Origin of the sequence: Pyxidicoccus sp. MSG2, from assembly GCF_026626705.1 — a bacterium.
Classification (GTDB): domain Bacteria; phylum Myxococcota; class Myxococcia; order Myxococcales; family Myxococcaceae; genus Myxococcus.
Genome location: NZ_JAPNKC010000001.1, coordinates 8,065,424 through 8,180,766 on the forward strand (window position 1 = coordinate 8,065,424; position 115,343 = coordinate 8,180,766).

At 70.3% G+C, this 115,343-nt stretch carries 88 protein-coding genes (2 of these 88 running past the window's edge); 37 read left to right on the forward strand and 51 right to left on the reverse strand.

What is annotated here, in order from left to right; genetic code table 11:
* Both OV427_RS31675 and OV427_RS31680 read left to right on the forward strand, forming a co-directional pair.
* Window positions 1-835: the 3' portion of a chemotaxis protein CheB gene (locus tag OV427_RS31675; protein ID WP_267859937.1), read on the forward strand. It extends 218 nt beyond the left edge of the window; only the last 835 of its 1,053 coding nucleotides appear in the window; its start codon lies off the left edge, out of view; the stop codon is at window positions 833-835.
* A gap of 73 nt (window positions 836-908) precedes the next feature.
* A complete protein-coding gene (locus tag OV427_RS31680; RefSeq protein WP_267859938.1) occupies window positions 909-2,504 on the forward strand; it encodes a methyl-accepting chemotaxis protein in 1,596 nt (531 codons plus the stop codon).
* Between the two features lie 89 nt (window positions 2,505-2,593).
* On the opposite strand, the gene clpA is transcribed toward OV427_RS31680, so the two are convergent.
* From clpA to OV427_RS31705, 5 genes are all read right to left on the reverse strand, one after another.
* Window positions 2,594-4,912 carry an ATP-dependent Clp protease ATP-binding subunit ClpA gene (gene clpA / locus OV427_RS31685; protein WP_267859939.1) on the reverse strand — a complete coding sequence of 773 codons (2,319 nt, stop codon included), beginning with the start codon at window positions 4,910-4,912 and terminating at the stop codon, window positions 2,594-2,596.
* A gap of 3 nt (window positions 4,913-4,915) precedes the next feature.
* On the reverse strand, window positions 4,916-5,239 hold the full coding sequence (locus OV427_RS31690; RefSeq protein ID WP_163998010.1) for an ATP-dependent Clp protease adaptor ClpS: 324 nt from the start codon (window positions 5,237-5,239) through the stop codon (window positions 4,916-4,918).
* A 43-nt stretch (window positions 5,240-5,282) separates the two neighbouring features.
* Window positions 5,283-6,443 (reverse strand): GNAT family N-acetyltransferase, encoded by a 1,161-nt coding sequence (locus OV427_RS31695; protein ID WP_267859940.1) that lies wholly within the window; start codon window positions 6,441-6,443, stop codon window positions 5,283-5,285.
* Between the two features lie 97 nt (window positions 6,444-6,540).
* Entirely contained in the window at window positions 6,541-6,981 is a 441-nt protein-coding gene (locus OV427_RS31700) for a hypothetical protein (protein ID WP_267859941.1), read from the reverse strand.
* Window positions 6,982-7,000: 19 nt separating this feature from the next.
* Complete coding sequence (locus tag OV427_RS31705; protein ID WP_267859942.1) at window positions 7,001-7,564, reverse strand: DUF2378 family protein; 564 nt, start codon at window positions 7,562-7,564, stop codon at window positions 7,001-7,003.
* A 162-nt stretch (window positions 7,565-7,726) separates the two neighbouring features.
* Between OV427_RS31705 and OV427_RS31710 the strand changes: the two genes are divergently transcribed.
* From OV427_RS31710 to OV427_RS31720, 3 genes are read left to right on the forward strand one after another with little or no spacing between them, the layout of a single operon-like run.
* Window positions 7,727-8,293 carry a NifU family protein gene (locus OV427_RS31710; RefSeq protein ID WP_267859943.1) on the forward strand — a complete coding sequence of 189 codons (567 nt, stop codon included), beginning with the start codon at window positions 7,727-7,729 and terminating at the stop codon, window positions 8,291-8,293.
* Between the two features lie 38 nt (window positions 8,294-8,331).
* Window positions 8,332-9,207, forward strand: coding sequence for a class I SAM-dependent methyltransferase (locus tag OV427_RS31715; RefSeq protein ID WP_420718295.1), 876 nt, complete (start codon window positions 8,332-8,334; stop codon window positions 9,205-9,207).
* Window positions 9,208-9,264: 57 nt separating this feature from the next.
* Window positions 9,265-9,855 carry a 5' nucleotidase, NT5C type gene (locus tag OV427_RS31720; RefSeq protein WP_267859944.1) on the forward strand — a complete coding sequence of 197 codons (591 nt, stop codon included), beginning with the start codon at window positions 9,265-9,267 and terminating at the stop codon, window positions 9,853-9,855.
* A gap of 3 nt (window positions 9,856-9,858) precedes the next feature.
* Here the strand turns inward: OV427_RS31720 and OV427_RS31725 are convergent, their stop codons facing one another.
* Both OV427_RS31725 and OV427_RS31730 read right to left on the reverse strand, forming a co-directional pair.
* Window positions 9,859-11,559, reverse strand: a complete 1,701-nt coding sequence (locus tag OV427_RS31725; protein WP_420718296.1) for a pseudouridine synthase — start codon at window positions 11,557-11,559, stop codon at window positions 9,859-9,861.
* A 50-nt stretch (window positions 11,560-11,609) separates the two neighbouring features.
* The gene (locus tag OV427_RS31730; RefSeq protein ID WP_267859946.1) at window positions 11,610-13,184 is read right to left on the reverse strand and encodes a hypothetical protein; all 1,575 of its coding nucleotides are present in this window, start codon (window positions 13,182-13,184) and stop codon (window positions 11,610-11,612) included.
* A gap of 116 nt (window positions 13,185-13,300) precedes the next feature.
* On the opposite strand from OV427_RS31730, the gene OV427_RS31735 reads away from it, so the two are divergent.
* Window positions 13,301-13,930: a DNA-3-methyladenine glycosylase I gene (locus OV427_RS31735; RefSeq protein ID WP_324290012.1), complete on the forward strand. Its 630-nt coding sequence runs from the start codon at window positions 13,301-13,303 to the stop codon at window positions 13,928-13,930.
* Between the two features lie 3 nt (window positions 13,931-13,933).
* Here OV427_RS31735 and OV427_RS31740 read toward each other — a convergent pair whose 3' ends face one another.
* From OV427_RS31740 to OV427_RS31750, 3 genes are all read right to left on the reverse strand, one after another.
* On the reverse strand, window positions 13,934-16,120 hold the full coding sequence (locus tag OV427_RS31740; protein WP_267859947.1) for a methyl-accepting chemotaxis protein: 2,187 nt from the start codon (window positions 16,118-16,120) through the stop codon (window positions 13,934-13,936).
* A gap of 289 nt (window positions 16,121-16,409) precedes the next feature.
* Window positions 16,410-17,567, reverse strand: coding sequence for a THUMP domain-containing class I SAM-dependent RNA methyltransferase (locus tag OV427_RS31745; RefSeq protein WP_420718297.1), 1,158 nt, complete (start codon window positions 17,565-17,567; stop codon window positions 16,410-16,412).
* Between the two features lie 68 nt (window positions 17,568-17,635).
* Complete coding sequence (locus tag OV427_RS31750) at window positions 17,636-18,388, reverse strand: lysophospholipid acyltransferase family protein (protein ID WP_267859949.1); 753 nt, start codon at window positions 18,386-18,388, stop codon at window positions 17,636-17,638.
* Window positions 18,389-18,716: 328 nt separating this feature from the next.
* Between OV427_RS31750 and OV427_RS31755 the strand changes: the two genes are divergently transcribed.
* Window positions 18,717-19,604 (forward strand): oxidoreductase, encoded by an 888-nt coding sequence (locus tag OV427_RS31755; RefSeq protein ID WP_267859950.1) that lies wholly within the window; start codon window positions 18,717-18,719, stop codon window positions 19,602-19,604.
* A 117-nt stretch (window positions 19,605-19,721) separates the two neighbouring features.
* On the opposite strand, the gene OV427_RS31760 is transcribed toward OV427_RS31755, so the two are convergent.
* Window positions 19,722-20,384 carry a hypothetical protein gene (locus OV427_RS31760; RefSeq protein ID WP_267859951.1) on the reverse strand — a complete coding sequence of 221 codons (663 nt, stop codon included), beginning with the start codon at window positions 20,382-20,384 and terminating at the stop codon, window positions 19,722-19,724.
* 99 nt (window positions 20,385-20,483) lie between these two features.
* On the opposite strand from OV427_RS31760, the gene OV427_RS31765 reads away from it, so the two are divergent.
* The 4 genes from OV427_RS31765 (at window position 20,484) to OV427_RS31775 (ending at window position 29,512) form a co-directional block, all read left to right on the forward strand.
* The gene (locus OV427_RS31765) at window positions 20,484-23,507 is read left to right on the forward strand and encodes an NAD(P)-binding protein (protein WP_267859952.1); all 3,024 of its coding nucleotides are present in this window, start codon (window positions 20,484-20,486) and stop codon (window positions 23,505-23,507) included.
* Window positions 23,508-23,675: 168 nt separating this feature from the next.
* Window positions 23,676-27,236 (forward strand): kelch repeat-containing protein, encoded by a 3,561-nt coding sequence (locus OV427_RS50630; protein ID WP_324290013.1) that lies wholly within the window; start codon window positions 23,676-23,678, stop codon window positions 27,234-27,236.
* A gap of 41 nt (window positions 27,237-27,277) precedes the next feature.
* Window positions 27,278-28,942 (forward strand): OmpA family protein, encoded by a 1,665-nt coding sequence (locus OV427_RS50635; protein ID WP_324290014.1) that lies wholly within the window; start codon window positions 27,278-27,280, stop codon window positions 28,940-28,942.
* 153 nt (window positions 28,943-29,095) lie between these two features.
* Window positions 29,096-29,512, forward strand: coding sequence for a hypothetical protein (locus OV427_RS31775; protein WP_267859953.1), 417 nt, complete (start codon window positions 29,096-29,098; stop codon window positions 29,510-29,512).
* A 29-nt stretch (window positions 29,513-29,541) separates the two neighbouring features.
* Here OV427_RS31775 and OV427_RS31780 read toward each other — a convergent pair whose 3' ends face one another.
* The 7 genes from OV427_RS31780 to OV427_RS31810 all read right to left on the reverse strand — a co-directional run bounded on the left by OV427_RS31780 (window position 29,542) and on the right by OV427_RS31810 (window position 39,199).
* The gene (locus OV427_RS31780) at window positions 29,542-30,996 is read right to left on the reverse strand and encodes an FAD-binding oxidoreductase (RefSeq protein WP_267859954.1); all 1,455 of its coding nucleotides are present in this window, start codon (window positions 30,994-30,996) and stop codon (window positions 29,542-29,544) included.
* Between the two features lie 154 nt (window positions 30,997-31,150).
* Entirely contained in the window at window positions 31,151-32,584 is a 1,434-nt protein-coding gene (locus OV427_RS31785; RefSeq protein WP_267859955.1) for a hypothetical protein, read from the reverse strand.
* Window positions 32,585-32,638: 54 nt separating this feature from the next.
* Entirely contained in the window at window positions 32,639-35,305 is a 2,667-nt protein-coding gene (locus tag OV427_RS31790) for an ATP-binding protein (RefSeq protein WP_267859956.1), read from the reverse strand.
* Between the two features lie 50 nt (window positions 35,306-35,355).
* Window positions 35,356-36,336 (reverse strand): PhnD/SsuA/transferrin family substrate-binding protein, encoded by a 981-nt coding sequence (locus tag OV427_RS31795; RefSeq protein ID WP_267859957.1) that lies wholly within the window; start codon window positions 36,334-36,336, stop codon window positions 35,356-35,358.
* A 141-nt stretch (window positions 36,337-36,477) separates the two neighbouring features.
* Window positions 36,478-37,872: an MFS transporter gene (locus tag OV427_RS31800; RefSeq protein WP_267859958.1), complete on the reverse strand. Its 1,395-nt coding sequence runs from the start codon at window positions 37,870-37,872 to the stop codon at window positions 36,478-36,480.
* Entirely contained in the window at window positions 37,869-38,651 is a 783-nt protein-coding gene (locus OV427_RS31805; protein WP_267859959.1) for an SDR family oxidoreductase, read from the reverse strand. Before OV427_RS31805 ends, OV427_RS31800 begins: the two co-directional genes overlap by 4 nt.
* A gap of 101 nt (window positions 38,652-38,752) precedes the next feature.
* Entirely contained in the window at window positions 38,753-39,199 is a 447-nt protein-coding gene (locus tag OV427_RS31810) for a MarR family winged helix-turn-helix transcriptional regulator (RefSeq protein WP_267859960.1), read from the reverse strand.
* Between the two features lie 112 nt (window positions 39,200-39,311).
* Between OV427_RS31810 and OV427_RS31815 the strand changes: the two genes are divergently transcribed.
* The gene (locus tag OV427_RS31815; protein WP_267859961.1) at window positions 39,312-40,817 is read left to right on the forward strand and encodes an oxygenase MpaB family protein; all 1,506 of its coding nucleotides are present in this window, start codon (window positions 39,312-39,314) and stop codon (window positions 40,815-40,817) included.
* Window positions 40,818-40,827: 10 nt separating this feature from the next.
* Here the strand turns inward: OV427_RS31815 and OV427_RS31820 are convergent, their stop codons facing one another.
* Both OV427_RS31820 and OV427_RS31825 read right to left on the reverse strand, forming a co-directional pair.
* Window positions 40,828-42,540: an NAD(P)/FAD-dependent oxidoreductase gene (locus tag OV427_RS31820; RefSeq protein WP_267859962.1), complete on the reverse strand. Its 1,713-nt coding sequence runs from the start codon at window positions 42,538-42,540 to the stop codon at window positions 40,828-40,830.
* Window positions 42,537-44,648, reverse strand: a complete 2,112-nt coding sequence (locus tag OV427_RS31825) for an FAD-dependent oxidoreductase (protein WP_267859963.1) — start codon at window positions 44,646-44,648, stop codon at window positions 42,537-42,539. Before OV427_RS31825 ends, OV427_RS31820 begins: the two co-directional genes overlap by 4 nt.
* Window positions 44,649-44,772: 124 nt before the next feature.
* Here OV427_RS31825 and OV427_RS31830 point away from each other — a divergent pair, with 124 nt between their 5' ends.
* Window positions 44,773-50,235 (forward strand): trifunctional serine/threonine-protein kinase/ATP-binding protein/sensor histidine kinase, encoded by a 5,463-nt coding sequence (locus tag OV427_RS31830; RefSeq protein WP_267859964.1) that lies wholly within the window; start codon window positions 44,773-44,775, stop codon window positions 50,233-50,235.
* Window positions 50,236-50,345: 110 nt separating this feature from the next.
* On the opposite strand, the gene OV427_RS31835 is transcribed toward OV427_RS31830, so the two are convergent.
* The 3 genes from OV427_RS31835 to OV427_RS31845 form a co-directional block, all read right to left on the reverse strand.
* A complete protein-coding gene (locus OV427_RS31835) occupies window positions 50,346-51,986 on the reverse strand; it encodes an ATP-binding protein (RefSeq protein WP_267859965.1) in 1,641 nt (546 codons plus the stop codon).
* Between the two features lie 248 nt (window positions 51,987-52,234).
* Window positions 52,235-53,395: a TIGR02266 family protein gene (locus tag OV427_RS31840; RefSeq protein ID WP_267859966.1), complete on the reverse strand. Its 1,161-nt coding sequence runs from the start codon at window positions 53,393-53,395 to the stop codon at window positions 52,235-52,237.
* Window positions 53,396-53,411: 16 nt separating this feature from the next.
* Window positions 53,412-53,786, reverse strand: a complete 375-nt coding sequence (locus tag OV427_RS31845) for a response regulator (RefSeq protein WP_267859967.1) — start codon at window positions 53,784-53,786, stop codon at window positions 53,412-53,414.
* 82 nt (window positions 53,787-53,868) lie between these two features.
* Between OV427_RS31845 and OV427_RS31850 the strand changes: the two genes are divergently transcribed.
* Entirely contained in the window at window positions 53,869-55,263 is a 1,395-nt protein-coding gene (locus OV427_RS31850; RefSeq protein ID WP_267859968.1) for a M20/M25/M40 family metallo-hydrolase, read from the forward strand.
* A 42-nt stretch (window positions 55,264-55,305) separates the two neighbouring features.
* Here the strand turns inward: OV427_RS31850 and OV427_RS31855 are convergent, their stop codons facing one another.
* Window positions 55,306-57,204, reverse strand: a complete 1,899-nt coding sequence (locus OV427_RS31855) for an APC family permease (RefSeq protein WP_267859969.1) — start codon at window positions 57,202-57,204, stop codon at window positions 55,306-55,308.
* Between the two features lie 194 nt (window positions 57,205-57,398).
* Between OV427_RS31855 and OV427_RS31860 the strand changes: the two genes are divergently transcribed.
* Window positions 57,399-58,208 (forward strand): YhfC family intramembrane metalloprotease, encoded by an 810-nt coding sequence (locus OV427_RS31860; protein WP_267859970.1) that lies wholly within the window; start codon window positions 57,399-57,401, stop codon window positions 58,206-58,208.
* Here the strand turns inward: OV427_RS31860 and pip are convergent.
* A complete protein-coding gene (pip, locus tag OV427_RS31865) occupies window positions 58,195-59,142 on the reverse strand; it encodes a prolyl aminopeptidase (RefSeq protein WP_420718374.1) in 948 nt (315 codons plus the stop codon). The two genes, OV427_RS31860 and pip, sit on opposite strands and share 14 nt — an antisense overlap.
* A 274-nt stretch (window positions 59,143-59,416) precedes the next feature.
* On the opposite strand from pip, the gene OV427_RS31870 reads away from it, so the two are divergent.
* The gene (locus OV427_RS31870) at window positions 59,417-59,608 is read left to right on the forward strand and encodes a hypothetical protein (protein ID WP_267859972.1); all 192 of its coding nucleotides are present in this window, start codon (window positions 59,417-59,419) and stop codon (window positions 59,606-59,608) included.
* A 49-nt stretch (window positions 59,609-59,657) separates the two neighbouring features.
* On the opposite strand, the gene OV427_RS31875 is transcribed toward OV427_RS31870, so the two are convergent.
* Window positions 59,658-60,872 (reverse strand): small ribosomal subunit Rsm22 family protein, encoded by a 1,215-nt coding sequence (locus OV427_RS31875; RefSeq protein ID WP_267859973.1) that lies wholly within the window; start codon window positions 60,870-60,872, stop codon window positions 59,658-59,660.
* Between the two features lie 123 nt (window positions 60,873-60,995).
* On the opposite strand from OV427_RS31875, the gene OV427_RS31880 reads away from it, so the two are divergent.
* The 5 genes from OV427_RS31880 to OV427_RS31900 all read left to right on the forward strand — a co-directional run bounded on the left by OV427_RS31880 (window position 60,996) and on the right by OV427_RS31900 (window position 67,275).
* On the forward strand, window positions 60,996-62,024 hold the full coding sequence (locus OV427_RS31880) for an ABC transporter ATP-binding protein (protein WP_267859974.1): 1,029 nt from the start codon (window positions 60,996-60,998) through the stop codon (window positions 62,022-62,024).
* Window positions 62,021-62,824 carry an ABC transporter permease gene (locus tag OV427_RS31885; protein WP_267859975.1) on the forward strand — a complete coding sequence of 268 codons (804 nt, stop codon included), beginning with the start codon at window positions 62,021-62,023 and terminating at the stop codon, window positions 62,822-62,824. Before OV427_RS31880 ends, OV427_RS31885 begins: the two co-directional genes overlap by 4 nt.
* 4 nt (window positions 62,825-62,828) lie before the next feature.
* The gene (locus tag OV427_RS31890) at window positions 62,829-63,632 is read left to right on the forward strand and encodes an ABC transporter permease (protein ID WP_267859976.1); all 804 of its coding nucleotides are present in this window, start codon (window positions 62,829-62,831) and stop codon (window positions 63,630-63,632) included.
* A gap of 280 nt (window positions 63,633-63,912) precedes the next feature.
* Window positions 63,913-65,985, forward strand: coding sequence for a Kelch repeat-containing protein (locus OV427_RS31895; RefSeq protein WP_267859977.1), 2,073 nt, complete (start codon window positions 63,913-63,915; stop codon window positions 65,983-65,985).
* A 174-nt stretch (window positions 65,986-66,159) separates the two neighbouring features.
* Window positions 66,160-67,275, forward strand: a complete 1,116-nt coding sequence (locus OV427_RS31900; protein ID WP_267859978.1) for an esterase/lipase family protein — start codon at window positions 66,160-66,162, stop codon at window positions 67,273-67,275.
* A gap of 60 nt (window positions 67,276-67,335) precedes the next feature.
* Here OV427_RS31900 and OV427_RS31905 read toward each other — a convergent pair whose 3' ends face one another.
* Window positions 67,336-68,229 (reverse strand): helix-hairpin-helix domain-containing protein, encoded by an 894-nt coding sequence (locus OV427_RS31905; protein WP_267859979.1) that lies wholly within the window; start codon window positions 68,227-68,229, stop codon window positions 67,336-67,338.
* 201 nt (window positions 68,230-68,430) lie between these two features.
* On the opposite strand from OV427_RS31905, the gene OV427_RS31910 reads away from it, so the two are divergent.
* Entirely contained in the window at window positions 68,431-70,059 is a 1,629-nt protein-coding gene (locus OV427_RS31910) for a peptide chain release factor 3 (RefSeq protein WP_267859980.1), read from the forward strand.
* A 31-nt stretch (window positions 70,060-70,090) separates the two neighbouring features.
* Here the strand turns inward: OV427_RS31910 and OV427_RS31915 are convergent, their stop codons facing one another.
* Complete coding sequence (locus tag OV427_RS31915; protein ID WP_267859981.1) at window positions 70,091-70,633, reverse strand: hypothetical protein; 543 nt, start codon at window positions 70,631-70,633, stop codon at window positions 70,091-70,093.
* A 71-nt stretch (window positions 70,634-70,704) separates the two neighbouring features.
* On the opposite strand from OV427_RS31915, the gene OV427_RS31920 reads away from it, so the two are divergent.
* On the forward strand, window positions 70,705-72,198 hold the full coding sequence (locus tag OV427_RS31920) for a carboxypeptidase M32 (RefSeq protein ID WP_267859982.1): 1,494 nt from the start codon (window positions 70,705-70,707) through the stop codon (window positions 72,196-72,198).
* A 7-nt stretch (window positions 72,199-72,205) separates the two neighbouring features.
* Here OV427_RS31920 and OV427_RS31925 read toward each other — a convergent pair whose 3' ends face one another.
* The 3 genes from OV427_RS31925 to OV427_RS31935 all read right to left on the reverse strand — a co-directional run bounded on the left by OV427_RS31925 (window position 72,206) and on the right by OV427_RS31935 (window position 76,817).
* A complete protein-coding gene (locus OV427_RS31925; protein ID WP_267859983.1) occupies window positions 72,206-72,562 on the reverse strand; it encodes a hypothetical protein in 357 nt (118 codons plus the stop codon).
* A gap of 168 nt (window positions 72,563-72,730) precedes the next feature.
* Window positions 72,731-75,475 (reverse strand): M1 family metallopeptidase, encoded by a 2,745-nt coding sequence (locus OV427_RS31930; RefSeq protein ID WP_267859984.1) that lies wholly within the window; start codon window positions 75,473-75,475, stop codon window positions 72,731-72,733.
* 172 nt (window positions 75,476-75,647) lie between these two features.
* Window positions 75,648-76,817 (reverse strand): ribonuclease D, encoded by a 1,170-nt coding sequence (locus tag OV427_RS31935; RefSeq protein ID WP_267859985.1) that lies wholly within the window; start codon window positions 76,815-76,817, stop codon window positions 75,648-75,650.
* Window positions 76,818-76,882: 65 nt separating this feature from the next.
* Between OV427_RS31935 and ttcA the strand changes: the two genes are divergently transcribed.
* From ttcA to OV427_RS31960, 5 genes are all read left to right on the forward strand, one after another.
* Window positions 76,883-77,737: a tRNA 2-thiocytidine(32) synthetase TtcA gene (gene ttcA / locus OV427_RS31940; protein ID WP_267859986.1), complete on the forward strand. Its 855-nt coding sequence runs from the start codon at window positions 76,883-76,885 to the stop codon at window positions 77,735-77,737.
* On the forward strand, window positions 77,716-78,540 hold the full coding sequence (locus OV427_RS31945) for a tellurite resistance TerB family protein (RefSeq protein WP_267859987.1): 825 nt from the start codon (window positions 77,716-77,718) through the stop codon (window positions 78,538-78,540). The genes ttcA and OV427_RS31945 overlap by 22 nt, the downstream gene beginning before the upstream one ends.
* 12 nt (window positions 78,541-78,552) lie before the next feature.
* On the forward strand, window positions 78,553-79,377 hold the full coding sequence (locus OV427_RS31950) for a phosphate/phosphite/phosphonate ABC transporter substrate-binding protein (protein WP_267859988.1): 825 nt from the start codon (window positions 78,553-78,555) through the stop codon (window positions 79,375-79,377).
* A 42-nt stretch (window positions 79,378-79,419) separates the two neighbouring features.
* Window positions 79,420-81,171: an AAA family ATPase gene (locus OV427_RS31955; RefSeq protein WP_267859989.1), complete on the forward strand. Its 1,752-nt coding sequence runs from the start codon at window positions 79,420-79,422 to the stop codon at window positions 81,169-81,171.
* Window positions 81,172-81,242: 71 nt separating this feature from the next.
* Window positions 81,243-82,439, forward strand: a complete 1,197-nt coding sequence (locus OV427_RS31960; protein ID WP_267859990.1) for a 5-methylcytosine restriction system specificity protein McrC — start codon at window positions 81,243-81,245, stop codon at window positions 82,437-82,439.
* On the opposite strand, the gene OV427_RS31965 is transcribed toward OV427_RS31960, so the two are convergent.
* On the reverse strand, window positions 82,436-83,686 hold the full coding sequence (locus tag OV427_RS31965; RefSeq protein ID WP_267859991.1) for a DNA-methyltransferase: 1,251 nt from the start codon (window positions 83,684-83,686) through the stop codon (window positions 82,436-82,438). The two genes, OV427_RS31960 and OV427_RS31965, sit on opposite strands and share 4 nt — an antisense overlap.
* A 375-nt stretch (window positions 83,687-84,061) precedes the next feature.
* On the opposite strand from OV427_RS31965, the gene OV427_RS31970 reads away from it, so the two are divergent.
* Window positions 84,062-84,679 (forward strand): phosphate/phosphite/phosphonate ABC transporter substrate-binding protein, encoded by a 618-nt coding sequence (locus OV427_RS31970; RefSeq protein ID WP_267863515.1) that lies wholly within the window; start codon window positions 84,062-84,064, stop codon window positions 84,677-84,679.
* Window positions 84,680-84,730: 51 nt separating this feature from the next.
* Entirely contained in the window at window positions 84,731-85,189 is a 459-nt protein-coding gene (locus OV427_RS31975; RefSeq protein WP_267859992.1) for a hypothetical protein, read from the forward strand.
* 3 nt (window positions 85,190-85,192) lie between these two features.
* On the opposite strand, the gene OV427_RS31980 is transcribed toward OV427_RS31975, so the two are convergent.
* Window positions 85,193-86,461 (reverse strand): hypothetical protein, encoded by a 1,269-nt coding sequence (locus OV427_RS31980; RefSeq protein WP_267859993.1) that lies wholly within the window; start codon window positions 86,459-86,461, stop codon window positions 85,193-85,195.
* Window positions 86,462-86,532: 71 nt separating this feature from the next.
* On the opposite strand from OV427_RS31980, the gene OV427_RS31985 reads away from it, so the two are divergent.
* Entirely contained in the window at window positions 86,533-86,895 is a 363-nt protein-coding gene (locus tag OV427_RS31985; protein ID WP_267859994.1) for a GFA family protein, read from the forward strand.
* 198 nt (window positions 86,896-87,093) lie between these two features.
* Here the strand turns inward: OV427_RS31985 and OV427_RS31990 are convergent, their stop codons facing one another.
* The 5 genes from OV427_RS31990 to OV427_RS32010 form a co-directional block, all read right to left on the reverse strand.
* Window positions 87,094-88,599, reverse strand: coding sequence for a serine/threonine protein kinase (locus OV427_RS31990; RefSeq protein WP_267859995.1), 1,506 nt, complete (start codon window positions 88,597-88,599; stop codon window positions 87,094-87,096).
* Between the two features lie 104 nt (window positions 88,600-88,703).
* Window positions 88,704-91,709: a choice-of-anchor D domain-containing protein gene (locus tag OV427_RS31995; RefSeq protein WP_267859996.1), complete on the reverse strand. Its 3,006-nt coding sequence runs from the start codon at window positions 91,707-91,709 to the stop codon at window positions 88,704-88,706.
* A 240-nt stretch (window positions 91,710-91,949) separates the two neighbouring features.
* Window positions 91,950-92,810, reverse strand: a complete 861-nt coding sequence (locus tag OV427_RS32000) for an alpha/beta fold hydrolase (protein WP_267859997.1) — start codon at window positions 92,808-92,810, stop codon at window positions 91,950-91,952.
* Between the two features lie 88 nt (window positions 92,811-92,898).
* On the reverse strand, window positions 92,899-93,078 hold the full coding sequence (locus OV427_RS32005; RefSeq protein ID WP_267859998.1) for a hypothetical protein: 180 nt from the start codon (window positions 93,076-93,078) through the stop codon (window positions 92,899-92,901).
* Window positions 93,079-93,292: 214 nt separating this feature from the next.
* On the reverse strand, window positions 93,293-95,209 hold the full coding sequence (locus OV427_RS32010) for an AAA domain-containing protein (protein ID WP_267859999.1): 1,917 nt from the start codon (window positions 95,207-95,209) through the stop codon (window positions 93,293-93,295).
* Window positions 95,210-95,460: 251 nt separating this feature from the next.
* On the opposite strand from OV427_RS32010, the gene OV427_RS32015 reads away from it, so the two are divergent.
* The gene (locus tag OV427_RS32015) at window positions 95,461-95,934 is read left to right on the forward strand and encodes an ATP-binding protein (RefSeq protein WP_267860000.1); all 474 of its coding nucleotides are present in this window, start codon (window positions 95,461-95,463) and stop codon (window positions 95,932-95,934) included.
* Complete coding sequence (locus tag OV427_RS32020; protein WP_267860001.1) at window positions 95,921-96,679, forward strand: tRNA(His) guanylyltransferase Thg1 family protein; 759 nt, start codon at window positions 95,921-95,923, stop codon at window positions 96,677-96,679. The genes OV427_RS32015 and OV427_RS32020 overlap by 14 nt, the downstream gene beginning before the upstream one ends.
* On the opposite strand, the gene OV427_RS32025 is transcribed toward OV427_RS32020, so the two are convergent.
* From OV427_RS32025 to OV427_RS32065, 9 genes are all read right to left on the reverse strand, one after another.
* A complete protein-coding gene (locus tag OV427_RS32025; protein ID WP_267860002.1) occupies window positions 96,666-97,541 on the reverse strand; it encodes a hypothetical protein in 876 nt (291 codons plus the stop codon). The genes OV427_RS32020 and OV427_RS32025 overlap by 14 nt on opposite strands.
* 20 nt (window positions 97,542-97,561) lie before the next feature.
* On the reverse strand, window positions 97,562-98,104 hold the full coding sequence (locus tag OV427_RS32030) for a DUF350 domain-containing protein (RefSeq protein WP_267860003.1): 543 nt from the start codon (window positions 98,102-98,104) through the stop codon (window positions 97,562-97,564).
* A 49-nt stretch (window positions 98,105-98,153) separates the two neighbouring features.
* On the reverse strand, window positions 98,154-98,759 hold the full coding sequence (locus OV427_RS32035) for a CAP domain-containing protein (RefSeq protein ID WP_267860004.1): 606 nt from the start codon (window positions 98,757-98,759) through the stop codon (window positions 98,154-98,156).
* Window positions 98,760-98,896: 137 nt separating this feature from the next.
* A complete protein-coding gene (locus tag OV427_RS32040; RefSeq protein ID WP_267860005.1) occupies window positions 98,897-100,909 on the reverse strand; it encodes a S41 family peptidase in 2,013 nt (670 codons plus the stop codon).
* A 323-nt stretch (window positions 100,910-101,232) separates the two neighbouring features.
* Complete coding sequence (locus tag OV427_RS32045) at window positions 101,233-101,643, reverse strand: DUF779 domain-containing protein (protein WP_267860006.1); 411 nt, start codon at window positions 101,641-101,643, stop codon at window positions 101,233-101,235.
* Window positions 101,643-103,163: an aldehyde dehydrogenase gene (gene adh, locus OV427_RS32050; protein WP_267860007.1), complete on the reverse strand. Its 1,521-nt coding sequence runs from the start codon at window positions 103,161-103,163 to the stop codon at window positions 101,643-101,645. The genes OV427_RS32045 and adh overlap by 1 nt, the downstream gene beginning before the upstream one ends.
* Window positions 103,164-103,405: 242 nt before the next feature.
* Entirely contained in the window at window positions 103,406-105,412 is a 2,007-nt protein-coding gene (locus OV427_RS32055) for a sigma-54-dependent Fis family transcriptional regulator (RefSeq protein ID WP_267860008.1), read from the reverse strand.
* 99 nt (window positions 105,413-105,511) lie between these two features.
* Entirely contained in the window at window positions 105,512-106,684 is a 1,173-nt protein-coding gene (locus tag OV427_RS32060; RefSeq protein WP_267860009.1) for a hypothetical protein, read from the reverse strand.
* 18 nt (window positions 106,685-106,702) lie between these two features.
* Complete coding sequence (locus tag OV427_RS32065; RefSeq protein ID WP_267860010.1) at window positions 106,703-107,407, reverse strand: helix-turn-helix domain-containing protein; 705 nt, start codon at window positions 107,405-107,407, stop codon at window positions 106,703-106,705.
* A 176-nt stretch (window positions 107,408-107,583) separates the two neighbouring features.
* Between OV427_RS32065 and OV427_RS32070 the strand changes: the two genes are divergently transcribed.
* Complete coding sequence (locus OV427_RS32070) at window positions 107,584-108,873, forward strand: MFS transporter (RefSeq protein WP_267860011.1); 1,290 nt, start codon at window positions 107,584-107,586, stop codon at window positions 108,871-108,873.
* Here OV427_RS32070 and OV427_RS32075 read toward each other — a convergent pair.
* The 3 genes from OV427_RS32075 to OV427_RS32085 are packed head-to-tail and all read right to left on the reverse strand — an operon-like array spanning window position 108,851 to window position 111,200.
* Window positions 108,851-109,348: a nuclear transport factor 2 family protein gene (locus OV427_RS32075; protein ID WP_267860012.1), complete on the reverse strand. Its 498-nt coding sequence runs from the start codon at window positions 109,346-109,348 to the stop codon at window positions 108,851-108,853. The genes OV427_RS32070 and OV427_RS32075 overlap by 23 nt on opposite strands.
* A gap of 48 nt (window positions 109,349-109,396) precedes the next feature.
* The gene (locus tag OV427_RS32080) at window positions 109,397-110,278 is read right to left on the reverse strand and encodes a phosphatase PAP2 family protein (RefSeq protein ID WP_267860013.1); all 882 of its coding nucleotides are present in this window, start codon (window positions 110,276-110,278) and stop codon (window positions 109,397-109,399) included.
* On the reverse strand, window positions 110,271-111,200 hold the full coding sequence (locus tag OV427_RS32085) for a fatty acid desaturase family protein (RefSeq protein ID WP_267860014.1): 930 nt from the start codon (window positions 111,198-111,200) through the stop codon (window positions 110,271-110,273). Before OV427_RS32085 ends, OV427_RS32080 begins: the two co-directional genes overlap by 8 nt.
* A gap of 23 nt (window positions 111,201-111,223) precedes the next feature.
* Between OV427_RS32085 and OV427_RS32090 the strand changes: the two genes are divergently transcribed.
* From OV427_RS32090 to OV427_RS32100, 3 genes are read left to right on the forward strand one after another with little or no spacing between them, the layout of a single operon-like run.
* Window positions 111,224-112,240 carry a DUF3419 family protein gene (locus tag OV427_RS32090; RefSeq protein WP_267860015.1) on the forward strand — a complete coding sequence of 339 codons (1,017 nt, stop codon included), beginning with the start codon at window positions 111,224-111,226 and terminating at the stop codon, window positions 112,238-112,240.
* Window positions 112,237-113,157 carry a GNAT family N-acetyltransferase gene (locus tag OV427_RS32095; protein ID WP_267860016.1) on the forward strand — a complete coding sequence of 307 codons (921 nt, stop codon included), beginning with the start codon at window positions 112,237-112,239 and terminating at the stop codon, window positions 113,155-113,157. Before OV427_RS32090 ends, OV427_RS32095 begins: the two co-directional genes overlap by 4 nt.
* Complete coding sequence (locus tag OV427_RS32100) at window positions 113,127-113,843, forward strand: TenA family transcriptional regulator (protein WP_267860017.1); 717 nt, start codon at window positions 113,127-113,129, stop codon at window positions 113,841-113,843. The genes OV427_RS32095 and OV427_RS32100 overlap by 31 nt, the downstream gene beginning before the upstream one ends.
* On the opposite strand, the gene OV427_RS32105 is transcribed toward OV427_RS32100, so the two are convergent.
* A protein-coding gene (locus OV427_RS32105; RefSeq protein ID WP_267860018.1) for a hypothetical protein crosses the window boundary here: on the reverse strand, window positions 113,833-115,343 show its 3' portion. Its footprint extends 502 nt past the window's final position; the window shows 1,511 of its 2,013 coding nt (coding positions 503-2,013); its start codon lies off the right edge, out of view — the gene reads right to left on this strand; the stop codon is at window positions 113,833-113,835. The two genes, OV427_RS32100 and OV427_RS32105, sit on opposite strands and share 11 nt — an antisense overlap.

Below are 115,343 nucleotides of genomic sequence, written 5' to 3' on the forward strand. Positions count from 1 at the left end.
CATCATGTCCGCGGCGCCCGCGCGCATCCTCGTGGTGAGCGCGGTGGCCGAGGAGCGCGGCGTGGACCTGGGCTTCCAGGCGATGAGCGCTGGCGCGCTGGAGCTCATCGGCAAGCCCAACGTCTCCAATGGCGAGGAGCTGCGCAAGTGGGGCCGGGACCTGGCCCACTCGGTGTGCCTGATGGCGGAGGTGCCCGTCATCTCTCGCCGCCCGCGCACCGGCGTGACGCCGCCACCGCCCACGGGCGCGCGGGTGGACGTCTTCGGCATCGTCGCCTCCACCGGCGGCCCGCCCGCGCTGGCGGACCTGCTGGCCAAGCTGCCCAAGGACTTCCCCGTCCCCCTGCTGATTGCCCAGCACATCACCGTGGGCTTCACCCAGGGCATGGTGCGCTGGCTGTCCCAGGTGACGCCCCTGCCGGTGGCCATCGCCAAGGAAGGCGAGCGGCTGGAGCCGGGCCGCGTGTACTTCCCGCTGGACGGGCATGACCTGCTGGTGGACGCGGCCGGCCTGGCGCGGCTGCAGCGCAGCAAGGGCGGCCCATGCCCCAACGGCGACGTGCTGCTGGCGTCGCTGGCCTCCGTCTTCGGCCGGCGCAGCGGCGGTGTGGTGCTCACCGGCATGGGCGAGGACGGCGCGCGGGGCCTGCTGGCCATCCGCAACGCTGGCGGCGTCACCTTCTCCCAGGACGAGGCCACGTCCGTCGTCTTCGGCATGCCTCGCGCCGCGATTGAACTGAAGGCCACGGACCAGGGCGTGCCCCTGGCCTCCATGCCCGAGCTCATCCTCCAGAGTTGCTCGCTGCCCGGCTTCCGCGGGGGGCCCTCCCGATGAGCCCCTCTTCCTACTTCTCCCACCCGTCCCCTCGCGGGTGCCGTCCTGACGCCGTCTCCCCGGTGGTGATTCCGTGAAACCTTCGCAACCTTCGCTCACCACGCAGTTGAGCCAGCAGTTCCGCCAGTCCCTGGGGCTGGCGCCGAAGTTCATCCTCCTCACCGCGGTCATCACCGCGACGCTGGCCCTCAGCCTCACCGCCATCGCCACGCAGCGGCTGGAGAGCGGCCTGCTGGCCAACCACACGGAGGAGGGGCAGTTGGTGGCCCGGAGCATCGCGGTGGCCGCCGAGCAGGGCATCACCGCGGGCGACGGCACGCTCCAGCCCATGCTGGACGTCAGCCGTGACAGCGACGACCTGGACTACATCTTCGTCCAGGATGCCAACGGCAACGTCGTGGCGCACTCCTTCGCCAGCGCCTTCCCGGAGCCGCTCAAGGCCGCCGTCGTCGAGGCGGGAGACTCGGCCGTGGTGGAGCTGGAGGTCGGTGACATCCACCTGCGCGCGGTGAATGTCGCCGCCCCGGTGGCCGGCGGCAAGCTGGGCACGGTGCACGTGGGCATGTCGCTGGACCACATCGCTGGCCAGGTCTCCTCGCTGCGCTGGCGGATGGCGGGGTTCGCCCTGCTGCTGGTGACCCTGGGCGTGGCGGTGTCCGCGCTGTTCGGCCGCAGCATCGTCCGGCCGCTGCGCAACCTGACGGAGGTGGCGGGCCACATCGTCGAGTCCGGCGACCTCACCCGCCCCATCCAGGTGAAGAGCGGCGACGAGGTGGGCCGGCTGGCCAACTCCTTCGCGCAGATGGTGGGCCGGCTGCGCGAAGTCACCATCAACCTCCAGCAGGCCGCCACCGCGCTCACCCAGTCCACCGAGCACCTCAACACGTCCTCCACCGACCAGGCGCAGACCATCTCCCGGCAGGCCGCCGCCCTCCAGGAGACGCAGGTGACGGCGCAGGAAATCAAGCAGACGTCGATGCTCGCCGCGCAGAAGGCGGAGAGCGTGCTCTCCGTGGCCGAGCGCGCGGACACCCTGGCCAAGTCGGGCGAGGCCTCCATCGAGCTCACCATGGCGGGCCTCAACGACATCCGCGTCCAGGTGGGTGAGATTGCCCAGAAGATTCTCGAGCTGGGCGAGCGCACGCAGCAGATTGGCGGCATCACCCAGACGGTGAAGGACCTGGCGGACCAGTCCAACATGCTCGCGCTCAACGCGGCCATCGAGTCCGTCCGCTCGGGTGAGCACGGCAAGGGCTTTGGCGTGGTGGCCCGCGAAATCCGCGCGCTCGCGGACCAGTCCATCCAGGCCACCACCCGCGTGCGCGAGCTGCTGGACGACATCGCCAACTCCGTGACGTCCGCCGTGCGAATCACCGAGCGCGGCGCCGAGCGCATGGAGGCGGGCCTCGCCCAGGTGCGCACCAGCGGGCAGAACCTGCGCGAGCTGTCCTCCATCGTCCAGGACAACGCCGCCGCCGTCCGCCAGATTGCCGCCGCCGTGAGCCAGCAGAACGTGGGCATCAATCAAATCACCCTGGCCGTGAATGACCTCTCCAAGATGATGGACGAGACGGTGGCCCGCATCGGCTCCACCGGCGAGGCCGCCACCACGCTCCAAATCATCTCCGAGCAGCTCTCCAGCGCGGTGAAGAGCTACCGCGTCGGCTGAAGACGCCGGGCCGCGCGCGCCCGGAAGGACAAAGGCCCCGACTCCACCTGGGAGCCGGGGCCTTTTTCATGTCCAGCGTCTGCCGGGCGCTACGCCGGTGCCGCTTCGGCGGTGGCGGGCTTCGTCTGCAGCTTCAGGCTGTCACCCTCCACGTCGTAGCGGGCGACGCCGCCGTTCTTGAGGTCCCCGAAGAGGAGCGCCTCGGCGAGCGGCTTCTTCAGCGAGTTGTCCACGAGGCGGGCCATGGGGCGCGCGCCGAAGGCCGGGTCGTAGCCGTGCTCAGCCAGCCACGCGCGGGCGGCGGGCGTGAGCTCCAGCTTCACCTTCTTCTCGTCCAGCATCTTCTGGAGGAGGCGGACTTCCTTGTCCACGACCTTCAGGATGATTTCCGGCGGCAGGCCGGAGAAGAGAATCCACCCGTCGAGCCGGTTGCGGAACTCGGGGGTGAAGGTGCGCTCAATCGCCTTCTTCGCGCGGGTGCCGTCCGCGGGCTTCTGCAAATCCCCGAAGCCAATGGCCTTGGTGCTCATCTCCTGGGCGCCCGCGTTGGTGGTGAGGATGAGGACGATGTTGCGGAAGTCGGCCTTGCGGCCGTTGTTGTCCGTCAGCGTCGCGTGGTCCATCACCTGGAGCAGGATGTTGAAGAGGTCCGGGTGGGCCTTCTCGATTTCATCCAGCACCAGCACCGCGTACGGGTGCTTGCGCACGGCGTCCGTGAGCAGGCCGCCCTGGTCGAAGCCCACGTAGCCCGGAGGCGCGCCGATGAGCCGGCTCACCGTGTGCTTCTCCGAGTACTCGCTCATGTCGAAGCGCAGGAACTCCACGCCCAGCGTCTGAGCGAGCTGCTTGGCCAGCTCCGTCTTGCCCACGCCCGTGGGGCCGGAGAAGAGGAACGAGCCGATGGGCTTCTCCGGCGCACGCAGGCCGGAGCGCGCCAGTTTGATGGCGCTGACCAGGTCCTTGATGGCCGCGTCCTGCCCGAAGATGACCGCCTGGAGCTCCTTCTCCAGATTCTGGAGCTGGACGCCCTCGCTGGCGGACACGCTCTTGGCGGGAATCTTCGCCATCTTCGCCACGACGTTCTCGACGTCCGCGGCGGTGACGGTGTTGGTGCGCTTGCCCTCCGGCTTGAGCCGCTCGGCGGCGCCCGTCTCGTCGATGACGTCGATGGCCTTGTCCGGGAGGAACCGGTCGTTGATGTGCTTGGCGGACAGCTCCGCCGCGGCGCGGATGGCCTCCGGCACGTACTTCACGCCGTGGTGCTCCTCGTAGCGGCTCTTCAGCCCCTCCAGGATGAGGACGGTGTCCTCCACGCTGGGCTCGCCCACTTCAATCTTCTGGAAGCGCCGGGACAGCGCCCTGTCCCGCTCGAAGGCCGCCTTGTACTCCTGGAACGTCGTCGAGCCGATGCAGCGCAGCCGCCCGCTGGCCAGCGCGGGCTTGAGCAGGTTGGACGCGTCCATGGAGCCGCCGCTGGTGGCGCCGGCGCCGACGATGGTGTGAATCTCGTCGATGAAGAGGATGGCGTCCTTCTGCTCCTGCAGCGCCTTGAGCACGCCCTTGAGGCGCTCCTCGAACTGTCCGCGGAACTTGGTGCCCGCGAGCAGCGCGCCCATGTCCAGCGAGTAGACGACGGAGTTCTTCAGCGCCTCCGGCACCCGGCCCTCGTGGATGAACAGGGCCAGCCCTTCCGCGATGGCCGTCTTGCCCACGCCCGCCTCGCCCACGTAGAGCGGGTTGTTCTTCCGGCGGCGGCAGAGCACCTGGATGGTGCGCTCCAGCTCCTTCTCGCGGCCGATGAGCGGGTCGATGCGACCCTCCTTCGCCTCGATGTTGAGCTGGGTGGTGTAGGCCTCCAGCGGGCTCTTCCGGGGAGACTCACCCTCCTCGTCATCCCCCATGGGCGCGCCGCGGCTGGCCGCGCCCTCCGCGCCCTCGGAGGCCTCGCCCCCCGCGCCCTCTCCGTCCTTGGAGATGCCGTGGGAGATGTAGTTCAGGAGGTCCAGCCGGGTGACGCCCTCCTGCTGCAGGAGGTACAGCGCCTGGCTCTCCTCCTCGCGGAACATGGCCACCAGCACGTCGCCCCCGTCGATGAGCTTCTGCTCGGCGGACAAGGCATGCATGGCGGCGCGGTGGAGCACGCGCTCCACGCCAATGGTCTGCTGGGGCTCGGCCTCCACGCCCTCGGGCAGCCGTTCGACCGTCTCCTCCAGGAAGGAGACCAGCCGTTCCTGGAGGCGCTTCACGTTGGCCCCGCATGCACGGAGGACCTCGCGTGTCCGCGAGTCCTTCGTGAGTGCGAGGAGCAGGTGCTCCAGCGTCAGGTACTCGTGGCGCATCTTCCGCGCCTCTTCCAGGGCGGTGCGGAAGCTGGCCTGCAACTCTTTGGCAATCAGCGGTCCTGCCACGTTTCAACCTTCCTCGGGTTCCATGGAGAGCCGCAGGGGAAAACCATTCTCCTGAGCCGCGGCCTCCACCGTCTTGACCTTCGTTTCGGCGACCTCGAACGTATAGACGCCGGCAACCCCGACCCCGTTGTAATGAACGTGCAGCATGATCTGCACGGCATCCGTCTCCGACTTGTGGAAGATCTCCTTGAGCACGGCGACAACGAACTCCCGCGTCGTGTAGTTGTCGTTGTGCAGGAGCACCTTGTAGAGGGTGGGCCTCTTGAGCTTCTGCTTGGGTGCTGACTCCGTGACGACGGAGGTATCGTGCTCGTGCTTCTGCGCCATGGGTGTATCGGGCTCCCTTTAATGACGACGCGAGGGGGGATTTTCAGGCCCCCTCCTTGAAACCGGTTTCCGCCCGCCACTGGGGCAGGCCGCCTTCCACGGCTGCCCGCTCGTGGGCCAGGAAGCCGCGCACGGCGCGGTCCAGGCCGGGGTGGAGGAGCAGGTGCGCACTGTATGTGAGGTGCGGCTCGAATCCCCGGGTGAGCTTGTGCTCTCCGCCGTGTCCCGGCTCGAAGCGTGAAAGCCCCCGGGCGATGCCCTGCTCCACCGGGTGGTACAGGCAGACGTTGAAGTGCAGGAAGGGATGCTCCTCGAAACAGCCCCAATAACGGCCGTAGAGGACGTTGGGGCCAGCGAGGTTGAACGCTCCGGCCACCAACCGTCCTTCCCGCCGGGCCTCCACCCACTCACAGCGGTGCCGGAAGCAGGCGAGCATCCGCGCGAAGAAGTCCGGGGTGAGAAACCGCATGCCCCACGGGTACTTGTCCACCGTGGAGGCATACAGGCGGTAGACGGTCTCCGCGTCCACGTCCGCCAGCGCTTCGCCGGCCAGGGTGCGCACCTCGATGCCCTGGGCTGCCGGGGCGCGCAATTCGCGGCGCAGCTGGGTGCGCCGCTTGGAGTGGAAGCGCCCGAGGAAGTCGTCCAGCGTGCGGTAGCCCTCGTTGCGCCACTGGTACTGGACGCCCAGGCGCACCGCGAAGCCCTGGGCCTCCAACACGGGCAGCTCGTCCTCGGTGGGGAAGAGGACGTGGATGCCGGACAGGCGCTCGGCGCGGGCGTACTCCTGCGCGGCGGCGTACAGCTCGGCCTCGCGCGCGCGGCGGTCCTCGCCCGGGGCCACCAGCACGCGGCGGCCGGTGGCGGGGGTGAAGGGCACGGTGATGACGAGCTTCGGGAAGTAACGCAGCCCCGCGCGCTCGGCGGCGGTGGCCCAGGGCCCGTCGAAGACGAACTCTCCGTTGCTGTCGTCCTTGAGATACGCGGGCGCGGCGGCGACGAGGCGCGAGCCGCGCCACAGCGTGAGGTGGCGGGGATGCCAGCCCCGCTCCGGCACCGCGCTGCCGCTCTCCTCCAGGCACGCCAGGAAGGTCCACTCCAGGAAGGGCAGGCCGGCCTCGTCCACCAGGGCATCCCACGTGGCACGGGGGACCTCGGTGATGGAGGGCAGGATGCGCAGGGTGGTGGGCAGCGGGGTGGACATCGCGGCGGGTTCGTTCGGGCTCGGGCGCCGAGCCCCTTGGCTGGGTAGCGCGAGCCTATAACGGTGCGCCCCGGGTGCCGCCAGCAGCGCTCCGGAGCTACTTCCCGCGTGTCAACTCCGCGGCAAGGAAGCGGCCGACTTCCGCCACCCCCTCGGTGCCCCGGCGGCGGCCCTCTTCGGTCTCCATGACACGGCGCGCGGCGTCGCCCGCGGTGCCGACCTCCAGGTCCGCGAGGATGAGGAAGGCGCTCCAGGCGGGGTTGAGGGTGGCCACCTTGCCGGGGCGCAGGGGGCGGTCTCCCAACGTCGAGGCCACCTTCTCCAGGAGCCCGTCGTCGGTGAGCCGCTTCGTCTTGCCGCGCATGGCGTCCCAGGCGGCCTCGAGCAGCGAGGGCAGCATGCGCCCGGCGAGCGCGGTGGACAGCCGCTGCGAGGCCTCCTCCTCGTCGATGTTGTGGGCCTGCGCGTAGGTGGGCATCAGCTTCGCCACCACCACGGCACGGGTGGCGAGGTGGGCGAGGCGGGGAGGGTAGGGCACGGACACTCCTGGGTGCGGGCTACCAACGCACCAACAGACGGTAACCCTCGGGGCCGCGTTCCTCCACGGTGATTCGCGGCTGCACGGAGGTCAGCTCCAGCATCCGCTCCAGTCCGCCCGCCATCAGGTCCGGCCGGTTGTAGCGGTCCGTGAAGTAGATGCGGCGGCCGCGGTCCCCCACGGGCGTCAGCGTCACCACCACGTCCGTGCGCCCCATTAACGACAGGTAGCGCGGGATGCGCTCCAGGGCGCGCAGGGGGCCAATCATCGGCAGGGCCACCGCGGCGACGCGGCCCACGAAGGTCTCCGCGAAGCCCGAGACGAGCACGCGGCCGAGCTGCCGGTAGGCGGTCTCCTCGCCCAGCTCCGGATACACCTCCTGGCGCGCCAGGGTCGTCACACGCTGCCAGAGCTGGATGGGGTAGTCCATCTCCGGTTTCTTCAGGTCGTAGCCGAGCGCCGCCAGCTCCGACACCAGCCGCCCCTCCGCCTTGAGTCCCCGCACGAACAGCCCCTCGAACACACTCGCGGGCACGCGAGGCGTCGGAACGGGCGTTTCCTGGGGGCGGCGTTGGCTGCTCATCAGCATGAGCCTCCCAGTATACCCGATTCCACAAAGGTTTCTGGAAGTTCTTGGAATTCTCGTTGAAGAGTGGTGGGGAGGGGGAGGGGACGTTTGCTTCTTCGAGAGTCGGGTTGCTATGGGGCGGCGGGCGCCTTACAGGAAGGGCCTCAGGAGAATTGAATGTCGGTGAACATCCAGCTCGAGTGGACCCCGAACCCCAGCACGCTGAAGTACGTGGTCGACCGGAAGCTGCTGGCCGGCGGCGCACTGAACTTCACGAACCGGGACGACGCCCAGGCGAAGTCTCCGCTGGCGCACAAGCTGATGGACGTGCGCGGCGTGACGGCGGTGATGATTGGCAGCAACTTCGTGACGGTGACGAAGGGCGAAGAGGGCGAGTGGGACGAGATGAATGACGCGGTCATGTCCACGCTGGACTCGCACCTGACGGCCAACGAGCCGGTGGTGGACGAGGCGGCGGTGGCGGCGGCGCGTCAGGCCTCGTCGGGGGCGGAGGGTGGCTCCATCCAGGCGCGCATCCAGGACATCCTGGACAGCGAAATCCGCCCGGCGGTGGCGCAGGACGGCGGCGACATCACGCTGGACCGCTTCGAGGACGGCATCGTCTACCTGCACATGAAGGGCTCGTGCGCGGGCTGCCCGTCGTCCACGGCCACCCTGAAGATGGGCATCGAGGGGCGCCTGCGTGAGGCCATCCCCGAAGTGCTCGAGGTGGTGTCCGTCTGAGGCGCAACGTCAAGGCCTCCCAGGTCCGGCGGGAGCTGTTGCCGGACCAGTCCCCGGCGCTGTTGCGGGAGTTGCACCTGCTCACGCGCGAGGGGAACCTCAACGCGGACGCGCTGCGCAAGCTCAAGCAGGTCAACCACCTGATGGGCCTGTTGCGTCCCGCGGTTGAGGACGTGCAGGCGCGCCACCCCGACTCCGTCATGGTGGACGCGGGCAGCGGCAACGCCTACCTGGGCTTCGTCCTCTACGAGCTGTTCCTGAAGGACGCGGACAAGGGCACGCTGCTGTCCATCGAGGGCCGGCCGGAGCTGACCGAGCGCGCGAAGGGGCGCGCGGAGCGGCTGGGCTTCAAGCGGATGCAGTTCCAGACGGCGCACATCGACCAGGGGCAGTACCCGGAGCGCATCCACCTGCTCATGGCGCTGCACGCGTGCGACACGGCGACGGACGACGCGCTGGTGGCGGCCATCCGTCACGGGGCGGACCATGTGGCGGTGGTGCCGTGCTGTCAGGCGGAGGTGGCCGCGCAGCTCAAGGAGAAGCGGCCGGTGGTGGCGGGCAGCGGCGCCATGTCGCAGCTGTACGCGCACCCGTGGCACCGGCGCGAGTTCGGCTCGCACCTGACGAACGTCATCCGCGCGCTGACGCTGGAGGCCTTCGGCTACCAGGTGACGGTGACGGAGCTGACGGGCTGGGAGCACTCGCTGAAGAACGAGCTGATTCTCGGGCGCAAGGTGCACCGGGAGAACCGCCGCGCGCGCGTGCAGTTGGAGCGACTGCTGGCGGAGACGGGCGTGGCGCCGAAGCTGACGCGCGAGCTGGGCGTGAAGCCCGCCGTGCAGTCCGTCCCGGACGCGGAGACGGAGCCGGCCGCGCCGGAAGGCTCCGAGGCCCCGGAGCCCGCGGGCGCGTAGTCCCACGGTGGGCCGCTCACGAGCGGCCACCGTCCGGGCTGGAGTAGAAGGGCCCTCATGTCTGACACGGTGAAGCGGTCGGAGCTGGTGGCGCTCGTCGACATGGACGGGACGCTCTGCGACTACCAGGGGGCCATGCTCCGGGATTTGGAGCGGCTGCGCAGTCCGGGCGAGCCTCCGCTGACGGCCGAGCTCGAGGACTCGCCGTGGCTGCGGGCGCGGCAGGAGCTCATTCGCGGGCAGCCGGGGTGGTGGGCGCGGCTGGAGCGGCGGCAGCAGGGCTTCGACGTGCTGGAGGAATTGCGCGCGCTCGAGTTCGAGCTGCACGTGCTCACCAAGGGCCCTGCGAATTCGACGAACGCGTGGGCGGAGAAGCTCCAGTGGTGCCAGGCGCACGTGCCGGACGCGCGCGTCACCGTCACCATGGACAAGGGGCTCGTCTACGGGAAGGTGCTGGTGGATGACTGGCCGGAGTACATCCACCGTTGGCTCATGTGGCGGCCGCGTGGACTCGTCATCGTCCCCGCGCAGCCGTGGAACGTGGGCTTCGAGCACCCGAATGCGCTGCGCTACGACGGCACCAACCTGGCCGAGGTGCGCGCCCGGCTGCGGGCCGTGAGGGACGCGGCGCTTGGCGAAGCCCGGTGACGCCTAGAACGGCGCGGGCCGCTCGAAGGTGACGGGCTGGCCCGTGCCCGGGTGCAGGAAGGACAGCGCCTCCGCGTGCAGGAGCAGGCGCTCACCGGGGTGGCCGTAGAGGCGGTCTCCGACGATGGGTGCCCCGAGGCCGAGCGGATGCGCCGCGTGGACGCGGAGCTGGTGCGTGCGGCCGGTGTGCGGGAAGAAGGCCACGCGCGTGCGCTCGCCGTCGCGCTCCAGCACGTGCCACTCCGTCACCGCGGGCTTGCCGTGGACGGGGTCGTGAATCTGCCGGGGCCGGTCATCCAGGTCCACGCGGATGGGGAAGTCGATGGTGCCCCGCTCGCCCTTCACGAGGCCCTGGAGCCAGGCCACGTAGCGCTTGTGCACCGTCCGGTGGAGGAACTGCCGCTGCAGCGTCTCGTGGGTCCGCGAATCGAGCGCCGCGACGAGCAGCCCCGACGTGTCCAGGTCGAGCCGGTGCACGAGCAGCGGGCCCGTCGCGTGGGGATACCGCGCGCGCAGCCGGGTGAGCACCGAGTCCGTCAGCGAGGCCTCCCGGCCGGGCACGGAGAGCAGGCCGTGGGGCTTGTCCACCACGACGAGCCAGGTGTCCTCGAAGAGGATGGACAGCCCTTCGCTCGTGGCGGCGGCGGGAGCGAAGGCCCGGGGCGGCGCGACGGACAGTCCCTTCAGCATGTACGGCAGCAGCGGCCCGCACTTGTCCCGGCACGCGGCGTAGAACGCGCCGGAGACGCGGCCTCCCGAGAGCGGAGGCGCACCCCACCAGAACTCCGCGAGCGCCAGGGGTTGGAGGCCGAGCCTGAAGGCCTGCGCGAGGAGCTTCGGCGCGGCGCAGTCCGCGGCCCCCGACGGTGGCTCGCCCGACGTGAACAAGGTGCGCAGCGGCCGGCGCTCGCCGCGCGCATTCGGCACGTCGTAGGTGTCGTGGAGCCGCTTCATGAGCGCGCGGCTGACGATGCGGCGCAGCCGCTCCAGGGCCCGCAGCCGCCGCTCCAGCTTCGCGAGTCTCGGCGCGAGCGTCCGTCGTTCCTCTTCCTGCGCCGTGTCCAGCCGGCGCGCTTCCGCCTTGTCGCCCCGGCTCTCCTGGTCCAGCGCATGGAGGGCCGCGCGCCGCACGGCCTCATCGGGTGCCGCGGTGGACGGCTCCGGCGCCTGGAGCGCCGCGCTCTCGGCCGTGAGCTCCGCCCTGCGCGCGTGGCGCTGCTTCCGTCGCTCCTCATGCCGGGCCCGCATCGCCACGCGCTCCGACGCATGACGCGTCTGCTGGGCTTCGAGCGCGGCCCTCAGCTCCACCAACTCCGGCGACGCACGGTGTGTCTCCGTGCGGGCGTGGAGCGCCTTCACCACGGCCTCGCCGTCGGGCTCCAGCCGCGCGCGGACGTCGCGGTCGAACAGCGGCGGGACGAAGCCGGGCACATCCCACCGTCCCGCGAGCATCCCGGAGAAGGCCCGCAGGTAGCCGATGCGTCCGCCGGGCTCGCGCACCACGAGCACGCCGAACATCTTCCCGCCCTCGCGGCTGTCGAGCAGCGCGGCCGGAATCCCGGGGGCCACGAACCCCGCGCGAAGCTCCGCCTGCAGCTGCTCCGCGGCCCGCCGGGCGAGCGCTCGAGGGCCCTGCTCGTCGAAGGGGCTCGGGAAGCAGCCCGCGACGTCCGCCGTCGCGGGCTGCGGCTCGAACGGTGTCACCCACGTCTCCACGGCTCATCGGTAACACGAAACCGTGGAGACGCGGTGCTTCACTGGTACTGCCAGTTCGGCTGGTACTCCTTGTAGACGACGAACTCGTGGTCCGCGTACAGCGTGGTCGCGCTGATTTCGAACGTCAGCTCCAGGCCCACCGACTGCGGCTGGGCCCCCCAGGTGTTCTCGCTGCAGGGGTAGTTGTACGAGTACCAGTCGCTGCACCAGCTCTGGTACCAGGAATACGACTCGTAGAGCTGGTTGTAGGGCACGAAGCTCGACGGCCCGTTCTGCCCGTAGACGAACGCCGCCTTCACGGACTTGAGCGTCACGCCGGCGTTCGGGTTGACGACGTAGCTCGGCGCGGCGAGCGCGTAGTCGGCCGAGTCCTGGCAGTAACGGATCTGCCCGTAGTCGTCGTAGCAGCCGGAGTACCAGTTCGAGATGAGGACGGTGGGCTCCGTGTTGAGGTTGAAGACGCCCCACGGAATCGTCTGCACGGGCCGGTAGAAGTCCGGCGCGGCGGCGCCGGTGTTCAGCGCGAAGTCACCCATGTCGATCTGCTGCACGGTGGTGATGGTGCCGTTCAGCTTCAGCGCGCCCTCGAAGTTCATCGGCTCGCGGCGGGCCTGGCCCGTCTTGCCGCCCATGAAGAACTTCACGAAGCCAATCATCGCGCCGATGTACGGCGCCGCGCTGACCGCCCCCGAGGCGAGGAACGCCTGCGCCGGCGCCACCCACCACGGGTCCGCCGCCGTGTTGTCCGTCTCCTTCTTCACCCGCGCCGCGAGCGCGGCCTTCTGCGCGTTCAGGTCCTTGTAGTACTTGTGCCCCGCGTTGTACGCGCCCACCAGCGTGGAGAAGGCGTTGGTGTTCGAGGACGACGGCGCCGAGCTGTCGATGACCTGGTTGAGGTTGAGCGAGCCCTCGAGCGCGACCTGGCTGATGTCCATGCCGTGCAGCTCCAGGTGGAGCTTGGCTTCGGGATGGGCGTTGGGGTCATACCCGAACAGCGTGAAGTCCGCCCAGGCCCAGCCATGGTTGATGGCCATGCGGCCCATGAAGTCGTCCTGCTTGGCCTTGTCGTAGTCCGCGAGCGACGCCTTCACCGTGTCCGTGAAGGTCATCAAGCCCGCGGTGCTCGTCGTGCTGCGGAAGGACAGCTCCGCCCGGTACGCCGTGTACGCGAGGTTCTGCACGTTGTAATACATGAAGCGCAGCGTGCCCTTGTACTTGTTGTAGAGCGCGAAGAAGGGCATCGCCGGGGCGCTCGTGGGCGTGCCGAAGTCCCGGTACACCAGCATCCAGCCATCCGCCGGGTACATGTCCTTCTCGTCCGTCGCGAGCGCGTGGCCGCTCGTGAAGAAGGGCAGTTGCACGTTGTTGAGCTGGATGGGGGTGCTGCCGTTCGTCGAGTAGTACATCGTGTGGCCGGCACCGCTGACCGTCCAGTCCCACGTGGGGCTCAGGTTCGGGTCTCCCGGCGGCACGTAGCGGCCATTGAGGATGCGGTCCTTCTTCGGCTGGCTGATTTGCGTGGGCGACTGCGTCGGCGCGGCGGTGGCCGTTCCGAGCAAGAGGATGCCCATCAGCGCCATCGCGCGATGCGCGACGGTACGCGTCGTGCTCATCATGGGGTGTTGCTCCGTGTGGAGGGTTGAGCACACGGAAAACGTGCGGCCCCAGAATTTGTCGCACGGCTCAGGAAGCGAAATGCAGCCCGCGCACGACGTGCGAGGATGGCCGGATGATGGAAGGACTCGTCGAGGGGCCGGACGGAACACGGCGGTGCAGGTGGGCGGGGAGCGCTCCGGACTACATCGCCTACCACGACACGGAGTGGGGCCGGCCGGTGACGGACGACCGGCGCCTCTTCGAGAAGCTCTGCCTCGAGGGCTTCCAGTCGGGCCTGAGCTGGCTCACCATCCTCCGCAAGCGCGAGGCCTTCCGCGAGGCGTTCCTCGACTTCGACTTCACCCGGCTGGTCCGCTTCACCGAGCGCGACGTGGAGCGGCTCCTCGGCAACGCGGGCATCGTGCGCCACCGGGGGAAGATTGAGTCCGTGGTGAACAACGCCCGCCGCGCGTGCGAATTGGTGGAGCAGGAGGGCTCGCTCGCCGCCTTCGTCTGGCGCTTCGAGCCCTCCGAGGCCAGCCGGCCCCGGCACCTCACCTGGGAGGTGCTGCGGAGCATGCCCACCACCCCCGAGTCCACCGCGCTCTCCCGCGAGCTGCGCAAGCGGGGGTGGAGCTTCGTGGGCCCCACCACGTCCTACGCCTTCATGCAGGCGATGGGGATGGTGAATGACCACGTGGACGGCTGCGCGCTCCGGCACGAAGCGGAGCGCCTGCGCACGTCCCTGCGCCGGCCCGGGTAGGGCCTACTGCGCCGGCACCGCGCTGTCGTCCAGCGTGCCGGAGCGGAGGGCCTGGTCGGCGACGCCGGACATGCGCTCGGCCAGCGAGTGCACGGAGCGCGTGACGGTCTGCGTCTCATCCACCACCTTGAGCGTGCGCTGCATCTGCCCGGACAGCTCCTGGATGGCCTGGGCAATCTGGTGGGTGCCCGCGTCCTGCTGGGCCACGGCGGCGGTAATCTGGCGCACGCTGGTGCTGGTTTCGCTGATGATGGAGGCCAGCTTCTGGAGCTGCGTGCCGGAGGTGCGCACCGCGTCCAGGCTTCCGCGCACGCGCTGCTCGCCCTGCTCGCTGACCTTCGCCGCCTCGCGCATGCTGGCGCTCACGCCGTCGAGCACGTCGCGGATGCGCTGGGTGGCCTGGATGGACTGGTCCGCGAGGCTGCGCATCTCCCGCGCCACCACGCCGAAGCCCTTTCCGCTGTCGCCGCTGCGCACCGCCTCGATGGCGGCGTTGATGGCCAGCATGTTGGACTGGTCCGCGAGCGTCTTCACCGCGTCCACGATGCCGGCAATCTCCCGCGTTCGCGCGTCGAGCGCGAGGATGCGGCTGGCCATCTCCGACACCTCGTTGCGGATGGCGGAGAGGTCCGCCAGCGTGCGCTCCAGGGCCACGCCACCGTCCCGTCCCACCTGCTCGGCCGTCTCCGCGGAGGCAGCCAGGATGCGGGCCTTGTCGGCCGTCACGTGGGAGCTCTGGCGGATTTCCTCCACCGTCTGCTCCAACTGCTGGAGCGCCGTGGCCTGGCGGCTGATGCCCGAGGTCTGCTCCTCGCTCGTGGCGCGAAGCTGCTGCGCCACCGCGGCCAGCTCTCCGGCGCCACTGCCCATGCTGTCGGCCAGTTGGCGCACTTCCTTCCGGCGCGACTCCAGCTGGCGCGTGTGCAGCGCGAGGGCCTGCATCACCACCGACGAGCGGCGCGCCACGATGCCCACGAGCGACAGCGTGAGCGCGAGGAATCCCCAGTGGAGCTGGCTGTCCGTCGTCTCCGCCAGGCCGAGCATGGGGAGCGTGCTGTGGACGCAGAAGACGAAGAAGATGCCCAGGCCGACGAGGAAGATGCGGGCGTCGGCGTTGCCGCGCCAGGCCTCGACGGCCGCGACGCCGACGCAGACCAGGATGCCGGGGAGCGAATAGAGGACCATGAGCTGCAGGAGCGCCTGGGCCGCGCCCAGGTCCACGAGGACGAGGACGCCCTGGATTGCGGCCGGCACGGAGACCACCGCGGCGCCGATGCGGAACCAGCGCATCCGCCCCTCGCCAATCGTGTCGGAGACGAACCACGCGAGGCCCGGCAGGATGCAGTACGAGCCCAGCAGCATGAGCTTGCTGCCGGTGACGGTCATGTCCCAGAGCGCGAGGAACAGGCCGCTCGTGCCGAGCAGCATCAAGCCCGAGCCACCGGCGAAGACGGTCAGCGCCGCCAGCATCCGGTATTGGCGGCGCAGCAGGGCAGCGCCCGTGGCGAGCAGGGCGATGGCGAGGAGCATCGTCCCCATGACGAAGGGCGCCAGCCCCGTGCGCGTCGCCTCGGCGAGCAGCGCATGGCGCGGGCCCACGCGCGCGTCACGCGTCACGCCGATGGCGGGGCCGGTGCCCTGGATGCGCAGCAGGATGCGCTGGCCCGTCACCGAGGGCGGCAGCGGCACCAGTTGCCAGGCCATGCTGTCCATGTCCTCGCGGCCGGAGGGGTTGATCTTCCCGCTCGTGTAGATGCGCTGGCCACCGGCATACGCCTCGAAGGCGTTGGCGACGGTGCCGAGGTAGAGCGCCGGCTCCAGCCACTTCCCCTCGGGCACGGGGATGCTCAGCCACAGCAGCGTGTTCGTGCCACGGCCCGGCGGAACGTGCAGCGCGGCCATGGGCTGCCAGCCTTCTCCCGCGCCCGTCTCCTTCGCCCAGTTGGGGGTCCCGTCGGGCCCGAGCGGAGAGTCGCCCCAGCGGAAGCGCCACCCGTCCAGGACGGGCACGGGGGACTGCGCCGTCGCCGCGTGCGCCCCGGGCGCCAGCGTCAGGACGAGCAGCAGCGCGGTGCCGAGCGCCGCGAGGCGTGAACTCCTGAGCGGATGCCCTTTCGCGAGGGACCTCGCGGGAAGGAAGAGAGCGACAGCTGCCGTGGGCACCAGGGAGAAGACGCGGGAGAGACCCATGTAACGAGGGATGCTCCGGCGTCTGAGACATGAATGTAAACAGGGTCTGATACAACCCGCCTGCCTGCTGGCCTCGGAGCGCACGGCTTTTCGCTTCTTCCCGTGCTTCATGTATGGGATTGAGCCGCCCGGCTGGCTGCACACCGTGCACGAGCGCACCATCACGAGAGCAGACGAGCGCGGCCCCCAGTCGTGCTGGCAGGGCGGCACCAGCGGCTCGGGGCGGGTCGCTGGACCGCGGGCTCACCGATGCGCGGGCGGGTGGAGCCTCGTGGTGCCCACCGCGTCCTCACTGATGCGCGGGAGGCTGGGGCTTCGCGGGCCCCGTCAGCAGCAGTCGGCACCGCAGGCCGCCATTGCGCACGGGGAGGCTTCGCGCACCGGGCAGGTCCAGCGCCTTCACCAGTGCGGTGTCGTCCGGGAGGATGACCGCCGCCCGCCAGCCCGCGAAGCCGCGCCGCAGCGTGTGGCCCAACGCGCGGTAGAGGCCGGGCAGGTCCTCCGCTTCACCCACGCGCTTGCCATAGGGCGGATTGGCCACCACCAGCCCCGGCCCTGGCACGGGTGCCACCAGCGTGCGCACGTCCTGGCGCTCCAGCGCGAGCGTCACCCCCGCGCGCCGGGCGTTGCGCCGCGCCGTGCCCAGCGAGCCCGCGTTGATGTCAAAGCCGTGGAGCGTCGCGCGCGGAGCGGGCAGGGCCTCCGCCTCCACCCGCGCCTTGAGCGTGGCCCACGCCGCGGCGTCGCAGCCCGGGAAGGACTCGAAGGCGAAGGCGCGCAGCAGCCCCGGTGCGCGGCGCATGGACAGCCACGCACCCTCGACGAGGAACGTGCCCGAGCCGCACATCGGGTCCACCAGTGGCTCCGTGCCGTCGTACTTCGCGAGCCGCAGGATTCCCGCCGCGAGCGTCTCGCGCAGGGGTGCGCGACTCACCTCCTGCCGGTAGCCGCGCCGGTGCAGCGGCTCGCCGCTGGTGTCCGCGCTCACGGTGAAGGCGTCTCCCTCCACGCGCACCAGCAACGTGAGGCCCGCGCCACCGCCCTCCTCGTCGAGCGGCCCCGCGTGCTCCACCGAGGGCAGGCCCCATGCGTAGGCGGCCGCGGAGAACACCACGTCCGGCCCCGGCACCGGCGAGCGGTGCATGCTCACCGACAGCTTCGGCGGAGTGCGCCCGTCCCAGACGCGTGACAACTCCAGCGCGCCCAGGTGCTCGGCGAGGGTGTCGGAGTCTCCCGCGCGGAAGGAGCCCAGGCGCAGCAGCACGCGGCTGGCGGTGCGCAGGCGCAGGTTGGCCTCCTGGTGGAGGCCGGCCGGGCCCTCCAGCTCCACGCCGCCCTCCACCCGGCGCGGCGCCCAGCCCAGCGCGGACGCCTCCGCTTCCAGGGCGGGCTCCAGGCCGGGCAGCGTGGATACGTAGATTTGTTCTTCGCTTCGATGGCTCGTCACGGCGGGGCCCATTGTCCGCGTCCCGGCGCGGGCCGCAACGACTCATTCCGGGACGCGGGCGCCACGCCTCACGGCCCGGGAGCGGCGGGCTGCTGCGGCTCCCGGCTCACGGCCGCGGGCGGAGGGTCTTCTCCGTACACGCCGCGGTACTCGGGCGGCAGCAGCGCGGCCACCCGGCGCATCATCGCGTCCACCAGCGCCTGGCGCGCGTCCTCCGCTCCGGACACCTCCGGCTCCAGGTCCTCCACGCGGAACGGCCGGCCGAAGCGCACGAAGACGTCGGCCTTGTACAGCCGCTCGCCGCCCATGTCCGTGTCGTTGATGGGCATCAGCTTCTCCGTGCCCTGCAACGCCACCGGCACCACCGGCACGCCCGCGCGCTTGGCAATCAGCGACACGCCCTTCTTCGCTTCCAGCAGCGTGCCCATGCGGCTGCGCGCGCCCTCCGGGAAGATGAGCACCGACTGGCCGCCCTTGAGCGTGTCCACCGCGCGCCGCATCGCCTCGATGTCCGCCGAGTTGGGCTTGATGGCGATGGTCTCCATCACCTCCGACGCCAGCCGCGTCATCGTCGTGCTCTGCAGCTTCACGCCCGCCAGGAAGGAGACCTGCCGCGGACGGAAGGCCCGGTCCAGTGTGAAGCCGTCCGCGTTGGACAGGTGATTGCAGATGAAGAGGCAGGGCTCGTCCGGGATGTTCTCCCGTCCTTCCACCACCTCGTTCGCCAGCGTGTCCCAGACGCGGTTCATCAGCGCGCGCACCACGCGGCGGCGCGCCCGTTCCGGCAGCATGGACATCAGCTCAAAGAGAATGCGCAGCACGCTTCGGTCGCCTCCATCTCGGGACGGCCCGAGAGCATGGCTCGGCTGGAGCCTGGGCGGGCAGGCAAGATTTCCGGTGCCCCAGTCCCGCCACTACCCACCAGAAGATGTAGTCCCGCCCGGCGGCACCGGTCATCACCCACGCAGGCCCGCTGCTCGCCAGTCCGGCCGGCCGTCGGGCAGCCAACGCTCCCCACCGACCGCGGGACAGACCCGCTCCACTGTTTCACGGCCACGGCCCGCGCGGCGCGCAACGCGCCGCTCCGCGTCAGACGCGGAGCGTAAAGGCGTCGAAGCGAGGCCCCGGGTTGGGCTAAGGGAGGAGGGCATGAGCGCCGAAGCCACCGTGTCGCGCAGCAGGAAGCCCGTGGAGTACGAGGTCACCGTCGCCAGCGTGCGCATGGACACGCATGACACGGCCACGCTGTTCCTCGACTTCGGCGGCGCCCCGCTGGACTACAAGGCCGGTCAGTTCATCAACATCGACCCGCACCAGTTCCCCGCGCTCGGGCGGCTGTCCGCGTACCTCCAGGAGCAGAAGGGCCGCAAGGAGCCGCAGCGCTCGTACTCGCTCGCGTCCGCGCCGCACGAGCCGCTGGTGGCCATCACCGTGAAGGACGAGGAGTTCATCCCCGGCCTCACGCGCTACCCGCCGCTGCTGTCGCCCTTCCTCGTGCACGGCCGGCTCACCGGCGCGCGGATGAAGGTGCTGGGCTTCATGGGGCCGTACGTGCTGCCGGACGACGTGGAGGCGCGCACCGAGCACATCGTCCACCTCGTGGCCGGCTCAGGCGCGGTGCCCAACTTCGCCATCCTCAAGGACGCGCTCCACCGGAAACTGAAGCTGCGCCACACCTTCCTCTTCTCCAGCAAGACGTGGGGCGACGTGCTCTACGGCGACGAGCTGGAGGCCCTGGCGCTCGCCCACCCGGACCGCGTGCGCGTGGTGCACACGCTCACCCGCGAGACGGACGAGTCACGCTTCGGCGCCCACGTGCGCAAGGGCCGCGTGGCGGAGGCGCTGCTGGAGGAGCTGATTCCGGACCGCGACACCTGCCTCGTGTACGCGTGCGGCCCGGCGATTACGCCGTGGGACAGGCGCAAGGCGCTGGAGACGCGCACGCCCGCCACGCCGCGCTTCATGGAGACGGTGCTCGGCCACCTCCACGCGCTGGGCATCTCGGACAAGCGCATCAAGCGGGAGACCTACGGGTAGCGCGCCGCTTCGTAGCGTGCCACGTCACACGCGGGCCCGGATTTGTAGCCCGCTTCGTCACACACGCGCGCCGGTGAAAGCTCCCACCGGCGCGCGGACCTTCACGTCACGGCCCGGCTACGGACAGTAGAAGCGGACTTCGTAGTCCTGACAGAAGCCGTCCGACTGGTTGGCGTTGACGCAGGCTCCACCACCGTTGGGGGTGCAGCTGTAGGTCTCACCCGTGGAGTACCAGGGCACCGCGCCTGCGATGGTCCGGCACTCGGCGGCCACGGGATTGGGGCACACCTGGGTCGGGCTGAAGTCGACCAGCGTCTCGTAGTCGCCGGAGCCACTCGGGCCGTCACGGTTCAGCCACGGCGTCCAACCCGGCGGCAGGGAGACAGTCACCCGGTAGACGTCGTAGCAGACGAGCTGGCCCGCGACGTTGTGGATCTGCACGATGACGTCCCGGTACTGCCCCACCGTGGCGGCGGGACCGACGAGGTACGAGGTGTAGATCGTGGACCCCGAGCCGGTGAAGCCCTTCTGCCCGTTGGAGTACGAGAAGCCGGGATTGGCGCTGATGGAGAGGTTGATGAGGGTGGCGGTGCCTCCTCCTGCGCTCACCGTGACGAAGTACTGCGCGAAGGCGAGCCCGGAGACGGGCGCCACGGAAGAGCCGGCCTGGCTGACCTGCGTGTTCTGGTCGGCGAACACAGGACACGCTGCGTGAGCGGAACTCCCGAGCGCAACGGTGCCCATCGCCAGCAGGGCGACGGCGATTCGAAGTAGCTTCATCTGGATGAACTCCTCGGTTTGATGGATGGCAACTGCCCTTCGTGGGCAGCGCCGCCGCGGAGTGCAAACCAGTTGCCACTGCCTCGCTCGACCCCCTCCATGTCTCAATTCCAGAATTCCCCCACCCGGGACGCGCCCACGGCGCGTCGTGAGAGGGTGGCCATCCTCGGCGGAGGCATGGCCTCGCTTTCGGCCGCCTTCGCCCTCACCGACACGGCGGCGCTTCGCGCGCGCTATGCGCTCACCGTCTACCAGGACGGGTGGCTGCTCGGAGGGAAGGGCGCCAGCGTCCGCAACCGGCAGGCGCGCGGGCGCATCGAGGAGCACGGCCTGCATGTCTGGCTCGGGTACTACGAGAACGCCTTCACGCTGCTGCGTCGCTGCTACGAGGAGCTCGGCCGACCTCCCGGCGCCGCGATGCGCACGCTGCGCGACGCCTTCATCAAGCACGGCGCCATCACCGTCGGGGAGAAGACCCGTCGCGGCTGGGAGCACTGGAGCGTCACCTTTCCGGAGACCTCCGAGTGGCCCGGCGACGGGCGTCCGTTCCCAGGGGCCGGAGAGGCCATCCGCGGTGCCGCGGTCCACGTGCTGCGGTATGCGCTCGCCTGGTGGAAGCAGGGGAAGGGCGCCCGCCCCGAGGTCGCCGACGTGGCCGGGCAACTCCGGGGCCTGCTCAAGCGCGTGCTCGCGCTGGAAGGTTCTCTGCTCGTCGGCGAGGCGGCGCGAGCCCTCGCGGACGGTGTCCGCTCACTGCTCGAGCGACTCCGCTCCCTGGCGCGGCGCGACCTCGAGGCCGACACCGAGCTGCGGCGGGTGTGGATAGTCCTCGAATTCAGCGCCGTCTCGCTCATCGGCATCCTTCGCGACGGCATCCTCGGACCTGACATCGACATCGAGGCGCTCGACGCACTCGAGTACAGCGACTGGCTCCGCAAGCACGGCGCCTCCGAGATGACGGTGTCGAGCGGGCTGATTCGCGCCTTCTACCACCTCGCCTTCTGCGACGGAGACGGGGCGGGCGCGGGGATGGCCGTCCTCGGCATGCTGCGCATGTTCACCTGCTACCGGGGCGCGGTCTTCTACAAGATGCGCGCGGGGATGGGAGAGACGGTCTTCGCACCCCTGTACGAAGTCCTCCGCCGACGCGGCGTCCGCTTCGAGTTCTTCCACCGCGTGCAGCGACTGGAGCTGTCCGCCGACGAGCGGCGCGTGGAGCGCGTCGTCATCGGCCGGCAGGCCACGCCCACCGACGGCACCTATCACCCGCTCATCGACGTGGGCGGTCTGCCGTGCTGGCCGGAGCACCCCCTCTACAGCCAGCTCGTCGAGGGCGAGGCGCTCTCCCGCCACGGCGCGGGCTTCGCCTCCTTCTGGAGTGACTGGTCCCCCGTCGAGCAACGGACGCTGCGGCATGGCACCGACTTCGACCGCGTCGTGCTCGGCATCGCGCTGGGAGCGCTGCCGTCCGTTGCCTCGGAGCTCATCGCGGCGAGCCCGCGGTGGCAGCGCATGGTGGAGAACGTCAAGACGGTCCGCACGGTGTCGGCGCAGCTGTGGGTGACCGAGCCCCTCGGGCCGCTCGCCTCGAGCGGGGACGAGCCCGTGATGACCGCGTACCAGGTGCCGCTCGAGACCTGGGCGGACATGTCACATCTCATCCCCACCGAGGGCTGGAAGGCCGGTGACGGCGTCCAGGGCATCCTCTATGCCTGCGGCCAGCTCGGGCACGGCGATGACCCCGTCGCCGCGAAAGACCCACGCGCCAACGACCGGGCGGCGCTGGAGGCCGTCGCACGCGGCGCCGTCGGGGAGCACCTCGCGCATCTCTGGCCGCGCGGCGCCGACGCGCGCGGGGGGCTGCGGTGGGAGCTCCTCCACGACGCGGAAGGGCGCACCGGGCCCGAGCGCCTGCGCTCGCAATACCTGCGCGTCAACGCAGACCCCTCGGACCGCTACGTGCTGTCGGTGCCGGGCTCGCAGAAGCACCGCATCGCCCCCGACGCGTCGGGCTTCGAGGGACTGGTGCTGGCGGGCGACTGGACGCGGACCGGCTATGACCTGGGCTGCATCGAAGCGGCGACGATGTCCGGCCTGCTGGCGGCGCGGGCGCTCGGCGCGGAGGTCTCCATCATCGGCGAGGTTCCGCGGCCCCGCGCCGTGCCGGAGGTCTCCCTTCCCCTCTACGTCGACCGCCCTGGTGAGATGTCACTCCGCTCGCCCTATGTGATGGAGGACGTCTGGCTGACCGCGCTCGTGCTTCGGGCCCGGCAGGGTGCGCTCGGCGCGCTGTTGGACCGGTACCTGAACGTCCCGGCGCAGGGACACGTCCGGTATGTGCCCGCGGCGCCCTTCGTCGTGCTCACCTCGGCCTTCGCCGGGCGCGCCTTCTCCGGAGACCCCGAGCATCGCCGCCTCGGCTACATGCCGGAGACGGACATCGCGTTCTGGGTGCCGGCCTGGGCCATGCGAGCGGGGACGGGTGGGCTCATCCCGGAGCGGCTGGTCTGGTTCATGCCGCACGTCTTCGTCACGACCGGGGCCGCCGCGGCCGCCGGGCGCGAAATCTACGGCTTCCCAAAGAGCGTGGTCGACGTGGAGGTGCGCCGCTCCGGCCGCGCGCTCGAGCACCTCTCGGTGGTGGGGGAGGTGCTCACGAGGCACGCCCCCGAGACGCGTGGCGGGAAGGCGCGCATCCTGGAGGTGACACGGAGCGAGGCATCCCCGGGGCCGGTGCGCTCCGTCGACGAGGTCATCGGCGAGCTCGTCAGGCCGATAGACCCCTCGGGTAGGTGGGCCTCGTCGCTCGCACGGAGCCTCGCCCTGGAAGACGTGACGATTGCGTTCTTGAAGCAGTTCCGCGACGTCCAGCACACTGACCGCGCCTGCTACCAGGCCATCATCGAGGCGAAGGCTTCCGTGCGTGCGCTGCGCGGCTACGGACCCCTCCCTGGCACGTTCCAGGTGAGCTGGGGTGACCACGCGAGCCACCCCTTCACGACCGACCTGGGCCTCGAGCCTGGAGGGCAGCAGGCCCTCGCGGCCACCTGGGCCGAGTTCGACTTCGTCATGGAGTCGGGCCGGGAAATCTTCCGCGCCGGGGAGGAGGAGAGGGACGGGTAGCGCGATTCGACGGGTGCACCATCCAAATCACCGTGTCGGAGCACGCGTCGTACATGCCGCCAACCTGCGTGGTCCGACCCGGAGGCGGTGGCCGGCCTACTCCATTCATCGCATCGGCCTCTATCGAGTGTATAAACCTCAACGGTCCCTCGAAATGGAGCCCATGTGATGCTGTTACATCGCAATGTCTGGCGCAGCGTCCTGGCGCTCGTAGGGAGCGCGCTCCTGCTGTCCTGCGCGAAGGAGGGCCCGGCGCCCGCCGACGGCAACGCCGTGGATTCCATCGCCGCGCCCCTGGCCGTGGCCCCCGGCTGGACCGCCACCGCGTCCATGGCCGCTACGCGCGCGCAGCATGCCGCCGTGCTGCTCGGCTCCGGCAAGCTCCTGGCCATCAATGGCGTCAACAGGCTGGGCTTCGTCGCCACCGCGGAGCTCTACGACCCGGCCACCGATGCCTGGACCTCCGCGGGAGCGACCGGCCTCCAGGGCAACATCACGCTGGCCGTGCTGCTCTCCAGTGGCAAGGTGCTCATGCTGACGGATGGGTCCGCGGTCGGGCGCCTCTACGACCCCGTGACGGGCGCCTGGACGGCCACGGGCCCCATGTCGGCCACCCGCGGCCTGCCCACCCTCACCACCCTGGACTCGGGGAAGGTGCTGGTCGCCGGTGGCACGGGGAGCGGAGGCGTCCGGCTCGCCTCCTCCGAGCTGTACGACCCCGCCACCAACACGTTCTCCCCCGCCGGTAACATGACCCTGGGCCGGAGCGCGCACTCCTCCACGCGGCTCCAAGACGGCCGGGTGCTCGCGGTGAGTGGCTTCGACCAGGCGGGTGAGGTCCCCGGCGCGGACCTGTATGCCCCCGCGACGAACACCTGGACCGCCGCCGCGCCACCCCTCGTCGCGCGGCACTACTCCACCAGCACGCTGCTTCCCGATGGCCGCGTGCTGATTGCCGGCGGCTTCACCGGCGGCGGCGCCACGACCCAGGCGGAACTGTACGACCCGGCGAGCAACACGTGGACGGCCACGGGCAGCCTGGCCTTCGCGCGCTCGGGCCACATGGCCACGCTGCTGCCGGATGGCCGGGTCCTGGTCACTGGTGGCTCCGAGTTCCGCGCGGCTGCGCAGCAGGTCTCGGAAATCTATGACCCCGCCACCGGACTGTGGTCCGCCGGGGGCACGATGGGGGTCGGGCGGGAGAACCACACCGCGACGCTGCTGCCGTCCGGCAGGGTGCTGGTCGCGGGCGGCTACACCCAGGCGCCAACCCTGACCTTCTTCGAGAGCACGGAGCTCTATGACCCGGGCGTCAACGCGTGGACCCCGGCTGGCGCGCCGGGCGGCGCCCGGGTGGACCCCGTGGTGGCCCTGCTGCCCACGGGCCGCGTCCTCGTCGCGGGAGGCCGTGACAACGGAGGCGCCGCGCTGGCCTCGGCGCAGCTCTATGACCGGGCGGCCAACACCTGGTCGCCCGCGCCGAACCTCTCCATTCCCCGCGAGCGCGCCACGGCGACCGTGCTGCGCTCGGGCGCGGTGCTCGTCGTGGGTGGCTCGAACGGCGGAGTCTCGGTGGCCTCCACGGATCGCTACGATGCGACCGCCAATGCCTGGAGCCCGGCGGCAGCGCTCGTCGGCGCCCGGCACTTCCACACGGCCACGCTTCTTCCCGACGGACGGGTGCTCGTCGTGGGCGGGCAGCGCGACGCCACGGTGCTCGCGACGGTGGAGCTGTATGACCCCACTGCCAATACGTGGGCTCCGGCGGCGGCCCTGGCCGCGCCCCGGTCCGCACATGCCGCCGCGCTGCTTTCCGATGGCAGGGTGCTCGTCGCCGGAGGACGCAACGGCGGCGGCGCGGCGCTCGCCACGGCGGAGGTGTACGACCCGGCCACCAACACCTGGGCTTCCGCCGCCGCACTGGCGCAGGGCCGCGAGGGCCTCACGCTGACGCTGCTGCCGTCCGGGCGGGTCCTGGCGGCGGGCGGGCTCTCGGGCGCCGCGGGGCTCACGTCCACGGAGCTCTATGACGCCGGCACCAACACGTGGGCTGCCGGGGCCGCGCTCTCCGAGGCGCACGGGTTCCACACCGCGACGCTCGCGCCGTCGGGCAAGGTCCTGGTCGCGGGCGGCCTGAGCGCGCCGGGCACGTCCTCGACCTCGGCGGAGGTCTATGACACCGCCATCCACGACTGGACGGCCGTCAGTGCGCCGTCCGCACGCGGAGGGCTCGTCGCAGTGGCTCTGCCCTCGGGCGAGGTGCTGCTGGCGGGAGGCAACGCGGCGACGGGCGCGGAGCTGTACGAGGACACCGGTGCACAGGCCGCGTGGCGCCCGGTGGTGAGTCAGCCGGACGTCCTCGTCCCCGCCTGTACGAGCGTCCTCCAGGGCCTGCGCTTCCGGGGCATCTCGGGCGCGAGCGGCGGCTCCTACTCGGACTCCCCGACGGACTTCCCCCTGGTGCGCCTGCGGGGCGCCGAGGGCGGACGACTCCGGACGCTTCCCGCCACGGACATGTCCGCCACGAGCGCGACGGTGTTCGTCCCCGCCGACCTCCCGCCGGGGCCGTATGCCCTGTCTGTCTTCGCCAATGCCATTTCGGGTGGGCGCATGGTGACGGTGGTTCCCAATACCGCGCCCACGGCGCAGACCCAGACGGTCTCCACGGGCCCTGGCGCCCCCGTTGCCATCACCCTCGTGGCAACGGACCCGGACGCGGGGCAGGCGTTGAGCTGGGTGATTGTCACGCCTCCCCAGCACGGGACGCTGAGCGGCACGCCGCCGAACGTCACGTACACGCCCACGCCGGGCTACCTGGGCCCCGACAGCTTCACCTTCCAGGTCCGGGACTGCGGCCTCGACAGCAACGTCGCCACCGTGAACCTCGACGTCGCGAATGCGCCTCCGGTCATCACCTGCCCCGCGAACCTCGTGAGCGAAGCGACGGGCCCCGACGGAGCCCCGGGGAACTGGCCGCCCGCCACCGCCACCGACGCGGAGACCGCCAACCCCACCATCACCTATTCGCCGCCCGCGGGAAGCACCTTCCCCTTCGGGAGCACCACCGTCACGGCCACGGCGACGGACGCCTCGGGCAGCACGGACACGTGCACGTTCCAGTTCACCGTCGTGGACACGAGACCTCCCTCCCTCACGTGTCCCGCGACGCGGACCGTGGAGGCCACGAGCGCCTCGGGGGCCACCGTCACCTGGGACCCGGTGACGGCCTCGGATGCCGTCACGACCAATCCCAACGTGACGTCCTCGGCGGCCTCGGGCAGCACCTTCCCGCTCGGCGGCACGGTCGTCACCATCACCGCCACGGACGCCGCGGGCAACACGTCCACGTGCACGTTCCAGGTCATCGTCGAGGACACCACGGCTCCGTCCCTGACGTGTCCGGCGGACGTGCAGGTGTCCCCGGAGGGAGCCTCGGGCACGACCGTGACGTACGAGCCCCCCGTGGTCACCGACGCCGTCTCCACGCCGACGGTGACCGCCTCGCCGCCCTCGGGCAGCAGCTTCCCGGCGGGTGTCTCGCGCGTCTCCTACACCGCCACGGACGCGGCCGGTAACTCGGCGCAGTGCTTCTTCCAGGTGACGGTGCAGACCCCGGTGGTGTCCATCGCCGGAGGCGGATGCCAGAGCACGGGCAGCGGCACGGCCTCGTCGCTGGTGCTCCTGGTGGCAATGGCCTTGTGGAGCGGACTGCGCCGTCGCCGCTCCTGAACAGCTCGCACGAACCCCCTTCTTCGCGAATGGAACTCTCCATGCGTACACAGGCTCCGTGCCGGGCGCTGGCCGCGCTACTGGCCGTCTTCCTTGCCCCCGCCGCTCTTGCCCAGAGCGCCGGGCCCATCGTTCCCATCGACCTGGAGCGCCTGCGCTTCAGTCCCGCGGGCACCGACTCGATGTTCGTGGACACGGGCCACCTGCTCCCCGAGGGTGGCTTCCGGCTGATGCTCATGGCCGGCTACGAGCGCGGCATCCTGGTGCTGGAGGGCTCTGATGGCGTCGAGCGCGACATCATCGACTACCGCGTCGCGGCCTGGCTCGCCGGTGCGTGGTCACCCACCGAGCGCCTGGAGCTGTCCGCGAAGCTGCCCGTCATCATCACCCAGGGCGGGAGTGGCGCGGATGAGCTGGTCGGCGTGACGGAGCCGAAGTCCTTCGGGCTCGGGACACCGGAGCTGGGCGCGCGCTTCGCGCTGCTGCGCCGCGAGGACGGGGCGCCGGTGTTCCTCGGCCTCGGCCTGGACATCGGACTGCCCGGCGGTACGGCGAGCGCGTTCGGCCGGCAGGACGGCTGGGCCGGGTTCCAGCTCGCACCCCGGGTGGCCGTGGGACGCGAGGTGGGCCCGGTGTCGCTGGGCGCCAGCGCGGGCGTGAGGATTCGCTCCACGGAGGTCGAGCCCGGCCGCGACTTCGGAACCGAGCTGGAACAGGGGCTGGTGGTGGCCACGCGCGGCGAGGGCCTGCGCGGCGAAATCGCGCTGGAGGCGTCCGAGTCGCTCGTGGAGTCGGACGTGGCGCTGGAGCTGCTCGGCGGCCTGCGGCTGCCGGTGGGCGGCGGCTTCGAGGCGTTCGCGATGGCGGGGCATGGCTTCACGGACATTCCGGGCACGCCCTCGCTCCGCATCAACGCGGGTATCGCCTGGGCCCACACGCCGCCTTCGCGCGAGGACCCGTGCAAGGGCGGACGGACCCACACGCCCGAGCAGTGCCCGGACCTGGACGACGACGGGGACTCGGTGGCCAACGGGAAGGACCGCTGCCCGCTGGAGGCCGGCGCGGTGGACAACCAGGGTTGCCCGGACCGCGACTCGGATGGGGACACCGTGGTGGACCGCCTGGACGCGTGCCCCAACGAGCCGGGGCTCCCGCGCTACAAGGGCTGCCCCGCGCCCGACGCGGATGGCGATGGCGTTCCGGACGATGAGGACGCGTGCCCGAAGGAGGCCGGCGTCGCGGCGAATCGCGGCTGCCCCGTCCAGGAGGAGAAGCCCACCGTGGCGCCTCCGCCCGAGCCCCCGCGAGAGGAGCCGCCGCCTCCCGCGCCCCCGGCCGAGCATGCCGGCCCGCCGATGGACCACCACGTCCTCTTCCCGACGGGACAGTACGAGCTCCAGGACGAGGAGAAGCGGCAGTTGAATGCCGTCGCGGACTACCTGAAGGCCCACCCGCGGCTCTCGGTCCGCGTCGAGGGGCACACGGACAACACCGGTCCGGAGGCGCTCAATCGCAGGCTGAGTCAGCAGCGCGCGGACATGGTGCGCAGGTACCTCATCCAGCGCGGCGTCGCGGGCTCCCGCCTGGTCGCCCGGGGATACGGCTCCGACCGCCCCGTGAACGGGAACGGCACACCCGAGGAGCAGGGCGCGAACCGCCGCGTGGAGTTCGTGACGAAGTCCTCCGGCAGGACGCCGAAGCGCTGAGCCGCCCGCGCGAAGGCAGGTGGGGAGCGTCCAGGCAGGCTGCCAGGGCAGCGGCGACCCGGTGAAACCGGGTCGCCGCACCCCCTACCATGGCGGTGGAAGTCCGCGCCCGAGCAGTCCGCCCCCCCGTGCGCCCCCTCCTGGAGGCTGACCGTGACGCCCGAGCAGCACCTGGAGACTTTCTACCGAAAGCATCGCGAGCGCGCCGTCGAGTACTTCTACGACAGCCTTTGCGAGGCGAAGCTCAAGTCCTACGTCGAGGCGCCGCGCGAGCCCACGCTGGCGGCCGTCGGCATCGCCTTCGACAACCTCATCAACGGGCTCGTGAACCGGACGCCCGAGGCCTACGTCGAGAGCCAGACGGCGGCGTTCAAGAAGCGCATCGCCGCGGGCGTCTCCCCGAAGGACATCCTCGGTGGGCTCAAGTCGGCGGAGACGTCGCTGATGTGGCTCATCGAGCAGGCGAGCGTGGAGCGCCCCGAGTTCGGTCCCCAGCTGCGGCGCGTGGGTCAGCAGTACCTGCTCATGACGCACATGACCGCGATGGCCATCCGCAGCTACCAGCCCTGAGTCGTCCTCGACGCGCGCCGGAGGGGCCCTCAGTGCGGCAGCTCCTCGGCCCCGGCCGAGGTGGGACGGATGTTCTGATTCACGTGGAAGAGGTTGTCCGGGTCGTAGCGCTTCTTCACCTCGACCAGCCGGGCGTAGTTGTCCCGGTACGTCGCCTGCACGCGCTCCTGGCCCTCGTCCATCATGAAGTTCACGTAGGCGCCGCCCGCGGAGTAGGGGTGCAGCGCGTTCCAGTAGTCCTTCGTCCAGGTGGAGATTTCCCGCGCCTTGCCCGGTGAGGGGTCCACGCCGACGATGACCTCGGCCCAGCGCGCATCCCGGAAGCTGAACGCGGTGTCGCCGGGGGCCACGCGGTGCACCGCCCCGTCGATGGGGTAGAGGTGCATGGTGGAGTGCATCGTCGGCAGCCGCTCGGCGAACTCCACGTGCCGGGCGATGGCCGCGTCTGGCAATTCCTTCACGAAGTCCGCGCGCCAGTACCACTGGAGGCCGGGCGGGTAGAGCGCATCGAACATGCTCTGCAGGACGGGGTAGGGCATGGGCTGCACGCCGTGCAGCGCCGGAGACAGCGCCCGCACCGGTGCGAACACCTCATCCGCGCGCGCCGGGTCCCCGGTGTAGCACCACACCACCGCGCACATCTTCTTGAGGTGCAGGGGTTCGGGGAAGGGCGGCCCGGGCGGCACGGTCATGAAGGCGAAGAAGCCACCGAGCTCCTCCGGCGCGGCGGAGATGAAGTCGCGGTACCACTGCATCACCTCCGCGGCGCGCTCCAGGGGCCAGAGGGTGGGCCCGCCGATGACGGAGCCCACCGGATGGGCCCGGAAGAGGAAGGAGGTGACGACGCCGAAGTTGCCGCCGCCGCCGCGCACCGCCCAGAACAGGTCCGGGTGCTGCTCGGCGCTCGCGGTGACGAAGCGCCCGTCCGCGAGCACCAGGTCCACGGCGAGCAGGCTGTCGATGCTGAGGCCGTAGCGGCGCGAGAGGTGGCCCAGTCCGCCGCCCAGGGTGAGCCCGCCCACGCCGGTGGTGGAGATGATGCCCGAGGGGACGGCGAGGCCGAACGCGTGCGTGGCATGGTCCACGTCGCCCCAGACGCTGCCACCGGAGACGCGCACCGTGCGCGCGACGGGGTCCACCCGTACGCCCCGCATGCGCGACAGGTCCACCACCAGGCCTCCCTCGCAGATGCCCAGCCCGCCGCCGTTGTGCCCACCGCCGCGGATGGCCAGGGTGAGCTTCTGTTCACGGGCGAAGCCGACCGACGCGATGACATCCGCCACGTCGGCGCACCGGGCGATGAGCGCCGGGTGCTTCTGAATCATGGCGTTGTAGACGCGGCAGCTCTCCTCGTAGTCGGCGTCCCCGGGGCGGACGAGCCCGCCCCGCAGTCGGGTCCGAAGTTGCTCCACCAGGTCAGGGGTCATCCCGGGCGGAAGCCCTCCGCCCGCCTGTCCGCGTGCACGCTGGGTGTCCAGGGTCATGGTGCTCTCCCTCCATGGGGAGCGCGCTCGGAGCGTCCCCGCACCTCCCAAGCTAGGAATGGCCGGTGCGTGCCCGGGCAGGCACGCGGGACGGGGAGCCCATGGACGCACCGCGCGGTGGCGGCGGGCGCGGCGCTCGGCGGGTCCGACGCCGCTACTTCCCAATCCACGCCGCGAAGCGCTTGTCCAGGAGCGGCGCCGCCTTGTCGACGGCGTCCCAGGTGTCGTCATCGAGCTTGGGCTCGTCGTGGCCGAACGGGCCCGCGCGCTTTCCGAACGTCTTCTTGAGGTCGGCCGTAATCCAGAGCCCGTTCATGTTGTGGAACCATCGCCACGCCATCTCGCCAAGCCCCGGAGCATCGCGGAGGTGGTCGTTCCAGAGGCCGCGCGGAAGCGCCTGCTTCACCAGCTCCGAACCCTTCGCCTTGCGCGCTGAGACGGCCGCGAGCAGCTCGCGGTGCGCGGAGAAGCGCGAGGTATCGAGCAGGCCTCGCGTCGCGGCATAGCCCACGAAGAGCCCGGTCGTGACGTCTGGGTACCGCATGAGCGCGCCTCCGCCCTTCACGGAGAGCGTGACGGTGGTGATGGCGTCGTCGAGCTCAATCTCGAGCTCCACCTGCGCCGCCGTGTCGAGCGCGTAGACCCAGTAGGCGACGGTGAGCTCATCCTCGTCCGAAAAGGAGGCCCGACGGCCGGTGGGCGCTCCGAGCAGCTTCGTGAACTCCGCCTCCGAGGCTCCCTTCCACGGCACCCCCAGCACGTTCTCCTCGATTCTCGACCTCACCCATGCGGAGGCGACGTAGGGGATGAACGTCTTGCGGGTCTTGGAGATGGGCGGATAGGCGTCGTTCAGGATGTCGTGAGAGAAGACGAGCTCGACGCCGTGCTTCGGTGCCTCGACGTTCACCGAATCATTGTTCTCGCTCGTCGATGGCGGCACCTTCTTGCCGAGCACCCCGGTCACATAGGCGATGACCTCGGGGGCGTCCGCACGCTTTCCGAGAATCGACGCGAGTGCTTGCGTCTTCGGGCCGAGCTTCTTCATTACCGCCGTGGGCGCGCTCTTGCGGACGGCGACCGCCTGCGCTTGCGCCGGGGGCGGGGCCGCGGCGTCACCGTCGAGCCAGGCCGCGAAGTCGAAGTCCTTCGCCTTCGGCACCTTGACCTTCTGCGTTTTGAGCCACGCAGCCAGTGCCTTCCGGCCGGAGGCTCCCTCCTCGTCGTCGAGGTCGGCGACCTCCGTCTCGCCCTTGGACCACAGCGTCAGGAACTCCTCGAGGCTGTTCGCGAGGGTCCGCGCCTCGCCCTCCGAGCCGAGCAACGCCACCGCGGGCGGGGTCTTGGCTCCCGTGTTCACGAGCGCGAGCAGCGAGCCGTCAGGGAGATGCAGGAACGCGAAGGCTTCACGCCGGAGACGGGCTGCCTGCTTCGGATTCCATTCCTTCGGAATGGCCTCGGCCGCGAGCGCGTCGAACCAGCCCAGCGTTCCGTGGGTCTGCCTGCCCACCCAGGCGCCGACGTCCTGGAGCAACGGTGGAATCTCATGACCTGCCGGAGCCGCGGAGAGCTTGACCGTGTATTTCGCCATTCGCGGCAGCTTCGGCCACCTGTTCGATGGCGTAAAGGTCGCGGTGGACGGGGTTCAGCACGTCGCCTGGCTCTCCTCGCCAGAGTCCAGCTCCGGCGGGTACCGCCCTCCGGCCGGCTCCGTCGGTGACGCCGGGTCCACCGGCAGCTCGACGACGAAGGTCGTGCCTCCACCCGGCGTGTCCTCCACCTGGATGGAGCCGCCGTGCGCCTGGATGATCTGCCGCGTCACGTAGAGCCCCAGGCCGAAGCCGGAGATGTTCGTCCCCCGCACCGCCCGCTCGAACACCTGGAAGATGCGCTCCCGGTCCTTCGTCGCGATGCCCGGGCCCTGGTCCTGCACCATCAGCCACACCCGGTCGTCCCGGGCCCGCGCGGACACGAGCACGGGCCTGTGCTCGCCATACTTGATGGCGTTTCCCACCAGGTTCGCGACCACCTGTTCGATACGGGGGCGGTCCCACCGCGCATGGATGGGCCCATCCTGTTCGAAGCGGATGGGGATGCGGCCCCGGGACAGCTCGTCGTCGAGCCCCGCGAACACATTGCCCACCACCTCGGACAGCTCCACGTCCTCGAAGCTCAGCTCCATCCGTCCGGTGAGGATGCGCGACACGTCGAGCAGGTTGTCGATGTGCTCCCGCAGCCGATTCAGCTGGCGGTCCGCCAGGTGGAGCAGCCGGGTGATGCGCTCGGAGTCCGGCGCCGGTCTGGAGCGCATCGCCTCCCGCTCCACGGACTGCAGGTGCAGCTTGAGCGACGTGAGCGGAGTCTTCAGCTCGTGGGAGGCGATGGAGAGGAACTCCTCACGCGCCTGCGTCGCCTCGCGCGAGCGGCGGTAGAGCCTCGCCGCGTCGATGGCCAGTCCCCCGCGCTGGGAGACCTCCTCGATGAGCGCCAGCTCCGCCTCGGAATACGCCGCACGACCGGGCTCCGGGTAGAGCACGTACAGGCCCAGCACCTCGCCGCGGACCCTCAGCGGCGTCACCCAGGCGGGAGGGGCGTCCGGCGAAGGCACCCGGGTGGGGGCACACTCGCCGCGCCCGTCACGCACGGCCGCGAGCCAGCGCGAGAGCTGCTCCGGGGAGACCTCCAGGCCCCGCGCCCGCTGGCGCCGCTCGTGTTCCGAATCCGCGTCGGCGAACACCGTCCGCCAGTGGGAGCCCCCTTCGTCCGAGGGCTCCTGGACCAGGAGCACGCAGGTGCGTGCCAGCGAGGGGATGAGCAGGTGCCCCACCGTGTCGAGCGTCACCTCGAAGTCCAGGGAGGAGGCGAGCCGGCGACTGGTGTCCGACATCAGCCGCAGGGCCTCTTCCGCCCGCTTGCGCTCGGTGATGTCGGTGGCGATTCCACACACCGCGTGGATGGCCCCGGTCGCGTCCTTCAGCGGGAACTTCTGCATCAGATAGGTGTGCGGTCCGTCGGGCCCGGGGAAGACGTCCTCGGACTCCAGGCTCACGTCCTCCTCGAGCACCTGACGGTCCAACGCCCTGAAGCGCTCCGCCACCTCCGCCGGGAAGAGCTCCGCATCGGTCCGGCCAATCAGCTCCCCCCGCTCGCGCGCGCCCAGCACCTCCGCGAACCGTCGATTGATGCTGAGAATCCGCCCCCGCGCGTCCTTCACGCAGATGAGGGCCTGCGAGCACTCGACGAGCGAGCTGACGATGTGCAGTTGTCCGGCGCGGTGCGCCGACTCGAGCAGCCGCGCCTGGGTCTTCCGCAGCGCTGCCTCGGCCCGCCTCCGGGGGGTGATGTCGACCACCGTGCCCTCGATGAGGTCGCGGTCCGCGGCCCGGGAGGCTGAGAGCGCCAGCCTGCGAAGCCCTCCCGCCCCGCCCGGAAGCGCGAGCTCATACTCCCGGACCGCGCTCCCTCCGGCGAGCTGCTCGCGAAGCGGTGCCGCCGCCGCTCCGAGCACGTCCTCCAGGGTGCGGCCTTCGAGCTCGGCCGGCTCCGCCCCGCCGAACAGGTCCGCCGCCAGCCGGTTGGCTCGGACGAAACGGCCGCCGGACACCTGCCAGAGTCCCACGTGCGCACCCTCGAACAGGGCCCGGTGCATCTCCTCACTCCGCCGGACCGCCCGCACCGACGTGTCGAGCGGGAGCACGACGCGGTGGTACACGAACAGCAGGAGCACGGCGAACAGGCCCAGGCCCGCCAGGAGCGTTCCGCTCTGCAGCCAGCGCAGCCGCTCCAGCGTCTGGTCGCTCCGTCGCTGGAGGCGGGCCACGTACTGGTCCATTTCCTCGACGAACTCGCCGGACTGCTGCTGGATGCTGTCGATGTGCGGGTTGTCCGTCAGCTCGCTGCGCTCGGCACGGAGCGCCAGGACGCCCGCATGCTCCAGCTCGCGGAAGCGCTCGTCGAGGGCGCGCAGCGAGCCCATGAGGTCCGGGTCTCGCATCGCGGGGAGGGCGACCTGGAGTCCTCCCTGCTCCACGGTACCGCCCACGAGCAGGGCCGACACACTCTCATGGAACCGCCGGGCGGTGAGCTGCGCGGCCGAGCGTTCCTCCAGGAGCAGGTCCCAGTCCCGCTGCGACAGGCCCACCAGGGCCAGGTTGGTCTCTCGCGTGTACCGCTCGGCCAGCATCCGGAGCGAGCCCGCGACGTTGAGCGTGGCAGCATCCGCGCGCTTGGTCCGGGCCACCTCGGCCATGAGCCCCTGCGACATGCCCAGGAACAGCAGGAACAGGGAGAGCAGCAGGGCGATCCGCAGCATCAATCCGGACCGCAGGCGTGCCAGGTCTCTCCCAAACCGCATGGTGTCCCTCACCTGAGACTCAGGAACCCGGTCCGCTGCGCGAGCGCATGACGGCGGCGGATTCCATCGTAATGAGCGTCCTCCACGGGCTCGAAGCGGCTGAGCAGCGCCGCGTCGAGAATCCGGCGCCCCTCCGCGTCCTCGTGCATGTGCGTCAGCGCGAAGCCCATGCGCCGCCGCAGCTCGGGGTCCATCTTCGTCGAGACGACTACCGGAGGAATGGCCTCGGGCCCCAGCGACATCAGCACGCGGACCTGTTTGGCGGACCCGAAGCGCAGCTCCCGGTCGTAGTCGAGCACCAGGCTGTCGACGAAGCTCGCATCGGCCTCTCCGCTCGCCACCATGCGGATGGACTCCTCATGCGAGCCCGAGCGGATGACCTTCCCGAAGAACCCCGTCGTCAGCCCGCGTTCGATGAGGAAGGAGCGGGGCATGTTGTAGCCGGAGTTCGAGCTCTCCTCGTTGTAGACGAGCGTCGCGCCCTTCAAGTCCTCGAACCGGTGGAAGCGGCTGCCTTCCCGGACGATGAGGTCGGAGAAGTAGATGGGCTGGTCCCGATAGCGGGGGGCCTTCATCACCGGAGCGGCCAGCACGTCGACGACGGGCTCGGGCCGGTCATGCTTGAGCACGTAGGGGTAGCCACAGATGAAGGCCGCATCCACGGCACCATCGTCAATCATCTCGTCGATGGTTCCATAGGAGAGGCCGCTCACGAACTCGACCTGCCGGCCGAGCTGCCGCGCGAGCCAGTCCGCGAGCCGTGAGTAGACGCCGATTCCCGACTCGGACACGAAGGCCGCGCTCATCGCGATGCGGATGGGCGGCCCTGGGAGTCGCTGCTCGCGAGGCGCCGTCTCCAGCACGGAAGCGGTCGTCTGCCCGTCGGAAGGCGAGGCGCGCGGGTCCTCTCTCCCGGTGCAGCCGGAGAGCAGCAGGGCCCAGCCGAGCAGCCCCAGGGCCAGCGGCCCCCTGACGAATCGCAACATCATGTTCCCCCGGTATCTGGGGAAACATCGCCACAGTGGAGACTTCTGCCGAGGGCGAAGAGAGCGTCCGGCTGCCTCCGTGGCCCGGGCCTTCCCCGTGGATTTCGACCTTCGCGCAGGCGGCGGGTGGGCGCTGCGCGAAGGTCAGGCACTCCCGCGGCCGGCGGCGGGGCGGGAGATGCCCAGCGCGGTGCCCGCCGCGACCAGCGCCACGAGCGACGCGAACCACCAGCCACGGAAGAACGTGTCCCCGCTGCCCGTCGCGTCGGCTCCGCCCAGGATGACGACGAGGATGCTCGTGCCGAGGACCATGCCCACCTGCCGGCTCATGTTGACCACCGCGCTGCCGGTGGAGCTCTGGTGCGCGGGCAATTCCACCGTCGCGGAGGCGATGGCCGTCGGGAACGCCAGGCCATTGCCCGCGCCCACCAGCAGCCAGCCGGGAAGGATGGCGGTGACGTAGTCCGGGCTCGGGCCCACGGCGAAGAGGATGACGGTGGCTCCCAACCCTTGCAGCAGCGCGCCCAGGCCGGTGACGACCCCCACCGGGAGCGTCCGGCCCAGACGTTGGCCGAGGAGCGCGAAGAGGGGAACCATGCAGGGGCCGGGCGCCACGGCGAGGCCCGTCTGCAGCGCGGACCAGTGCCAGCGCTGCTCCATGAAGAGGATGACGGACAGCAGCTCCGCGGCGAACGTCACCGCCAGCAGCAGCACGGTGATGTTGGACCAGGCGAACGTCCGGTGCTTCATCAGCGACAGCTCGATGACCGGGCTCGGGTGCTTCGCCGAACTGTAGAAGAACGCTCCCAGCGCGGCCGCGGAGCTGACCCAGCAGAGCGTGGCCGCGGTGCTGCCCCACCCCCAGCCGGGGGCCTCGATGAGCCCCAGCGCGAGCGCGCCAATGGCCACGATGAGGAGCCCCCCGCCCACGAAGTCCGGCAGGTGCGCGGCGCGCTCCTGCTTCACGGAGGGGACGAACCTCGCGGCCGCCAGGAGCGCGGCGAGCCCGATGGGCAGGTTCAGCAGGAAGATGCCCCGCCACGAGCTGGCGACGAGGAGCCCGCCAACCACCGGCCCCGCGGCCCCCGCCAGCGCTCCACTGGAGGCCCAGATGCGGATGGAGCGGGCGCGAGTCTCTTCGGGGAGCGTGGTGAGCACGAGCCCGAGGCTCGCGGGCGTGAGCACCGCCGCGCCCACCGCCTGGAGGCAGCGGAACGCGACCAGCACCCAGAGGTTGCCGCTCAGCGCGCAGCCGAGGCTGGCGAGCGTGAACAGCACGAGCCCGAGCTGGAAGCCCGCCTTGCGCCCGAGCGAGTCCGTCAGGCGCCCCGCGGGGACGAGCAGGGCGCCGTAGAAGAGGGTGTAGCCGTTGAGGACCCAGCTCAGCTGCGACAGCGAGCCCTCGGCGAAGTCGGTGCCGATGGCGCCCAGGGCCACGTTCACGATGAACATGTCCAGGGCGGCCATGAACACGGCCGAGCAGAGAATCACGAGGACGACGCCCGGATGGGCCGCCGTCGCGGCGGGCCTGGGATTCACCACTTGAGCTTGATGGCCGAGCGGAGGGCGGTGTCGAAGGCCGCGTCATCCAGCTTCGCGCGCAGGGCGAGGAGCGCTTCCGCGTCGGCGCCGGCGGGCCAGCGGAACCGTTTCTCGGGCGCTTCCACGGCGTCGGCGATGGTGCGCGCGATGGCCTCTGGCGGCGTCATCTCCTCCCGGGGACGGAACTGCCGCTCGGCCTTGAGCGGCAGGTACGGGTCGTTCTCCCCGAAGTACGCGCGAGGCGCGTCGAGCGCGCCCGTTCCAATCTCCCCCGGCTCCACCAGGACGACGCGGACCCCGAAGTGGCCGAGCTCCAGGCGCAGCGACTCGCTCAGCGCCTCCAGCGCCCACTTGGTCGAGCAGTAGATGCCCGTCAGGGGGAGCGCGACGCGCCCGACGATGGACGAGATGTTGACCACCGTGCCGGCGCGGCGCTCGCGCATCGCCGGGGTGACGGCCTGAATCATCCGCAACGCCCCGAAGACGTTGATGTCGTAGAGCTTGCGCACCTCCTCGAAGGGAATCGACTCGAGCGGTGCCACCGCGATTTCGGCCGCGTTGTTGATGAGCACGTCCACCCGGCCGGCCTGCTCCACGGCGCGTCGGACGGAGGACTCGTCCGTCACGTCGAGCGCGAGGCGCTGGGCGACGGGCAGGTCCGCGAGCGTCTCCACCTTGCGCGCCGTGGCGATGACCTCGTGCCCCCGGCGCACGAGCTCCAGCGCGGTCGCCCTGCCCAACCCCTTCGAACTGCCCGTGATGAGAATGCGTGACATGGAATCGTCCTCTCTTGTGTAGTGGGTTGCCTGTAGATGCAGGTATTGGGTTGAAGAAGAGGGCGGCGGGGTGGGGCCCGGCCGCCCTCGGGTGCTGTCAGTCAGTCCGGCGCTGCGCTGGCGGCCAGCTTCGGGAGGGTGCGGAAGGCCGCGTCCCAGGTCGACGTGGAGACGCGCTGCTGGAGGCGCTCCTGGACGGCGCGCCAGCGGGGCACGGCCTTCGCGAGGACCTCCTGTCCGGCCCTGGTGATGGTGATGTGCTTCTCGCGTCGGTCCTTGCCGGCGCGGGTGGCGACCCAGCCCTCCTGCTCGAGCAGGCGCAGGTTGCGCGTCAGCGTCGTCTCCTCGAGCTGGAGCCCGGCTGCCAGGTCTCTCACCCGCACGCCTTCGCTCCCGTTGAGGTGGGCCAGGACGGAGAACTGGGTGGTGCGCAGGTTCACCGGCCTCAGCGCGTCGTCGTACATCCGCGTCACCATGCGCGCGGCACGGCGAAGCGTCTCGCACATGCACGTCGTCGGAATCGGGCTCTCGGGGGACGCGGGTTCCATAATGCCTGTATATTCAGGCAATGGATGGGCGGCAACGGAATCACGGCTGCCTCCCCGGGGGGCAGGGGTGCCTCCCTTGACGGTTCCGGGCCTTTCTATTTCTGTCCTCCGCATGACTCAGGCGAACCCCGGCCTCACCGACCGGAAGAAGTGGGCAGACAGCAGCTTCAGGCTCCTCAACACCCTGCGGCAGGTGGGCGACCCGGAGGCCGACGAGGCCGTGCGGCGCTTCGTGGAGCACAACGGCCGGGAGAAGGCCGCCGAGGCGGCGAGCACCTTCATGGCGAGCCTGGGCCGCAGCCCCTGGCCCAGCGTGGACCATGCCCGGCAGAGCCTCCGGCCCCAGCCGGAGCAGTCCGCCGCGCTGCAGGAGTTCCTGGACCGGCATGCCGTCCTGCCCACCTGGGCCGATCCGAAGCGCATCGAACAGGGGCAGGAGTTGTTCGTGCGGCATGGGCCCATGGCGCTGGCCGCCCTGCTATGCGCGTCGCTCCCCGAGTGCTACTCGCACAAGAACGGGGCGCTCGTGCTCTGGCACACGCAGAAGCTCAAGGACCACGCCGTCCGCCGCGTCTTCGAGACGGCGAAGATGCTCATCGACGTGATGACGCCGGGCGCGCTCGAGCCCAGGACGGGCAGGGCCGCGCTCACCGCCGTCAAGACGCGGCTGCTCCACGCGACCATGCGCTACCTCATCCTCCACGAGCCGCCGCAGCCGCCAAAGCACCCGCTCTCGCTCGCCGACGAGATGCTGAACAGCCAGTGGGACGCGAAGCAGTTCGGGGTGCCCGTCAACCAGGAGGACAACGCCTTCACGCTGCTGGCCTTCTCCTACGTCGTGCTGCGCTCGTGGAAGCGGCTGGGGGTGTCCCTCTCCCGTGAGGAGGACGCGGCGTACCTGCACTGCTGGAACGTGCTGGGCCACTACCTGGGCATCCCCCCGGAGCTGTGCGCGACCACGTGGGACGACGCGGAGTTCATGTACGAGCGCCTCCAGGCCCACCAGCAGGCCCCGTCCGACGAGGGCCGGCAGCTGAACGCGGCCCTCTCGCCGGTGATGCAGCAGATCATCCCGCCCGAGCACCTGGCGCAGCACATCGAGCACACGCTGATGCGCTTCTTCATGGGCCCGCACACGGCGGAGGTCCTCGGGGTGCCGGCGGAGGAGCCCGTCGACCGCATCATCCAGGTGGGCGTCGACCTCTGGATGCTGCTGAACAAGGGGGCCAACGTCGTGGCGAACGTCGCGGGGATGGTCAACGAGCACCTGCCCATCCCGGTGCCGGGCTTCGTCACGCGGGCCATCGACGAGCTGGCGTGGCGGGCCGGCGCGGTCGTCACGAACGTGCTCGTGAACCAGATAAGGCCGAGCCCCCGCGGCTCCGAGCACCCGCTGGAGGCCGTCCGGAAGAACCTGAAGGAGAAGCTGCGCAGGGGCGGACCGACGGGGCCCTCCAACGGCCCCCCGACGCCGGAGGAGATGCTGCGCCACATGGGGAAGCAGTTCGTGATGAAGCTCGAGGAGCGGACGCCCGCCAATGATGGCCGGCCGCCGTACCAGCTCCCGGAGCACCTGCGCCGGGCCTGGGAGCTGCCGCCCCGGCAGGACATCCCGTAGTCACGGCCCGTCAGCTGGTGAGCGCGTCCTTGACCAGGCGCGCCACCAGCCCCGCCGAGCGCCCCGCCTCGGTGCGCACGTCCCGCGCGAGCATGGCGAACAGCGGCAGCACCCGTCCGCGCAAATCGAAGTTCTTCCGCACCGAGGCCGGGCCCCCGAAGTAGCCCCACGCCGCCAGCCGCGCGAGCGGCAGCAGCGTGAAGGTGGTGGGGCACCGGCGCTCCGGGTCGGTGAGCCGCCAGTGCGGCGGGCAGAGGCCCGAGTCCTTCAGGAGCGTGAAGATGTTGCGCGACGCCTCGTTCGCGGTGCGGGTGCCCTCGCGGAACGCATCCACCTCGGCCGACGCGCTCCGGAACAGCGCCATGAACTCCGGCACGTCGGTGGACTGCGTGCCGCGGTGGGGTGCCTGGTCGAAGCGGTCGAAGTGGGCCGGGTCCCCGTCATTCTCGTACCGGGACAGGATTTCCACATGCCCCGTCGCGCCGAAGGTGCTGCCCAGCATCCACACCCGGTGCCACGCGTTCCAGAGCGTGAAGTCGCTCATCGCCGTGTACGACGTGGCCACCATCCGGTCATGGTGCAGCAGGCCCTTCTTCATGATGGCTTCCAGCGGGGCGAAGCGCTCCACGCGGTAGTCGCGCTCGCGCACCGCCTGGATGAGCCGCCAGCCGAGCCCGTTGACCGCGGACGCCGTCAACGACAGCCCGCTGGAGAAGAGCGCGTCCACGAAGCCCAGCGAGTGGGGCATGAGGAAGAACCGCTCTCCCACCACGCGCTCGGCCGAGTACTGGGCCCGCCCGGTGGCCACCCACTCGCGCGCCGCGCGGGCTCCGCCCAGGTGCTGCTGGACGCTGGGGAACTTCCGGACGAACTGCCAGAACTCGTCCTCCGCGGACACGCCCTCCGGGCGCGGGTAGCGGTCCACGTCCAGGCTCAGCCCCACGCTGCACAGCGGGTTGGTGGAGCTGGAGTGGTTGTCGAACGGAATCACCCAGAACCAGCCGCCGGGGAACAGGTGGTGCAGCGTCCCCTCCGCGAAGGGATAGGCGAGCCCGCGCTCGCGCGCGCTCGGGCCGATGCTGTCGTACGCGGGCACGTTGACCATGTGCGTGAAGAGGGTGCGCGTGCGCGTCTGCAGGGGGCACGGCGTCTGTCGCAACCCGAGCTGCCGCGCGAGCGGCGAGGCATGTCCGGCGGCGTCCACCACGAAGTCGGCGAGCAATTCCTCGCCCCGCTCCAGGGCGAGGCGCACGCCGTCTTCGCCGAATTCGACGGCCTTGATTTCCCGGCCCTGGAAGGCGGAAGCGCCGTAGCGCACCGCGACGGCGAGGAGGTACGCGTCCGTGTCCTGGCGGAACAGGTGGACGTCCGGACCGAAGGGAGGGCCCCAGGTGGGGAACTGCGTGCTCTCGGCGGGGCGCTGCGGCTCGCCCTCGCGGTGGTACACGAAGGAGAAGCCCCGCTTGATTCCGCACGCCGAGGTGACGTGGCGGCGGATGGCCTGGTGGTTGCGCAGGTGGCTCAATTCCGGGACGTCGTAGCGCCGGGCCAGCACCTCCAGGAGGAACGTGGTCTCCGGCACCGTCGACTCACCGACGGCGAAGCGCGGGTGCGTGCCCTTCTCGACGATGGCCACGCGCACGCCATGCCGTGCCAGCACCACCGCGAGCAGCGTCCCGGAGATTCCCGACCCGATGATGGCCACATCGAACCGCCTGCTCATGTGCCGCCTCCCGCGCTGGCCCGGACGCCGTCGCCCTGACGGGCCGGGAAGTCAGACTCGCCACCCACTTCAATCGGATGCCCGGACAGCGCGCGCGCCGCCTGCATGCCGGCCATGACGGCCGACTCGATGCACCCCAGATTCAGCCCCGTGCGCACCCAGTCCCCCGCGAGCCACAGGTTGTCGAACCCCGACGCCCCGGCGCGCAGCCGGTGTCGCGTGCTGTCCGGCACGGCGAGTACGTAGCGGTCGCTCGGGTTGACGTTGGCGCGCCAGTACTGGCCCTCGAAGCGCTGCGCGTCCGTGCCCTCGCCGCACAGCAGCGACAGGTCCAGGCCGTGCGGTGCCGCCGCGTCCGCGGCACCCGGCCAGAGGTGGCCAGCGTGGCGGGCCAGCCATTCCAGACTGCTGCGCTTCGCCTCGGCGGTGGCCCGCTCCGGGTACCCGTGGTCGTCCTTCGGCGGCGGTGTCTCGTGCCCCGGGAGCGGTCCACAGAGGTAGGCGAGCGAGCGGGGGACGTCGCCCGTCCAGGCCTCGCGCGGGAGCAGGTGCGAGAAGTCGGCCCAGGTGCTGAACGGAAAGGCGTACGCCGTCAGCACGGGCGGTGGGTGCGACCAGCCGAGCCCCTCCAGGCCGGGACGCAGCCACAACTGCATGGCCTGTGTCGGCACCGTGCGCACGTGCTCCACCATGCGCCGCCACGTGTCCCGTGCGGAGAGGAGCTCGCCGCAGACGTCCGGCAGCACACTGACGGGCAGGCCGAGCACCACGTCGTCGAAGTGCTCGCCGCGCCGGAGCTGCTCGCGCCCCACGTCCTTCCACGGCGTCCACCACGACTCCAGGTCGATGCCGTGCGCCTCCAATTTCGCGCCCTCGACGAGCTGCTCGTGGAGCGGCTCGGTGGGCCAGCAGGGCAGGCCGTCCACGTCGATGAGGGGCCGGTATTCGCCGCTGGCCACGGTGGCCTGCCAGGCGAGGTCGACGGTGTCGACGGTGCTCCCGTCCGCCGACAGGCCGACGTGGTCCACGCGCCGGAAGAACTCGAAGCGCACGCCGCGGCGCCGGAGCACCTCGTACAGCGGGGCGAACACCACCTCTCCCATGCCCGCCTGCATCTTGTAGAAGATGGAGCCGCGGTACGAGAACAGCATGCGCAGCGTCACCCGGAGCATGGTGCCTGCACCGATGCTGGGCCGCGCGGCGTCTCCGCCGTCGTACGCGAAGACGAAGTCGTACAGCGAGCGGATGAGCCCCGAGCGCAGCGTCAGCTCGGAAGCACCGTGGCGCCGCAGCCAGTCGCGCAGGTCATACCCGTCGATGGCGTCGAAGCCCTCCGTCACCACCCGGTCGGCAATCATGCCCACCGTCAGCGCATAGACGAGGTCCGTGCCAATCCAGAAGCGGCGCGCCTCGTCGTCCTGCTCGACGGGCTCCCGCAGGGCCTCGAAGAGGCGGCCCCGGAGCACACGCAGCGGCTCCAGGAGCGCGTCGCCCGGCGCGGCCATGACGCGGCTGGCGAGGTTGAGCGAGACGACCGCCGCCTCGATGAGCGCGCCCCGCACGTACCGCTTCAGCGAGGGCGCCTGTTTCATGTGGTACCAGACGCCCAGCACGCGGGGGATGAGGGCCTGCACGTACTCCCAGGGGGACTCCACCTCGAAGCCATCCCCGGGCAGGCCGGGTCGGGGCTTGAAGGGGCCGGGCCAGTGCCGCCAGTGGCCGCCGACCTCCTCCTCCCACGCGATGAAGTCGTGCGGCTTGAAGGCGTCATGCCACGCGGCGAGCGGCTCCGAGGGCGCGCGTCCCAGCTCCGCGTAGCAGCGCCGCATCAGCCGGAAGGCGTTGTCGTAGAAGCCCATCCAGACGTGGAGTCCGTGCTCCTCGATGCGGTGGGCGCGCCGCCGGTTGCAGCCGCTCGCTCCCTTTCCCCCCAGGCGGAAGCCTGCCTGGTAGACGGTGACGTCGAAGCGCTCGCGAAGCCCGGGGGTGTCCGTCAACTCGTAGGCCGCCGAGAGCGCGGCGATGCCTCCACCGAGCACGGCCACCTTCTTCCGCTCGCCGCCCGGTCGCGTCGATGACGTCCGAATGGTGCTCGCCTCCCTGGCCACGGTTGCGCGCCCTTCTACCATGGTGGCGTCCTGCCAGGTCGGACCGGCCCCAGCCCTTCGAGAATCCAGGGGGTCGTCTAGGATGTGGGCGCCCCGCCTTCGGGCGCCCATGGAGCACGGCCGCATGCTGCTGGAAATTCCGGGATACGCGCTCAGCGAGAAGATTCACGAGAGCCCGCGTTCACTCGTCTACCGAGGTCGCCGCCAGGCCGACGGCGTCCCCGTCATCGTGAAGATGCTGCGCACCGAGCGCCCGGGGCCCGAGGAGGCCGCCCGCTTCAAGCGCGAGTACGAGATTGGCCGGAGCCTGGACCGTGAGAGCGCCGTCACACCCCACGCCTTCGAGCGCAGCCCCACGCGGCTGGCCATCGTGATGGAGGACTCGGGCGCCATCGCCCTCAAGAGCTTCCTCACGCGTACGCGCCTGGGGCTGGAGGAGGTGCTCGTCCTCGCCTCGCGCCTCGCGGGCGCGCTGGCCGGCGTCCACCAGCGCAACATCATCCACAAGGACATCAACCCGGCGAACATCGTCATCCACCCCGAGCGCCGGGACGTGAAGCTCATCGACTTCGGCATCGCCGCGGCGCTGTCGCGGGAGACCTCGTCGCTGCGCAACCTCAACGTCCTGGAGGGCACGCTCGGCTACCTCTCCCCGGAGCAGACCGGACGGATGAGCCGCGCCGTGGACTACCGGGCCGACTTCTATTCGCTCGGCGCCACGCTCTATGAGTTGCTCGTGGGCGAGCCGCCCTTCGTGGGCAGCGACGCGGTGGAGTTGGTGCACGCGCACATCGCCCGCGCGCCCATCCCCCCGCATGTGCGGCGCCCCGAGCTGCCCGCCGTCGTGTCGGACATCGTCCTCAAGCTGCTGGCGAAGGACCCGGAGCACCGCTACCAGAGCGGGCGCGGGCTCCAGGCCGACCTGGACACCTGCGTGGCGCACCTGCGCGCCCGGGGCACGGTGCCGCCCTTCGAGCTGGGCACGCAGGACCGCTCGGACAAGTTCCAGATTCCGCAGCGGCTCTACGGGCGCAAGGAAGAAGCCGCCATCCTGATGTCCACGTTCGAGCGCGTGGCGTCCGGCCGCGCGGAGATGCTGCTCGTCGCGGGCTACTCCGGCGTGGGCAAGAGCGCGCTCGTCCACGAGGTGCACCGGCCCATTGTCGAGAAGCGGGGCTACTTCATCTCCGGCAAGTTCGACCAGCTCCAGCGCGACATCCCGTACCACTCGCTCATCCAGGCCTTCCAGGGGCTCGTGCGTCAGCTCCTCTCCGAGCCGGAGGCGCGGCTCCAGGCGTGGCGCGAGCGGCTGCGCGCGGCGCTCGGGCCCAACGGCAGTGTCATCACCGACGTCATCCGCGAGGTGGAGCTCATCCTCGGCGAGCAGCCCCCCGCCGAGGAGCTGCCGCCCGCCGAGGCGCAGCATCGCTTCAACTTCGTCTTCCAGAGCTTCGTCCAGGCGTTCGCCGCCGCGGAGCACCCGCTCGTCATCTTCCTGGACGACCTGCAGTGGGCGGACGCGCCCTCGCTCAAGCTGTTGCAGTTGCTGGTCAGCGATGCCGCCGCGCAGCACCTGCTCGTCATCGGGGCCTACCGCGACAACGAGGTGTCCAGCACGCACCCGCTGGTGCTGGCGCTGGAGGCGCTCGACAAGGCGGGGGCGGTGACTCGCACGCTCACCCTCACGCCGCTGCGGCTGGAGCACATCGCCGAGCTGCTGGAGGACACCCTCAAGTGCGGCCCCGAGCGAGCGCGGGCGCTGGCGCAGCTCGCGCTGGAGAAGACGGACGGCAACCCCTTCTTCCTCGGGCAATTCCTGCGCGAGCTGTACGAGGACGGGCTCATCGCCTTCGACGCCGCGTCGCGCTCCTGGCGTTGGGATTTGGGCGAGCTGCGCAACCGCGGCATCACCGACAACGTGGTGGAGCTGCTCACCGGCCGGATTCGCAAGCTGGGCGTGCTGGGACAGCACGTGCTCCAGTTGGCGGCGTGCATCGGCAGCACCTTCGATTTGCGCACGCTGTGCACCGTGGGCGGGGCGTCGTTCTACGAGACGGCCTCCGGCGTCTGGGAGGCCCTCACGCACGGCCTGCTGGTGCCCGTGGACGAGTCCTACCAGCTCGCGCAGCCGGCGAGCCTGGACGTGGGCGCCACCGAGGTGCCCGACGTGTCGTACCGGTTCCTCCATGACCGCGTGCAGCAGGCGGCGTACTCGCTCATCAGCGAGGACTCGCGTCAGTCGGTCCACCTGGAGGTCGGCCGGCTGCTGCTGAAGGCCACGCCCGAGGACATGCTGGATGAGCGCATCTTCGACCTCGTCCACCAGCTCAACCTGGGCAGTGCCCTCATCGAGTCGGTGCCGGAGCGCTACGCGCTGGCCCGCCTCAATCTCCGCGCGGCGCGCAAGGCCAAGGCGTCCACGGCCCACGAGCCCGCGCTGCGGCACCTGACGGCGGCGCTGGCCCTGCTGCCGCCCGGGGCGTGGGACGACGAGTACGAGCTGGCCATGGCGCTCCACCTGGAGGCCACCGAGGAGGAGTACCTCAACGGCAACTTCGAGCGCGCGCGAGAGCTGAGCACCCTGTCGCTGGCGCACGCGCGGACGCTGCTGGAGAAGGTGCGCGTCTACGAGAGCCGTGTCCTCTTCCACACCGCGCGCACCGAGTACGAGGACACCATCCGTGTCGCCACGGAGGCCCTGAAGCTGCTGGGCGTGGAGATGCCTGCACCCGAGGCCGTGGACATGGCGCGAGTGGGCGCGGCCCTGGGGCAGACGGCGGGGCTGATTGGCGGCCGCAGCCCGGCCGACCTGGCCAACCTGCCGGAGATGACGGACCCGGAGAAGTTGGCGACGGTGCGGATGCTCGTGCTGCTCGCGGCGCCCACGTACATCGCGAACCCGATGTCGTTTCCCCTGGTGGCTTGCGAGCTCGTCCGGCACTGCCTGCTCTACGGCAACTCGCGCGCGTCGCCGTACGCCTTCGTCATCTACGGCGTCATCCTCGCGGGCGCGGTGGGCGACGCGGCGGCGGGCAATGCCTACGGCGACCTGGCGCTGACGCTGCTCGACAAGCTCAACGCGCGTGAGCTGCGGGCCAAGGTGTACACGCTGCTCGGCCTGTTCGTGCGGCACTGGAAGTTCCCCGCGCGCCAGACGGTGCCGCTGTCGGTGGACGCCGTACAGGCCGCGCTGGAGAGCGGGGACCACGAGTACGTGGGCTACGCGGCGGACAACTTCGCCGCGATGGTCTTCTACGTTGGAGACCCGCTGGACCACGTCCTCGCCGAGCACGCGCGGTACCACGAGCTGCTGACGCGACTGAAGCACGCGTACCCGGGCAAGCACGTGGCCATCTTCCTGCAGACGGCGCGTTGCCTCGCCGGCCAGGCGCCGGGGCCCCTGCGGATGGTGGGCGCGGAGTTCGACGAGGACACCGACGTGCGCCTGTTCCAGGAGGTGAAGAGCCTCACCCTGCTGGGCGTCTACTACACGTGCAAGACGAACCTTGCCTACGTGTTCGGCGACTACCCGCTGGCCGCGAGCCTGGCGGAGCAGGCGGCGCCATACATGGGCGCGGTGCTGGGCCAGCTCACCGTCGTCCACCAGGCCCTCTACCAGTCCCTGGCCCTGTTGGCGCTCTACGCGGGCGCGGACGCGGACGCGCGGAAGAAGACGCTGGAAACGGTCGAGCGCCACCTGACGCAGCTCAAGGCCTGGGCCGCCGCGTGCCCGGAGAACTTCGAGAACAAGGTCTGGCTGGTGGAGGCCGAGCGGCACCGGGTGCTGGGCCGGGTGGCCGAGGCGATGGAGGCGTATGACCGCGCCATCGAGCTGTCGGCGCGCCACGCCTACGTCCAGGAGGAGGCGCTCGCGGCCGAGCGCGCCGGGGCGTTCTACCTGGAGCTGGGGCGGGCCAAGCTGGCCGCCGTGTACCTGGCGGATGCGCGCTACGCGTATCTGCGCTGGGGGGCGGGCGCGAAGGTGGCGCAGTTGGATGCGCGGCACCCGGGGCTTGCGCCGGCCCGCGCGCCGGAGGCGGGGAACACCGGCCTGGGCACGCATATCTCCACCACCACCAAGACGACGGAGCTGGACCTCACCACCGTCATCAAGGCGGCGCAGGCCATCTCCGGCGAAATCGTCCTCGGGCGCGTCGTCGACAACCTGATGCGCATCGTCATCGAGAACGCGGGGGCGCAGCGGGGCCTGCTCATCGTCGAGCGGGACGGGACGCTCGCCGTGCAGGCCGAGCGGCGGGCCGACAGCGCGGAGGCCCTGGCGGGCACCGGGGACGCCGGGGAGGCGTTTCCCACCTCCGTCGTCCAGTACGTGCAGCGCACGCGCGAGGCCGTCGTCCAGCACGACGCCGCCAGCGAGGGCATGTTCACCGCGGACCCCTACGTGGCCCGAGCGCGGGCGCGCAGCGTGATGTGCCTGCCCCTGCTGAACCAGGGCAAGGTGATGGCGCTGTTGTACCTGGAGAACAACCTGGCGGCGGGGGCCTTCACCAAGGACCGGCTGGAGGTGCTGCGCATCCTGTCCGCCCAGGCGGCCCTGTCCCTCTACAACGCCACGCTCTACGCGGACCTGCAGCAGACGTCCGCGCGGCTGGCGCACACCAACCAGCAGCTCGAGGAGTACAGCCGCACGCTGGAGCAGAAGGTGGCCGCGCGCACCACGGAGCTGAGCGACAAGAACCAGGAGCTGGGGGACACGCTGACGCGGCTGCGCGACACGCAGCGGCAGTTGGTGGCGCAGGAGAAGCTCGCGTCCCTGGGCGCCCTCACGGCGGGCATTGCCCACGAAATCAAGAACCCGCTCAACTTCGTCAACAACTTCTCCGCACTGGCCGGGGAGCTGGTGGCGGAGCTGGAGGCCGCCATCCAGCCGGACCTGGAGCGGCTGGCCCCGCACGCGTGGGCCACGGCGGCGGAGCTGCTCGAAGACTTGCGGAAGAACACGCGCAAGGTTCACGAGCACGGCCGGCGGGCCGACGACATCGTGCAGAGCATGCTGCTGCACTCGCGGGTCTCCGGCGGGGCCGTCGGCGAGACGGACCTCAACGCGCTGCTCGCCGAGAGCCTGACGCTGGTCTACCAGGGCATCCGCAGCAAGGACCCGTCCTTCAACATGAAGGTGGATGCGCGGTACGACGCGTCCTTCGGCACCGTCGAGGCCAACGCGCGCCAGCTCAGCCGCGTGTTCATCAACATCATCAACAACGCCTGCTATGCGCTGCGCGAGAAGCGGCGGCAGTTGGGGCCGGGCAGCGAGCCGGTGCTGACGGTGCGCACGAGAGACCTCGGTGAGCGCGCCGAGGTGTGCATCCGCGACAACGGGCCGGGGATTCCGGCCTCGGTGCTGCCCAGCATCTTCCAGCCCTTCTTCACCACCAAGCCGCCAGGCGAGGGCACCGGGCTGGGGTTGTCGCTGAGCCGCGAAATCATCGTGGACGGCCACAAGGGCGAGCTGCAGGTGCGCACCGAGGAGGGGCAGTTCACCGAGTTCATCGTCACCCTGCCCAAGCGCGGCGCGGGGGAGAAGGCCGCTGGGCCCGGACAGTCCCGGGCGGCGGGGGACGCGTAGGCGGGTGAGGGTGGCGCGGCGTCCGTGAGGGCCGCGTCGCGGACGCGTGGCCGCTGGTGATGCGGCATCCGTGAGGGCCGTGCCGCTTCGTGGCCGTGTCGCCGCGGAGGCTAGAGACTGGTGGCGGAGGCCCTGCGCCCCGGCTCGCCGGGCAGCCACAATTCGAAGCGGGCGCCGCCGCCGGGCCGGGCCGTGGCGCGCACGGTGCCCCCGTGGGCGAGCACCACGCGCCGGACGATGGCCAGCCCCAGCCCGCGGCCGTTGGCGCGGGTGAGGAAGAAGGGCTCGAAGATGCGGCGCGGGTCCACGTCGGGGATGCCGGGGCCCTCGTCCTCCACCACCAGGCACACGCCGCCGTCCGCGGGCTCCACCGCCATGCGGACGCGGCCGCCGGTGGGGGAGGCCTGCACCGCGTTGCGCACCAGGTGCGTCACCGCGAGCTGGAGCAGCGTCTCGTCGCCTTCGATGGTGGGCGTGTCTTCGGCCTCGTCCACGGTGAAGCGCAGTGTGGGCGCATCCGGCGGGCCGTGGAGCTGCCCGAGCGCGCGGCGCACCAGCTCGCCCACCTGGACGGGCCGGGGGCGCGGCTCCAGCGGGCGCACCACGTCGAGCAGGTCCTTGACAATGTCCTCCAGCCGGATGACCTCCTCTTCCAGCATGCCCACCGCGGCCTGTCCGGTGGGGCCCAGGTGGGCCTCGCGCCGCAGCACCGCCACCGCGTTGAGGATGGCGCCCAGTGGGTTGCGCACCTCGTGGGCCACCACGCCCGCGGCCTCGCCCAGCACCGTCAGCCGCTCGCGTGCCACCAGCTCGTCCTGGAGGCGGGACACCTCATCCAGCCGCACCGCCAGCGTCTGGTGGTGGCGCACGTTCTCCAACGCGCCGCCCAGCAGCTGCGCGAACAGCTCCAGCGTGCCCGCGCCCGCGGGGGTGAGCGTGGTGCCCTGCACGGAGAGGAGGCCAAAGGGCTCATCGTCCACGAGGATGGGGGCGTCCAGTCCCTGTGCCTCGGGTGGGTAGAGCTTGCGGATGATCTCCACCACCTCCGGTGGGTGGATGCGGCTCACCGTGGCGAAGATGTCCTGGTGGAAGGCCGCTTTGCGCTGCTGGAGTACCTCGAGGAAGTGCGGCACGGCGGCGGCGGGAATGCGCACGTCGCCAATGGGCATGCCGTAGAGCTTCTCCGCTTCGGCCACGCCGGTGGCCTCCTGGCGCATGGGGCCGTGCCGGAAGATGTCCCCTTCCAGCAGCATGACGGACACGTAGAAGCCCTGGCGGTGCACGGCGTCCACGGCCTTCTCCAGAACCGCCTGCTCGCTCCGGCAGTGCAGCATCTCCGAGGCGGCCGTCGCGAGCGCCCCGGTGATCCTCCGCACGGAGTCCTCGCCCCCCGCGTCCTGCATCAGCACGAGGGTGTCTTCCGGGACGAGCCCCGGGGCGTGGTGCACGCTCAGGGTGCACTCCTGCCCGTCGGCCCGTCGCATGCGGACCCACCGGGGCTGCTCCGGGCGGGGGCCACCCCGGGAATAGGTCTCGTAGATGGGCTCCACCCAGCCGCGCTCCTCGGGGACGAAGCGGGCGATCAGCGCGGTCATGGGCATGGCCATCAGCTCGGCGGCCGGTGTGCCGAACAGGGCCACCATCGCGGCATTGGCGTGCAGCAGGTGCTCGCCGCGGACCACGGCGGCGGCAATGGGGAGCTCTTCGAGCAACCGATAGTCAACGGAGGAGGGGGAAGACACGGCTGTCATCCTGGGGGGCACCCCGGGCGTCCGCAAGCGACTCCCGGCGAGGCTCGCGGGGCCCTGTGCAATGGGTTTCGTCCTACCCCGTAGGAAAGGGCGAGTGGCAATACCGGAGGTACCGACGATGAACTTCCTGAACCTGATGGGCCGCGATGACCTGGAGTTGAAGGCGGTGATGGCGGTGATGGCCGCCTTCGTGATGACCGGGGCGGTGTTCCTCGGACAGATGCTCTAGTCGAGGCCCACGCCCGGCCTCACTTCTTCACGGGCTTCGCGCGGACGAGGAACTTCTGGATGAACTCCTTCTCCTCCGCGCGGAGGTGGCTGAGCCGCAGGCCGTAGCCACGCGGATTCTTGCCGTCCTCCAGCGAGTTCTCCCAGATGACGGAGCTGCGCAGCGTCATCACCCGCTGCGGGTCATCGAAGCGCAGCGTCAAATCCACCTGGGTGCCGAGCCGCAGCGGCTTGTCCGTGGCGATGAAGAGGCCACCCGACGACAGGTTGATGATGCGGTGGTCGGTGAAGATGCCCGCGTTCTGCAGCGACACGCGCACGTCGGCGTGGATGCGGTCGTCGGAGCGCCGCTCCAGACCCACGAACTCGGCGGCGGAATACGCGGGCGCCGCCGTCGCCTTCTTCACGGACGGCGCGGGCGCGGGCGCAGGCGCCTGTGAAGGCAGCGTATGCGTGCGCTGCGCGGGCACGCCCGAAGGCGCCGGATGGGTGCGCATCACCGGAGAGAGCGCGGGCGCGACGGGCGCCCGTGCCGGCAGGGGCGCCGTGGAGGCCTGGACCACTGGCGGAGGACGGGCCGGCATCACCGGCGCGGCGGCCACCGGAGGCGCGACGGGCGCCCTGGCCGGAGCCACCGGAGCCACCACGGGCGCAACGGGCGGCGCTGCCGCGGCGTCATTCAGGTCCAGCCGGGGCGGCGCGGGGCGGGGCTGCTGCGCGCCCTGCGTGTAGAGCGCTTCCGCCTCGCGCATGCGGCGCGAGAGGAACTCGAAGATTTCCGCCGACACCTTCTTCAGCTCCGGGTGCGTGTCCGGGGCCATGTGGTCCGGCGTGAAGCGCTTGGCCATGCGGAAGTAGGCCAGACGCAGCTCGTCCAGGCTTCCGTGCGGCTTGACGCCGAAGATGTCGTGAGCGGACAGGTTCTGCAGGCCGCGCAGCTGTGTGCGCAGTCGCTCCGCCTGCTGCTGCTCCACGGACTGCGTGGGGCGCGCGGTGGCGAACAAGTCCCGCAGCTCGGACATCTCCTGGAGGGCCACCCAGGTGGTGCCGTCCCGCGAGGCCCGCACCGCCGCCTTCAACCGCCCGGAGGCGATCAGCTCCCTCAGGGCCTGGAGGGCCAGCGGCCCCAGCACGCGTCCGAGGTTGTCCGCAACCCAGTAACCGACAGCAGGTGACGACACGCAGACACCCCGTGAATCAGTGAGCCAGCGCCTGGCGCACGGCCGAGGCGATTTCCAGCGGGTGGAAGGGCTTGCCCACGAAGCCCACGGCGCCCGCGGCCATTGCCTGCTCCACTACGGGCTCGGCGTCCATGCTGCTGATGACCAGCACGCGTGTTCCCGGCGAGACGCTCTTGATGGCCCCCAGCACCTCCAGGCCGCTCTTCTTCGGCATGAAGAGGTCCAGGAACATCACCGCGGGCTTCTCGCGCGCGGCCACCGCCAGTCCCTCTTCTCCGTCCGCCGCCTCGAGCAGGCGAAGCTCGATGCCTGTTTCGGCGATGACGTCCTTGAGGATGCGGCGCACGAAGCTGTCGTCGTCGACGAGCAGCAGGGTCGGGGTCTCAGGCATGGGCGCGCATGATACCTGACGCCGCGCGATACGCGTGCGCCACATGGAAGCGCCTGCCTGCCTTTTGGGTTATGGGGGCCGCATGTCCACCGACAAGGCACTCTTCCACTTCGAGTCCCAGAAGCACGCCTACCTCGAGGACCTCAAGGCCCTCGTGCGGATTCCCAGCGTCTCATTTCCTGGCTTCGACGCGGCCGAGGTCCGCCGCGGCGCCGAGGCCACCGCGAAGCTGCTGAAGGACCGTGGGTTTGAAAACGTTCAGCTCCTTGAAATCGAGGGAGCGCATCCGTACGTCTACGGAGAGGTGCTCAGGGCACCGGGCAGGCCCACGCTGCTGCTGTACGCGCACCATGACGTTCAGCCGGCAGGGGATGCGGGGGCCTGGAAGAGCCCGCCCTTCGAGCCCGTGGAGCGGGACGGGCGGCTGTACGGGCGCGGCTCGGCGGACGACAAGGCCGGCATCGTGGTGCACACGTCCGCGGTGGACGCGTGGCTGAAGGGCGCGGGCCGGCTGCCCCTCAACGTGAAGGTCATCATCGAGGGCGAGGAGGAGATTGGCAGCAACCACCTGTCCGCCTTTCTCCAGAAGCATGCGGCGCTCCTGAAGGCAGACGCCATCGTCCTCACGGACACTTCCAATTTCGACACGGGTCTGCCGTCCATCACCACCGCGCTGCGCGGGCTCGTCACGGTGGACGTGGAGGTGCGTGGGCTGAAGCAGGCGGTGCACTCGGGCATGTGGGGCGGGCCGGTGCCGGACCCCGTCATGGCGCTGTGCCGGATGCTGGCCACGCTGACGAACCCGGACGGCTCCATCGCGATTGAGGGCATCCGCGAGCGGGTGCGGCCGCTGACGGACGCGGAGCGCGCGAGCATCCACTCGCTGCCGGGGAACGAGGCGTACTTCCGCGAGCAGGTGGGCCTGTTGCCCGGTGTGCAGGTGCTGGGCGGCGGGCAGCACCCGTTCGAGATGAACTGGCGGCAGCCGAGCATCGCCATCAACGCCATCCAGGCCAGCAGCCGCAGGGACGCGCGCAACATCATCTGTGACTCGGCCTGGGCGCGCGTGGGCATCCGCATCGTTCCGGACCTGGAGCCGCGCGACGTGGAGCAGCGACTGAAGGACCACCTGCGCAAGGTGTGCCCGTGGGGGCTGGAGGTGGACTTCCACACGGAGGGCGCATCCGGCTGGTGGTACACGGACCCGTCGCACCCCGCGTTCCAGGCGGCGTTCCGCGCGCTGGAGAAGGGCTACGGCGGCAAGGCGGTGGCCATCGGCTGCGGCGCGTCCATTCCCTTCGTGGAGCCCTTCGCGCGCGAGCTGGGCGGCGTGCCCGCGCTGCTCATCGGCGTGGAGGACCCGTACACGTACGCCCACTCGGAGAACGAGAGCCTGCACCTGGGCGATTGGGAGAAGTCCATCCGCAGCGCCATCCACATCTACGAGGAGCTGGCCACGGCACTGGGTGGCCGCTGAAGCGTGACCCCGGAGGGCGAGCGAGTGTCCGCTTCCGCGCCCTCACGGGGAAGCCTGGCCGTCCCGGGCCGGCGGCCGGGGGCCGAAGAAGAGCGGGACGCTCACCACCACCAGCCGGGGCTCGCCGGACAGGATGAGCCCGGTGCGCAGCAGCTCCGGACGGTGGCCCTGCGCGAGGCGTGGCAGCCACCGCCACTCGAGCGGCTCGGGGAGCACGACGGCCACCACGCTTCCGGGCGCCTCGCGCACCCGCTGGAGGCAGTACTCGCGCAGGGGGCGGACGAGCTCGCGGTACGGAGAGTCGACGAGCTCCAGGTGGGGCGCCGGGTGCCCGCGCGCGGCGAGCGGCCCTTCCACGAAGCGCGCCCAGTCCGCCGCGAGCTGCGTGCCGCCGTCCTCGCCCGTCACCACGTGCACCGCGCGCACCTCCCGCGACAGCTGGAAGGCGAAGACGAGCGCGCGCTCCGCGGCGCGAGACCAGCGGCCCACCGGCACCACCACGATGAGCGGAGCCTCGGAGGACAGGTCGATGGGTCGCGCGAGCGCCGTCTCCCGGCGCGCGCGCCGTGCCGCCGCCTGGAGCGTCGTGAAGAGCCCCATGGCCAGGGGGATGAGGAGGACGGAAATCCAGGCGCCGTACGCGAACTTGGACACGAGCAGCACGACGAACGTGAGGCCCGTTCCCAGCGCGCCCGCCGCGTTGAGCAGGCGCGCGCGGCGGGCGCCGTCCGGACGGACGCGGCGCCAGTGGCGCACCATGCCCGCCTGCGAGAGCGTGAAGGCCAGGAACGCGCCGATGGCGAAGAGCGGGATGAGCCGGTCCGTGACACCCCGGAAGGCCACCAGCAGCGCCCCCGCCAGCAGGGCGAGCACGACGATGCCGCGCGAGTAGCCGAGGCGGCGTCCCCGGTGCGCGAAGCCCGCGGGGAGGTAGCCGTCCTGCGCGAGCAGGTGGCAGACGCGGGGGAAGTCCGTGAAGCTCGTGTTGGCCGACAGGGAGAGCACCGCGAGGACGGCCGCGCTGGCCACCGCGTAGAAGACGCCGCGTCCCATCACCGCGCCGATGAGCTGCGAGAGCACGCTCTGGTAGCCCGGAGCTCCGGGGACGGTGGCCGTCACGCCGTAGGCCCGGGCGAGCAGGGTGACTCCGAGCAGCAGCGCGACGAGCAGGCCCACCACCAGGCCGAGCGTGGCGCGCGCCCGGCGCACCGAGGGCGCGCGAAAGACGGGCACCGCGTTGCTGATGGCCTCCACGCCCGTCAGCGCCGTGCAGCCGCTGGCGAACGCGCGCAGCACCAGCCAGACGCCCACGGCCTGGGTCGCGGCCGGGGCCGCGGGAGGGGGCACCACGGCGACGGGCGCCCCTCCTGAGGCCAGCGCGCGGACCGCTCCGACAGCCAGCACCACCGCGAGGGTGAGGATGAACAGCCAGGTCGGCGCGAGGAAGGCGGCGCCCGCCTCGCGCACGCCGCGCAGGTTGACCAGCGTGAGCAGTCCCAGCAGGCCCAGGCACAGCTCCAGCGTGTACGGGTGGAGCGCGGGCACGGCGGAGACCAGCATCCCCACGCCCGCGGAGATGCCGACCGCCACGTTGAGCGTGTAGTCGAGCAGCAGGGCGGACGCGGCGAGCAGGCCCGTCCGGGGCCCGAGGTTCTCCCGGGCCACCGTGTAGGAGCCTCCGCCGTTGGGATACGCCCCCAGCGTCTGGCGGTACGACGCGGCCACGAGGACCAGCAGCAGCACGATGGCGAGGGTGATGGGGGCGAGCAGCCAGGGCCCCGCCGGGCCCAACGGCCGCAGCATGGTGAGCGCCGCCTCGGGGCCGTAGGCCGCGGAGGAGAGGGCATCCAGCCCGAGCACGGCCAGCCCCGCGCCCACGCCGATGCGCTCGTGTCCCTCCTGCCCCGCCGCCAGGGGCGGGCCGAGCAGGATGTCGGCCACGCGCCGTCCGCCTGGATTCCCCACGCTGGCCGGCCGTGTTCCCATTCCTGCTGGGAATGTGCACCGCCCAACGTGGCGGGAAGGTCCAGGCGCTCCAGGCGGCCGCCCCCACCACTGCTTCGGGGCGGACGTGCCTGTCGTGTTGACGCGCCAGCGGGTGGAGTAGACCCTTCCTCCGAGGGAGGGGTGCTCACATGGCTTCAGGCGTGGACACCGGCGTCATCGCCGGCTTCGTGGCGGCCATTGCCTTCGACGTGCTGATGCCGGTGGCGGTGGTGCTGTGGGTCCGCCGCCGGCTGGGCGTGGCGTGGAAGGTGGTGGGCTGGGGCGCGGTGGCCTTCGCGCTGTCCCAGCTCTTCACCCGGGTGCCGCTGGTGCAGCTCTTCCAGTACCTGCTGCGCGACGAGCTGAAGGACTCACCGGTATTCATGGGCGTGTGGATTGCCCTCCTGTGCATCACCGCGGGCCTCTTCGAGGAGACGGCGCGCCTGTGGGTGTTTCGCGGGCCGCTGAAGGACTTCCGGCGCTGGCGGGACGCGGTGGGCTTCGGCGTGGGGCACGGCGGGCTGGAGTCCGCGGTGCTGATTGCCGGCATGGCCGTGCTGGGGCTCATCAACCTGGTGGTGCTGTCGCAGTTGGACCCGTCCACGCTGAAGGTTCCGCCCGACGTGATGGAGCAGGTGCGGCAGACGCAGGCGACGTTCGCGGCGCTGCGCTGGTGGGAGCCGTTGCTGGGCGCGTACGAGCGCGCCCCGGCCATGGTGTTCCACGTCGCGATGTCCGTGCTCGTGCTGCAGCGCTTCGTCCGCGGCGGGGTGGGGTGGTACTGGCTCGCGGTGGGCAGTCACGCGCTCTTCAACGGGGTGGCCGTGGGGGCGGGCAAGCTCGCGGGCGCGGTGGCGGCGGAGGTCGCGGTGACGGTGGGCGCGCTCGTCGGCCTGTGGGTCATCCTCCGCCTGCGTCCCAAGGAGCCGGAGCCCGGGCCGGAGGCTACCGCGCCTTGAAGTGGTCCGTGGCCTCGACCAGCGCGGAGGTGTTGCCGGGCTCGTTCGCGGAGTGGCCCGCGTCCGGGACGATGATGAGCTCCGCCTCCGGCCACGCCTTGTGCAGCGCCCAGGCGCTCTCCGGCGGGCACACCACGTCATAGCGTCCCTGGATGATGACGGCCGGGATGTGGCGGATGCGGTGCACGTCGTCGAGCAACTGCGTGTCACTGCGCAGGAAGCCCTTGTTGACGAAGTAGTGGCACTCGATGCGCGCGAAGGCGAGGGCGAAGGTGTCCTGGGCGTTGCGCGCCACCAGCTCCGCGTTGGGGTACAGGCAGCTGGTGCGGCCCTCCCACACGCTCCACGCGCGCGCCGCCTCATGCTGCGCCTTCTCGTCGGTGCCCATCAGCCGGCGTGCGTAGGCGGACAGCAAATCGCCACGCTCCCCGGGGGGAATGGGCGCGAGGTAGTGCTCCCACGCATCCGGGAAGAGGGCATCCGCGCCGCGCTGGTAGAACCAATCAATCTCGCGCTTGCGCAGCAGGAAGATGCCGCGCAGCACCATTTCCGTGACGCGCTCCGGGTGTGTCTCCGCGTAGGCCAGCGCCAGCGTGCTGCCCCACGAGCCGCCGAAGAGCTGCCACCGGTCGATGTCCAGGTGCTCGCGCAGCCGCTCCATGTCGGCGACGAGGTCCCAGGTGGTGTTCTCCTCCAGGCTCGCGTGCGGAGTGCTCCTGCCGCAGCCGCGCTGGTCGAAGAGGACGATGCGGTACGCGCCCGGGTCGAAGAAGCGCCGCTGCCGCGGGTCCGTCCCGCCGCCCGGGCCGCCGTGGACGAAGACCACCGGCTTGCCGTTCGGGTTGCCGCACTCCTCGAAGTACACCTCGTGGAGCGAGGACACGCGCAGTCGCCCGGTGCGGTAGGGCTCCAGGGGCGGGTACAGCGTACGCAACTGCTTGGCGGAGGCGGACACGGGACTCGCTTCTCACGGGTGGGGAGATGGCTGTCACCGTACCAGAGCGCCTCCGTCCGCCAGACACCCCTTCACTCCCGCGCCAGCTCCGCCCCCAGGGCAGGAAGACGTCCGTCAGTAGACGCTGGCCTGTCCGCCCTCCAGCCCGGCGGGCGCCACCAGTGGCGATGTGACGGCGAAGTTGCCCGGCCGCAACGCTGACTTTGCGGGCGACGTGGACACTTCCGTGGACTCCCAACCCCAGGAGCGTCCCGTGAACATCGCCTCCCTGATGAACCCCCCGAAGGCGCGCGTCACCCCGGCTCGCGAGCCCCGGCTGCGGCTCGTGCGCGTGCAGGCCACCGTCCTCGCCCAGGGCGCGTGGAGCGCGATGAAGGACAGCGTGCGGGCGTTCCGCCACATGCGGGACGTCCTCACCGGCGGCTACGCCGACGTGCGGCCGTAGCCTCAGGAAGCAGGGCCCGACCCCGTGGAGCCAGGGGGCCGGGGCATTCTCAGGAGGGCGCGCCCGGAGTCGGGCGGGTTCCCGGGTCCTTCGGCGCGTCCTCCTTTGGCGGAGGAGGCGGCACGCCCTTGCCCGCGGGCGCCACCATCCGCACCTCGGTGCGGTCATCCAGCGCGAGCCCGTCGCCCTTGGGCTCCGTCTCCGTCACCGAGATGACGTCCCCGCGGTTGAGCTGCATGAAGCGCTCGTTGCGCTCGTTGCGGTGCCGCTCCTGCATCGCCAGGCCCACGCGCCCTTCCGGGCCGCAGCCGATGTAGCGCTTGCGCCCCTTGCCCTCCAGCGGCTCGGAGACGATGCGGAACAGCCTTCCCGGCGGCAGCTCCGGCCACGCTTCACCCTTCGGCGCCAGCACGAGGTAGCTCATCTTGAGCGCCTCCTTGTGCAGACTCGCCGCGCGCGCAATCTCCTCCACCACCTTGGGCATGGGCCAGGGCCGCTCGGCGTGGCACCAGTCCGTCTCCTTCACCAGCGCCGGACACGCGCCCCGATACATGCACGGCGCGCGCACCGCGTAGCCGCGCTCCACCATGGCGTCGCGCACGTGGAGCAGGCCGCGGCTCGTCTCGCGCAGCGCGGGCTCCATGACGAGCAGGCTGCCGCCGCGCTTCACCTTCGCCAGCGCCGCCTCCAGCAGCGCCGCGCGCGGGGCCGTGGCTGAATCACCGGTGCCGTACAGCTCGTTGATGACGTGGCCCATCGTAATCAGGTCGAAGTTGCCCTCCGGCAGCGCCGCGCCCTTCTTCGTCGGGTCCCAGTCGCGCGTGGCCAGCGCCTCGCCGGCCTCGGTGGCCAGGCTGCGCGCGAGGTTGAGGGCCGCCTTGCTGCGGTCCGCGGCCGTCACCTCGCCCGCGCCCGCGTCCAGGGCCGCGAAGGCCACCGGGCCCGGGCCGCTGCCCAGGTCCAGCACCTGCCGGGGTCGGTTGGGCAGCTCGCCCAGCACCTGCCTCGCCTGGGCATAGGACACCGGCCAGTAGAAGAGCAGGTAGGCGCCGAGCAGGCGCGGGTCGTCCATGTACCGGGCGCCGGCGAGCTGCCGCTCCCGCGTCAGGCCGAGGGAGAGCTGGCGGACGCCCGCGCCCACCTCCTTCACCTCCTGAGGCGTGAGGCGCGTCTCCGGCCCGTCGCCCTTGCCGCGCGAGGCGCGCCACACGGCGATGAGCCTCGGCATCCACCGCTCCAGGTCCTTGCTGTACGCGTTGCTCATCCCGCCCAACCTTCGAGCGTGGCGCACCACCCGGGGGCGGCCACGTCAATCCGTTGTCATCCCGCCAAGGCTTCAACTGGGAGGTCGCCACCCGGGGGCGACCGCGTTAAACCCTGGTTCCACATGATTTCCGTCCACGGCCTGCGCAAGCACTACAAAGTCCACAAGCGCCCGCCGGGCCTGAAGGCGGCCCTTCGCTCGCTCGTCCACCGCAGCTACACCACGGTGAAGGCCGTGGACGGTATCTCCTTCGACATCCGCCCGGGGGAGCGCGTGGGCTTCCTGGGCCCCAACGGCGCCGGAAAGACGACGACGCTCAAGGTGCTGTCCGGGCTGCTCCACCCCTCCGAGGGCGAGGTGACGGTGGACGGCCACGTGCCTCGGCTCCGGGAGGAGGCCTTCCTCAAGAAAATCATGCTCGTCATGGGGCAGAAGCAGCAGCTCCTCTGGGACCTTCCTCCCGCGGAGACCTTCGAGCTCAACCGCGCCATCTACGACGTGCCCGCCGCCCAGTACAAGCAGACGATGGACGAACTGGTGGGGCTGCTCGACATCGGCGACCTCATCGGCAAGCCCACCCGGCAGCTCTCCCTGGGCGAGCGGATGAAGTGCGAGCTGGCCGCGGCGCTCATCCACCGCCCCCGCGTGTTGTTCCTCGACGAGCCCACCATCGGCCTGGACGTGTCCATGCAGGCCACCATGCGGACGTTCATCAAGGACTACAACGAGAAGTACGGCGCCACGCTCATCCTCACCAGCCACTACATGGACGACGTGGCGGCGCTGTGCCCCCGGGTCATCGTCATCGACAAGGGCCTGTTGTCCTACGACGGCAGCCTGGACGCGCTGGTGCAGCGCATCCGCCCGGAGAAGCGCGTGGTGCTGCGGCTGTCCGAGCAGGTGGACGCCGCGCGCCTGGCCCCGCTGGGCGGCAGGGTGGTGACGCACGAGGCCGGCACCGCCGTGCTCCAGGTGCGCCAGGAGGCCGTCAACGCCACCATCAGCCGCGCGCTGGCGGGGCTGCCGGTGACGGACCTCACGGTGGAGAACGCGCCGCTGGAAGAGGTGATGAGCGAGCTGTTCGCGGAGAACAAGGCCCGTCGCGAGGCGGCGGCCCACGAGGCCCCGGCGAGCGAGTCGGTGCCGGCATGAGCTTTCGCAACACGATGCGCGCCATGCCCACGCTGCTCAAAGTCGGTTTCGCCGAGGCGGTGGCCTACCGCGCGGAGATGCTCATCTGGGTGCTGTCCACCACCATGCCGCTGGTCAACATGGTGCTGTGGATGGCGGTGGCCCGGAATGCGCCGGTGGGCCGCTTCGGTCAGGCGGACTTCGTGGGCTACTTCCTCGCCACCTTCGCGGTGCGCCAGCTCACCAGCTCCTGGGCCGCGTGGCTCATCAACTGGGAGGTGCGGCAGGGGACGCTGTCCATGCGTCTCTTGCGCCCCATCTCTCCGCTGTGGGCCTACGCGGCGGAGAACATCGCCGGCTTCCCCATGCGCCTGGTGGTGGCCATTCCGGTGACGGTGCTCGCCGTGGTGCTGGTGGGAAGCAAGGCGGTGCCCCAGCACGCGTGGCAGTGGGCCTTCTTCGTGCTGGCGGTGCTGGGCGGGTGGGCCATCTCCTTCCTGGCCAACGTCACCATCGGCGCGCTGAGCTTCTTCCTGGGCAGCAGCCAGAAGGTGATGGAGGTGTGGCTCGTCCTGTACTTCGTCTGCTCCGGGTACATGTACCCGGTGGAGCTGTTGCCCGCGGGGCTGCGCACCCTCATCAACTGGCTGCCCTTCCGCTACCAGATTGGCCTGCCGGTGGAGCTGATGACGGGCGCGCACGGCTGGCGCGAGGCGCTGCTGCTGTTGGGCGCGCAGTGGGCCTGGGTGGTGGTGCTGGGCGGGCTCACCGTGGTCGTGTGGAAGCAGGGCGTGCGGCGCTTCGCGGCGTTTGGAGGGTAGGGGCATGTTGCGGCGCTATTGGCGACTGCTGGGCATCCAGCTCAAGGCGTCCGGGTTGCTGGCGCTCCAGTACCGCGCGGACTTCTTCACCGAGGGAATTACGTCCCTCTTCTGGACCTTCACCGCGCTGGCGCCGCTGTTCGTCGTCTACGGCGAGCGGCCCGTGGTGGAGGGCTGGGGCTTCGGCGAGGCGCTGCTGGTGGTGGGCTGGTTCACGCTGCTCCAGGGCATCCTCGAGGGCGCCATCAACCCCAGCCTCACCGGCGTGGTGGACCACATCCGCAAGGGCACGCTGGACTTCGTACTGCTCAAGCCCGCGGACGCGCAGTTCCTCGTGTCCACCCAGCGCTTCCTGCCCTGGCGCGCCTTCAACGTGCTCACCGGGCTGGGGCTGTTCGTCTACGCCTTCGCGAAGCTGGGGCACGGGCCGTCGGTGACGGGGGTGCTGGCGTCGGTGCTGCTGCTGGGCACCAGCACGCTGCTGCTCTACTCGCTGTGGATTCTGACGGTGAGCGCGGCCTTCTTCGTCGTGCGCGTGGACAACCTCACGTACCTCTTCACGTCCATCTTCGACTTCGCGCGCTGGCCGTCCTCCGTGTTCCAGGGCGTGGCCCGGGGCGCGCTGACGATTTTCTTCACGTACGTCATCCCCCTGGCGCTGATGACCACCTTCCCCGCCCAGGCCATGCTGGGGCGCCTGCCGCTGCATGCGCTCGGTGGCGCCGTGGTGGGCTCGGCCGTCTTCGCCTGGGTGGCCCGCAGGGTGTGGCTGCGCTCCATCGGCCACTACACGTCCGCCAGCAGCTAGCCCGGGCCGCCCGCCCGCCTGCCCCAGGGGGCTGGGTGTCTATGACCCCACCTGGGGGAGTGTTCACTATTGGCTGGTGCAATGGCCTCCGACGCACGGGGTGGAGTAAACGCGGCAGAACGTGGGCCCCCGCCCACCTTCCCCCTCAAGTCGGAAAAAGGACACCCTCCTCATGAATTGCCCTGCTGGGTTCGGCCGAATGGCCGCGCTCGTGATGACGCTCGCCATGGCGGGCTGTTCACACGAGGATTTTGCAGAGCCGCTGAATAATCCGGAAGTCATGACCGCGGAACTGGGTGAGAGCACCTGGTCGCCCGTGGCGAACATGTCCACGCAGCGCGTGGACCACACCGCGACGCTGTTGCGCTCCGGCAATGTGCTGGTGGCCGGTGGCCAGACAGCGAGCGCGGAATTGTACGACGCGAAGCTCGCGCGCTGGTCCAACGTGGGCTCGATGGTGGCCGTGCGGCGCCGCCACACCGCGACGCTGCTGGCGTCCGGGAAGGTGCTCGTCGTGGGCGGTGACTCCGGCGCGTCCTCCACCGGCACCGCCGAGCTGTATGACCCGGCCACGGGCCAGTGGACGGCCACGGGCAGCCTGGACTCGCTGCGCTCCGGCCACACCGCGACGCTGCTGTCCAACGGGAAGGTGCTGGTGGTGGGCGGCGAGGATGGCGCGAGCGGCGGGCTGGAGACCGCGCGGCTCTACGACGCGGCGACGGGCGTGTGGGCGGCGACGGCCAGCCTCTCCACGAAGCGCGTGGGCCACACCGCGACGCTGCTGGCGTCCGGCAAGGTGCTGGTGACGGGCGGGCGCAATCGCCCCAGCGGCACCCTCCTGAAGACCGCGGAGGTGTATGACCCGGCCACCGGCACGTGGACGGCGGTGGCGCTGCCCATGAGCACCGTGCGCTCCGGCCACTCCGCCACGCTGCTGCTGTCCGGCAAGGTGCTGGTGGCGGGCGGCATGGTGGACGACTTCACCGCCTCGCGCACCGCGGAGCTGTATGACCCGGCCACCGGCACGTGGACGTCCGCCAGCAACGTCCTGCCCGTGGAGCGGGCGATGCACACCGCCACGCTGCTGCACTCGGGCGAGGTGCTCGTCACCGGCGGCACCGACGGCGGCGAGCTGTCCCTCCAGAGCGTGGCGCTCTATGAGCCGACCAGCAACCGCTGGTTCACCTCGTTCTCCATGGGGACGAGCCGGCTCGGCCACACGGCCACGCTGCTGAACTCCGGCGACCTGCTCGTCGCCGGAGGCCGTCCGGACGGAGGACCGGGCACCGCGAGCGCCGAGCGCTTCACGCCGCAGTCGCCGCCCTGGCGGCTGACGGGCGCCATGGCGGCGGCGCGCTACCACCACTCCCTCACCACGCTGGACTCCGGCCTGGTGCTGGCGGCGGGTGGCACGGCCACCGGCAGCAGCGCGCTCATGGGCGCCGAGCTCTACGACGAGCACGCGGGGACGTGGGTGGCGGCGGGCACGCTCGTCACGTCGCGCTTCCTGCACAGCGGCACGAAGCTGCCCTCCGGCAAGGTGCTGGTGGCGGGAGGGCAGGGCAGCTCGTCCCTCTACCTCTCCTCCGCGGAGGTATATGACCCGACGACGCACGTCTGGGCGTCCACCGGCGCGCTGGCCACCCCGCGCTCGCGCCACTCGGCGACGCTGCTGAACTCGGGGCAGGTGCTGGTGGCGGGCGGTCGGATGAGCTCCAGCTTCAGCTCCCTCCTCAGCACCGCCGAGCTGTACGACCCGACCGTCGGCACGTGGCGCGCCGCCGCGAGCATGAGCCGCAAGCGACTCAACCACACCGCCACGCTGCTGCAGTCCGGCCGCGTGCTGGTGGTGGGCGGCACCACTCCGGAGGGGGACACGGCCACGGCGGAGCTGTACGATCCGGCCACCGACACGTGGACCGCGACAGGCTCCATGGCGGCCACGCGCTATGGGCACGCGGCGGTGGGGCTGCGCGACGGCAAGGTGCTGGTGGTGGGCGGCTGGAGCGGCCGCGCCGTGGCCACCGCCGAGCTGTATGACCCGAGCACCGGCCTGTGGACCTCCGTGGCGCCCATGTCCGCCGCGCGCTACGGGCCCATGGCCACGCTGCTGGAGCCCTCCGGCCGCGTGCTGGTGCTGGGCGGCGACGGCGGCACGAGCGTGGGCCTCCTGGACTCCTCGGAAGTGTATGACGCGGGCACCGGCCTGTGGACCTCCGCGGGCTCGCTGTCCACGCCGGTGACGAGCGCCGGTGTGGCGAAGCTGCCGGGCACCGGCCGCGTGCTCGTCTGCGGCGGCCTGGGCACCAGCGGCTCCCTCGTCTCCACGGAGCTGTACACGCCCGCGCTCTGAGTCCTCCCCCGCGCACCGTCCGCCCCTTTGTGTATGGGGGCGGACGACCTGGACTGGGGGTGGGATTCGACCCGTTGACTCAAATGTCAACCGTGCGAGGGTTGCGCTGCTCTCCCGGGCAATCCGGGAGTCGCAGGCGTTCCAACCCCCCTCAGCAGGTTGAAGGAGCCGGTGATGAAGAGGCTTCAGGCGGTCCTCGTGACAGTGGTGTGCGCGGGAGTGCTCGGGCTTGTCCCCGAGGCCCGCGCGGGTGCTGCGAAGACGACGTACCCGGTGGTGTTCGCCCACGGCATGGGTGGGTTCGACGACCTGCTCGGCTACGACTACTGGGGCAACGACTACGGCATGTTCGTGGGAGACGCGTGTGACGCGCTCCTCGAGGTGGACTGCAACGAGGACATCGACGCGGGGCAGAAGTCCTTCGTCGCGCAGGTGCAGGCGTTCCAGTCCTCGGAGGTGCGGGGGCTGGACCTGGCGAACGACATCGAAGGCTTCATGGCGACGTCGGGCGCGGCGAAGGTGAACCTCATCGGCCACTCGCAGGGTGGCATCGACGCGCGCAAGGCGGCGCGGGTGCTGCGCGAGCGGCGCGGGGCCACGGTGGTGGCGGTGCTGGTGAGCGTGTCCTCGCCGCACCGGGGCTCGCCGGTGGCGAAGTACATCCTGGACCTGAAGCCGGGCGTGACGAGCGTCATCGCCGCTCTGGCGAAGTACTACGGCAACGTGGTGTACAAGGCGGGCAATGACGCGTACGCGGGCGCCAAGCAGCTCGTCTACAACGACTACTCGGCCACGGACGGCGTCACCACGGGCATGAAGGCGTTCAACGACACGTACCCGGTGAGCGCGAGCTACGCGGGCCGCTACGTGTCGCTCATCACCGCGCAGAACGGCGTCAACGTGAATCCGGCGCTGTACCTGTTGAGCGAGTTCCTGTTCGACATCGACGGGGATGGGTACTGCGCGAACGACGGCGACAACGACGGCGCGGGCGGCTGCGGCGACGGCGTGCGCAACGAGGCGGATGACGACGGCCTGGTGGGCATCAACTCGCAGCAGATGGGCACCCGGCTGCGCTACTCGGAGTCGACCTTCGGCTTCGACTCGGTGACGAACGACACGTCCGTCGCCGCGGTGACGAGCCTCAACGCGCCGACGAGCGCGCAGATGACGTCCACCTCCAGCGTCATCTCCCAGGACCACCTGGACGTGGTGGGCGTGGGTCCGGACACCTTCGACGAGCCGGAGTTCTACGCCGCCATCTTCCAGTACATCGCGACGTACGACTGAGAAGCCGTGGCACGGGCGGGGCCCGGGAGTGCCCGGGCCCTGCTCGAGGCAGCGGGGACTTCACGCCCCAGGCTGCGTCTCCTCGGCCTCCACGCCGTAGTACGCGAGGCACTCCACCTCGCGGCCGCGTACCACGCGCCTGCCGTCGAGCGGGCCCCCATGCGCGGTGACGACGGTGCACTGGCCCTCTTCGTCGTCCTTGTCGAAGTACAGCACCACCCAGTCCTTCGTGGTTCCCTGCTGGTGCGCCAGCGCCGTGTTGGAGAACAGCGCCCGGAGGTTCCACCCGTCCACCGTGCGGCGCAGCACCGGCAGCCACGCCTCCCCCGACGGGTTGAATCGGCGCGGCGCAATCTTCCGCAGCCCACCCTCCGCCGCGCGCCGCCGGTACTCCTCGTCCATCTCCAGCAGCAGGCCAATCTCCGGCTGTGCGCCCTGGGCCGAAGCCGCCTGGAGCCGCGCCGCCCCACGCCGCTGACGTCCGAGCCGTGCCGCCAGCAGCTCGCGCACCTGCTGCCCGCGCCGGGGCCCGAAGCCCTCCACCTGCTCCAGGCTCCCGTCGTGCGCCGCCTGCTCCAGCTCCTCCAGCGAGCGCACTCCCAGCTCCGCGTGGATGCGATGCGCCAGCTCCGGACCGATGCCGGGCACGCTCGCGAGCAGCTGCTCGGGCGATGCGTCGGACTCCAGCCGCTCGAGCAGTCCCAGTGCCCCCGTCCGCACCCACTCCGCCACCGCCGCCGCGATGCTCCTGCCCACCCCGGGCAGCTCGCGCAGCCCCGCCTCACCCTCCGAGGCGAGCACCTCCGCCACCGGCTTCGGCCACTTCGCGATGCTCGTGGCGGCCTTCCGGTACGCGTTCACCCGGAAGGGCATGGCGTCCTGCTCCTCCAGCAGGTCCGCCACTCGCTCCAGCATGTCCGCGACGTCGATGTTGTCCTTCCATTTCGTGCCCATGGCTACCTTGAAGGTGGGACGGCGCCAGGCCAACCGCCAGTCCCACCCCGTCTCACGTCCAGCAGGGCAGGCGGGCAGGCGCGGAGAGCGGCCTCGCTCCCGAGACGGAAGGCCCGTCCCGCCGCCCGGGCTCCGGCCTGACCGCCCGGCGCTCGTTGCGGGCTGCAAGGAAAGACCGCGCGTGATAGTTGGCCTCGGGTCATGACGAACGAGCTCGACAGGGAGGTCGCCCGCAGGCGCACCTTCGCGATCATCTCCCACCCCGACGCGGGTAAGACCACGCTGACGGAGAAGCTGCTGCTCTACGGCGGCGCCATCCACCTGGCCGGAAGCGTGAAGGCCAAGCGTGCGCGGCGCCACGCCACCTCCGACTGGATGGAGCTGGAGAAGGAGCGCGGCATCTCCGTGACGTCGTCCGTCCTCCAGTTCGTCTACCGCGACCACGCGGTGAACCTGCTGGACACCCCGGGCCACCAGGACTTCTCCGAGGACACCTACCGCACCCTCGCGGCGGCCGACTCGGCGGTGATGCTCATCGACGCCGCGAAGGGCGTCGAGCCGCAGACCAAGAAGCTCTTCAAGGTCTGCCGCCTGCGCGGCATCCCCATCTTCACCTTCGTCAACAAGCTGGACCGGTACGGCCGCGAGCCCCTGGACCTCATGGACGAGCTGGAGCAGGTGCTCGGCATCCGCTCCTACCCGATGAACTGGCCCATCGGCATGGGGCCGGACTTCCGCGGCGTCTATGACCGGAAGGCCCGCGTCGTCCACATCTTCTCCGCCGAGGGCTCGCACGGCGAGTCGGAAGTGGCGGAGCGCTCGGTCTCCATCGACTCGGATGAAATCAAGACCGTCCTCACCGAGGCCGAGCTGGCGAAGCTCCACGGCGACATCGAGTTGCTCGACATCGGCGGCGACGAGTTCACCCGCGAGAAGCACGACTCGGGACAGCTGTCGCCCATGTTCTTCGGCAGCGCGATGACGAACTTCGGCGTGCGCCCCTTCCTGGACGAGTTCCTGGACCTGGCGCCCGCGCCGACGTCCCGTCCCACGAAGACAGGGCCCCGTGAGCCCACAAACCCCAAGTTCGCGGGCTTCGTCTTCAAGATTCAAGCGAACATGGACCCGGCGCACAGAGACCGCATCGCCTTCATGCGCGTGGTCAGCGGCCGCTACACGAAGGGCATGAGCGCCTTCCACTCGCGCCTGGGCAAGGAAGTGCGCCTGGCCAAGCCGAGCCAGTTCATGGCCGCCGAGCGCACGGCGATTGAGGACGCCTGGCCGGGAGACGTCATCGGCCTGTTCGACCCGGGCCAGTACCGCATCGGCGACACGCTGGCCGAGGGCGGCACCGACGTGGAGTTCGAGGGCGTGCCCCGCTTCAGCCCGGAGTTCTTCGCCGTCGTGCGCTCCAAGGACCCGCTGCGTCGCAAGCAGATGGAGAAGGGGCTGGAGCAGCTCTCGGAAGAGGGCACGGTGCAGATCTTCCAGCAGCTTCAGATGGGCATGAAGGACCCCATCGTCGGCGTGGTGGGCGCCCTCCAGTTCGAGGTGCTGCAGTACCGCCTGGAGCACGAGTACGGGGCGAAGATTGCCCTGGACCGGCTGCCCTTCAGCCACGCGCGCTGGGTGGTGGGTACCAACTTCGACCCGAAGTCGTTCGACTGGGAGGGCAACCGCCAGACGGTGCAGGACCGCGATGGCCTGCCCCTGGTGCTCTTCCGCGACGACTGGGCGCTCCAGCACGCCGAGGACAAGCACCCGGAGCTGAAGTTCGTCTCCGAGGCGCCCATGCTGCGGAAGGTGGCGGAAGCGGCCACCGGCTCCTGAGCCGGCGACCGCCGGTGGCGGGTGGCGCCTCCTACTTGTACGGCGCCACCGTGCCGCCGCGGAACGCGGAGTCGCGCAGCACCAGGCCTTCCTTGAAGAGGCGCGCGGCCTTGGGGCCGACGAAGAAGCCCTTGGGGTCGCCCTTGCGGTAGGTCTTCTTCACGAACTCCTCAATCTCCAGGAACAGGAGCCGGAACCTGTCCGGCGCCGCGTTCTTGCGGCCCGTCTGCGCGGTGATGTCCAGCTCCGCCCAGAACTGGCCGCTGAGCAACTCGCCCTCCTCGTTGGGGCGCGAGCGCTCCATGAAGATGACGGGTGAGCGCACCTCGTCGATGCGCCAGTAGCCCTTGTCGGGCCCGCGCTTCACCTTGTCCACGATGGCGGGGCCCAGGTCGCTGGCCACCATGTAGAGGTCCTCGGGCGGAATCTTGGGGAGGTTCTCCAGGCTCGCGCGGAAGGTCTTCCAGTCCTCGGGGACGCGCCGCGGGTAGACCTCCAGCGTGAAGCGCTCCAGGAAGCGGAAGAAGGCGACTTCGTCGTCGGGGGACATGAAGAACTGAAGGACGTTGGCCATCGCGCAGCCCTCATACCCCCGACTGCGTCTTCCGCGAAAGTCCGCCGCGAAGCGCGCTAAGAATCCCCCACATGGATACCTGGCTGCTCTCCCGAATGCAGGAGCTCCGCGATCTCCAGGGCCTCATCGGCCTGGCCACCTGGGACCAGGAGACGTACCTGCCCGCCAAGGCGGGCCCCGCGCGCGCCCACCAGCTCTCCACCGTCCAGGGGCTGTACCACGAGCGACTGGTGGACCCCCGGCTGGGCGAGGCCCTCGCGAAGGCGGCCTCCCAGGACCGCCTCTCGGAGGACGAGCGCGCCATGGTGCGCGTGCTCAGCCGCGAGCGGGAGCGCGAGGTGCGCGTCCCCTCCGCGCTCGTGAAGGCCCTGGCCGAGGCCCAGAGCCGCGCCATCCATGCCTGGCGCGAGGCGCGCAAGGAGAAGCACTTCGCCGTCTTCCAGCCCGCGCTGGGGCGCCTGCTGGAGCTGCGCCGCGAGCAGGCGGACGCCTACGGCCACGGCGGCGAGCGCTACGACGCGCTGCTGGAGGGCCACGAGCCCGGCATGCGCGTGGAGCGGCTCACCCCGGTGCTGGCCGCGCTGCGCGAGCAGCTCATCCCCATGGTGGGCAAGCTCGCCGCCGCGCGCCGCGCCGTGCCCCGCCTCTTCGACGGGCGCCGGTACGACAGGGACGCGCAGTGGGCCTTCACGGTGCGGCTCTTGAAGGACATCGGCTTCGACCTGGAGGCGGGCCGGCAGGACGTCAGCATCCACCCCTTCACCGGCGGCACGCACCCGCAGGACGTGCGCCTCACCACGCACCTGGACGAGTCCAACCCGCTGTCCGCCATCTTCAGCACCATCCACGAGGCGGGCCACGGCCTGTACGAGCAGGGCTTCGCGACCGAGCACTTCCGCACGCCGCTGGCCGCCGCGCCCTCCATGGGCCTGCACGAGTCCCAGTCCCGGCTCTGGGAGAACATCGTCGGCCGGAGCCGGCCCTTCTGGGAGCACTACTTCCCCGGGTTGCGCGCCGCCTTCCCGGACGCCCTGTCCGGCGTGGACGTGGACGGCTTCCACGCGGCCGTCAACGAGGTGAGCCCCTCGCTGATTCGCATCGAGTCCGACGAGGTGACGTACAACCTCCACATCGCCCTGCGCTACGAGCTGGAGCTGCTCCTCGTGCGTGACGAGCTGCCCCTGGCGGACCTTCCCGCGGCATGGAACGCGCGCATGGAGAAGTACCTGGGCGTCGTCCCGCCCGACGACACGCGCGGGGTGCTCCAGGACATCCACTGGGCCTGGGGCGAGCTGGGCTACTTCCCCACGTACTCGCTGGGCAACCTCTACGCGGCGTCCCTGTACCGGGCCGCGGAGCGGGCGCTGCCGGACCTGCACGGCCACCTGCGCCGGGGCGAGCTCCTGCCACTGCGCGACTGGCTGCGCGACAACGTCCACAGCCAGGGCTTCCGCCTGCCAGCCGAGGAGCTGGTGCGGGGCGTGACGGGAAAAGGTCTCACCGACGCGGACTTCCTCGCCTACCTGCGCGAGAAGTACGGCGCGCTGTACGGCGTGACGCTCTGAAGAAGTGTCAGTGGGCGAACAGCAGGGGCCTGCACGCGCGGGCCAACTGCAGCGCGTCGCGGGCGAGCGCGTAGGAGTCCGCGTCCTCCGCGTCCAGCCACGCGGTACGGGCCACGCGGTTGCCCAGCTCGAAGCACAGGCTGGCGGTGCGGCGGGCCAGCCGGCTCTCCTTCTGCAGCGCGCGCACGTTCAGCTCGCACAGCTCCGCACACTGCCGGAGCAGGCGTACCACCTCGCCGCCCATCGGCTGTCCACGGGCCACCATTCGCGCCATGCCTTCCTCGCAGGACGCCTGGCACTGGAGGCTCGCGGCGATGCAACGGGAGATGTCCGCGCGTGCACCGTCCACCCTGGCTCCCAGCATTGCGTGCACCTCCACGAGGAGGACAAAGCTATGCACTCGCGTCCGGTCGGCAACCGGAAGTGGGGGGCCCCGGGGTGCGTGTTCAACGGTGGGCCTTGTGAGCGCCCACCCCCCATACCCCCTCGGGAAATGAGGCGTTCGCGCGAGCACACCTTCCTGCACCGGCTGTCAGTAGCGCGTGAGGAAGCGCTCCAGCCCCGGGCGCAGTGCCGCGCGCTGGGCGATGCAGAGGTCCACGCGCTCCAGCGACTGCGCCAGGGTGCGCTCACCGCCCTCTATCTGCCGCGCATGCGGGCCGAAGAAGTCGGCCACCTGCTGGCGGTGCTCGGCGTCGCAGAAGAAGCTGCCGGTGGCCAATAGCCACGTGGAGATGTCGCGGGGAAGGCGCTGGCGCAGCGGCTCGAAGTGCTCGCGCAGGAAGCCGAAGGCGCCGGCGCGGGTGGGGGGCTCGGAGAGCTGGCCGAAGAGGATGGGCAGCGCTTCGCGTGCGTCCACCTCCGGGGCCAGCAGCAGCTCCAGGCTGGCGCGAGAGAGCGCCGGGTCCTTGAAGGTGCCCAGCGCGCCGAAGATGAGCTCGCGCTCGCGGCCGCTCGGCGTGCTGCGCAGGGCCTCGCGCAGGCGCTGGTGCAGGGCGGCGTCACCCGTGGCCGCGGCGGTGCCGAGCACGGCGGAGGTCGCGTCCAGGGGGAGGGTGCTCCGGTCCTCCAACCAGCGCAGGGCGAGCTTGCGGGCCTCGGCGCGCAGGGCGGCGTCCTCGCCCACGTTGGCCACCATCCACACCAGCAGCGGGCGCAGCATGCGCTGGTCCTCGCTCTCGCCCGGGCGCGACACGAAGCCCAGCCGGCGCGCGAGCGGTCCGAAGAGGCCGCGCACGAAGCGCGCGCGGTGCGGCAGGAGTGAGTCGGGGACGAACTCGTCCCGCACGCTGTCCACCACGCCCACCGCGCCCTGCACCAGGTCCGGGTCCTCCGGGCGCAGCAGCCGCGTGGCCAGCGTGAGCGCCTGCGCCACGTCGAGGTCTCCGCTCGCCACCAGGGCCTGCGCGTCGTCCATCAGCACGCGGCGCTCGGTGATGCTCAAGCCCTGGCCGCCCCGGCGCGCCAGCCGCTCCAGCCCGTCCCCGCGCAAGAGCGCGTGGTAGTAGCCGCGCCCGTCCGCGTTGGGGTGGACCTGCTCCGGGCATGCCTTCGCCTCCTTCAGCACCAGCGTGCCCGTGGGCTCCGCGAGCACCGTGCACGCGCGGGCCCTGGTGCCGCCAGCCGTGTAGACCACGCACACCGGCACCCGCCACGGCGTCGCGCCTTCTCCACCGGGAGAGCCCAGCGGCAGGTAGCGCCGCTGCGCCAGGGCGAGCTGGGGCGGCGCGCCCTGGGGGCACTGGAGCTCCATGGACACGAGCGGCACGCCGGGCTGGTCCAGGAAGGTGGAGAACGCGGGCCCGACGTCGCGGTCCACGGTGGCGGAGAGGGCCTGGAAGAAGTCGTGTGTCGTCGCGCTGCCGCGCGCGTGCGTCTGGAGGTAGCGGCGCACGCCGAGCTGGAAGGCGTCCGGCCCCAGCCAGGACTCGAACATGGCCAGCACCGCGGCGCCCTTGCCGTAGGTGATGCCGTCGAAGGCGCCGTTGATGTCGCCGACGGACTCGATGGGCTGGCGGATGCTGCGGGCGCTGACGAGCTGGTCCTCCGCCATGGCCTGGCCGCGCGCCTCCACGCGGCGCACGTCCCAGCGCCACCCGGGCTGCCACTGCGTGATGATTTTGTACGCGAGCCAGTCCGCGAAGGACTCGTTGAGCCACAGGTCGTCCCACCACGCCATGGTGACGAGGTTGCCGAACCACTGGTGCGCCAGCTCGTGCGCCTGCGTCTCCGCGAAGGCGCGCTGGCGCCACAGCGAGTCCCCCTCCACCGGGCCCAGCATGGACTGCGCGCCGAAGGTGATGAGGCCCGGATGCTCCATGGCGCCGCCCGGCCCGCCGGGCACGGCCAGCACGTCCAGCTTCGCGAAGGGGTAGGGCGTGCCGAACCACTCCTCCAGCCGCTCCAGCAGCGGCGGCGTGACGCGCGCGGCCCAGGCGGCCTCGGCGGCGTGGCCGCGCGGCACCAGCATGCGCACCGGCACGGAGTTGCGGCCCGCCCTGCCCGCATCCACCACGTCGAAGGGGCCCACCGCGAAGGCCACGAGATATGAGGGCAGCGGCGGCGTGGGCCGGAAGCGCACCGTCTTCCAGCCGTCCTCGCCGCGCTCCTCGGCCTCCACCGGCGAGTTGGAGAAGGCGCCGTCCTCCGCGCGCACGCGCAGGGTGAGCTGCCAGGGAAGCTTGAAGCCGGGCTCGTCGAAGCAGGGGAAGGCGCGCCGCGCATACAGCGCCTCGAACTGCGTCATCGCGTACCAGCGGCCGGCGTCCTGCTCGCGGAAGATGCCGGAGTCCTCGTTCGCGAGCGCGCGGCCCGTGTACTCCACGTGTAGCGTGGCGGCGCCGGGGCCCACCGGCTCCTCGGTGACGAAGGCGAGGAACTCCCCCATGGGCAGCGCCGCGACAGGCACCTTGCGGCCATTCACCTCGAGGGTGGCGCTCTCCACCGAGAGCTCCTCGCCATGGAGCCACAGCTCTCGCGTGGCCTCCGTCAGGGTGAGGTCCACGTCCGCCGTGCCGCGGAACGCCTCCTTGCGTGGGTCCAGCTCCAGCGTCACCGCCTGCCGCACCGGGCGGGCCCGCGCGTCCAGCCGCAGCTTCGGCGGAACGAGGGCGCGCGGTCCTTCCTCGGAAGCCACGGCGGAGGACACGGCGTCGCGGGCCGCCACGGGCGCTGCCGGGGCCCTGGGGGAGGGCGGCTCCTGCCGCGTACTCACACAGCCGGCGAGGGTGAGCGCCGTCAGGAGGCACGTGGCCGCGCCGAGGTGTCCGTACCGCATCGGGAAGGTCTCCGCTCGCGGGCCACAACGGCTCGCGGCCTGGGACATTCCACCACTCGCCCCTTCATGGCGATAGCGTCCCCGAGGGTGTCAGGCGTGACGCGGGAGGGCATGAAGCGACTGCATCACCCTCGGAGGGGAGAAGATTGCGGTGACGGTGTCACCGCATGTGTCAGCCGTTGAGCACGGGGTGCCTGGCGAGCAGCTCGAGGAGCGCTGGCCCGTACAGCCGCACCCGCTTCTCGCCGAAGTAGGGCACCTGGGCCAGCTCCTCCACGTCCCTGGGCGGCCGGCCCGCGAGCACGTCGAGGATGGGGTTGGGCAGCACCGCGCTGGGCGTCACCTTGCGCTCGGTGGCCTTCTCCACGCGGAACTGCTTGAGGGCGTCCTCGCGCTTGCGCCGGTTCACGTCCCGGGGCCCCTTGGCCTCGCGCTCGGGCTCCAGCTCGCCCTTGCGCGACTTCTCCACCAGCTCGCGCACCACGCCGAGCACCTCGTCGCCATACGTGCGGACGAAGGAGCCGCGCACGCCGGCCATGCGCGCCAGCTCGCGGGGATTGGCGGGCAGCTTCACGGCGATGTCGCCCATCGCCATGTTGGAGAGCATGCGCCCCATGGGGACGTTCTCCTTCTCCGCCCACTCCAGCCGCTTGCGGTGCAGCGCGTGGGCAATGGCGTTGGCCAGGGCCATCTGCGCGGGGTTCAGCCCGGCGCGCGGCAGCTTGGGCTTGAAGTCCGCGCCCACGTCGGGCCGCGCCACCGCCTCGTCACACAGGCGCACGCAGTCCAGCAGCACCTCTTCCAGGATGTCCGCCTCCCGGCAGGCGTCGCGGACGTTGCGGCCCAGCTCGCAGAGGTAGCGCACGTCGTTGGCGATGTACTCGCGCATGCCGGCGGGCAGCGGGCGGATGGAGAAGTCCGACTGCTGGTGCTCCTTGGGCAGGTCCACCCCCAGCCGCTCGCGGGCGACGTCGGCCAGGCCCACCTTGGGCCAGCCCAGCAGCGTGGCCGCCCGGTGGGTATCGAACAGGCCCTGCACCCGGACGCCCACCTCGGCGAGGAACTGCAGGTCTCCTTGCGCGGCGTGGAAGAACTTGGTGCGCGCCGGGTCGGCCATCAGCGGGGCGAGCAGGCGGGCCTCCACCCCGGGCTGGAGGGTGTCGAAGAGGAAGACGTCGTCGTCGGTGGCGAGCTGGAGGAAGCACAGCCGGGCGCGGAAGGCGTGCATGGAGTCCGCCTCCAGGTCCACGGCAATCTCGCGAGCCTCCTCGAGCTTGCGCGTGGCGCTCTGCGCACCAGCGGAATCCACCACATCCACGGCACCCTGCGGGTAGGTCGGCATCGGGCTGGGCAGGCTAGCGGACCAGGGCTTCCCTTTGAGGTGTTTTTTCCCGGGCCGCCGCTAGGATGGCCACGCCGATGAACGACGTCCAGCGCCTGGAGAAGAGTCTGCTTGGCCACATGGGCCGGGCTATCGCGGACCACCGCCTCATCGAGGCGGGGGACCGCATCATGGTGGGCGTGTCGGGAGGCAAGGACTCCTACACGATGCTCCATCTGCTGCGGGAGCTGCAGCGGCGAGCGCCCGTGAAATTCGAGCTGCTGGCAGTGAACCTGGACCAGGGCCACCCCGGCTTCCCCGCGGACAAGCTGGAGGGCTACTTCCAGCGCGAGGGCTACGCCTACAAGATGCTGAAGGAGGACACCTACAGCATCGTCCTGGAGAAGACGCCTCCCGGGAAGACGCAGTGCTCGGTGTGCTCGCGGATGCGCCGCGGCATCCTCTACACGGCGGCGGTGGAGCTGGGCTGCACCAAGATTGCCCTCGGCCACCACCGGGACGACCTCATCCACACGCTGCTGCTCAACCTCTTCTTCGCCGGCTCCATCAAGGCGATGCCGCCGTTGCTCCACAGTGACGACGGGCGCAACGTGGTCATCCGGCCGCTGTGCTACGCACCGGAGAAGGACATCGCGAAGTTCGCGGAGTTGATGCAGTTCCCCATCATCCCCTGTGATTTGTGCGGCACGCAGGAGAACCTCCAGCGCAAGCGGATGCAGCGCCTGGTGGAGGAATTGGGCAAGGAGATTCCGAACGTCCGTCAGAGCGTGCTCAACGCGATGATGAACGTGCGGCCGACGCACCTGCTGGACAAGGCGCTCAACCCCGACCCGCTGCACGCGCGGGAAGAGGGGGCGCCGACGACGGATTCGAACGACACGCAAGGGAGCGCCAGCCCATGGCTCGAGAGCAGGCAGTAAAAGCGCGCAACGACCGCAACGGCGCGCTGGTGGAGGCGATGCTGCTGGCCGCGATGGCCGACGGCCGGGTGTCGCAGCGGGAGATGCAGACGCTGCTCAGCCGCGTGCTGGAGCGGCCGGAGTTCGAGGGCACGAAGCCCGACGAATTGAACGCGCTGGTGGAGACGAGCGCGGCGCGGCTGTCCGAGGCCAAGGACCTGGAGGAGGTGCTGGCCTCGCTGCGGCGCCGGCTGCCGGACCACAAGAACCGGATGCTGGCCTTCGGGCTGGCGGCGGCGGTGGCGCTGGCGGACCAGCGGGCCACGCGCAATGAGCTGGGCCTCTTGAAGACGTTCCAGGCCGCGCTGGGCATCTCCGAGGACGAGGTGGCGCAAATCATCGACGTCATCGAGAACGGCGGCAGCCTGGCGGAGGCGCTGGGCGAGCCCCTGGAGCGCCTGTTCGCGGAGGTCATGGTGCTGGTGAGCGCCGCGGACGGGAAGCTGAAGGAAGCGGAGGCCCGGGCGCTGGTGGAGAGCTTCGCGGCGGACCCCCTCTTCGAGAACGTCAGCCCGGAGCGCGCGCAGAACTTCGTCAGCGAGGCGGTGGTGGCCCTGGCGGCGGAGGGGCTGCCCCAGCGACTCCAGGTGCTGGCCCACGGGCTGACCACGCACACCCAGCGGGTGAAGGCCTACCGGCTGGCGACGAAGATTGCCCACGCGGGCGGCGAGCCGAGCCTGGCGGAGCAGCGCATCCTGGACATGCTCCAGGCGACTTTCGGGCTGGCCGACGACGAAGTGGCGCGACTGGGCAGGGAGGGGTAGTTAGGGGACTGCATGACCCTGCAAGTCCCATCCGGGCCCCGGCACACATTCCGCTTCGGGTTGCCTCCTTCGCTGGGCAACGAGACGGCGCGGGAGCGCGCGGAGCGGCTCGCGGCCTTCCTCCAGCGGGCCCTGGGCAAGGGGGTGGAGGTGTCCGTGGCGTCCAGCTACGAGACGCTCGCCAAGGACCTCTTGTCCGGGCGGGCGGACGCGGCCTGGGCGCCGCCCTTCGTCTGCGCGCGGATGGAGGCGATGGGCGTGCGGGTGGTGGTGCGCGGGGTGCGCCGGGGCATGTCCTCCTACCGGTCGGCGCTGGTGTGCCGGGCGGGAGCGGGGCTGACGGTGGAGCGGCTGAAGGGCACCACGGCGGCGTGGGTGGACCGGGATTCGGTGGCGGGCTACCTGCTGCCCACCGCGTACCTCAAGGCGCAGGGGCACGAGCCCACACGGGCCTTCACCGCGCAGCAATTCACCGGCTCGTACCGGGGCGCGCTGGAGGCGGTGCTGGACGGCAAGGCGGACGTGGCGAGCGTCTTCTGCCCGCCGGCCTCCACGGGCCTGACGTTCGCCACGGGTGTGGAGGACGTGCTGGGCCCTGGCGCGGGGCGCCGCTTCGAGCTGATTGCGTACACTGACGAGGCGCCCAATGACGGGGTGCCCGTGGCCATGGGGCTGCCGCCGGAGCTCGTGGGCACGCTGGAGTCCTCGCTGCTGGGCCTGCAGGCGTCGGCGGAGGGGCAGGCGCTGCTGAAGGACATCTTCAACGCGGACCGCTTCGAGCCCGCGCCGCGCATGGGCTACCGGGCGCTGTACCGGGTGGCGCTGGCGAGCCTGTAGGGGCTGGCCGCTTTTGCCCAATTTTATCTTAGACTCAGGCCGATGGCATACCTTACCCCCTACGTTGTGGCTCGCGCCGCACGTGCCTTGTTTAAGGCAAGCGACTCGACGTTCTTCATATTCCTCTGCATGAAGGCGGCGGGCATTAGCACTGTTGCGCCGATCACTATTCAGAGTACCGAGCCGACTGGCAACGGTATTGAGCTGATCGCCCAACAGCCCCCTGGGTTTGATGACTTGGTGATAAGGAACCTCGACAGGTTCAGCACCGATTCCTCACGGGGGCTACCAACGCGGCCAGAGGGGCGCGAGAGGGTGGGATCGACATACTCGTTATACGTACCAGTGAATGATAATGCTCGGTACCTACTACGCAAATCTGACGTATGGCGTGCCGTCATCTGGACCCAAATGGAGGGCCTTGCGAGCGGCTCAGTCAATAATGGGAACAACCTCACGCATGGCGACAAGTCGAAAATTTACGCCGTTGTCAAGCATGGGGAGGGCAGGGGTTCGAGTCTCGCCATCAGTCTAGTCCCAGGTTACGAGCAAATCGCTATGTGGAACTTCGGCCCGGAAGGAGTGCCCGTACAGCTCTCCTTACGAGCTCTGGCCATCTGGGTTCACCGTATGGCGGATTTGCCTGGAACGACGACGATAGAGAGTCTCGTCGAGGCGACTGTGCAAAAACTGCATTTGACGCCTCTCGAGCGGGACGTAATGTTTTATGAGGATCTGGCGATAACTATTTCTCCAGCAGACTTCGGCCCGCAATCGTCCATCGAAGATTACTTTGAGACGCTCTGTCTTCCGTCGACGTCTGCACTTGAGCCTCTGTCGGTTGCGCCAACGCCAGCGAGCTCCCCAAAGCTTGTTAGACTGATGAATCTTGATGCCAAGCAATTTGACTACAGGGCACGGATGCTCGACTTGAGAACCACTATGCCGCATGACTGGGTGCCCGAGAACGCCACGAAAGCCCTCCTTCAAGACGGCTACCGGAACATCCTGCTCTATGGGCCTCCGCGCACGGGGAAGACCCACGCGGCCTTTCAAATTGCCGCAGATTACCTCGGTGTAGTGTCGGGCACTCTCCGAAATGATGAGCGCTTTAAACAGGTGCAGTTCCACCATGCCTGGGGATATGGCGACTTCATTCGCAAGATTTCGCCTACAACGGTGAATGGTACAGTCGCCTTTAAGCTGCAGAATGGGGTGTTTCTTGAACACTGCCTGAAGCATCCTAGTGGGAAGTCTGTCTTCTTGATCGAGGAACTCACCCGGGCGGAGTTGGCGCAGGTGCTCGGAGAGGCCTTCCAAGTATTTGAGGAAGGCTACCGTGGGATTAAGGTGTCACTGCCTGCGAGTTTGGTGGGAGAGGGGAGAGATCGGATTGAACACCTTATTGTTCCTCCTGAGATGCTCATTATTGCCACGGCTAACAGCGTAGATCGCTCAACGACGGGCTTGGATATCGCCTTGCTTGAGCGTTTCGCAAGTGTCGAGATGCCCTACCGCCCCAACGAGGTCTACAAGACATTGTTGAGCAAGGGATGGCGCGAAGATCAGGCAGAGACATTTGTCTCAATGATCGGAGAGGCAGCTAAAGCCACGGGGTTCCCCGTCGGACACGCCCTCTTTTATAGTATTGGTGTTCCGGGAGCAGCTTGGCGTTTCTATCATGCGAAGATACGAGCGGTGCTAGACTTCTACTTGACTGAGTATGAGAGAGAGAAACTCGTAGCGGTGGATCATCTATTCAGTGATTGGTACAGCAAATGGGTCCGAGCGTAGGTTCCGCTGTAGTTACTGAATTGCATGATGGCCTTCGGGACGTCGCTATCCGAGAAGTAGGTCGGTTTGAGGTGCCCTACGATGTTCTGTCCGGGCAGCGCCTGCTCGCGTCGGCGCTTGAGATTGTCAAAGTCTCCATCGGACAGGGCGGGACATACGTTCTTGAGACGGATGCCAGTGTTGTTACGACCGAGATGCTCACTGAGAAAGTGCGCCTGCGTGTCCTGCCCAAAGTGAGCTTTGATGCACTGCATGTGCTTCTGGAATGGTCAGAACACGATCCCCATCCGGTGTCGGGCCCCCCGGTCTCCGTAGATGTCCGCGAGGGCGGAAGCCTTCATGATTTTCTCGCAGCGCGGCTTCTCTTGGCCATGGAGAGTGTCCTGAAGCAGGGATGGATGCCTCGCGTACAGACACGGGTAGCCATCCTGGAAGACGTGCGGGGTGAACTCGACCCTATTGGAACCTACGAGCGAATCTACGGGCAGCAGGAATTGCGGTTCGTTCAGCAGGTACGTTTGACGGATCACGATGGTGCAGCGAATCGTGTGTTGAAGACAGCGCTGCGCGCCGTTGCGCTCGCCGGACCGCGTATAGTTCCTGAGTTGGTGGGCAAGGCAGGGGCAATGCTCGCCGGTATGCCACGTCTTCATGCGTTCCGATCGGCAGGAGAGGCGCTTTCGGTCTGTGAAGAGCTGCTTGGTCGCAGGCGAATACATCCAAGCCGCGGATACTATTACCCCGCGCTCTACTCAGCGGAGATGCTGCTGCGAGGAGCGCAACGCGCCGCAGGCCCAGCTGCGCTTCTCGAAGACACTCCACTTCGCGTCAACATGCCTGTGGTCTTTGAAAGTGCGGTACGCAATGTGGTCGCAGCCGCGCTACGGTCTCAGTATCAGGTCTCAAAAGAAGCCGATGTCCGGCTGTACGAAGCCGGAGCGCCACCTGACTTCAATCCACTCCTTGAGCCTGACATCGTGGTGCGCCCGTTTGGGAGACCAAGTGAGTGTGTCGCTTTACTGGATGCTAAGTACAAAGAACGTCCGTCTGCGTCGGACCACTACCAACTCGCGGCTTATTCCGAGGCCTACGGCGCCCAATTGGCCGGGTTTGTTTCCGTGACGGATCTTCCCGGCCAAGAAGGCGAGTGGCGCACTGCGAAGTCGATGAGCCACATTAATGTATTCGAGTATAAAATATACTCGGGCGAGGTCAAACGAAGCTTACAGACATTTGGCACTTGGCTGTGCCGACGCCTTAAAGATTAAAGGAGCTTGGCTTGTAGGGCAGGTATGCTGGTTCGTTTCTCTTCAGCTTCGGACTCTCTGTCGACTAAGTGAAGGCGGGCTTTTTCCACTCGGGCTTTCGCGATCGCTAAGTACTTCGCTGAGATGTCGAATCCAATGGATCGTCGGCCCAGTAGACGTGCGGCCACATTCGTCGTGCCCGAGCCGACAAATGGATCAAGGACAAGGTCTCCAGGCTTTGTCGAAAGTGCAATGCAGCGGCCTGGCAGGGCGACTGGAAATTGCGCTCCATGCCCGTCCAGCCCGCTTGCCGTCGAGAAGTGCCAGATATCCGTGATCTTCTCAGCCTCAAATCGGGGATTGCGACCACCAACTGCGGGGGCGTGCCGAAGGAAAGCCTGCTTGTCAAAATACGGCGTTCGCTCAATGGAGAGATGCAGGATGTATTCCATCTCGCGCGTAACCCTGCTCTCGACGGTTTCTGGAAGGGAGCCGTTCTTCTTCCACGCAATGGTGCTCTTTAGGTAGTAGCCGATTCTAGAGAGACGGCTCGCAACTCGCCCGGGGATCAGGCACTGCTCACCATCTTTCAGAAACGAATGCCCAGCGCTATAGCGACGGCAGGCATGATCCTTCCAGCCTTTGGTATCCTGTCCCTTCATAGCTCTCAGCGTCTCAGCTGCGTTCCCGCGAATCTGGGTGCGCGTGTTGTATGCGTCCATGAGATTCCACCAGACAGAGCCGGTCTTCGAGAGCGCAGGTTTGAGCCAGAACAGAAACTCGACCGTATGGCGAATGAATCCCTCGGGAGTCTGTTCCGAGCCCAGAGCACAGGTCTCCCCATCAGCCCAAGCGTGCTCGTATGCATGGTCGTACAGGCGCATCCCCCAATAAGGGGTCGACGTCACAACGCACTGCACTGAGCCAGGTGGGAGTGACGCAATTAGGTCCACTGCATTGCCTTGGACCAACTGAAAGCTTCGCTCCGGGAGTGGGCCGGCCTTAGGGCGTTCATGCGCTGAAAGTAAGAACGAAGGAATACGGCTTCTTGGGACGAAGGTCTCGGCGAAGGCGTCTTGGTCGAGGAGTAGTAGAACCTGCGCTAGGGTGATGCAAGTCACCCTGGCACCGAGGACTTTGTTAATGAAACTCCGACTCATGCCAACGAGCGCGGAGACAAGATCAACATCGAAGCCTTGCTTCAATTGTTCGCTCGTGAATTCTCGCTTGATCGAGGCTACAGGGGTCTTCGGATGGATGTCGCGCATTTCGTGAGTAGTCGGAGCTATAGAGGGTGACGATGTAATGGGTTTCGTGCCAGGGATCCTACCTAGAAAGTACGCCCTCTATAAACGCCGGGTCTGACATCTGCTAGCCGGGATGCCGTCAAGGGGCTCTCTACGAGGGAGAGCGCGACGAAGAGAGCAGCACATGCCCATGTGCCTCCGTAGACCTGCCGCGATGTTTCCGGCGTCGTCATATGTACTTCTCGCCATGCTGTAAACGCCCGGACTGAGGGACATCCATCGCCATGGTGCCCCAGTAAGCGGGCTGGTTGGGCCTGGGCTGTGGCGGAAGGCGTGGACCCGTAGCGTTTCCAGAAATCCATGTGCTCTCAGACGCTTATGGGTTGTTGATGGCTGCTGTTCGGTTCTTTCCATGGATTGAGGGCTAAGTATGCGCAGGGGCAAGTTTTTCTCTCGCCAGGAGGAGCTATTTCCGCGTACCGGTCGGCGCTGGTGTGCCGGGCGGGAGCGGGGCTGACGGTGGAGCGGCTGAAGGGCACCACGGCGGCGTGGGTGGACCGGGATTCGGTGGCGGGCTACCTGCTGCCCACCGCGTACCTCAAGGCGCAGGGGCACGAGCCCACACGGGCCTTCACCGCGCAGCAATTCACCGGCTCGTACCGGGGCGCGCTGGAGGCGGTGCTGGACGGCAAGGCGGACGTGGCGAGCGTCTTCTGCCCGCCGGCCTCCACGGGCCTGACGTTCGCCACGGGTGTGGAGGACGTGCTGGGCCCTGGCGCGGGGCGCCGCTTCGAGCTGATTGCGTACACTGACGAGGCGCCCAATGACGGGGTGCCCGTGGCCATGGGGCTGCCGCCGGAGCTCGTGGGCACGCTGGAGTCCTCGCTGCTGGGCCTGCAGGCGTCGGCGGAGGGGCAGGCGCTGCTGAAGGACATCTTCAACGCGGACCGCTTCGAGCCCGCGCCGCGCATGGGCTACCGGGCGCTGTACCGGGTGGCGCTGGCGAGCCTGTAGGGGCCCGCGCCGGCTTGTCGTAGCGGCCATGGCGGGCTTGACTGCACGGGCATGCGTCTCCTCCTTCGCCGCCTGTGCCTCACGGGAGCCGTCCTCCTCGCCGGTTGTGGCGGTATCCGCCAGGGCCTCGCGGAGGAGGGGTACCTGCAACAGCAGCTCTATGACTATGCCTACGACGTCCCCCTCGACAGCCTCTGGACCGGGGCGAAGGAGCTGACGGGGCGCGGCGAGGAGGCGACGGAGCAGGGTGTGCGCACCTTCTCCGTGCCCGCGCTCAACGGGGAGGGGGACGTTCCGGAGTCCTACGGGCTCCTGCTCCGGGGCTGGGAGTCGGAGGGGCGCAGCTACGTGCGCGTCTTCCGTGTCCGCCAGGGCGACCCGGCGCCGAATCTCTCGGACCCCGCGGCCCGCGCGGTGGAGCTGGAGCTGCGGCTCCTCGAACGCTTCCACCCCGAGGACGCGCGGAGGTTCCAGGAGGGTGCGCGCCTCGCTGGGCAACGCGCCCGGTAGTGCTCACTCCAACTGCACGACGAGCACCGCGGGCCTGCCGGAGGAGATGTCCACCTCGCGCACCTGCTCCCGGGCTCCCGTCCGGATTCGCACCACCTGCCGCCCCTTCGGTACTGACAGGCGCACGACCTGGAACTCGGCGGGGAGGCTGAGCCAGCCCTGGGCCATCCGGTTGTTCACCTCCGCCACCCGGCGGATGACCAGCGCCGCCCCCACCGGAGGAACCAGCAGCCAGCTCACCACCGTGCCCAGATTCACGGCGACTGACGGTGCCCGCTCGGTGTCGGCGAGCGCCCCGAGCGCGCCACGGCGGAGCAGCAGGTTCTCCAGCGAGGTGACGGTCTCCGCCGTCTGAGACTGGCCGGCCACTTCGACCCGGGCCTTCTCATGGGACCAGCTCCGCGCACAGACGGACCAGACCTGGGTGCCGCCACGGGACAGCAGGCAGCGCTCGGGGATGCGGCCAGCCTCCACGAAGACGACCAGCTCCCCCGCCTCAGGCGTGGCGGGCACCGTCGAATCCGCCAGGAGCCGCTTCAGCTCTGGCAGCTCCGGGCGCGCCAGCCGCCGGGCCTCCGCGACGAGCTTCGGCGGCAGGTGCGTCAGCTGCGAGGGCGCTCCCGGGGGCGCCAGGCGGGTGACGCGCCAGGCGTCCAGGTAGTCGATGAACGCCGACTCCTCGTTTCCCGCCAGCTCGTGCGCCAGCGCGCTCACGTACAGGCCGAATGCGAGCCGCTCCAGGTACGCACGGAAGTCCTCGTCGAAGGCAACCAGCGCGAGGCTCTGCTCCAGCTCCGTGCGGTGTCGTGCCTCCAGGTGCTGTCGTAGGTGCAGCGCGTCCGTGAGCCGGGCCTCCACCGCCGCTTCCTCCGGCCGGCCGAGCAGGAGGAAGTTGAGCGCGTTCAGGGTGTGCAGCGCCTGGCGCTCCAGCGTCCCCATCCGCCAGGGCGCGCGCCCGAAGAGCTCCTCGGACAGCCGCACCGTCTCGCGCTCGTCCGCGAGCTCCGCCGCCTCCTGGAGAGCCCGGGTGCTCTGCTCCCACTCGCCGGCCCGGTGCAGCAGGGCGCCCCGGTCCGCCACCACCAGCAGCCGGTCCAGCGACTCGCGTCCCGCCTCGGCGTCCAGCTCCCGCAGGGCCTCGGGATACTGTTCCGCCTCGGCCAATGCCTGGACCCGGGCGGTGTGGCGCACGTAGCTCGGTGTGCAGGCGCCCAGCGCGAGCACGAGCACGAGCAGGAGCCCGACACCGTGGATGGAGTGGGGGAGGGCCATGGCGGTCCATATGCTAACCCGTGTCGCATTTCTCCAATGCAGGCCCGTGGGCATGGCGGCAGGATGCGCGCATGACCGAGCTCAAGAGCTACGAAGGCGGCTGTCACTGCGGGAAGGTCCGCTACTCCGTGAAGCTGGACCTGTCCAAGCCCACGGTGGCGTGCAATTGCTCCATCTGCCAGAAGACGGGGACGATGCTCAGCTTCGTGCCCGTGGAGAACTTCACGCTGAAGTCCGGGGAGAAGGACCTCACCGACTACCAGTTCAACAAGAAGGTCATCCACCACCTGTTCTGCTCCACGTGCGGCGTGCGCTCGTTCGCGCGCGGCACGGGCCCGGATGGCAAGGAGATGCGCGCCATCAACGTGCGCTGCCTGGACGGCGTGGAGCTCGACAGCTTGAACGTGATGAAGTTCAACGGCAGGGACCGGTAGGCCTGCCGGTCCTGGAGAAGCGGGCTCCGGTACCCGGGTGCCCGTGCTTCTGGACCTGGGGCTTCAACGGGGCGCCGACTGTGCGTGTGCCGGATGAGGCAGAGGTTTCCGAAGTCCGGCAACGGCTCCAGTCGGCACCCGGGTCCTCGCGGAGCTGAGCTGCCCATGGCCCGCCAGCATCGGCGGAGGACTGGCCCGCTACCGCTCGCCCTCGCCGTGGCCTCCACCGCGAGGCGGCGCACGCCGGGGCGGAGGTGCCTCCTCCGCCGGAGGCCGAGCGGACTTCGCCGGGGCGGGCTTCGTGCCTGGTGCCGCAGCCGGTGACTTGCTCACCGCCGCGCTCTTGCCCTGCGCCTGCGACGCCGGCACGGGTGCTGCGGAAGCGGAAGAGCCGCCACCCGCGCTCCGTGCCTGCGAAGAGGGACCGGGCGAACCCGCGGCGGACGAACCACTCCCCACGTTCCTGCCGTGAGTCGCGGGCACAGGCGCCGCCGACGCGGACGAAACCGTCCGGCCCTGTGCACCCGGCACGGGCGCCGCTGATGCGGACGAGCCCCCAGGGGCCTTCACCGGCGCCACCGAGACGGACGAGACGCTCCGGCCCGGCACGGGCGCCGCCGACGCGGACGAACCCCCAGCGCCCTTCACCGGTGCCGCCGAAGCAGACGAACCTCCACCCGGCCGCGCCGGCTTCGCCCCGGCCTGTGGCGCACTCGCCGCGAGCCGTGCCGCGAGCTTCGGGTCGTAGTGGATGACGGTGGGCTCGGCGGCGAAGCGCTCTTCCTCCAGCTCCTCCGAGTACATGTCCTGCATGAAGGCCGCGAGGTGCGTGGCGGTGGCGTGCAGCTTCTGCTGCATGAGGAACTCCTCCAGCGCGAGCTGCAGCTCACCCGCCGTGGAGAAGCGCTCCTCGCGCTTGCGCGCCAGCGCCTTGAGGACAATCGCGTCCAGCGCCTTGGGAATCTCCGGCACCACCTCCGACGGCGGGAGGATCTTCGCCCCCACCACCGCCTTGAGCGTGGCGAGCTCCGTGTCCCGCTTGAACAGCCGCGTCAGCGTCAACAGCTCGTAGAACACCGTCCCCAGGCCGTACACGTCCGAGCGGTGGTCCAGCGGCTCGCCCCGCGCCTGCTCCGGGGACATGTACGCGTGCTTGCCCTTGATGGTGCCCACCATCGTCTGGGACAGCTTCCCGGACGCCTTGGCCACCCCGAAGTCGATGATCTTCACGCCGCCGTTGAAGCCCACCAGCACGTTCTGCGGAGACACGTCCCGGTGGATCAGCGCCAGCTTCCGTCCGGACGGGCTGCGCGCGTTGTGCGCCGCGTCCAGCCCCGCGGCCGCGTCCGCGATGATGCGGCACTTCAGCCCCAGGGGAATCACCACCTTGCGCTGCTGCGCCCGCGCGCCCAGCGGCCCCACCGCCTCGCCGTGCACGTACTCCATGGCGATGAAGTACTGCCCGTCCACGTCGCCCAGGTCGTAGATCTGCGCGATGTGGGGGTGGTTGAGGTGCGCGGCGATGCGCCCCTCGTCGAGGAACATCTGGATGAACTCGTCGTCCTCGGACAGGTGGGGCAACAGCCGCTTGAGCACCAGCAGCTTCTGGAAGCCCACGGGGCCCTTCTGCCTCGCGAGGTACACAGCGCCCATGCCGCCGACGGCGATTCTCCGGAGCAGCTCGTAGCGGCCGAACGTTTCCACGACGACCGCCACGATAGCCGCGCCGGGGCAGGGGGCGGAAGCCCGCGGCGCATCATTTCCCGCAAGGCACGGACTCCCGTGTCAACCCCCGAGTCCGTGAAACCTCATGGCGAGGACGGAGGGGCCTTGCACACGCTGCGGTAACGCACCTCCACGGCCTGTCCGGGCGTGGGCACCGCGTCGGCGTTGAAGACGACGGAGTTGCTGTCCGCGTCATACGTCCACCGGCTGCCTGGCAGCACCTGCCCCTGGACGCGCACCGTCATCTCCGTCGTGCCCGTGGGGTCCGCGGTGAGCGGGAAGTCCGCCTGCAGGGCCCCGGCGCGCTGGATGACCGACTCGAGCAGCGGGCGGTAGTCGGAGCGGCAGATGGACTCCACCTGGCCACCCGTGCCGCGCGCCACGCTGACGAAGCGGTCCGCCTCGTTGCCGGCGGTGGAGCAGCTGCTGTCCGTGGGCACCAGCGCGTAGAGCTGGCTGCGGTGGGACATGCCCGTGCCCTTCAGCGTCTGGAGGAACTGGATGTAGCTGTCCGGGCTGAAGCCGGAGTTGTCGTCCTCGTCGGCCAGCACCACCACCGCCATGCGGGCGGCCGCGCGGGTGAAGCCCGCGTTGCCGTCGTTCGCCTGCGCGGTGCGCGGGTCGTCCGTCTGCTCGGACAGCGGCGCGGACAGCGCCGCGCGCATCGTCTCCAGGCCCTGCACCAGGTTGTGGCACAGGCCCACGTCCAGGTTCTCCTGGATGTCATTGGCCGCGTTGGCGTTGTTGCCGGACACCATGCGCGGGTTGCTGCCATTCACCGGGAAGAGGCGCCCGGCCTCGCCGCCGTTGGCCCCGCCGCCGCACTGCGCGCCCCGGGCCACCAGGCCCGTGCTGGTGACGCCCACGCGCACGTCCACGCCCTGCTCCTTCGCCGTCTTCAGCCAGTCCGGAATCGCCGCCTTCAGTCGGCTCTGGTAGGGCGACATGGTGGTGGTGTTGGACACCACGAAGAGCACGTCCAACTGGCTGTCGGTGCCCTGCGTGTAGCGGTCCACCTGGATGCCCTCGTGGTTCGTCTCCGCGAGCAGCGGGACGAGGAACGGGTCGGCCTCCGTGTCGGCGCGCAGGTACAGCGGGCTGAAGTGCTGCCCGTGCACGTTGCGGGCGTAGCCCACCTCCAGCTCGAAGCCCTCGCCCGGGCCCAGCGTGCGCGGCGTGGTGAGCGGCGTCAGCAGGCTGAACTGGGTGCTGGTGCCGTTGCCGACCTCCGCGTCGGACACCGTAATCGGCTCGCTGCAGCGGTTGGAGATGTACGTCTTGCGCGGCGCCGCGGCGCAGTCGTAGCGGATGGGGCCGAAGTCCACGAAGGACGGCGTGGCCACGAGGCAGCTCGCCTTCGACACGCCCTTCAGGGGCAGCGTCACCGTGGGGTAGGCCGGGTTGTTCACCGTCATCTTCAGCTCGCCCGTGTAGCTGCCCTCCGCCGGGGGCCGGAAGGCCACCATGGCGCTGAAGGCCGTGTCGTAGACGACGACGCCACCGGTGAGCTTGCCGCCGGGCATGAAGAAGGCGCCGCCCGCGTCGTTGGAGAGGTGGATGTCCTTCACCGCGCACTCGGCGCGGCCCGGGTTGCGGAAGTAGAAGCCCAGCACCGCGCCGCGGCCGGGCACCACGTTGCCGAAGTCCATCGCCGGCTGCGGCAGCAATTCGTACACGCAGGGGCCGCTCGCGCGAGCCCGGCCGGTGAGGACGATGGCCCGCTCCGGGTTGAACATGTCGTCCGAGCGCACGTACAGCGTGGCCTGCCAGCTGCCCTCCGCCTTGGGCTCGAAGTAGACCTTCAGCTCCAGCGCGTCGTTGCCGGGGGCAATCGTCAGCGCGGCCGAGTCCAGCGTGGGCCAGGCGCCGCCCGTCCATGCGTAGCGCTGGGTGCCGCGCGTGGGCACGTCGACATTGAACTGGGTGCTGGCGCCGTCGGCGCGCACGCCGGTGAAGCGTAGGTCACCATTGCTGCCCGCGTTGGTGATGCGGATGACCCGCTCCACCTTGCCGCCCACCGGCAGCTCGCCGAAGTCCAGCGCCACCGGCGTCACCGCCAGCGTGGGCCGGCCACCGCGCGCGTCCAGAATCACCTGCGACTGGCGCGCCTTGTCGGACGCGTAGTGCACGGTGAGGTCGCCCACGTTGGGACCGGAGAAGCGGGCGGCGAACTCCATCTTCACCTCCACCGTCTCGCCCGGCTGCACCGTGCTGCCCTCCGGCTTGGAGAGCGGCTGGAAGGCGCGGTCGCTGGTGGCGAGCTTGGAGATGGTGACCGGGCGCCAGGTGATGTTGCGCGCGCGGGTGAAGGACTCGGTGCGCTCGTGCACCGGAATCTGGTCGAACGGCACCGGGGCCGGGTCGAACGCGAAGGCGTTGGCCACCGAGTTGCCCTTCAGGTCCACCACGGAAGGCGTGCAGCCCTCGCACGAGCGCAGCTCCAGGCGCGCGCCCATGCTGCCCAGCGCGCGGGGCAGGTACTTCGTGCTGACCTTCTGCGAGGCGAAGGGCGGAATGGTGATGGTGTCCGGAGTGAAGGGGTCCGGATTGTCGCCCTGCACCACCAGCGTCAGCGGCAGGTCCACCGGGTTGGTGACGGTGACGTCCAGCGTGCGGTCGCTCTCCACCTCCAGCGTCTCGTAGTCCAGCAGGGGCGGGTACACGCCGATGGGCGTGGGCGTCCCCAGGCCCATGACGCGCACCTGCGCCTGGGAGCCCTGGTTGGCGTCCGTCGTCACGTGCACCGTCTCTTCGGTATTGCCTTCCTTCAGCGGGTGGAAGCGCACGTGCACCAGGTGCGACTCGCCCGGCTCCACCCTTCCGCCGCCCTCCCCGAGCTCCACCTCATAGGAGGGGTTGCCGGCGAGCCCCAGCGCGTCGAGCGCGAAGAAGGGCACGTAGCCGACGTTCCGGATGCGTACTTCCTTCTCACGCCACTCGCCCACCGGCACCTCGCCGAAGTCGAGCACGTCCACGTCCAACACCGCCGTTGCCTGCACCGCGCGGGTCTCATCCCCCTCGTGGCAGGCCACCCCGGTGGTGGCGAGCAACGCCAGCGCGAGAAAACGCCCCCTCAGCCCCATCCTCATCTTCCGCTCCCCACCCTTCTCCCAACCCCAACCCAGCCCGGCGCGTGATCCACCGCGCCCTCCCTAATCAATTCGCGTACCAACCGGCGCGCGGGAAACGGGCTCGTGAAATCAGGGGGTTGCGGAGCGGCGGCTCCCGCTTGGAGGAAGGAAGGAAGAGTCTTGCCCTGGAGGGTGAAAGGTTTTTCCCGACCTTTTGGGAGGGAGTTCAGGCTCCCTCCGGGCTTCGCTCAGGCTCCGTCAGGCTCCACCAACGAAGTCGGTGACGGCGCGGGCCACGTCCTCCGGGTATTCCATGTGGAGGTGGTGGCCCCCGGGGAACATGAGCGTCGGCCCGGCGAGCGTGGGCAGTCCGTCCAGCCGGCGGCGCAGCAGGGCCTCGTCGGGCACCAGTCCCTCGTTGCCGCGGATGAGCCGCACGGGGCACCGGACTCCGGCCTGCACGGCCAGCCACTGCGCCTCGTCGTAGGCCATGCCGAAGCGGCGGCGGTGGCGCGGATCAAAGGTGAAGGCCACGCCGTCTTCGAAGGCCTCCGTGCCGTGACGGGCGAGGTGCAGCGCGGCGGGCTCGGGGAGGGACGGATTGTTCTCCCGCAGACGCGCGGCGGCGGCCTCCACGCTGGGGTAGCGCTTGCGGTTGGGCGGCCGGCGCGAGTCGTCGAGGAAGCCGCGAAGTCGCCCCAGCGCCTGGGTGGGCGCGCCGCCGCTGGGACCGATGCTCTCGATGAGGAAGACGCTCTTCACCTCGTCCGGCCGCGCGGCGGCGTAGGCCAGCGAGACGATGCCGCCCAGCGAGTGCCCGACGAGGTGCACCGCGTCCAGGCCGAGCCCGGCGCGCACCGACTCCACGTCCAGGACGTAGTCGCTGAAGTGGTAGGTGCCCCCGCCGGCCACGTGCCCGCTTTTGCCCATGCCGCGGAAGTCCATCAGCACCAGGCGCCAGTCGTCGGGCAGGTGCGCGGTGAGCGCGTCGAAGCTGTGCGAGTGGTCCAGCCAGCCGTGGAGGAACAGGACGGCCGGCGCGCCTGACGCGTGGCGCTGGCGCACGTGCAGGGGCAGGCCCTGCGCATCAACGGTGAGGGACTCGAAAGGTGCGGGCACGGAGCCTCCTGCCCCGTGCCTTACCCGTTAACGGCCCGCGTGAGAATCGCCGCCTGCGCTGTGGCCGGCGGATGGAAGGCGGAGTCCTCTAGCGGGGCTCCGCCGGCGCGCGCGGCGGGCCGCCCGTGTCCGGCTTCGAGAGCACCGTCGCGAGCTGCCGCGCCTGGTTCTCCGTCGCACAGCGGTACTCCTGCATCTTCCCGTTGTCCTTCTCGATACGGAGAACCCAGACGTCGTTCTCCTGCGTCACAGTGGGCCGTTGAGACATTTGGCGGTTCCTCCCCACCGGGGGAGAAAGCATGTTCCGTGCCGGACAATGCTCTGTGTCCAAGCGCTCGGAATTCCAGGACAACACCCCAAATCCAGGCGGGCGGGGTGACAAAAATTGTGCAGCGCTGCGACAAAAGAGGCGCTCGTGACTCGCACTCCTTGCGTAGTACCGCAGGGTCGGGTCGGAGTGGACCCATACCGGGGCCGCATTGTCACTCCATGGCGTCTGGCCACTCCCAGGCGGAGCGCCAGGCGCCGGTGGCCTGGGTGCCCTCGATGAAGCGCGCGTAGAAGGGATGGCCGCTCAGCGTCGCGGAGTCGCCCACCACGAAGAGGTGTCGGCGCGCGCGGGTGAGGGCCACGTTCATGCGGCGCAAATCCGTGAGGAAGCCGAGTTGTCCCTCGCCGTTGGAGCGGGTGAGTGAGACGAGGATGGCGTCCTTCTCGCGGCCCTGGAAGGCGTCCACGGTGTCCACCTCCACGTCGGGGTGGAGCGCTTCCACGCGCTCGCGCAGGCGGTGGGCCTGGGCGCTGTAGGGCGTAATCACGGCCAGTTCGCGCGGCGACAGTCCCAGGGCGAGCAGGGCCTTCACGCGGGCTTCAATCAGGCCGGCCTCGCCGTCGTTGAAGAGGCTGCGCGTGGTGGGCTCCACCTCCTCGTCGAAGCCCTTGCCGGCGGTGTCGAGATAGATGACGGGCGGGGCATCCACCTCGGCGCCCGGCGTGAGGACGTCCGCGAGCGTGCGGTCCGCCACGGACGGGTGGGCGCGCAGCTCGCCGCCGTACATCTCGCGCGAGGGGAAGTCCATGATGGCCGCGTTCATCCGGTACTGCTCACGCAGCATGCGCTTGACGCCCTCGCCGTGGTCCTTGAGGAGGCGCTCGAAGAGGCTCACCCCGAGGCCGGCCTTGGCGGCCTCCTGGGAGAGGACGGTAGGCGGGAGCTGCTGCGGGTCTCCGGCGAGGATGACCTTGGGTGCGCGCAGGAAGCCGAGCAGCGCGAGGGGCTCGGTGGCCTGGGTGGCCTCGTCCAGCAGGGCCAGGTCGAACTCCTCGCTGGCGAGCACGCTCGAGCCCAGGCTCGCGAGCGTCACGCAGACGACGTCGGCGCGGGCGAGCACGGCGCGCACGGCCTTCTTCTCCAGGGCGCGGGCTTCGTCGAGCATGCTCTTGGCCTCGGTGGAGGAGGCACGGGCGTTGGCGAAGCGCGCGCGGCTGCGCCCCTGCGTGCGCTGGCGGCGCGCGTAGCCGAGCAAATCGTAGGCCTCCTCGAAGAGGTCGCGTGAGACGACGCGGTCCGGGTGGTCCTCCACGACGATGTCCAGCGTGTGCTCCTGGAGGCGTGGGGCGACGCGGGCTGGGTGGCCCACGCGGATGGCGCGCAGGCCCTTGTCCAGGCAGAGGTCCAGCAGGTGGTCCACGGCGGCGTTGCTGGCGGCGGTGCACAGCAGGCGCTTCCCGTCCGCGACGGCCTGGGCGGCGATTTCGGCGAGCACGGTGGACTTGCCGGTGCCCGGCGGGCCGTGGATGAGGAAGAAGTCCTCGGCGGCGAGCGCGCGGGAGGCGGCGTCGAGCTGCTCGGGGTTGAGGGGGCGGGTGGGCTCGAAGTCGCGGGGCTTGTCGAAGCGCGGGGGCTCGTTGCCGAGCACCACCTCGCGCTTGCGGCGCTCGGTGCCCTTGTCCATGGCCTTGATGCGCTGCAGGCCGGCGCGGAGCCTGTCGTAGGTGACGTCGTTGGGGACGACGTCCAGGCGGAGCAGGCCTTCATGGACATAGGGCGGCGGGGCGCGGTCGAAGGCGAGCTGGATGCGCGTGGCGGTGGCGCGGGAGATGAGCGCGCGGGCGGGCTCCTTCACCTCCGCGCGGCGGGGGAGGACGGCCACGAGGTCGCCGTTGTGCAGGCGCGTGGGCAGGGGGCGCCGGTCGGCGCGGGCGAGGGTGAGCAGGTAGCGGCCGCCCAGGCCCACCTCCTCTTCGATGGACTCCAGGTCCAGGACGGACAGGCCGTGCTCCTCGCGCTCGGCGAGGGAGAGGCTCTCGGCCAGGGCGGCCAGGCGGGCTTTCTCGGCCTCGCGCTCCCGGGAGAGGAGCGAGCCGAGGTGGTCGAAGAACGAGACGTCACGGGCCATGGGCACGTCATGCCACCGGGACGCAGGGACGGCCAGCGTCTCCGCGCGAGCCGTGTCGCCGGGCGGGCGGAAGTGGCACGGATGCCCACGGGCTTCATGCTCCCGGGGGGAACACGGGCCCAGGGCGGGTTGCCTGCCTCGTCATCGGGAGCCTGCGAGCATGCGAGCGGATGACATCCGCTGGCGTCGGTGTCACTGAAGGGGAGCGGCGTCAGGCGTCCAGGCGGCGCCACGTCGAATGAGGCTCCGCCATGGAACTGGTCCTGTTCATCGGCCTGCAGGGCTCGGGGAAGAGCAGCTTCCAGCGCCAGCGCTTCGCTGAAACGCACGTGCTGGTGAGCAAGGACCTGTGGCCCCACGCGCGCCGGAAGGAGGCGAGGCAGCGGCGGTACATCTCCGAGGCGCTCGCGGCGGGACGCTCGGTGGTGGTGGACAACACGAACCCGTCGCCCGAGGTGCGCGCGCCCCTCATCGCCCTGGGCCGGGCGCACGGCGCGCGCGTCGTCGGCTACTACTTCGCTTCGGACTTGAAGGTGTGCCTGGAGCGCAACGCCCAACGGCAGGGACGGGCGAGGGTGCCGGAGGTGGCGCTGTTCGCCACCGTGAAGCAGCTCCAGCGCCCAGGCCGTGCCGAGGGCTTCGATGCGCTGTACCACGTGACGTTGAACGCGGAAGGCGACTTCCGCGTCGAGGATTGGAAGGAGGAGGCCGATGGAACCGGATGAGCTGGCAACCCGCATGCGACAGGGAGAGGTGTTCCACGGCCTGCGCCTGCTGCCGGGGGCGTGGACGGTGCTGCGCGTGGACGGCCGGGGCTTCTCGCGCTTCACCGGGGAGCGCTTCGAGAAGCCCTTCGACCCGGCCTTCCACCAGCTGATGGTGCGCACCGCCAGCGCGCTGCTGGAGGACCTCCAGGGCGTGTACGCGTACACGCAGAGCGACGAAATCTCCGTCCTCTTCCGGCCGGAGTGGTCGCTGTTCGACCGCTCCATGGAGAAGCTCGTCTCGCTGTCCGCGGGCCTCGCCAGCGCCACCTTCACGCTCGCGGCGGGCGTGCCGGCCATGTTCGACGGTCGCGCGTGGCTGGGCACCAACGAGCGCGCGGTGCTGGACTACTTCCAGTGGCGCCAGTCGGACGGCAGCCGGTGCGCGCTGCATGGCTATTGCTACTGGACGCTGCGCAAGGAGGGCCGCACGGCGACCCAGGCCACGCGCGAGCTGGACGGCCGCAACGTGGGCTTCAAGAACGAGCTGCTCTTCCAGCGCGGCATCAACTTCAACGAGGTGCCGCTCTGGCAGCGCCGGGGCTCCGCCATCTTCTGGGAGCAGTACATGAAGGAGGGCGTGGACCCGCGCAACGGCCACCGCACGCAGACGTCGCGGCGGCGGCTCAAGGTGGACTCGGAGCTTCCGATGAAGGAGGCCTACGAGGACTACCTGCGCGGCCTCCTCGCCGTCAGCCCGACGTAGCCGCGTCCAGCGCGAGCACCTTCCACAGCCGGGGCTTGTCGTACTGGGGAGGAATCATCCCCAGCGGCCAGCCCTCGGCGGTGACTTCCGCGTACTGGTAGCTGCGCCCGCCGAGCCGCAGGCGGGTGCCGTTGCCGGGCAGCCCCACGCCCACCGCCGCGTGCGCCAGCGGGTCCGAGTAGAGCAGCACCGCGTCGATGCCCGCCTGCCGCAGCAGCATCACCGCCAGCACCGCCTTGGAGTCGCAGTCCCCCCGGTCCTGCGCGGGCACCAGCGCCGGGGGGATGATGCCGAAGGGCATGTCTTGCGGCAGCTCGTAGCGGATGCGCTGCACGAAGCCGAGGATGAGCTGCGCGGCCTGCGAGGCGTCCAGCCCGCGCTCGCGGATGGAGGTGACGAAGCGCTCGCCCAGCGCGTGCACCGGCTCCGCGTTGGTGCGCATCAGCTCCTCGTAGATGCAGCGCATGTCGGCGGTGCACCCGGCCGGGGCGTTGTAGGTGAAGCGCTCGGGGCCCGTGGGGCGGTAGCGCAGCCGCCGGCCCAGGGCGGCGTGCTTCTCCTCCAGCTCCAGGGTCAGCTCCTCGCCCAGCCCGTAGGAGACGTAGTGCTGCGGAGGGCTGATGTTCTCCGCCTTCCACTCGTAGTTCTTCGCGCGCTGCGGCGGCGTGTCGGCAGGGAGGAGCACCGCGCCCAGGTCCACCAGGCGCACGCTGCTCGGGAAGCCGGGCAGGGGCGCGCGCACGTCCACGTCGGCCAGTCGCCCCAGCATGCCCAGCCCGCAGCAGCAGAAGCAGCTGCCGAACGCGATGCCCGCGAGCAGCAGCTTGAACAGCGTCTTCCAGGAGCTGGAGCTGGAGGCCATGGGCGCGCCCTTGCGTCACGTCACGCGGGTGCGCGCAGCGTCCCTTCGGGCAGCTGCGGGAAGGGGATGAGGCCGTTGAGCGCCGCCTGGAGCCCCGGCGCCGTCAGCAGCGCGAGCACCACCAGGATGGCGGAGAGGATGAGCGCCGCGGCCACGTTGCCCTTGCGCACCTCCGCCAGCTCGTCGATGCCGGGCGTCATCCGGTCGAACAGCAGGATGCCCATCGCCAGCACCGCCACGCCCACGCCCAGGGACAGCCCCACGTGCAGCACCGCGACGGCGACGAGCTTGCCCACCATCAGCGGCTGGAAGGGTGGGGTGCGCACGGTGAGGTCCACCGCGTCCGACGTGGCCTGCACCGCGTGCTGCACCAGCAGGCCCAGCGACAGCAGGCTGGCGGCGTGCACGGTGCCGGCGGCGGCGTTGCCCTGGCGCAACTCCTCCACGGGGTTGGTGCCGAGGATGCGGCTCAGGCCGCGCAGCCCCAGCCAGATGCCGAGCGCGGCGACGAGCCCGCCGAACACCACCTTGACGAGGCCGACGAGGAGAAGGACGAGGTCCATAGGAGGCGCGGCGCTCCGAGATTGAGCGCCGCGCCGCGGACTCTACCGCTCAGGGCGTGCCGAAGTCCTGCGTCCAGTAGTGCTTGTAGGTGCTCGTCGGCGCGTAGAAGTAGCCGATGCCGATGTGGCGCAGGCCGGCGTTCATGATGTTGTTGCAGTGGCCGGTGCTGGACATCCACCCGTTCACCACGGCGGCGGCGGTGGAGTAGCCGGCCGCGACGTTCTCCGCGGCGCTCCGGTACGTGTAGCCGGCCGAGGTGATGCGCTGCCACGGCGTGGTGCCGTCCGAGCCGGTGTGGCTCATGAAGTTGTTCGTCCCCATGTCGCGCGAGTGGTGGCGCGCCGCGCAGCGCAGCCGGGTGTCGAGCGTGAGCGCGGGCGCCGCGGGCTTCGCCACGCCGCCACAGGTGGCACCCGCGGCCCGGCGCTGGTTGACCAGGGTGAGCACCTGGGACTCCAGGCTGGCCCAGTTCGCATCCCACGTCGTCACGTCGTCGCAGTAGGCGAACGCGGAGACGGCGTTGGACGGCTCGGAGGTCTCCACGGCGGGGACGAGCGCGCCCTCGCCCGTCTCGGTGACGGGCGACTCGGGAGCGCCGCAGCCGCCGAGGACGGCGGCACCCAGGAGGAACAGCGGAAGGGAGCGGGAGGCCATGTCGGTTCCTTTGGTCGGAGGTGAAGCGGCCCGCCTCGGGGGAAGCAGACCGCCCACGCATCCTGCCCGCTCCTCCCGGAGAGTCGAGGGCGGGCCTGGCTGGGGCCCGCATGCTCGTGTGTTTCCGTCAGCCCATCCTATTGCAGCAGCAATTCAATGGCCGCGAGCAGCTCCGCGTCCCTCCCCGTGGCGAGGTCCTCCGCCGTGGGCGCCACCTCCACGTCCGGGACGATGCCCACGCCATGGAAGGTGGAGCGGTCCGGGAAGAGGACCTCCGCGCCGGTGGATATGAAGCGGAAGGCTCCCGGCAGTTGGAGCATGGTGACGTTGCCGTTGGTGCCCGCGCTACGCTGGCCCACCACCCGCACGCGCTTCTGGGCGACGAGCATGATGGAGAAGTTCTCCGCTGCGGACACCGTGTGCGGGCCTACCAGCAGGACGATGGGGCCCGTGAAGGACGGCTCCGGCAGGGGCGGGAAGGTGTACTGCACCTCTTCCATGTCGAGCTGGTCCGGGCCCGTCCAGCTCGGGATGCGGAAGATGGCGGAGCGGACGGTGTTCTGGAGGAGGTGCTGGGCGGCCGCATGCTGGTCGATGCCGGGATAGCCCCGCATGTCCAGCACCAGGCCGCGTGCGCCCGACGCCTCCTTCAGGCGGGTGAGGAAATCCCCGAGGTCGGTGAGCACGTCTCCCGACAGGTTGATGTAGTAGACGGACGGCGCGCCCAGGTCCCCGAGGAATCCCGCCGGCCGCAGCGAGCCCCAGGGGCCCAACCCCGCGGCCGCATCGGCGGGGGGCCAGGGCCGCACCGTCTCCGTGCGCTCGCTGCCATCCAGGGCCCGCAGCCCGAGCGTGAGTGGCTCGCCCTGCTCGCCCAGCCTGCGCGTGGCCAGGTCGAACCGGTAGCCCGGCGTGGCGGCGGAGGTGCGGGCCAGCTCCTCGGCGTACCAGTCGGCGGCGGACATGGACCCGATGCGCACCAGCGTGTCTCCCGGCCTCAGCTGTGGCACCAGCGAGCGGTGCACCACCGGCGCTCCCGCGACTTCCTCCAGGAGAGCGGGCAGTATCCCGGTGGCGGGGGGCTTCGAGTCGATGACGAAGCCATGCCCGTCCTGCAGGACGGCACCGAACCGGCGCAGCAACTGGCGGATGCGCTCGCGGCTCACGGGCGCCGCGTCCACGGCGGCGAGCGTCTCCTCCAGCCGCGCGTCGATGCCGTCCCCGACGACGGCGAAGTAGGGGAAGAAGCGCCGCATGGCCCCGTGGACGATGAGCAGGTCCGCGCGGGCGATGCCGGCGGACTGCTCCGGCGCAGGAGGCGATTGGAGCTGCGGGCTCCGAGGCACCATGCGAGCCCGGGCGGCTGGGACGCTCTGGTCCAGCGCGCCCGGCGTGCCTGCCGTGGGAAGCTCGCGCAGGCTGTCGGCCAGGGCCCCCTGCAGCGGCCGGTCCGCGGGCAGCAGGTCCGGCAGCCGGCCCTCGGCGTCCGAGAGCTGGAGGACGCGGATGGCGAGCCCCTGCGCGCCGATGGGCACCCAGCGGGACTCCGCCGCGGCGGTGGACACGGGCTCGCCCTGGAGCCAGGCGCGTCCCGCCGCGCGCAGGTCCACCGCGAAGCGCGCCGCCGTGGGAGGCAGGGCGGCGCTCGTGAGCAGCGCCACGGGCAGCTCCGCCTGACCCCAGGGCGCGTACGGCGGAGCGCTCAGCAGGGCCGTGGTGTTCGCATAGATGTTCCGGGCGTTGAACTCGTCCGTCAGCCCCTGGTGGCTGCGGACGCGGTGGCTCACCCGCGCCACGGGCCGGGTGCTGGCGACACCGATGGCGCGCGCGAGGGCCTCCTCCAGGCCCGGAGCTTCGGTCAGCCCCCGGAGGTCGATGGCCACGGCCCGTGCTCTCGGCGGCAGAATCACCTCGCCCGGGCCCGGGTGGATGACCGCGATGTCGCCCAGGTCCTCCACGGTCGCGGAGGGCAGGGGCCGTGCGGGAGTGGCCTCCTTCGCGCACACGTCCTCGAGCACCTCGGCATAGGCGCGGGCCGCGCCATCCCAGTCGACGGTGGGGCCGTCCAGCGCCTTCGCGAGCGCGGCATCCAGCTCGAAGGCGTGGCTGCCCGGGCTGAAGAAGCGCACCAGTTCGTGGGCCGACGACATTGCCAGGGCGGGGCTCCCGGAACCGGCGGGGCCCGGGGCCACGAGGGGACACCAGTCGGGGGCCACCGGCGGAGGTCCCGGCTCCGGCGCGGGGTCAGGTGGCTTCTCGTCGTGGGTGCAGGCCGACAGGAGGCAGGCCGCGACGAGCAGCCACCCCATGCGCGGGGTGCTCCGGCGCCTTGCCATCTCAGGGTTGAGCAGGGTCATGCCCCCAGAACGCAATCACGCGCGCCAAGTATCGGCCAGCGGAGCGGGAGACTGCGTGGGGCGCCAGCGCACGTGGGGGGAAGTCCGTCACGCTGGCGCCCCGGTGCTGGCCGTGGCTACTCCGGCGGGCCCCGCCGGGGCGGCGGGGCGTGCTTCATCCGCTCGTACTCCTCATCGGTGAAGACGCGGCTGCGGGTGAGGAAGCGCACGCCCAGCGGGGCTTCCAGGCTGAAGCCCGCGCCCCGTCCCGGCACCACGTCCACGGTGAGGTGGGTGTGCTGCCAGTACTCGAACTGCGCGCCGCCGATGTAGACGGGGCAGCCCTCCACCTCGCCCAGGAAGACGTCTCGCTGGCCGATGCGGAACTCGCGCTGCGCGTAGCACATGGGGGCGCTGCCGTCGCAGCAGCCGCCCGACTGGTGGAACATCAACGGCCCGTGCGAGTCGCGCAACTGGCGGATGACGGCGGCGGCCTCGGGTGTCACCGCCACCCGGGCCACCTCCGCGCCCGGCTGCTCGGCCGCCATCAGAAGAAACCCAGGGCCTTGGGGCTGTAGCTCACCAGCAGGTTCTTCGTCTGCTGGTAGTGGTCCAGCATCCTCTTGTGGTTCTCGCGGCCGATGCCGGACTGCTTGTAGCCGCCGAAGGCCGCGTGCGCCGGGTAGAGGTGGTAGCAGTTGGTCCACACGCGCCCGGCCTCGATGGTGCGCCCGGCGCGGTAGGCCTGGTTGATGTCACGCGTCCACACGCCCGCGCCCAGGCCGTACAGCGTCTCGTTGGCGATGCGCATCGCGTCGTCGAAGTCCTTGAACGTCGTGACGCTCACCACGGGGCCGAAGATTTCCTCCTGGAAGATGCGCATCCGGTTGGTGCCCTGGAACACGGTGGGCGACACGTAGTAGCCGTCCTTCAAGTCGCCGGGCAGGTGCGCGCGCTCGCCACCGGTGAGGACCTTGGCGCCCTCCTTCTTGCCGATGTCGATGTAGCCGAGAATCTTCTCCAACTGGTCGCTGGAGGCCTGGGCGCCCAGCATCGTTTCGGTGTCCAGCGGGTTGCCCGGCTTGACGCGCTTGACGCGCTCCAGGGCGCGCTCGATGAACTGGCCGTAGATGCGCTCGTGCACCAGGGCGCGCGAGGGGCAGGTGCACACCTCGCCCTGGTTGAGGGCGAACATGGCGAAGCCCTCGAGCGCCTTGTCGAAGAAGTCGTCGTCATGGGCCATGACGTCGTCGAAGAAGATGTTCGGGCTCTTGCCGCCCAGCTCCAGCGTCACCGGGATGAGATTCTCGCTGGCGTACTGGAGGATGAGCCGGCCGGTGGTCGTCTCACCGGTGAAGGCCACCTTGGCCACGCGGTTGCTGCTGGCCAGGGGCTTGCCGGCCTCGATGCCGAAGCCGTTGACGATGTTGAGCACGCCCTCCGGGAGGAGGTCCTGGATGAGCTCGGTGAGCACGAGGATGCCGACGGGCGTCTGCTCCGCGGGCTTGAGCACCACGCAGTTGCCCGCCGCGAGCGCCGGGGCGAGCTTCCACGCCGCCATCAGGATGGGGAAGTTCCAGGGGATGATTTGCGCCACCACGCCGAGCGGCTCGTGGAAGTGGTAGGCGACGGTGTCGGCGTCCAGCTCGCCCGCGGAGCCTTCCTGGGCGCGGATGCAGCCGGCGAAGTAGCGGAAGTGGTCGATGGCCAGCGGCAGGTCGGCGGCGAGCGTCTCGCGCACCGGCTTGCCGTTGTCCCAGCTCTCCGCCACCGCGAGCAGCTCCAGGTTCTGCTCGATGCGGTCGGCAATCTTGTTGAGGATGTTGGCGCGCGCGGTGGGGGAGGTGCGGCCCCAGGCGACGCGCGCGGCGTGGGCGGCGTCCAGCGCCTTGTCGATGTCCTCGGAGGTGGAGCGGGGCACCTCACAGAAGGGCTGGCCCGTCACGGGGCTGATGTTCTGGAAGTACTGCCCGCGCACGGGCTCGACCCAGCGGCCGCCGATGAAGTTCTGATAGCGGGACTTGAACTTCACCTTCGAGCCGGGCTGATTGGGGGCGGCGTAGATCATGACGCTCTCCTTCACGTGGGCTGCGGGTTGGGACGCCGCCGTCCCAGAGCAGCACGCGTGCCAGCGGACACTCCGCCGACGTCGCGGCGCGTCGTGTCCCACTCTGCGACACTGTCGCGGACAGAGCTGGCGCGGGACGCAACACGTGCGTCGCACGGGGGAGACAGGCGCGGAGCGCTGACCGTGCGCGTCACGGTGCGGGGATGCGAACCCCGGGCCGGAGCGTCACATGAGCGCGGTGCTCACGAGCGGGGCGGCAGCACCAGGCCGAAGCGCTCCACCATGCGGTACAGCGTGCTGCGCGCAATGCCCAGCCGGCGCGCGGCCCGCGCCACGTTGCCATCGCTGTGCGCGAGCGCTTCCTGGATGGCGTGGGCCTCCAGTTCACGGAGCGCGCGCGGTGCGGCTTCATCGGCCGGCGGTGGTGTGGACTCCACCGGGCGAGGTGCAGCGGCAGCACCCGACACCGGCCCCCTTCCGAGCTCGGGAGGCAATGCATTCACGTCCAGCACCGGCGAGCCCGAGGCCCGCACCAGCGCCAGACGCAGCACCGTCTTCAACTCACGCACGTTGCCGGGCCACGCGTGGGCCGCGAGCCGCGCGAGTGCGGCGGGTGACAGCGTGGGTCTCGCCTGGCCCGAAGCCTCCGCCAGCCCGGCGAGGAGTGCCTGCGCCAGCTCGCCAAGGTCCGAGCGTTCCCGCAGTGGTGGCAGCCGCAGCACGACCCCCTGGAGGCGGTAGTAGAGGTCGGAGCGGAACGTGCCGGCTCGCACCGCCGCATCGAGGTCCCTGCACGTGGCCCCGATGAGCCGGAAGCGTGACTGCCGCACCCGGGACTCGCCCACGCGCGAGTAGTTCCCGTCCTCCAGCACGCGAAGCAGCAACACCTGGAGCGCCGGAGGCATCTCCGCGAGCTCGTCGAGGAACAGCGTGCCCCCATCCGCCGCCGCGAGCTTGCCGTCCGCGCCTCCCGAGCGCGCACCGGTGAAGGCGCCCGGAGCATGGCCGAACAGCTCGCTCTCCAGCAGGGCGGGGGAGAGCGCCCCGCAGTTGACGGCCACGAAGGGGCCGGAGGCCACGGCGCTCGCGGAGTGCAGGGCCCGCGCGAGCAGTTCCTTCCCGGTGCCCGTCTCCGACAGCAGCAGCACCGGAAGCGCCGTCGGAGCGAAGCGCGCCGCCTCGCGCAGCGTGGCGCACAGGTGCGCGTCACGCCCCTTGAGCGCGGCCCACGGCCCGCTCCCGGGTGCCGGTGCGTCCATGGCCACGGCCCGCGCGCGCGACACCAGCGGCTCCAACCGCACGAGCACCGCGAGCGTCGCGCCACCTCCGGCTTCGCCCACCGCCTCCGCGTGGACGCGCCAGGGCGTACCCCGCTCGGAGGAGCGGACCTCCAGCGACTCTCCCCGCAGCGCCGCCGCCTTCAGCTCGGGCCACGACAGTCCCAGCACTCCGCCCGTGCCCGAGGACGCAACGTCTCCGAGCAGCGCTCGCGCCGCGCCGTTCGCATGGCGCACGCGCCCCGGAGGCTCGACGATGAGGACGGGGCTGTCCTCGCGCGCCAGCCGCGCCTCCAGCCCACCGCGCGCCGCGGTGGCCACACGCGCCCAGGCCACCTCGCGCAGGCGTGCCTCGGCCGCGTACGCCATGCTCGCCACCGCCACGAGCACGAGCGGGTCCGCCGCACCGGCGGGCCCCGTGACGTCCAGCACGCACACCAACTCCCCGAAGGGGTCATGCACCGGGGCCGCGTAGCAGACGAGCCCATGATGCCGCTGCGCGTAGTGCGCGGGCCCCACCACGGCCACGGACGAAGCCTCCGCCAACGCGGTGCCGATGGCGTTGGTGCCCCGCGAAGTCTCATCCCAGCACGCGCCCTCGATGAGGCGCACCGCGTCCGCGTGGTCCCGGAAGTCGCCGCCCGAGGTGCGGGTGGCGAGGATGACGCCATCCCGGTCCGCGAGCAGCGCCACGCGCCCCGAGGGCAGGGGCGCCGCCGCGAGCACCTCCATCATCCCTCCGAGCTCGTGCCACACCGGCTCCAGCCGCGCGCGCCGCTCGACGAGGGCCAGGTGCCCGACGCTGGGGCCTTCGTCCGGAAGGCCCGTGCTCGGAGCCCCCAGCATGCGCGAGCGGCTCCAGCGCGTCAGGATGGGGTGCAGCTCCGGACGCGCCCCGGCGTCCCGGTCGAGCGCGCCGACGAGGAACTGCTCCCAGAGGAACGGTGAGGCGCTGAGGGTGAGCGTACCCACGAGGTCTCATTATGCCGCCAGCCCTCGCGCTGCCGGCAACCCGGGGGCTCACGAATCGTGGACTGTTCACTGACGCGGCGCGCCGTCCCGCGCCCTGGCTCAAGGCTTCGCGGGGGGCGTCCAGAGCCGCTCGGGCGGCAGCTCCAGCACGGCGGCCGCGGACGCATGCAGCGACGCCGGCTCGAGCCGTCCGTCATGTGCGGCCCTGCCCAGCCACTCCTGAATGGCGCCGCCGGTGCGCTCGAAGCCGTCGGCCTTGAGGAGTCCATACAGCCCGGCGGCCAGCACGTGCATGCCGTCGTCGGCGCGGCGCCAGCGCTCGCGTGCCGGGACTGCGACGCCGAGCCGCTCGTTGATGAGCTGCTCCAGCGCCTCGGCGGTGTCCTCGTCGAAGAGGCCTTCGAGCGTGGTGTAGCCGAAGCTCGGGTCATGGTCCGCGACGATGCGGGTGAGCAGCGAGTCACGGTGCAGCACCTCCATCGCCGCGCGGATGGTGGGGTGCTCCTTGTCGAAGGGCGGGTGCAGGATTTCGTGGGCCGCGTTCCGGATGACCAGCTCGTCCGGGTAGGAGAGGTGCGTGAGGAACCGCTGGCCGGTGACCTTGATGCCGTGCGGCTTGGAGAAGTGCAGCAGGTCGATGGTGATGTCCTCCTGAAGCGGGTGGCCCAGGAGCCGCTCCTGCTCGGCGATGACGTCGACTCCGGCCAGTCGCTGTCGCAGCGCCGCCGCGCGCTGCTCCACGCTGTCCCCGAGCACGTCCCGGCGGAACGCGGGGAATCCGGCGGCGGCCAGCGCTTCGAGCACTCGCGCCAGCGCGGGACGGGCCGTGAGGAACCAGTCCCAGGCCTCGGGCTCCCAGTAGGGACTGGCGCGGAAGCCGGGGAGCAGCTGCGCCTCGGCGCTCGCGAGCGCGCCGCGCAGGTCCACGAGCGTCCCCGTGGGGCCGGCGGAGAACACCAGGCAGAGGAACGGGCCCATCAGCCGGTCCTGCGCCTTCGAGGAGTCCTTGAGCTGCTGGAGCGTGGTGACGGCGTCCGTGGCGAAGCTCGGAGTGAACCGGGCCAGCTCCTCGGCGTAGTAGCGCGTGTAGAAGGAATCACCGGACAGCGGATTGAGGAAGCAGAGCGCGTCCAGGCCCTCGGAGCCGGCGACCTTCCAGCGGGTACGGGGAGTGGCGGAGGCCGCCGGGGCGCTCGGGCCTCGTGAAGCGCAGCCCAGCGTGGCGGCGAGGGGCAGGGTGAGCAGGGCGGAGAGACAATCGCGTCGGTTCATGCCCTCCGTGTGTAGTCGCTAGCGCCGGGCCGTTCTTGAATCCAGTTGACCCTCGGGCGGTGGTGTTCCGCGCCTCAGTGCCCCGGGCGTCCGCCCCGTCAGGGCGACCACGTCGCGAGTCATGTGCGCCTGGTCGGTGAAGCCCAGCGCGAGGGCGAGCTGCGCGAGCGGCAGCGGGGAGTGGGGAAGCTGCCGCCAAGCCTGGAGTGCACGCACGTCGGCCCGGTAGCGCTTGGGCGAGACGCCGTAGGCCCGCTTGAAGCCACGGGCCGCCGTCTCCGGCGCGAGGCTCATGCGCTCCGCCCAGTCCGTCAGGCCCAGGGAGGGATTGTCCCGCAGTGCCGCGGCGAGCAGGTCGGGCCAGTCCCCCGGACCTGCGAGGGGAGCCACCAGCGACGAGACGACGAGGTCCGCCGCTGCCAGGGAGTCCCGCTCAGCGAGCCGCACCACGGCGTCCACGTCTCGCAGCAGTCCCACGGGCACCTCCGGCGCCGAGGCGGGAAGCGGCAGGTTGAGGACGACAGCGCCGGTGGTGCCGAAGTGGTCGGCGTGTGCTTCGTAGGCGCGGTGGAACACCACGGAGCCCGCCTCCAGCCTGAAGCGACCGGAGTCCCCCGCCTCGACATAGCCACCCGCCACGACGACGGCGGTGTACCCCGTGACATGCCGGTGGCGCTCCAGGTGGGTCGCCGCCGTGAAGCGCTGCCGTGCTGCGGTCCTCATGGCGGTCATCGGCTCGGGCCTCTCGGCTTCACGGAAGGGCGCGGCATGGCGCCGAAGGGAAGCCGATTGAACCACGGGTTGCAGGCCCAGGTGCGCGCGCCGTGCAGTGACTGCATGGGCTGGAGCGGGCCCCTCCGCTCGTCTACGGTGCGCGCCTGTCCACCGAGGAGACGCGCATGCCGGCACCGGCCGCGGATGATGGAGCCGAGACGCGCGCATCGGGGCTCCTGCTGCGCAACAGGCCGTTCCGCTCACTGTGGACCGCGCGAGTCATCTCCTTCACGGGGGACTCGCTCAGCCTCGTGGCGCTGATGCTCCATGTCGCCGGGGCCACCGGACAGGCGCTCGCGGTGTCGCTGCTGCTGCTGGTGGGGGACTTCGCTCCCGCGCTGCTGAGCCCCATCACCGGGGCCATCAGTGACAGGTTCGACCTCAAGCGGGTGATGGTGGTCTGCGAGCTGCTCCAGGGCGCGCTCCTGCTGACGCTCGCGCTCGTCCTGCCGCCGCTGCCGGTGCTGCTGGTCCTGGTGGGGCTGCGCGCGGTTGCCGGACAGGTCTTCCAGCCCGCGTCTCGCGCCGCGGTGCCGGCGCTGGTGAAGGAGCGGGAACTGGAGGTCGCGAACTCCACCCTCGGTTTCGGCACCAACGCCGCGGAGGCGCTGGGCCCGCTGGTGGCCGCGGCGCTGCTGCCATTCGTGGGCGTGCGCGGCGTGCTCCTCATCGACGCCGCGTCCTTCTTCCTCTCCGCGCTGCTGCTGGCCTTCGTGCCGTCCCTGCCGCAAGTACCGGGCGAGGCGCATGGCCCTCCGCCGTCACTCCTCCGGCAGGCGAGGCTGGGCCTGGGCTACCTCTGGGCCACTCCCGCCGTGCGTGTCATCGCGCTGGGCTTCTGCGCCGTTGTCGCGTTCAACGGCGTGGACGACGTGGCGCTGGTGTTGCTGGCGAAGGAGACCTTCCACGCGGGGGACTCGGCGGTGGGGCTCCTGTTGGGCGCGGTGGGCGTCGGATTGGTGTGCGGCTACGGGCTGCTGGCGCGGTATGGCCCGCGCGTGTCGATGCCGCTGCTCCTCGTGCTCGGGTTCGCGGTGAGCAGCGTGGGCAACCTGCTCACCGGACTGGCCTGGGCCGTCTCCGCGGCGCTCGCGATGCAGACGGTGCGGGGCCTGGGCATCGCGGCGATGGATGTGGCCACCAACACGCTGCTCCAGCGGGTGGTGCCACCGGGGATGCTCGGCCGGGTCTTCGGCAATCTCTACGGCGCGATTGGCGTGGCCGCCGCGGTGTCCTATCTGGGCGGCGGCCTGCTGCTGGATGCGACCTCCGCCCCGGTGACGCTGATGGTCGCCGGGGCCGGAGGTACGCTGGCCACGCTCCTGGTGGCGCTCACGCTTCCGGGCGCCCTGCGCAAGAGCCTGGCCGCACGAGACGCCGCGTCCGATGTGGTCAGACGAGCCGCTTCCCCTTGACGAACTCCGCGCCGAGCAGATTGCCGCGATGGTGGATGGGGTCCAGCATCACCTTGCGAATCCTCCAGCCCTCGGCGGTCTTCTCCAGGTCGTGCGTGTAGCGGATGACGAGCGTCCACTCCTGGGGCACGCCGTTCAACGAGAAGAAGTGGCCGACGTCCGCATAGGCCATCACCTGGGCTTCCGTGGCGCTCTTGAAGTGGGTCCGCACCGTGTTGGCGGTGGCGTGCTGGACGCGGCTGTAGGGCGCCAGGGCGTCACTGCCGAGCTTGCCCATCTCCTCGCGCGCAATGGTGATGGGTTCTCCTCCGAAGAGCCGGGTGTAGTCCGCCGTCACCTGGGGCGTGAAGACATTCACCCAGCGGCTCCAGTCTCCGGTGTCCTTGCCGAAGTCGATGGCCTGCCCGTACTCCGCCACCAACTCCTGAACGGCAATCCAATCCAGCACGTACTGAAGATCCTGACCCTTCATCATGTCTGTGAACCTCCGAGTGGAGTCCGGAGCTTCCGACGAATGAGTGCGCTACGGAAGGGGAGGGGGCTTCACGGTTGCAAATGCACCATGGTTCCAGCGCGCATGGACGTGCGGGTACACGGCGCGGAAGGCAGTGAACCACAGCGCGCCCGCGAGCAGGTCCACGGCGTAGTGGTAGCGCAGCACCAGCGTGGACAGCACGATGACGAGGGCAACCGGCAGCAGGAGCTTGAAGCGTCGCGGATGCGCGAGCCGGTCATGCTCCAGCAGCACCAGCGTGATGTACGTGTGCAGACTCGGGAAGATGTCGTAGGCGGAAGAGCCGCCCGCCACCACGGCCGCGTTCAGCCGCGTCAGCCACCCACCGTCGATGGGTACGGTGAAGAGCTCCGGCCACGCCACCGAGGGCCCCAGTCCCGGCACCAGGTAGTAGCCCGCGATGCCCGGCACGTACGCGGAGAAGACGTGGACGAAGAAGCGCTCAGCCCGCGCACGGGGACCGAGTACGGCCCACGCCATCGCGAGGTGCAGGTACGCATGGAACGCGAGGTAGCCCGCGCTGAACACGTCATTCACCCACGGGGTGCTCCAGCGCTGGAGCCACACCGCCGGCGTGACGCCGAACAGGCGCTCGTCCACGGCGAGCAGCATCGCGTCGTAAGACGGCAGCCCGAGCGCGGGCACCGTGTGCTTCACGGACGCATAGAAGAAGAACGTCGCGGCATACGCGAGCAGCAGCCGCACGCGGAACACGTGGGTGAAGCCGTCCAGGCGCGCGAGCAGCGCCACGCCGCCCACGAATAGCGCCGTCGCTCCGAGCACCTGCGCGGTGACGGGCGCACCGAGGCCCGCGACCAGCAGCAACGCCAGCGAGAGGGCCGCGCCGAAGGTGGCCAGCAGCACCTCGTGCAGGTACGGCCGCTCAGGCATCCGGGGAAACGCTCTTCGCTCCGCGCATGAGCGAGCCGCTGACGACGCCGCGCACGAACGAGAAGTACGACGGAATGAACGGCGCGCCCTGGGCGAGGAGCTCCGCGCGCAGCGTCCGGTGCAGCTCGGGCAGGTTGTACCAGGGCACGCGCGGGTACAGGTGGTGCTCGAGGTGGTAGTTCTCGTTGCACATGAAGAAGCGCGTCACCGGGTTCGACAGGATGGTGCGCGAGCCGCGGACCGGATGGTTGCTCTCCGGGAGGAACGTGTGCTGGCTCATCCCGCGGATGTTCACGAGCGTGTTGATGACGAGCATCGGCACCACCCACGCGTGCAGCAGCACCGTGCCGGGCACGAAGGCCACGGCGAGCGCGGCGACCACCGCGAGCAGCGCCACCTCGACTTCAATCCACCGGCGCTCGGAAGGCGTGCCGTGCCGCCAGCCCAGGATGGGAATCATGGTGATGTACGCGGGATAGCCGAGCAGCAGCCTTCCCACGTGCATCGACAGCTCCAGCCAGCGGCGCCCCGTGTAGTTGCCGTAGTGGTCTGGGTCCCTCCCACCGCCGAGGTCGACGTGGTGGCGCAGGTGGAGCACCTTGTACGCCGCGAAGTTCTGCAGCACGGGCAGTGCGCACAGCATTCCCCCGAGCCGGTTGAGCCACCGCTGCCGGGACAGGCTGCCGTGGACCGCCTCGTGGGTGAACAGGCTGATGCCGTGCAGTGACGCCGCGGCGATGACGTACAGCACCGCGCGCGCAAGCCACCCGGAAGCCGAGGTCTCCGACGCGAGCCTCACAGCGAGCGCCGCCGCGACGAGGTACAGCGCCAGGAAGAGGAGGAGCCGGGGAACGTGCCGGGCGTTGACCTGCTCCAGCGTGCGCAACCGGGCGGGTGTGAGGGACTCTGTCGGCGACGGCATGGGCTGTTCCGGTGGAGACGACCATGCCATACAGTCGGCTCTTCCGTCGACGCCACCTCTCGCCGTCCCGCCTGCCCGTGAGCTCAACGCCGTACCGACTGAAGTTCGCCGTCGTTCGTGAAGACCCCGAGCTGGAGCTGGCGCTCGTCGAACGCACGAAGGCCCGCGCCGTCCTCACGGTGGCCTCCGGTGGCTGCACCCTCCTCACCCTGGCGCGGCGTCACCCCGGGCTGGACCTGGTCGGCTTCGACTTCAACCCGCGCCAGCTCGCCCATGTGCGGGAGAAGGCCGCCGCTCTTGGAAGCGAGCCGCTGGAGCGGTTCAACGTCGGCAGCGCGGACCCCTCCGGGCTGAACCAGCGAGGCGAATTCGAGGGCCTCTTCCGGACGCTCCGTCGTTTCCTCGAGGAGTTCGTCGCACCCGCGCGGGAGCTGGCGGCGTTCTTCGAGCCGGCCACGCCCGACACGGAGCGACGCGCGCTGCTCGCCCGCTGGTTTGGCTCGCCGTACTGGCCGGTGGCGTTCGAGCTCGCGCTCGCGGCCCCGTTGCTCCACGCCATGTTCGGCCCGGCGGCGACGCAGCACGCGGCGCCCGGCTCCTACCCCGGCTACTTCCAGGCCGTCTTCGAGCGGGGACTCCGCCGCGAGGACGCCCCGCGCAACCCGTTTCTCCAGCACGTGCTGCTCGGCCAGTACCGCGCGGAGGACGCGCCGGAGTACCTGCGCGCGGACAAGCCCGTGCCGCTCACGCTGGTGGAGGGCTCGCTGCCCGACGTCCCCGGGCTGGGCCGCTTCGACGTCATCTCGCTCTCCAACATTTTCGACTGGTCGGATGACACGCTCGTCGCGAGCTGGGCGACGCTGCTCTCCCGCGAGGCCCGGCCGGGCTGCGCAGTGGTCTGCCGGCAGCTCAACAACCAGCGAAACCTCCGGCGCTTCTTCGAGCCGGCGTTCGAGTTCGACGACGCGCTCGGAGCGGAGCTTCTCGCCAGGGACCGCAGCCTCTTCTACGAGCGCATCGAAGTCGGCTTCCGCGCATGAGTGGCGTGCGCTTCGTGGTGGCCCGGCCCGACTCGCTCGGGCCGTATGTCGAGCGCCTGCGCCGATTGGAGCAGGGCATCCTCTATCCGCTCGCGGATGGAGCGGACCACTTCTTCATCGACCACGGGCCGGAATACCACCCGTTCTTCTCGTCCATGGGGGACGCGTACTTCCTGCTCGCCCTGCGCGGTGATGAATTGCTGGGCTCTGTCACCGGGGTGGCCCGGAAGGTCTTCCGCGGCAGCCGCGCGCTGGACGCGCTCTACATCTGCGACCTCAAGCTGGTGGAGCACGCGCGCGGCCAGGGGTTGTCGCGGAGGCTCATCTTCGAAGGGCTCACGCACCTGTTCCGCATTCCCGCCCTGCGCCGCACCCGGTTCCTGTATGGCGCCGCGATGCGAGGCGCGCGGGGGGACGTGATGCGCACCGCGCGAGGTTGGAATCCGCTGCGGATGGGGCGGCCGGCGAGCAGGCTTGCGCTCTACTTCGTGCCTCCCGCGAGGCTGGCGACGCTGGAACCCCGAGGTGGCCCCGGGCGTCCCATGGGGGACGGGCTGTGCCTGGGGCCGGCCCCCGGGCGGAGGCTGGAAGGAGCGGGCTGGTGCAGCACGGCGGGAGCCAAGGACCTGCAGCGGCTGTCGACCCGGAGCCCCTGGCCGCTGGTCCACCTGGCCGCGCCTCCGGGCGCCTGGACGCACGGCCATGCGGCGTACCTGCGCGCGTGTGGTGAGGAATTGGTGGAGCGGGGCACGGACGCGCTGGCCTGCTTCAGCATCGACGAGCGGCTGGAGGACCACGTCGCCTGGCTGCGCGGCGCGGGCCTTCCTGCCGACTCGATGTGTACTGTCTATTCACTCGACCTCTCCTTTCCGGTGAAAGCGCCAGCATGGGTGCACCTTCCCTCGTCCGAAATCTGAAGCTGCGCCAGCGCATCGCCAGGCTGAAGGCGGAGTGGAATGCCCTGGACGCGCCCTACCTGCGGGCGCTGCGGGACGGCACCTTCGAGCGCGACGACTTCGTGGAGACGCAGGTCCAGTTCTTCGGCGCGGTGGCTCACTTCTCGCGGCCCATGGCCATCCTCGTCAGCCGGCTGCCCTGGCCCGAGCAGCGGCTCCCGCTGGTGGAGAACGTCTTCGACGAGCACGGGCGGGGCAATCTGGTGCACGGTCACGAGCGCACGTTCCGGCTTCTTCTGGAGAGGCTCGGAGTGGAGGCGGCTCGGGTGGGGCGAGTGCCCTGGCCGGAGGTGCGTGCCTTCAACGCAGCGCTGACAGGGCTGGCCGCGTTCGACTCGACGCTCACCGGGCTCGCGGTGTTCGGCATCATCGAGGACCTGTTCAGCGGAATCTCGCTGGAGCTGGGACGCGGCATCGTCTCGCGGGGGTGGCTCGACACCGCGCAGGTGGTGCACTACCCCACGCACGCGACGCTCGACGAGGAACACGCGGAGGGCTTCTACCGCCAGCTCGACGGGCCGTATGGCGCGGATGCCCGCACCGCGGAGGAGATTGAGCAGGGTCTCCTCCTGGGCGGGCACCTCTTCTTGCGCCTCTACGAAGACCTGTACCGGGCGCGCGGCCGCCGCGCTTCGGTCAGTACGTGAAGCACTGCCGCTCGACGCCCGTGGGGAACGTGGGCGAGGGCGCCGACGTCGGGTCCGCGCAGTATTTCTTGGTGTACGCGACGTTGCAGACCGTGCCGTCCACTTCCTCGCTCCCCGAGAACACGTTGGGGTAGCTGGCCCAGTCGGAGCAGCCCGGCACGCCGCAGTAGACGTGGTTGCCGTTGTAGCAGGAGCCGAGCGTGGACTGGTGTTCCGGCGTCCCGCGCACCTCGAGGCTGCTCAGGTAGTCGCGAATGGTATTCCCGTAGACCCAACTGTTGATGGTGTTGTCGAGGATGACCCCCAGCTTGCGCTGCGTCGGCGGGAGCTGTGAGTCGATGACGTTGAAGCCCACGAAGCCCCAGTTGACGCGGTAGAACGTGATGCCGCCAGGGTTCTTGTAGAAGCGATTGTCCCGGACGTACACGTGGTCGATGAAGCCGCGGAGCGGGTCGGTCTGCGCGTAGTAGCTCTGGGCGTTGTCGAGCAGGAACTGCTGCAGGTCGAGCACGTGCTGGTAGTTGCCGAAGTCCTTGGCGCCATAGCCAATCAGCCGCTGCAGGGTGCAGGGCTCGACCACGGTGTACTGGCTCCCATCCGTCAGGAAGCCCAGGGTGAAACCCGAGACGAAGTTCTCGGTGTGCGTGGTGGAGCTGGAATAGGGCAGGTGTCCATCGGTGCTCAGCCCGAAGACGCCGTCGCGCGGCGGGTCACTGGGGGCGCGCATCACGATGTTCTTGGACACGTCCACGTTGCCGCCCACGATGTTGATTCCCACGTTCACGTCGCAGATGGAGTTGTGGTGGACCTGCGAGCGTGCGCTGGGGTTGCCGACGAACTCGTAGGGTTGGTTCGTGCAGTAGCGCCGGGGGCCGAACTCCGTCGTGGGCTCGACGAGGATGCACATCGCGCGGTCCGGGACCGTCTGGCCCGGCTCCAGGTCGGGCGGGGGCGGGCACGCACCCGGCGGAAGGTTGCCGTCGGCCATGCAGGCGGAGGGCTGGCACAGTGCGGCGTCGGACCGGAGGCTCAGGAACTTGAGTTTCGCGCCTTCGGGGCAGGCGTACCTCTCCGCAATCCCCAGGATCGGAGGGATGTACACGGCGGCGGTGATGGAAATCTTGATGCCCGGCGTGGTCTGGCAGGAGGGGTCCTCCTTCTGCTGGGCGGTGTTCCAGCCATAGGCGACGCCGGCCCCGAGGTGCGCGATGCGCAGGTGATGGACGCTCACGGCGGGACCTCCCGTGGCCTGGGCGTGCTCGACCTGGACGCCCACGGTCCATCGGCGCGGGTGGGGTTCCTGGGCGAAGGGCGTGGCCGGGGGCGAGGCGGGCTCATTGCCGTCCAATTCGAGGATGGAGTTCAGGGTGGCGGCGCGGCCCGGACACTGCTCGCCCTGGCTGTAGCCGGAGTCGGTCGTGCCCACCAGGGTCAGGTTGGAGACGCTCGCGTCGGTCAGCAGGCCCTCCTGGGCGCCGGTTCCCGCGACGTAGACGAGCG

Excerpts from the sequence above, each read along its gene's own strand:
- OV427_RS50635 (WP_324290014.1), top strand. The coding sequence starts at position 27,278 with ATGCGTACACAGGCTCCGTGCCGGGCGCTGGCCGCGCTACTGGCCGTC.
- OV427_RS32020 (WP_267860001.1), top strand. The coding sequence starts at position 95,921 with ATGGAACCGGATGAGCTGGCAACCCGCATGCGACAGGGAGAGGTGTTC.
- OV427_RS31880 (WP_267859974.1), top strand. The coding sequence starts at position 60,996 with ATGATTTCCGTCCACGGCCTGCGCAAGCACTACAAAGTCCACAAGCGC.
- OV427_RS31920 (WP_267859982.1), top strand. The coding sequence starts at position 70,705 with ATGGATACCTGGCTGCTCTCCCGAATGCAGGAGCTCCGCGATCTCCAG.
- OV427_RS31730 (WP_267859946.1), bottom strand. The coding sequence starts at position 13,184 with ATGAGCACGACGCGTACCGTCGCGCATCGCGCGATGGCGCTGATGGGC.
- OV427_RS32100 (WP_267860017.1), top strand. The coding sequence starts at position 113,127 with ATGGGTGCACCTTCCCTCGTCCGAAATCTGAAGCTGCGCCAGCGCATC.
- OV427_RS32075 (WP_267860012.1), bottom strand. The coding sequence starts at position 109,348 with ATGATGAAGGGTCAGGATCTTCAGTACGTGCTGGATTGGATTGCCGTT.
- OV427_RS31790 (WP_267859956.1), bottom strand. The coding sequence starts at position 35,305 with ATGCTGCGGATCGCCCTGCTGCTCTCCCTGTTCCTGCTGTTCCTGGGC.
- OV427_RS32010 (WP_267859999.1), bottom strand. The coding sequence starts at position 95,209 with ATGGCCCGTGACGTCTCGTTCTTCGACCACCTCGGCTCGCTCCTCTCC.
- OV427_RS31875 (WP_267859973.1), bottom strand. The coding sequence starts at position 60,872 with ATGAGCAACGCGTACAGCAAGGACCTGGAGCGGTGGATGCCGAGGCTC.
- OV427_RS32060 (WP_267860009.1), bottom strand. The coding sequence starts at position 106,684 with ATGAACCGACGCGATTGTCTCTCCGCCCTGCTCACCCTGCCCCTCGCC.
- OV427_RS32085 (WP_267860014.1), bottom strand. The coding sequence starts at position 111,200 with ATGCCGTCGCCGACAGAGTCCCTCACACCCGCCCGGTTGCGCACGCTG.
- OV427_RS31820 (WP_267859962.1), bottom strand. The coding sequence starts at position 42,540 with ATGAGCAGGCGGTTCGATGTGGCCATCATCGGGTCGGGAATCTCCGGG.
- OV427_RS31690 (WP_163998010.1), bottom strand. The coding sequence starts at position 5,239 with ATGGCGCAGAAGCACGAGCACGATACCTCCGTCGTCACGGAGTCAGCA.
- OV427_RS32035 (WP_267860004.1), bottom strand. The coding sequence starts at position 98,759 with ATGGCCTCCCGCTCCCTTCCGCTGTTCCTCCTGGGTGCCGCCGTCCTC.
- OV427_RS31740 (WP_267859947.1), bottom strand. The coding sequence starts at position 16,120 with ATGGGTCTCTCCCGCGTCTTCTCCCTGGTGCCCACGGCAGCTGTCGCT.
- OV427_RS31925 (WP_267859983.1), bottom strand. The coding sequence starts at position 72,562 with ATGCTGGGAGCCAGGGTGGACGGTGCACGCGCGGACATCTCCCGTTGC.
- OV427_RS31985 (WP_267859994.1), top strand. The coding sequence starts at position 86,533 with ATGACCGAGCTCAAGAGCTACGAAGGCGGCTGTCACTGCGGGAAGGTC.
- OV427_RS32095 (WP_267860016.1), top strand. The coding sequence starts at position 112,237 with ATGAGTGGCGTGCGCTTCGTGGTGGCCCGGCCCGACTCGCTCGGGCCG.
- OV427_RS31955 (WP_267859989.1), top strand. The coding sequence starts at position 79,420 with ATGGCATACCTTACCCCCTACGTTGTGGCTCGCGCCGCACGTGCCTTG.
- OV427_RS31835 (WP_267859965.1), bottom strand. The coding sequence starts at position 51,986 with ATGACAGCCGTGTCTTCCCCCTCCTCCGTTGACTATCGGTTGCTCGAA.
- OV427_RS31900 (WP_267859978.1), top strand. The coding sequence starts at position 66,160 with ATGAAGAGGCTTCAGGCGGTCCTCGTGACAGTGGTGTGCGCGGGAGTG.
- OV427_RS32030 (WP_267860003.1), bottom strand. The coding sequence starts at position 98,104 with ATGGACCTCGTCCTTCTCCTCGTCGGCCTCGTCAAGGTGGTGTTCGGC.
- OV427_RS31905 (WP_267859979.1), bottom strand. The coding sequence starts at position 68,229 with ATGGGCACGAAATGGAAGGACAACATCGACGTCGCGGACATGCTGGAG.
- OV427_RS31710 (WP_267859943.1), top strand. The coding sequence starts at position 7,727 with ATGTCGGTGAACATCCAGCTCGAGTGGACCCCGAACCCCAGCACGCTG.
- OV427_RS31830 (WP_267859964.1), top strand. The coding sequence starts at position 44,773 with ATGCTGCTGGAAATTCCGGGATACGCGCTCAGCGAGAAGATTCACGAG.
- OV427_RS32065 (WP_267860010.1), bottom strand. The coding sequence starts at position 107,407 with ATGAGGACCGCAGCACGGCAGCGCTTCACGGCGGCGACCCACCTGGAG.
- OV427_RS31720 (WP_267859944.1), top strand. The coding sequence starts at position 9,265 with ATGTCTGACACGGTGAAGCGGTCGGAGCTGGTGGCGCTCGTCGACATG.
- OV427_RS32025 (WP_267860002.1), bottom strand. The coding sequence starts at position 97,541 with ATGGCCTCCAGCTCCAGCTCCTGGAAGACGCTGTTCAAGCTGCTGCTC.
- OV427_RS31765 (WP_267859952.1), top strand. The coding sequence starts at position 20,484 with ATGTCTCAATTCCAGAATTCCCCCACCCGGGACGCGCCCACGGCGCGT.
- OV427_RS31785 (WP_267859955.1), bottom strand. The coding sequence starts at position 32,584 with ATGGCGAAATACACGGTCAAGCTCTCCGCGGCTCCGGCAGGTCATGAG.
- OV427_RS31760 (WP_267859951.1), bottom strand. The coding sequence starts at position 20,384 with ATGAAGCTACTTCGAATCGCCGTCGCCCTGCTGGCGATGGGCACCGTT.
- OV427_RS31735 (WP_324290012.1), top strand. The coding sequence starts at position 13,301 with ATGATGGAAGGACTCGTCGAGGGGCCGGACGGAACACGGCGGTGCAGG.
- OV427_RS31755 (WP_267859950.1), top strand. The coding sequence starts at position 18,717 with ATGAGCGCCGAAGCCACCGTGTCGCGCAGCAGGAAGCCCGTGGAGTAC.
- OV427_RS31895 (WP_267859977.1), top strand. The coding sequence starts at position 63,913 with ATGACCGCGGAACTGGGTGAGAGCACCTGGTCGCCCGTGGCGAACATG.
- OV427_RS31695 (WP_267859940.1), bottom strand. The coding sequence starts at position 6,443 with ATGTCCACCCCGCTGCCCACCACCCTGCGCATCCTGCCCTCCATCACC.
- OV427_RS32045 (WP_267860006.1), bottom strand. The coding sequence starts at position 101,643 with ATGGCGGCCGAGCAGCCGGGCGCGGAGGTGGCCCGGGTGGCGGTGACA.
- OV427_RS31780 (WP_267859954.1), bottom strand. The coding sequence starts at position 30,996 with ATGACCCTGGACACCCAGCGTGCACGCGGACAGGCGGGCGGAGGGCTT.
- OV427_RS32080 (WP_267860013.1), bottom strand. The coding sequence starts at position 110,278 with ATGCCTGAGCGGCCGTACCTGCACGAGGTGCTGCTGGCCACCTTCGGC.
- OV427_RS31850 (WP_267859968.1), top strand. The coding sequence starts at position 53,869 with ATGTCCACCGACAAGGCACTCTTCCACTTCGAGTCCCAGAAGCACGCC.
- OV427_RS32090 (WP_267860015.1), top strand. The coding sequence starts at position 111,224 with ATGCCATACAGTCGGCTCTTCCGTCGACGCCACCTCTCGCCGTCCCGC.
- OV427_RS31845 (WP_267859967.1), bottom strand. The coding sequence starts at position 53,786 with ATGCCTGAGACCCCGACCCTGCTGCTCGTCGACGACGACAGCTTCGTG.
- OV427_RS31915 (WP_267859981.1), bottom strand. The coding sequence starts at position 70,633 with ATGGCCAACGTCCTTCAGTTCTTCATGTCCCCCGACGACGAAGTCGCC.
- OV427_RS31910 (WP_267859980.1), top strand. The coding sequence starts at position 68,431 with ATGACGAACGAGCTCGACAGGGAGGTCGCCCGCAGGCGCACCTTCGCG.
- OV427_RS31805 (WP_267859959.1), bottom strand. The coding sequence starts at position 38,651 with ATGTCACGCATTCTCATCACGGGCAGTTCGAAGGGGTTGGGCAGGGCG.
- OV427_RS31815 (WP_267859961.1), top strand. The coding sequence starts at position 39,312 with ATGACTCAGGCGAACCCCGGCCTCACCGACCGGAAGAAGTGGGCAGAC.
- OV427_RS31935 (WP_267859985.1), bottom strand. The coding sequence starts at position 76,817 with ATGCCGACCTACCCGCAGGGTGCCGTGGATGTGGTGGATTCCGCTGGT.
- OV427_RS50630 (WP_324290013.1), top strand. The coding sequence starts at position 23,676 with ATGCTGTTACATCGCAATGTCTGGCGCAGCGTCCTGGCGCTCGTAGGG.
- OV427_RS31995 (WP_267859996.1), bottom strand. The coding sequence starts at position 91,709 with ATGAGGATGGGGCTGAGGGGGCGTTTTCTCGCGCTGGCGTTGCTCGCC.
- OV427_RS31965 (WP_267859991.1), bottom strand. The coding sequence starts at position 83,686 with ATGCGCGACATCCATCCGAAGACCCCTGTAGCCTCGATCAAGCGAGAA.
- OV427_RS32005 (WP_267859998.1), bottom strand. The coding sequence starts at position 93,078 with ATGTCTCAACGGCCCACTGTGACGCAGGAGAACGACGTCTGGGTTCTC.
- OV427_RS31890 (WP_267859976.1), top strand. The coding sequence starts at position 62,829 with ATGTTGCGGCGCTATTGGCGACTGCTGGGCATCCAGCTCAAGGCGTCC.
- OV427_RS31980 (WP_267859993.1), bottom strand. The coding sequence starts at position 86,461 with ATGGCCCTCCCCCACTCCATCCACGGTGTCGGGCTCCTGCTCGTGCTC.
- OV427_RS31705 (WP_267859942.1), bottom strand. The coding sequence starts at position 7,564 with ATGAGCAGCCAACGCCGCCCCCAGGAAACGCCCGTTCCGACGCCTCGC.
- OV427_RS31975 (WP_267859992.1), top strand. The coding sequence starts at position 84,731 with ATGCGTCTCCTCCTTCGCCGCCTGTGCCTCACGGGAGCCGTCCTCCTC.
- OV427_RS32070 (WP_267860011.1), top strand. The coding sequence starts at position 107,584 with ATGCCGGCACCGGCCGCGGATGATGGAGCCGAGACGCGCGCATCGGGG.
- OV427_RS31860 (WP_267859970.1), top strand. The coding sequence starts at position 57,399 with ATGGCTTCAGGCGTGGACACCGGCGTCATCGCCGGCTTCGTGGCGGCC.
- OV427_RS31885 (WP_267859975.1), top strand. The coding sequence starts at position 62,021 with ATGAGCTTTCGCAACACGATGCGCGCCATGCCCACGCTGCTCAAAGTC.
- OV427_RS31950 (WP_267859988.1), top strand. The coding sequence starts at position 78,553 with ATGACCCTGCAAGTCCCATCCGGGCCCCGGCACACATTCCGCTTCGGG.
- OV427_RS32040 (WP_267860005.1), bottom strand. The coding sequence starts at position 100,909 with ATGTCGTCGGCCCACGAACTGGTGCGCTTCTTCAGCCCGGGCAGCCAC.
- ttcA (WP_267859986.1), top strand. The coding sequence starts at position 76,883 with ATGGCCACGCCGATGAACGACGTCCAGCGCCTGGAGAAGAGTCTGCTT.
- OV427_RS31810 (WP_267859960.1), bottom strand. The coding sequence starts at position 39,199 with ATGGAACCCGCGTCCCCCGAGAGCCCGATTCCGACGACGTGCATGTGC.
- adh (WP_267860007.1), bottom strand. The coding sequence starts at position 103,163 with ATGATCTACGCCGCCCCCAATCAGCCCGGCTCGAAGGTGAAGTTCAAG.
- OV427_RS31930 (WP_267859984.1), bottom strand. The coding sequence starts at position 75,475 with ATGCGGTACGGACACCTCGGCGCGGCCACGTGCCTCCTGACGGCGCTC.
- OV427_RS31945 (WP_267859987.1), top strand. The coding sequence starts at position 77,716 with ATGGCTCGAGAGCAGGCAGTAAAAGCGCGCAACGACCGCAACGGCGCG.
- OV427_RS31795 (WP_267859957.1), bottom strand. The coding sequence starts at position 36,336 with ATGATGTTGCGATTCGTCAGGGGGCCGCTGGCCCTGGGGCTGCTCGGC.
- OV427_RS32015 (WP_267860000.1), top strand. The coding sequence starts at position 95,461 with ATGGAACTGGTCCTGTTCATCGGCCTGCAGGGCTCGGGGAAGAGCAGC.